Annotated in this window: 98 protein-coding genes, 2 tRNA genes, 1 pseudogene and 1 other annotated feature (1 of these 102 only partly in view); of the genes and pseudogenes, 37 read left to right on the forward strand and 64 right to left on the reverse strand. The window is 45.5% G+C overall.

What is annotated here, in order from left to right:
* The 3 genes from QUA20_RS03285 to QUA20_RS03295 all read left to right on the forward strand — a co-directional run.
* On the forward strand, positions 1-3230 hold a 3230-nt coding region (locus tag QUA20_RS03285), incomplete at its 5' end, for a CHAT domain-containing tetratricopeptide repeat protein (RefSeq protein WP_333185369.1).
* 252 nt (positions 3231-3482) lie between these two features.
* Entirely contained in the window at positions 3483-3821 is a 339-nt protein-coding gene (locus QUA20_RS03290; protein ID WP_333185371.1) for a hypothetical protein, read from the forward strand.
* Between the two features lie 13 nt (positions 3822-3834).
* Positions 3835-5385: a hypothetical protein gene (locus QUA20_RS03295; RefSeq protein WP_333185373.1), complete on the forward strand. Its 1551-nt coding sequence runs from the start codon at positions 3835-3837 to the stop codon at positions 5383-5385.
* Positions 5386-5432: 47 nt separating this feature from the next.
* On the opposite strand, the gene moeB is transcribed toward QUA20_RS03295, so the two are convergent.
* From moeB to QUA20_RS03340, 9 genes are all read right to left on the reverse strand, one after another.
* Positions 5433-6605, reverse strand: a complete 1173-nt coding sequence (gene moeB, locus QUA20_RS03300) for a molybdopterin-synthase adenylyltransferase MoeB (protein WP_333185375.1) — start codon at positions 6603-6605, stop codon at positions 5433-5435.
* 79 nt (positions 6606-6684) lie between these two features.
* On the reverse strand, positions 6685-7164 hold the full coding sequence (locus QUA20_RS03305) for a M67 family metallopeptidase (RefSeq protein WP_333185377.1): 480 nt from the start codon (positions 7162-7164) through the stop codon (positions 6685-6687).
* 302 nt (positions 7165-7466) lie between these two features.
* The gene (locus QUA20_RS03310) at positions 7467-7694 is read right to left on the reverse strand and encodes a ferredoxin family protein (RefSeq protein WP_333185378.1); all 228 of its coding nucleotides are present in this window, start codon (positions 7692-7694) and stop codon (positions 7467-7469) included.
* Between the two features lie 74 nt (positions 7695-7768).
* On the reverse strand, positions 7769-9004 hold the full coding sequence (locus tag QUA20_RS03315; protein ID WP_333185380.1) for an ATP phosphoribosyltransferase regulatory subunit: 1236 nt from the start codon (positions 9002-9004) through the stop codon (positions 7769-7771).
* Between the two features lie 227 nt (positions 9005-9231).
* Positions 9232-9408: a hypothetical protein gene (locus QUA20_RS03320; RefSeq protein WP_333185382.1), complete on the reverse strand. Its 177-nt coding sequence runs from the start codon at positions 9406-9408 to the stop codon at positions 9232-9234.
* 53 nt (positions 9409-9461) lie between these two features.
* Complete coding sequence (locus QUA20_RS03325; protein WP_333185384.1) at positions 9462-10394, reverse strand: tetratricopeptide repeat protein; 933 nt, start codon at positions 10392-10394, stop codon at positions 9462-9464.
* 101 nt (positions 10395-10495) lie between these two features.
* Positions 10496-11311, reverse strand: coding sequence for an inositol monophosphatase family protein (locus tag QUA20_RS03330; RefSeq protein WP_333185386.1), 816 nt, complete (start codon positions 11309-11311; stop codon positions 10496-10498).
* Between the two features lie 291 nt (positions 11312-11602).
* Positions 11603-12118 (reverse strand): thermonuclease family protein, encoded by a 516-nt coding sequence (locus QUA20_RS03335; RefSeq protein WP_333185388.1) that lies wholly within the window; start codon positions 12116-12118, stop codon positions 11603-11605.
* A gap of 34 nt (positions 12119-12152) precedes the next feature.
* Positions 12153-12521 carry a 2Fe-2S iron-sulfur cluster-binding protein gene (locus QUA20_RS03340; protein WP_333185390.1) on the reverse strand — a complete coding sequence of 123 codons (369 nt, stop codon included), beginning with the start codon at positions 12519-12521 and terminating at the stop codon, positions 12153-12155.
* A 213-nt stretch (positions 12522-12734) separates the two neighbouring features.
* Between QUA20_RS03340 and QUA20_RS03345 the strand changes: the two genes are divergently transcribed.
* A tRNA-Ser gene (locus QUA20_RS03345) sits at positions 12735-12819 on the forward strand.
* A 246-nt stretch (positions 12820-13065) separates the two neighbouring features.
* On the opposite strand, the gene QUA20_RS03350 is transcribed toward QUA20_RS03345, so the two are convergent.
* The 4 genes from QUA20_RS03350 to QUA20_RS03365 form a co-directional block, all read right to left on the reverse strand.
* Positions 13066-13464 (reverse strand): transcriptional regulator, encoded by a 399-nt coding sequence (locus QUA20_RS03350; protein ID WP_333185392.1) that lies wholly within the window; start codon positions 13462-13464, stop codon positions 13066-13068.
* On the reverse strand, positions 13448-13747 hold the full coding sequence (locus tag QUA20_RS03355; protein ID WP_333185394.1) for a type II toxin-antitoxin system HigB family toxin: 300 nt from the start codon (positions 13745-13747) through the stop codon (positions 13448-13450). The genes QUA20_RS03350 and QUA20_RS03355 overlap by 17 nt, the downstream gene beginning before the upstream one ends.
* Before the next feature lie 219 nt (positions 13748-13966).
* A complete protein-coding gene (locus tag QUA20_RS03360) occupies positions 13967-14413 on the reverse strand; it encodes a HEAT repeat domain-containing protein (protein WP_333185396.1) in 447 nt (148 codons plus the stop codon).
* A 79-nt stretch (positions 14414-14492) separates the two neighbouring features.
* Positions 14493-15302, reverse strand: coding sequence for a pentapeptide repeat-containing protein (locus tag QUA20_RS03365; protein ID WP_333185398.1), 810 nt, complete (start codon positions 15300-15302; stop codon positions 14493-14495).
* A 71-nt stretch (positions 15303-15373) separates the two neighbouring features.
* Between QUA20_RS03365 and QUA20_RS03370 the strand changes: the two genes are divergently transcribed.
* The 5 genes and pseudogenes from QUA20_RS03370 (at position 15374) to QUA20_RS03390 (ending at position 20311) form a co-directional block, all read left to right on the forward strand.
* Positions 15374-16276: a phosphodiester glycosidase family protein gene (locus tag QUA20_RS03370; RefSeq protein ID WP_333185400.1), complete on the forward strand. Its 903-nt coding sequence runs from the start codon at positions 15374-15376 to the stop codon at positions 16274-16276.
* Between the two features lie 295 nt (positions 16277-16571).
* A complete protein-coding gene (locus tag QUA20_RS03375) occupies positions 16572-17228 on the forward strand; it encodes a HEAT repeat domain-containing protein (protein WP_333185402.1) in 657 nt (218 codons plus the stop codon).
* A 141-nt stretch (positions 17229-17369) separates the two neighbouring features.
* Entirely contained in the window at positions 17370-17804 is a 435-nt protein-coding gene (locus tag QUA20_RS03380) for a hypothetical protein (RefSeq protein ID WP_333185404.1), read from the forward strand.
* A gap of 485 nt (positions 17805-18289) precedes the next feature.
* Positions 18290-19084: pseudogene (locus QUA20_RS03385) on the forward strand (phycoerythrobilin:ferredoxin oxidoreductase).
* Positions 19085-19144: 60 nt separating this feature from the next.
* Positions 19145-20311, forward strand: coding sequence for a ribbon-helix-helix protein, CopG family (locus QUA20_RS03390; protein ID WP_333185406.1), 1167 nt, complete (start codon positions 19145-19147; stop codon positions 20309-20311).
* Between the two features lie 48 nt (positions 20312-20359).
* Here QUA20_RS03390 and QUA20_RS03395 read toward each other — a convergent pair whose 3' ends face one another.
* Positions 20360-21283: a class I SAM-dependent methyltransferase gene (locus tag QUA20_RS03395; RefSeq protein ID WP_333185408.1), complete on the reverse strand. Its 924-nt coding sequence runs from the start codon at positions 21281-21283 to the stop codon at positions 20360-20362.
* A gap of 351 nt (positions 21284-21634) precedes the next feature.
* On the opposite strand from QUA20_RS03395, the gene crtD reads away from it, so the two are divergent.
* Positions 21635-23251, forward strand: a complete 1617-nt coding sequence (gene crtD, locus QUA20_RS03400) for a C-3',4' desaturase CrtD (RefSeq protein WP_333185410.1) — start codon at positions 21635-21637, stop codon at positions 23249-23251.
* A gap of 363 nt (positions 23252-23614) precedes the next feature.
* On the opposite strand, the gene QUA20_RS03405 is transcribed toward crtD, so the two are convergent.
* Complete coding sequence (locus QUA20_RS03405) at positions 23615-23956, reverse strand: winged helix-turn-helix transcriptional regulator (protein ID WP_190740656.1); 342 nt, start codon at positions 23954-23956, stop codon at positions 23615-23617.
* 93 nt (positions 23957-24049) lie between these two features.
* On the opposite strand from QUA20_RS03405, the gene QUA20_RS03410 reads away from it, so the two are divergent.
* Entirely contained in the window at positions 24050-24376 is a 327-nt protein-coding gene (locus QUA20_RS03410; RefSeq protein ID WP_172186540.1) for a nuclear transport factor 2 family protein, read from the forward strand.
* A complete protein-coding gene (locus QUA20_RS03415) occupies positions 24376-25155 on the forward strand; it encodes an SDR family oxidoreductase (protein ID WP_190740657.1) in 780 nt (259 codons plus the stop codon). Before QUA20_RS03410 ends, QUA20_RS03415 begins: the two co-directional genes overlap by 1 nt.
* Before the next feature lie 101 nt (positions 25156-25256).
* Here the strand turns inward: QUA20_RS03415 and rplL are convergent, their stop codons facing one another.
* From rplL to rplS, 9 genes are all read right to left on the reverse strand, one after another.
* Positions 25257-25649, reverse strand: coding sequence for a 50S ribosomal protein L7/L12 (gene rplL / locus QUA20_RS03420; RefSeq protein ID WP_333185415.1), 393 nt, complete (start codon positions 25647-25649; stop codon positions 25257-25259).
* A gap of 137 nt (positions 25650-25786) precedes the next feature.
* Positions 25787-26383, reverse strand: coding sequence for a 50S ribosomal protein L10 (gene rplJ, locus QUA20_RS03425; protein ID WP_333185416.1), 597 nt, complete (start codon positions 26381-26383; stop codon positions 25787-25789).
* A 29-nt stretch (positions 26384-26412) separates the two neighbouring features.
* Positions 26413-26585, reverse strand: a sequence feature (ribosomal protein L10 leader region).
* A 108-nt stretch (positions 26586-26693) separates the two neighbouring features.
* Positions 26694-27407 carry a 50S ribosomal protein L1 gene (gene rplA, locus QUA20_RS03430; RefSeq protein ID WP_333185418.1) on the reverse strand — a complete coding sequence of 238 codons (714 nt, stop codon included), beginning with the start codon at positions 27405-27407 and terminating at the stop codon, positions 26694-26696.
* A gap of 259 nt (positions 27408-27666) precedes the next feature.
* A complete protein-coding gene (gene rplK / locus QUA20_RS03435) occupies positions 27667-28092 on the reverse strand; it encodes a 50S ribosomal protein L11 (protein ID WP_006635588.1) in 426 nt (141 codons plus the stop codon).
* A gap of 3 nt (positions 28093-28095) precedes the next feature.
* Entirely contained in the window at positions 28096-28734 is a 639-nt protein-coding gene (nusG, locus tag QUA20_RS03440; RefSeq protein ID WP_172186535.1) for a transcription termination/antitermination protein NusG, read from the reverse strand.
* A complete protein-coding gene (gene secE, locus QUA20_RS03445; RefSeq protein WP_172186534.1) occupies positions 28731-28964 on the reverse strand; it encodes a preprotein translocase subunit SecE in 234 nt (77 codons plus the stop codon). Before secE ends, nusG begins: the two co-directional genes overlap by 4 nt.
* Before the next feature lie 151 nt (positions 28965-29115).
* Complete coding sequence (locus QUA20_RS03450; protein WP_172186533.1) at positions 29116-29325, reverse strand: hypothetical protein; 210 nt, start codon at positions 29323-29325, stop codon at positions 29116-29118.
* Positions 29296-29368 (reverse strand) — tRNA-Trp (locus tag QUA20_RS03455). The genes QUA20_RS03450 and QUA20_RS03455 overlap by 30 nt, the downstream gene beginning before the upstream one ends.
* Before the next feature lie 134 nt (positions 29369-29502).
* Positions 29503-29886, reverse strand: a complete 384-nt coding sequence (rplS, locus tag QUA20_RS03460; protein ID WP_172186532.1) for a 50S ribosomal protein L19 — start codon at positions 29884-29886, stop codon at positions 29503-29505.
* Positions 29887-29953: 67 nt separating this feature from the next.
* Here rplS and QUA20_RS03465 point away from each other — a divergent pair, with 67 nt between their 5' ends.
* Entirely contained in the window at positions 29954-31417 is a 1464-nt protein-coding gene (locus QUA20_RS03465) for an inorganic phosphate transporter (protein ID WP_333185422.1), read from the forward strand.
* A 248-nt stretch (positions 31418-31665) separates the two neighbouring features.
* Here QUA20_RS03465 and QUA20_RS03470 read toward each other — a convergent pair whose 3' ends face one another.
* Both QUA20_RS03470 and QUA20_RS03475 read right to left on the reverse strand, forming a co-directional pair.
* Positions 31666-35739: an amino acid adenylation domain-containing protein gene (locus QUA20_RS03470; protein ID WP_333185424.1), complete on the reverse strand. Its 4074-nt coding sequence runs from the start codon at positions 35737-35739 to the stop codon at positions 31666-31668.
* 37 nt (positions 35740-35776) lie between these two features.
* Complete coding sequence (locus tag QUA20_RS03475; protein WP_333185426.1) at positions 35777-40723, reverse strand: amino acid adenylation domain-containing protein; 4947 nt, start codon at positions 40721-40723, stop codon at positions 35777-35779.
* A 154-nt stretch (positions 40724-40877) separates the two neighbouring features.
* Between QUA20_RS03475 and QUA20_RS03480 the strand changes: the two genes are divergently transcribed.
* Positions 40878-41987 carry an alpha/beta hydrolase gene (locus QUA20_RS03480; protein ID WP_333185428.1) on the forward strand — a complete coding sequence of 370 codons (1110 nt, stop codon included), beginning with the start codon at positions 40878-40880 and terminating at the stop codon, positions 41985-41987.
* A 146-nt stretch (positions 41988-42133) separates the two neighbouring features.
* On the opposite strand, the gene QUA20_RS03485 is transcribed toward QUA20_RS03480, so the two are convergent.
* The 3 genes from QUA20_RS03485 to QUA20_RS03495 form a co-directional block, all read right to left on the reverse strand.
* Entirely contained in the window at positions 42134-43570 is a 1437-nt protein-coding gene (locus QUA20_RS03485; protein WP_333185430.1) for a PepSY domain-containing protein, read from the reverse strand.
* Between the two features lie 426 nt (positions 43571-43996).
* Positions 43997-47332: an amino acid adenylation domain-containing protein gene (locus QUA20_RS03490; RefSeq protein ID WP_333185432.1), complete on the reverse strand. Its 3336-nt coding sequence runs from the start codon at positions 47330-47332 to the stop codon at positions 43997-43999.
* 2 nt (positions 47333-47334) lie between these two features.
* Complete coding sequence (locus QUA20_RS03495; protein WP_333185434.1) at positions 47335-47514, reverse strand: hypothetical protein; 180 nt, start codon at positions 47512-47514, stop codon at positions 47335-47337.
* 355 nt (positions 47515-47869) lie between these two features.
* Between QUA20_RS03495 and QUA20_RS03500 the strand changes: the two genes are divergently transcribed.
* Both QUA20_RS03500 and QUA20_RS03505 read left to right on the forward strand, forming a co-directional pair.
* Positions 47870-49648, forward strand: coding sequence for an EamA family transporter (locus tag QUA20_RS03500; protein WP_333185436.1), 1779 nt, complete (start codon positions 47870-47872; stop codon positions 49646-49648).
* A gap of 176 nt (positions 49649-49824) precedes the next feature.
* Positions 49825-50385 carry a Uma2 family endonuclease gene (locus QUA20_RS03505; protein ID WP_333185438.1) on the forward strand — a complete coding sequence of 187 codons (561 nt, stop codon included), beginning with the start codon at positions 49825-49827 and terminating at the stop codon, positions 50383-50385.
* A gap of 24 nt (positions 50386-50409) precedes the next feature.
* On the opposite strand, the gene QUA20_RS03510 is transcribed toward QUA20_RS03505, so the two are convergent.
* Complete coding sequence (locus tag QUA20_RS03510; RefSeq protein WP_445304638.1) at positions 50410-52440, reverse strand: SUMF1/EgtB/PvdO family nonheme iron enzyme; 2031 nt, start codon at positions 52438-52440, stop codon at positions 50410-50412.
* An 82-nt stretch (positions 52441-52522) separates the two neighbouring features.
* Between QUA20_RS03510 and QUA20_RS03515 the strand changes: the two genes are divergently transcribed.
* The gene (locus QUA20_RS03515) at positions 52523-52705 is read left to right on the forward strand and encodes a hypothetical protein (RefSeq protein ID WP_333185442.1); all 183 of its coding nucleotides are present in this window, start codon (positions 52523-52525) and stop codon (positions 52703-52705) included.
* A gap of 222 nt (positions 52706-52927) precedes the next feature.
* Here QUA20_RS03515 and QUA20_RS03520 read toward each other — a convergent pair whose 3' ends face one another.
* The 3 genes from QUA20_RS03520 to QUA20_RS03530 form a co-directional block, all read right to left on the reverse strand.
* Positions 52928-53251: a hypothetical protein gene (locus QUA20_RS03520; RefSeq protein ID WP_333185444.1), complete on the reverse strand. Its 324-nt coding sequence runs from the start codon at positions 53249-53251 to the stop codon at positions 52928-52930.
* A 667-nt stretch (positions 53252-53918) separates the two neighbouring features.
* Positions 53919-54080, reverse strand: coding sequence for a hypothetical protein (locus tag QUA20_RS03525; RefSeq protein ID WP_333185446.1), 162 nt, complete (start codon positions 54078-54080; stop codon positions 53919-53921).
* A 60-nt stretch (positions 54081-54140) separates the two neighbouring features.
* The gene (locus QUA20_RS03530; protein ID WP_333185448.1) at positions 54141-54284 is read right to left on the reverse strand and encodes a hypothetical protein; all 144 of its coding nucleotides are present in this window, start codon (positions 54282-54284) and stop codon (positions 54141-54143) included.
* Positions 54285-54885: 601 nt separating this feature from the next.
* Between QUA20_RS03530 and QUA20_RS03535 the strand changes: the two genes are divergently transcribed.
* Entirely contained in the window at positions 54886-60594 is a 5709-nt protein-coding gene (locus tag QUA20_RS03535; RefSeq protein ID WP_333185449.1) for an AAA family ATPase, read from the forward strand.
* An 11-nt stretch (positions 60595-60605) separates the two neighbouring features.
* Here the strand turns inward: QUA20_RS03535 and QUA20_RS03540 are convergent, their stop codons facing one another.
* The 8 genes from QUA20_RS03540 to cpeB form a co-directional block, all read right to left on the reverse strand.
* Positions 60606-60785: a hypothetical protein gene (locus QUA20_RS03540; protein ID WP_333185450.1), complete on the reverse strand. Its 180-nt coding sequence runs from the start codon at positions 60783-60785 to the stop codon at positions 60606-60608.
* A gap of 441 nt (positions 60786-61226) precedes the next feature.
* Complete coding sequence (locus QUA20_RS03545; RefSeq protein ID WP_333185452.1) at positions 61227-62618, reverse strand: hypothetical protein; 1392 nt, start codon at positions 62616-62618, stop codon at positions 61227-61229.
* A gap of 18 nt (positions 62619-62636) precedes the next feature.
* Positions 62637-62966 carry a type II toxin-antitoxin system PemK/MazF family toxin gene (locus tag QUA20_RS03550; protein WP_333185454.1) on the reverse strand — a complete coding sequence of 110 codons (330 nt, stop codon included), beginning with the start codon at positions 62964-62966 and terminating at the stop codon, positions 62637-62639.
* Between the two features lie 683 nt (positions 62967-63649).
* Positions 63650-64129 carry a GNAT family N-acetyltransferase gene (locus tag QUA20_RS03555; protein ID WP_333185456.1) on the reverse strand — a complete coding sequence of 160 codons (480 nt, stop codon included), beginning with the start codon at positions 64127-64129 and terminating at the stop codon, positions 63650-63652.
* 219 nt (positions 64130-64348) lie between these two features.
* On the reverse strand, positions 64349-64963 hold the full coding sequence (locus tag QUA20_RS03560; protein ID WP_172186514.1) for a HEAT repeat domain-containing protein: 615 nt from the start codon (positions 64961-64963) through the stop codon (positions 64349-64351).
* Positions 64964-65113: 150 nt separating this feature from the next.
* A complete protein-coding gene (locus QUA20_RS03565) occupies positions 65114-66403 on the reverse strand; it encodes a HEAT repeat domain-containing protein (RefSeq protein ID WP_333185459.1) in 1290 nt (429 codons plus the stop codon).
* 171 nt (positions 66404-66574) lie between these two features.
* The gene (locus QUA20_RS03570; protein WP_333185460.1) at positions 66575-67069 is read right to left on the reverse strand and encodes a bleomycin hydrolase; all 495 of its coding nucleotides are present in this window, start codon (positions 67067-67069) and stop codon (positions 66575-66577) included.
* Positions 67070-67148: 79 nt separating this feature from the next.
* Positions 67149-67703: a C-phycoerythrin subunit beta gene (gene cpeB, locus QUA20_RS03575; protein ID WP_333185462.1), complete on the reverse strand. Its 555-nt coding sequence runs from the start codon at positions 67701-67703 to the stop codon at positions 67149-67151.
* Between the two features lie 234 nt (positions 67704-67937).
* Between cpeB and QUA20_RS03580 the strand changes: the two genes are divergently transcribed.
* The 7 genes from QUA20_RS03580 (at position 67938) to QUA20_RS03610 (ending at position 73352) form a co-directional block, all read left to right on the forward strand.
* The gene (locus tag QUA20_RS03580) at positions 67938-68474 is read left to right on the forward strand and encodes a phycobiliprotein lyase (RefSeq protein ID WP_333185463.1); all 537 of its coding nucleotides are present in this window, start codon (positions 67938-67940) and stop codon (positions 68472-68474) included.
* 47 nt (positions 68475-68521) lie between these two features.
* A complete protein-coding gene (locus tag QUA20_RS03585) occupies positions 68522-69124 on the forward strand; it encodes a chromophore lyase CpcT/CpeT (protein WP_333185465.1) in 603 nt (200 codons plus the stop codon).
* Positions 69125-69347: 223 nt separating this feature from the next.
* A complete protein-coding gene (locus QUA20_RS03590) occupies positions 69348-70232 on the forward strand; it encodes a phycobilisome linker polypeptide (protein WP_333185466.1) in 885 nt (294 codons plus the stop codon).
* 111 nt (positions 70233-70343) lie between these two features.
* A complete protein-coding gene (locus QUA20_RS03595) occupies positions 70344-71111 on the forward strand; it encodes a phycobilisome rod-core linker polypeptide (protein WP_333185468.1) in 768 nt (255 codons plus the stop codon).
* 231 nt (positions 71112-71342) lie between these two features.
* Positions 71343-72110 (forward strand): phycobilisome rod-core linker polypeptide, encoded by a 768-nt coding sequence (locus QUA20_RS03600; protein WP_333185470.1) that lies wholly within the window; start codon positions 71343-71345, stop codon positions 72108-72110.
* Positions 72111-72279: 169 nt separating this feature from the next.
* On the forward strand, positions 72280-72558 hold the full coding sequence (locus QUA20_RS03605; RefSeq protein ID WP_333185472.1) for a CpeR family transcriptional regulator: 279 nt from the start codon (positions 72280-72282) through the stop codon (positions 72556-72558).
* A gap of 104 nt (positions 72559-72662) precedes the next feature.
* Positions 72663-73352 (forward strand): HEAT repeat domain-containing protein, encoded by a 690-nt coding sequence (locus QUA20_RS03610; RefSeq protein WP_333185474.1) that lies wholly within the window; start codon positions 72663-72665, stop codon positions 73350-73352.
* Between the two features lie 4 nt (positions 73353-73356).
* Here QUA20_RS03610 and QUA20_RS03615 read toward each other — a convergent pair whose 3' ends face one another.
* A complete protein-coding gene (locus QUA20_RS03615; protein ID WP_333185475.1) occupies positions 73357-73941 on the reverse strand; it encodes a phycobilisome protein in 585 nt (194 codons plus the stop codon).
* Positions 73942-74176: 235 nt separating this feature from the next.
* Here QUA20_RS03615 and QUA20_RS03620 point away from each other — a divergent pair, with 235 nt between their 5' ends.
* Entirely contained in the window at positions 74177-74911 is a 735-nt protein-coding gene (locus QUA20_RS03620; RefSeq protein WP_333185477.1) for a 15,16-dihydrobiliverdin:ferredoxin oxidoreductase, read from the forward strand.
* Between the two features lie 7 nt (positions 74912-74918).
* On the forward strand, positions 74919-75671 hold the full coding sequence (locus QUA20_RS03625) for a phycoerythrobilin:ferredoxin oxidoreductase (protein WP_333185479.1): 753 nt from the start codon (positions 74919-74921) through the stop codon (positions 75669-75671).
* Between the two features lie 2 nt (positions 75672-75673).
* Here the strand turns inward: QUA20_RS03625 and QUA20_RS03630 are convergent, their stop codons facing one another.
* Positions 75674-76504 carry a pentapeptide repeat-containing protein gene (locus QUA20_RS03630; RefSeq protein WP_333185481.1) on the reverse strand — a complete coding sequence of 277 codons (831 nt, stop codon included), beginning with the start codon at positions 76502-76504 and terminating at the stop codon, positions 75674-75676.
* Between the two features lie 241 nt (positions 76505-76745).
* On the opposite strand from QUA20_RS03630, the gene QUA20_RS03635 reads away from it, so the two are divergent.
* The 4 genes from QUA20_RS03635 to QUA20_RS03650 all read left to right on the forward strand — a co-directional run bounded on the left by QUA20_RS03635 (position 76746) and on the right by QUA20_RS03650 (position 79149).
* On the forward strand, positions 76746-77330 hold the full coding sequence (locus QUA20_RS03635; protein ID WP_333185483.1) for a phycobiliprotein lyase: 585 nt from the start codon (positions 76746-76748) through the stop codon (positions 77328-77330).
* A 170-nt stretch (positions 77331-77500) separates the two neighbouring features.
* Positions 77501-77773, forward strand: a complete 273-nt coding sequence (locus tag QUA20_RS03640; RefSeq protein ID WP_333185485.1) for a hypothetical protein — start codon at positions 77501-77503, stop codon at positions 77771-77773.
* Positions 77774-77776: 3 nt separating this feature from the next.
* Positions 77777-78664: a HEAT repeat domain-containing protein gene (locus QUA20_RS03645; protein ID WP_333185487.1), complete on the forward strand. Its 888-nt coding sequence runs from the start codon at positions 77777-77779 to the stop codon at positions 78662-78664.
* Between the two features lie 8 nt (positions 78665-78672).
* Positions 78673-79149 (forward strand): DUF2656 domain-containing protein, encoded by a 477-nt coding sequence (locus tag QUA20_RS03650; RefSeq protein WP_333185488.1) that lies wholly within the window; start codon positions 78673-78675, stop codon positions 79147-79149.
* Positions 79150-79655: 506 nt separating this feature from the next.
* Here the strand turns inward: QUA20_RS03650 and QUA20_RS03655 are convergent.
* From QUA20_RS03655 to QUA20_RS03670, 4 genes are all read right to left on the reverse strand, one after another.
* Complete coding sequence (locus QUA20_RS03655) at positions 79656-81428, reverse strand: ATP-binding protein (protein ID WP_445304639.1); 1773 nt, start codon at positions 81426-81428, stop codon at positions 79656-79658.
* Positions 81425-82477: an ABC transporter substrate-binding protein gene (locus QUA20_RS03660; RefSeq protein WP_333185492.1), complete on the reverse strand. Its 1053-nt coding sequence runs from the start codon at positions 82475-82477 to the stop codon at positions 81425-81427. Before QUA20_RS03660 ends, QUA20_RS03655 begins: the two co-directional genes overlap by 4 nt.
* Positions 82478-83309: 832 nt before the next feature.
* Positions 83310-83738 (reverse strand): DUF6220 domain-containing protein, encoded by a 429-nt coding sequence (locus tag QUA20_RS03665; RefSeq protein WP_333185494.1) that lies wholly within the window; start codon positions 83736-83738, stop codon positions 83310-83312.
* A gap of 1 nt (position 83739) precedes the next feature.
* On the reverse strand, positions 83740-84414 hold the full coding sequence (locus tag QUA20_RS03670) for a DJ-1/PfpI family protein (RefSeq protein ID WP_333185496.1): 675 nt from the start codon (positions 84412-84414) through the stop codon (positions 83740-83742).
* 99 nt (positions 84415-84513) lie between these two features.
* On the opposite strand from QUA20_RS03670, the gene QUA20_RS03675 reads away from it, so the two are divergent.
* Entirely contained in the window at positions 84514-85278 is a 765-nt protein-coding gene (locus tag QUA20_RS03675; protein ID WP_333185498.1) for a LuxR C-terminal-related transcriptional regulator, read from the forward strand.
* A 487-nt stretch (positions 85279-85765) separates the two neighbouring features.
* Positions 85766-88276 carry an ATP-binding protein gene (locus tag QUA20_RS03680; RefSeq protein WP_333185500.1) on the forward strand — a complete coding sequence of 837 codons (2511 nt, stop codon included), beginning with the start codon at positions 85766-85768 and terminating at the stop codon, positions 88274-88276.
* Here QUA20_RS03680 and QUA20_RS03685 read toward each other — a convergent pair.
* The 11 genes from QUA20_RS03685 to QUA20_RS03735 all read right to left on the reverse strand — a co-directional run bounded on the left by QUA20_RS03685 (position 88247) and on the right by QUA20_RS03735 (position 98411).
* On the reverse strand, positions 88247-88591 hold the full coding sequence (locus tag QUA20_RS03685; RefSeq protein ID WP_333185502.1) for a hypothetical protein: 345 nt from the start codon (positions 88589-88591) through the stop codon (positions 88247-88249). The two genes, QUA20_RS03680 and QUA20_RS03685, sit on opposite strands and share 30 nt — an antisense overlap.
* 59 nt (positions 88592-88650) lie before the next feature.
* Positions 88651-89361, reverse strand: a complete 711-nt coding sequence (locus QUA20_RS03690) for a class I SAM-dependent methyltransferase (protein ID WP_333185503.1) — start codon at positions 89359-89361, stop codon at positions 88651-88653.
* A gap of 388 nt (positions 89362-89749) precedes the next feature.
* Positions 89750-90133: a type II toxin-antitoxin system VapC family toxin gene (locus tag QUA20_RS03695; protein WP_333185505.1), complete on the reverse strand. Its 384-nt coding sequence runs from the start codon at positions 90131-90133 to the stop codon at positions 89750-89752.
* Positions 90130-90366, reverse strand: a complete 237-nt coding sequence (locus QUA20_RS03700) for a type II toxin-antitoxin system Phd/YefM family antitoxin (protein ID WP_333032448.1) — start codon at positions 90364-90366, stop codon at positions 90130-90132. The genes QUA20_RS03695 and QUA20_RS03700 overlap by 4 nt, the downstream gene beginning before the upstream one ends.
* 170 nt (positions 90367-90536) lie before the next feature.
* The gene (locus tag QUA20_RS03705; protein WP_333185507.1) at positions 90537-90887 is read right to left on the reverse strand and encodes a clan AA aspartic protease; all 351 of its coding nucleotides are present in this window, start codon (positions 90885-90887) and stop codon (positions 90537-90539) included.
* Positions 90884-91171, reverse strand: coding sequence for a hypothetical protein (locus QUA20_RS03710; RefSeq protein ID WP_333185509.1), 288 nt, complete (start codon positions 91169-91171; stop codon positions 90884-90886). The genes QUA20_RS03705 and QUA20_RS03710 overlap by 4 nt, the downstream gene beginning before the upstream one ends.
* Before the next feature lie 348 nt (positions 91172-91519).
* Complete coding sequence (locus QUA20_RS03715) at positions 91520-92734, reverse strand: hypothetical protein (protein WP_333185510.1); 1215 nt, start codon at positions 92732-92734, stop codon at positions 91520-91522.
* Positions 92735-92852: 118 nt separating this feature from the next.
* The gene (gene ndhD1, locus QUA20_RS03720) at positions 92853-94439 is read right to left on the reverse strand and encodes a photosynthetic/respiratory NAD(P)H-quinone oxidoreductase subunit D1 (protein WP_445304640.1); all 1587 of its coding nucleotides are present in this window, start codon (positions 94437-94439) and stop codon (positions 92853-92855) included.
* A gap of 460 nt (positions 94440-94899) precedes the next feature.
* Complete coding sequence (locus QUA20_RS03725; protein ID WP_333185512.1) at positions 94900-96945, reverse strand: NAD(P)H-quinone oxidoreductase subunit 5; 2046 nt, start codon at positions 96943-96945, stop codon at positions 94900-94902.
* Between the two features lie 330 nt (positions 96946-97275).
* The gene (locus QUA20_RS03730) at positions 97276-97653 is read right to left on the reverse strand and encodes a thioredoxin family protein (protein WP_333185514.1); all 378 of its coding nucleotides are present in this window, start codon (positions 97651-97653) and stop codon (positions 97276-97278) included.
* A 44-nt stretch (positions 97654-97697) separates the two neighbouring features.
* On the reverse strand, positions 97698-98411 hold the full coding sequence (locus QUA20_RS03735; protein WP_333185517.1) for an NnrU family protein: 714 nt from the start codon (positions 98409-98411) through the stop codon (positions 97698-97700).
* Positions 98412-98702: 291 nt separating this feature from the next.
* Between QUA20_RS03735 and QUA20_RS03740 the strand changes: the two genes are divergently transcribed.
* Together QUA20_RS03740 and QUA20_RS03745 are read left to right on the forward strand one after the other, a co-directional pair.
* Positions 98703-99710, forward strand: a complete 1008-nt coding sequence (locus tag QUA20_RS03740; protein ID WP_333185519.1) for a LysR family transcriptional regulator — start codon at positions 98703-98705, stop codon at positions 99708-99710.
* Positions 99711-99849: 139 nt separating this feature from the next.
* Positions 99850-101295, forward strand: a complete 1446-nt coding sequence (locus QUA20_RS03745; protein ID WP_333185520.1) for a serine/threonine-protein kinase — start codon at positions 99850-99852, stop codon at positions 101293-101295.
* Positions 101296-101437: 142 nt separating this feature from the next.
* On the opposite strand, the gene QUA20_RS03750 is transcribed toward QUA20_RS03745, so the two are convergent.
* From QUA20_RS03750 to QUA20_RS03765, 4 genes are all read right to left on the reverse strand, one after another.
* On the reverse strand, positions 101438-102214 hold the full coding sequence (locus QUA20_RS03750) for an ABC transporter permease (protein ID WP_333185522.1): 777 nt from the start codon (positions 102212-102214) through the stop codon (positions 101438-101440).
* Between the two features lie 176 nt (positions 102215-102390).
* On the reverse strand, positions 102391-103110 hold the full coding sequence (locus QUA20_RS03755; RefSeq protein WP_333185525.1) for an HAD-IA family hydrolase: 720 nt from the start codon (positions 103108-103110) through the stop codon (positions 102391-102393).
* 91 nt (positions 103111-103201) lie between these two features.
* Complete coding sequence (locus QUA20_RS03760) at positions 103202-105118, reverse strand: S9 family peptidase (RefSeq protein ID WP_333185527.1); 1917 nt, start codon at positions 105116-105118, stop codon at positions 103202-103204.
* Between the two features lie 117 nt (positions 105119-105235).
* The gene (locus QUA20_RS03765) at positions 105236-106429 is read right to left on the reverse strand and encodes an NAD(P)/FAD-dependent oxidoreductase (RefSeq protein ID WP_172190848.1); all 1194 of its coding nucleotides are present in this window, start codon (positions 106427-106429) and stop codon (positions 105236-105238) included.
* A gap of 502 nt (positions 106430-106931) precedes the next feature.
* On the opposite strand from QUA20_RS03765, the gene QUA20_RS03770 reads away from it, so the two are divergent.
* Entirely contained in the window at positions 106932-110006 is a 3075-nt protein-coding gene (locus tag QUA20_RS03770; RefSeq protein ID WP_333185530.1) for a PAS domain S-box protein, read from the forward strand.
* Between the two features lie 147 nt (positions 110007-110153).
* A complete protein-coding gene (locus tag QUA20_RS03775; RefSeq protein WP_333185532.1) occupies positions 110154-110576 on the forward strand; it encodes a DCC1-like thiol-disulfide oxidoreductase family protein in 423 nt (140 codons plus the stop codon).
* A 180-nt stretch (positions 110577-110756) separates the two neighbouring features.
* Here the strand turns inward: QUA20_RS03775 and QUA20_RS03780 are convergent, their stop codons facing one another.
* Positions 110757-111176 carry a hypothetical protein gene (locus tag QUA20_RS03780; RefSeq protein ID WP_333185534.1) on the reverse strand — a complete coding sequence of 140 codons (420 nt, stop codon included), beginning with the start codon at positions 111174-111176 and terminating at the stop codon, positions 110757-110759.
* Between the two features lie 227 nt (positions 111177-111403).
* Positions 111404-115343, reverse strand: partial view of an AAA family ATPase gene (locus tag QUA20_RS03785; protein ID WP_333185536.1) — the 3' portion only. The gene runs 1550 nt beyond the window's last position; 3940 of the gene's 5490 nt are visible here — the last part of the coding sequence; its start codon lies off the right edge, out of view; it ends in the stop codon at positions 111404-111406.

Raw genomic sequence — 115343 nt, forward strand, 5'->3', positions numbered from 1 at the left:
TCAAAGGAGAACGGGGTGAGAATATCGAAAAGGCGATCGCATTTTATCAAGCAGCTTTACAAGTTCTCACCCGCGATGCTTTTCCCCAACAATGGGCGATGACTCAAAATAATTTGGCAAGTGCTTACAGTAACAGAATCAAAGGAGAACGGGGTGAGAATATCGAAAAGGCGATCGCATTTTATCAAGCAGCTTTACAAGTTCTCACCCGCGATACTTTTCCCCAACAATGGGCGATGACTCAAAATAATTTGGCAATTGCTTACAGTGACAGAATCCAAGGAAAACGGGGTGAGAATCTCGAAAGGGCGATCGCATTTAATGAAGCAGCTTTACAAGTTCTCACCCGCGATGCTTTTCCCCAAGATTGGGCACAGACTCAAAATAGTTTGGCAATTGCTTACAGTGACAGAATCAAAGGAAAACGGGGTGAGAATCTCGAAAGGGCGATCGCATTTTATGAAGCAGCTTTACAAGTTCGCACCCGCGATGCTTTTCCCCAAGATTGGGCACAGACTCAAAATAATTTGGCTGTTGCTTACTATAGCAGAATCAAGGGAGAACGGGGTGAGAATATAGAAAGGGCGATCGCATTTTATGAAGCAGCTTTACAAGTTTACACCCGCGATGCTTTTCCCCAATATTGGGCACTGACTCAAGATAATTTGGCACTTGCTTACAGTGACAGAATCAAAGGAAAACGGGGTGAGAATATCGAAAGGGCGATCGCACTTTATGAAGCAGCTTTACAAGTTTACACCCGCGATGCTTTTCCCCAATATTGGGCGATGACTCAACATAATTTGGCACTTGCTTACCGTAACAGAATCAAAGGAGAACGGGGTGAGAATCTCGAAAGGGCGATCGCATTTTATGAAGCAGCTTTACAAGTTTACACCCGCGATGCTTTTCCCCAAGATTGGGCACTGACTCAAAATAATTTGGCAATTGCTTACCGTGACAGAATCAAAGGAAAACGGGGTGAGAATCTCGAAAGGGCGATCGCATTTAATGAAGCAGCTTTACAAGTTCGCACCCGCGATGCTTTTCCCCAATATTGGGCGATGACTCAAAATAATTTGGCACTTGCTTACAGTGACAGAATCGAAGGAGAACGGGGTGAGAATCTCGAAAGGGCGATCGCACTTTATGAAGCAGCTTTAGAAGTTTGTACCCGCCCTGCTTCCCCGCAACGATGGGCTGATACTCAAAATAATTTAGCAGTTGCTTACTCTAGCAGAATCAAAGGAGAACGGGGTGAGAATCTCGAAAAGGCGATCGAACTTTATGAAGCAGCTTTAGAAGTTCGCACTCCCACAACTTTGCCAATTGACTCTCTGCAAACAGGGCGAAATCTAGGCAATTTAGGATTTGCAGAAAGTTTGTGGGAAACAGCCATATTCGGCTACAAAAAAGCCATCGAAGCAGTCGAACAAAGCCGCGAGTGGATAACCTCGGACAACCGTAAACGAGAAATCATCGAAGAAAATCTCGATGTCTACGAAAAAATGATGCAATCCTGCATCAATCACCAACAATATGACAAAGCCCTGCAAACAATCGAACGTAGCAAATCCCGCTACCTAGTCGAACTCTTCACCAACAGCGAAATCTACCCCAAAACAGCCACCGAAACCGAGAAACAGCAACTCCAAAACCTGCGCCGCCAAATCGCCGCCTCCCAACAACTCCTAGAAACAGAAACCCCATCTCCTCCCCCTCTTTCTCCCCCCCTTACCAAGGGGGGGCCGGGGGGGGTTCCCGAAGACTCTCCCTCACAACCCACAACCCAAACCCGCAGCCTCAGTCCCGAATATTTCCAACAACAAAAAGCCAAATTAGAAACAACTTCACAGCAACTAACACAACTGCTGGAACAAATAAAACAGCGAGAACCAGAATTCACCCTAACTCAAAAAGTCGAACCCATCGACATCACCAAATTCCAACAAACCTTAGACACCGAAACAGCAATCATAGAATGGTACATCGGCAATAACTCCAACTCCGAGGATAGCTGGGGAGGATCAGCCTTCATCATCACCCGCGACAGCATAAAACCAGTCACATATACCACAACCGAAATAGCCGAATTAGAAACCTGGAAAAACAACTATCTCGACGAATACCGCACCAAAAACACCAACACAACCTGGCAAAAAACCCTATCCCAAAAACTCGAAAAACTCTCAGAAATCCTGCGACTAAACGAGATAATCGCCCACATCCCGCCCAACTGCAAACAACTAATCCTAGTACCCCACCGCTACCTGCACCTATTCCCCCTCCACGCCCTACAATTCACCTCAGAAACCCGATTTAAAGAAAAAACCAACTTTTGCGGCTACCTCCTCGACAGCTTCCCCGCCGGCGTGAAATACGCCCCCAGCTTGCAACTGCTGGAACTCGTAAAAAATCGCATCACCACCAGAAACTCCCCCCCACCAAATCAGCAACAACTATTTGCCCTCCAGAATCCCACCGAAGACTTATTCAACGCCGACATGGAGGTAGAAACCATCAAAACTCGATTCAATCCGCACCAAATTTTACTCAAAAAACAAGCCACAAAAACCGCCCTCAACGACAACCGAGAAAACCTCTCAAACACCAGCTACCTGCACTTTTCCTGTCACGGCGTATTCAACTTTGACTATCCGCTGCTGTCATCCCTAGTCTTAGCCGATTCCCTGGAACCGCAAACCTCACCCCCGCCCCCAGAGTCAAATCAGCCCGATGAAAAACAGCGCTATGTCACCCTACGCAGCGGCAGAAAAGCCATCCCAGAAAAATGCCTCACCCTGCGAGAAATATTTGCCGAATTGCAGTTACCGCAGTGCAGTCTCGTCACACTTTCCGCCTGCGAAACCGGGTTAACCACCTCAACCGCAATGACGGATGAATACATTGGTTTACCCAGCGGTTTTTTGTATGCGGGTAGCATGAATGTTGTCAGCAGTCTGTGGGCTGTCGATGATTTTGCCACGGCAATTTTGATGATTAAATTTTATCAGGAATTGCCGGATGCAGATTCAGTAGCAGTCGCTTTGAATGCGGCGCAAAACTGGATGCGCGGGGCGAGTATGGAAGATTTTCGAGTTTGGGTAGGATTGTTAAATTTAGATAAAAAATCTAGACAAAGTGTGGAATTATGGTTAGTGTGTTCGAGTGAGGAACAGCCGTTCCGCGATCCGAAATATTGGGCCGCATTCTGTGCGACAGGATATTAAGTTAGGTGTGCCATCATGATTTTGTAGGGGCGGTTTTACAAACAATATATAACGATGACCAACAATCTAGATAAACCCGTCCCACCCCACCGATAACCCACATCAACCTGAAATTTGCATCGAATGTTAAAATGTAGGTGATGATTTTTCGTTGGGCGGGGGCGGGTTGGAGAGATTGTCGATTTCAGGCAATTATTGTTGGTAAAACCCGCCCCTACAAAATTATATTTTTTAATCGCGGGAGTAACTACAATGGAACCTGAAAAAGTGATCGCTATCTTTCTCAAATGGCTGCACCAAAATCCGAGTATCTTCATGCCGACAGCCTGGAAAAAATTACCCAAATTAGAGGAAGAAATAGCAGAATCCGCCGATGAGGAATTGTTTCCCATTGCTTTCACTATCAGCAAGTGGTGTGGCAATAATGGATTGGGAGAACAATTAAGAGAGAGTCTGCTGCGAAAAGATTTCGACGATGCGGGCGAACCCACCCCAACTCCAACACCGCCACTAACCAATATCACTCAAACCCTGCGTCAAAGCATTGAAGATAGCTACAAAAAGCTTCAAGAAAGCGCAGCAAATAATTAATCAGATACCAGCAATGACTCCAACTAGCCAAATCTATGCCCCCAACGTTTATTTATTTGCCTTTCACCTCTGCGATGCCCTAGAATCAGAGTCTAATTCGCCTGTGGAACCAGCCAGTTTGTGGCATAACTGCCATGAGATTTTGCAAACTAAATTAGCAGTCAGTACAAAATTTAATGACAGCTATTTGCACAAAAAAGAGGAACCTGTCGGCTTCCGAGTTAACCTGATTAATAAACAACGTGTTCGCAACCGCAATTCTCTACCCTTTGATAAGGAGATTTCGGTTGAGAATCAGCAAATTCCTGTCAAAGGTTTTGCCCAACCGCTGCGGATTGATGACAGCTATGCCCTGGGTTTAAAAATTTTTGTACCTGAAAAAGTTAACAGCATTAAAACACCTGATGTCGATGTTAGCATCTTCAAGAAATTTAATCCCGATAACTGCTTGCTGCCGGATTTCGTGCAGAGTTATTTCGGTCAAACTCTGCTGCTTACCGCTTGGCTGAGTGTCGAACAAAATCAGGCGGCGCGGGCAGATTCGCAGTTTCTCCAAGCTTTAGGTAAACAGTGTCTGGAAAAGTTGATTTCTGGTCAAAACCAGCCGGATTTTTACCGTCAAGGCGAGTTATTCGGCAGTCCGATTTTGGAGTATGGTAATCCGAGTCAGCCCGATCGTTACTGTCACATTATTATCTGGTTTTTCAACAGTCCGACAACTGATGAAATCTGGGATGAGACGCGGTACAGCGATTTTATGGATTTGTTTTTGTACCGAAATAAGATTCTTCGCGCTTATCACGACAGCCGCAAGCTTTACGCCGTGACTCGCGAGGAATACAAGCAAATAGAACTAGATATTGACAAGACTTTTAAGTATTTGCAGCGAGATAAAGCTCAGCAGAAGCAATCGAAAGGTGCGGGTTTAAAGGAGGAAGAATTAAAATATCTGGAAACTCAGATGATTGAGATGCCGCCTCGGGCTGTCAAGTATGCCCGAATGCTGATTGATTTGGAGTTTCGCCAAAATACGATCGCCATTAACGCCCAAAATTACCAGGATAAATTAAATCAAATAAGTGTTGACTTAAAAGCAAGAAACAAGTACAATGATAGTGATATTAATTTAAGTTTCCTCGAAACATTCAGCAAAGAAACTTGCCCGCAGTTTCAAAGGCAGATTCAAGCAGATTTAGGCTATTTCAAACACGGTTCCGGCTTGCTAGACCAAGCAACCGAGGCAATTAGAGCTATTGTGGCGATCGAAGAAGCTTATCGGGATGCAAAATTAGAGGTCACGATTCAGGCTGTCGGCTTTGGTTTGGGAGTAGCCGGGGTAGTGGCTGGCAGTTCTCCTTATTTAATTAAACAAGACCCGCCGAATCAGATGATTGCTTTGCCTTTACTGAAGGTGGGAATTAATTCTTTTGCCTTCGTATTGTTGATTAGTATCGGTGCCGGGGCTCTAGTTTGGGGTGGGGTTTTGTTACTGGCCAATTCCAAGAATCTACTAGGTAAGTTCAAGAATCTACTAAATAGAAATAAGCAGTTGCCGCCGCCATAATCCCGGTTCCGGGCGGGCAAATCACCCGCCCCAGAAAAAGATTAGCCTTAATATTGAGGAACAGACGAGTCTACTTCTTGACTCCAAGCAGTAATTCCGCCCTTAACATTAGTCCCCTCAATTCCAGCTTCCTTCAAAATCCCCAAAGCCTTCGCAGAACGTCCGCCCATTTTGCAATGTGCAATCAAGCGGTGGCCGTTCAACAATTCCTTGACCTTGGCGACACCTTCGCCGTGTTCGATATCCGGCAAAGGAACCAAAACCGACCCAGGAATTTGAGCAATTTGATACTCGTTGGGATTGCGAACATCTAACAATACAAAATCCTTCGCACCGCTGTCGATTAACTCCTTAAGTTCTGCGACAGTCATCTCAGAAATTTGCTGTTGTTCTTGCGCTTCCTGCGCTTTAGCTTGAGGAATGCCGCAAAATTGTTCGTAATCGATTAACTTTTCAATTACCGGACGCACTGGATTAGGTCGCAGTTTCAATTGCCGGAACGTCATATCTAAGGCATTGTAAAGCAACAGTCTACCGCTCAAAGTAGTGCCTTGACCCAAGATAATCTTGATAGCTTCCGTTGCTTGGATAGAACCGACAACTCCGCACAAAACTCCTAAAACGCCGCCTTCTGCACAAGAAGGAACCATGCCAGGTGGCGGGGGTTCCGGGTACAAATCGCGGTAATTCGGGCCGCCTTCGTAGTTGAAAACTGTTGCTTGCCCTTCAAATCGGAAGATGGAACCGTAGACGTTGGGCTTGTTTAAAAGCACGCAAACGTCGTTCATCAAATAACGAGTCGGGAAGTTGTCCGTACCGTCGATGATGATATCGTAAGGAGTGGCAATGTCGATCGCATTTTCGGAACTAACGCGAGTTTCGTACAAATCAACTTGACAAAAAGGATTAATTTCTAAAATCCGATTTTTAGCCGACTCAATCTTCGGTTTCCCAACCCAAGAAGTGCCGTGAATTACCTGCCGCTGCAAATTGGAATGGTCAACAATATCAAAGTCTACAATCCCAATGCGGCCAACACCGGCGGCTGCTAAATACAGCAGCAACGGCGAACCGAGGCCTCCCGTACCGATGCAGAGCACGCTGGCAGCTTTGAGACGCTTCTGCCCTTCCAATCCAACTTCTGGGAGGATGAGGTGGCGAGAGTAGCGTTCGTATTCTTGTTTGTTGAGCTGGATCTCGTCCAGATTAGGATTTAGCATGATATTGTGTGTAGCGCAGATTTTGAATTATATCCTATCTAAATCTTTCGCATTTTTACGAGTTTGTTATTTTTACTAATTATTTCTTAATCTCAGTCGGTTCCTGTGCGAGAATTTCCTCTGCTTGAAAGTTCCCCTCTCCGTCAAGACTCCAACTGCGGAGGTCTTCCCAACAGCCTTGTCGGACGGACACAATGATGTAAGAGTATTGGGCCCAGGCCAATGTCCGATCGCACTCTGAGGGCACTGCGGGACAATCCGTGTGAGAATGATATATACCGATAATATCCAGAGTGCGATCGCGCCCGTGTTTCATCGCCCGCAACATATCTTCGGGCTTTATAGCATATCTGCGTCTTTCTGTCAATTCTTTTTGATCCGGCCAATTCTCTTCAGCTTCCGCACTCCAAGCATTTTCAGTCGGCCAAACTTCTACTAAAGTTTTAACACCTGCAGTAACTCGACCGAGCAACAAACCGCAGCATTCTTCAGGATAAGCGCTTTCAGCGTGGGTGCGCATGGATAAAATGTGAGAGTCGGAAAGTGCGATCGGCTGCATAGGATTTTATTGTAGATTTTTTGGTAGATTTTTTTGTAAAGTGCGATCGGGCTTTTTTTACGAACCGCGAAGACGCAAAGGACACGAAGGAAGACAAGAGAAGGGAAGAGAAAGAACTCACAAAAGTAACATAATTAATAACCTCACTTACAGATCTAAACGTTAGATTTTTCCAATATTTCTCACCCTTCCTCTCTGCGCCCTCTGTGCCCTCTGCGGTTAGGAAAAAAAGTGAATGTAGGGTGCGCCGGGCCGCGCACCTTACCCCTGAGTTAATGTAGCTATCTAGCCCTCAATTGCAATCAAGTTGGAGTTTGCTGCAACTCAGGCCGCTCATCTGGAACGATCGCACCTTCGACAGGACACACCTGCAAACAAATACCGCAGTCAATACAGGTATCAAAATCAATCCAAAACCAATCAGTACCCTTGACATTTTTGCCGGGGCCGGGGTTAATGCAAGCAACCGGACAAGCGCCGACGCAATCAGCAACTCCCTCGCAAATATTCGTAACGATAGTGTGCGCCATATTTCAATTTTGGATTTGGGATTGTAGATGAGAAATTAGCAATTGGTAATTAGGAATTACGTTTAAAACAGACCCTAATTTACCGTTTCAATAGTTGGCAATCCTTCGGCATTTACCCAAGCAATTTGAGCAATTCGTCGATCGCGCGCGTATTCCCGGGTCGCCTCCGCAGTCTCCCGACTCTCCAAATCTATTTCTACCCGAACTAGGTGAGTAGACTCTCGGAGTTTGCGAGCATAATCAAAGGCCGCCGCCCCAGATTCAGGAGTTTCAGGCACAACCAACCATTCGCTAGCTGGTGTCTCCGTGGGCAATTGCCCCTCTGTCAGCAAAACTTGGTGCAAATCTTCAATATTCAGACAAAACCCGATGCCGGGGGAATTTTGCCCTTGCGGGTCGAACAGTCCCAACAGTTGGTCGTAGCGTCCTCCTTGTCCTAAAACTCGCTGTCCTGTCTTGCTGCTGCTGACAACTTCAAACACAATTCCAGTGTAGTAGTCAAATGTTTGAATTAAACTCAAATCGAGGTGAATGTGGGATTTTTGATTGGGAATTTTTGATTGACATTGGTGCAGCAATTCGATCGCAGATTTGAGATTGTTTAACGCGGCTTGCTGCGGCAAATCTAAATCCAGCTTGGCAACAATTGGCAACACCTCTTCTGGGCGGCCGCGCAAGTCAAATAACAGCAGAGCTCTTTCTCGCAATTCGGTTGACAGCGGCAAAGTTTCCAAGGCAATTCGATCGAGATTGGCGATCGCCCCCCGAACTTTCTGGCGCACGTTTGGCGGAAACGGTTCTAGCAATGTTGCAGTCAAGCCCGCTTCTCCCAAAACCAAATGCCAGTCATCAATTCCCAAGCTCTGCAAGCACTCAGACAGCAGCAGCAGCACTTCCGCATCCGCAACCGTCCCCCCCGCGCCGAGCAGCTCTACCCCAGCTTGATAGAACTCCTGTTGCCCGCCTGAGCCAGTATCTGGGCCTTTGCGGAACACGTTAGCGTTGTAGTAGAGGCGCTGAGGCTGCCAGCGAGTCCCGGCCATCCGCATTGCAGCCGCGCGGGCGATCGATGCTGTCAATTCCGGCCGCAAACCCAGTTCTCCATCCTCGGCGTCTTGCAATTGAATCAGAGTCGATCGGTCGATCGCGCCCCCAGCCATTAAAGTCTCCAGCCTTTCTAGAGTTGAAGTAATAATCCGGTGATAGCCCCAGCGGTGAAAAACCTGCTGCAAGCGCCGTTCGATCGAAATTTTTTGAGCAACGTCAAGGGGCAATAAATCTCTTGCACCGGATGGGGGTTGGTGAACCATATCAATTTTAGATTTTAGACTTTAGATTTTAGATGGGGCTTAGAAGCTTAGCTTTATGGACGGTGTTAAAGTCTAACGATGCTAGCTTAACATTCGACTTTAACAAATTAAGGTGTCATATCAATTTTAGATTTTAGATTTTAGATTTTAGATGGGGCTTAGAAGCTTAGCTTTAGGGGACGGTGTTAAAGTCGAAGAAGGCAAGCTTAACATTCGACTTTAACAAATTAAGGCGTCATATCGTTTTCGTTTGCATCGGAATAATCATTTTCTCCGTCAGTGCGATCGTCCCGTTGTTTCTGGAGCATCCGCGATCGCGGGACGATCGCACTGACGGTATAATTTTGAAGGCGATCCGATGTGCGATCGCCAACTCTGGATTCTTTTGAGTCAGAGCGATCCACTGCTCAGCTATTCAACACTTTCTAACTATTCCAAACTCACAATTCACAACTGCTCACTTCTTCTTCCCGCCAAACAAACTTGCAAAAAATCCTGGTTTTTCGTCACCTTTTTTTGCCTTTGCGGCAGCTTGTTCCAGCTTTTTCTTAACCTCCAAAGCCGTCGGTTCTTCAGGATTTGATGCCAAAGCTTTGTTCATCTCAAGTTTCGCCATTGTGGCTTGATTTTGTTCAAAGTAACACATTGCTAACATAGCGTGGGCTTGGCTGTGTTTCGGGTCGCGTTTCAGGGCTTCCCTCAACTCCAAACTTGCTTTAGCGTAATTTTTGCTGTCCATAAATCCTTGAGCTCGGCGGCAATAGGGGTCGGCCAGCGTGTTTGGGGGTTCGACTTTAGGCGGAGGAGGCGCCGCGGGAGTTGCGGTGGCTGGGGTTGCTGCTGCTGTTTTTTCTGTGCTACTTGGGGTTGTGGCTTTTGCAGGTGAACCGGCTGCAACCCCACCACCGCCAAGGCGCTCTTTTCGCAGCAGGTAAACCATGTTGAGTTCGCTAATTTGATCGATCGCCTGTTGCGTTTCCTCAACTGATTCGTACTGCTTGAGAGCGAGTTTGCTAACTGCTGTTTTGTAAGCTTCTTCCCAATTTTGAGCCGTAGCTAACTGTTTGGCTGCTGCGCTTTCGATTTGCATTTTCGCCTGTTCTTTAACGAGGCGCTTGCTGATGGTTGCTAATAGCAGGTTGTATTCTTTGCGATCGCTTTCCTTAGAGAATTTGTTGTAAGCCGGATTGACTACTTTTGATAAAAATTGGTTGGCCCAGTTTTTATCGGCTGGGTCTTCAAAAGAGCAAGTATCCGAATGCAAGCGGCGGGCGATTTTCATGTAGCGCTTGCGGATGTCGTTAAACTCGGCGTCTAAGGGAATTCCCAAAATTGCGTGCTGATCGATAAAGTCATACTTGAACAGCCCTTTTGTCATTTCAAAAGACATAAATTTTACTCTTCCTTTCCTGGCTTTTCACTATCCTTTAATGTAGCTTGAGTCAAGGGGTTGTGACCCCCGTACTACCCCCGATCCTTGGCTGCGGGGCGCTACTTCCATGAAGATAAGGGAGGAACTGCTAGGAGTGCGCTGCTGAGTTCGGGGTGTATTCTGCCGTTTGTGGCCAAAATCCGACCCGAGTTCATCTCAAAGGCACTGCCGTCATAAGCTGTAATTTTACCTCCTGCTTCGGAGACGATGACTACACCGGCGGCTACGTCCCAAGGAGCGAGTCCCCGTTCCCAGTATCCGTCCGATCGCCCCATCGCGAGGTGTGCGAGGTCTAGGGATGCCGAACCGCTGCGCCGCACGCCTTGGGTGAGGTGGGTGAGGTGACAGAATTCGGCATAATTATTGTCTGCTGTTTCGCGCCGATCGTATGCAAAGCCAGTGACTAGCAAGCTGGTTCTCAATTCTGAGATTTGGGAAACTTGGATGGGCTTCCGGTTGCAGGTTGCTCCCAATCCCTTGCCTGCCCGAAATAATTCGTTATGAAAAGGGTCGTAAATTACTCCAATTTGTGGTACGCCGTCGATTAACAGTCCGATCGACACGGCCCAAAAAGGATATTGGTGAGCATAATTGGTTGTACCGTCCAAAGGGTCGATCGCCCACAGGTATTTACTGCTAGCATCTCCTAATTTGCCGGATTCTTCGGCGAGGATGGCGTGGTCGGGTACGTGGCGGCCGAGAATTTCTAAGATGACGGCTTCTGAGGCTTTATCGGCTTCTGTTACTAAATCGCCCGATCGGCCTTTTTCTTGAATTTTTTCTAATTTTCCGCAGAAAGATTTCAGGACGGAACCGGCGGCTAGGGCTGCTTCGGTGGCTATTTCTAAGAAGTTTTGCAGTTGATTGTCAGTCATTTGTTAGTTGTCAGTTGTCAGTTGTTAGTTGTTAATTGTTAGTTGTTAGTTGTTAGATCTTGTTTTGTGAATCTCCCACAATCAAACAGGTTCGTAGTAAGGACTGAAGTCATTATTTTCGGAGATTTTAGAGCTGAGAACTTCACTCGTCACTACAAACCTTATGAACGAATAAGCAATCACCAATGACTCCCACAAATAACCAATGCCCAATGCCCTGTTTGGCCAATGCCCAATGCCCAATGCCCTGTTTGGCCAATGCCCAATGCCCAATGCCCAATGCCCAACTGACTATTTCCGATTTTGTTGGCGAAATTCTGCGGGAGTTTGGCGCAGGGCTCGTTCTGGATTCCACAGGCCTTTACCCATGAGTCTCGCCCATTCTTGAGCGTTGATGAGTCGCTGCTGATATTTGGTGTTGGGCGATCGCACTGAGGCCAGGGCATAACCTTCTTTGACTAGCTGTTCGTTGAGCAAATTTTTATCTTGCCACAAGTAGGCTAGTTTGCGATCGAACTGGTCTTTCTGTTCGATGTCAGATTCTAACAATACCTGTTTTCCCCCAATTAGCTGTTCTAGTCTTTGTTTGGCTGCTTCTCCCCAAGGCTGCTGTTTTAAATCCGGCGCATCAATACCAATCAGCCTGATTTGTTCTAATAAGGCTATTTTGTCGGCTGTACTGATAACTTCGATTGTTTGGCCGCTGATGGCCCTTTCTACTTTGGCGATCGTACCTTGGGGCATTTCTGGCTTTTGGCAGCTAGCTAACAACAGACAAAGGGCGATCGCAAATAACCGATAAAGCATGGATAATTGGTAGTTGATAATTTATCAAATTGCCTTATTCTTCATCCAACGGCAAACCGGCTTTAACTTTACCTTTGCCGAAGTAGCGGCCGAATTGCAGTTCGTACACTTCGTCTTCGTCTTGCGTCTCTACCTCGATGTTGGAACGGGGATAGCTGACGCACAGCAGGGCATAACCTTCTTTTTGCAGTTCCACCGAAAGCCCCATTGCTTCTGGCTGGTGCAGTTCCCCCGACTTGACGCGCACCGCACAGGCTGTACAAGCGCCGTTGCGGCAGGAAAATGGCAATTCTACTCCTTGGTTTTCGGCGCTTTGGAGGATGTAGCGGTCTTCGGGTACTCGCACGGTGTGGCGATCGCCTGTCTGTCTGTTATGAATTTTAATTGTGTAAGAGTCAGTCATGGAATTTTAGATTTTAGATTTTAGATTTTAGATTGGGGTTTGCGGGGCAAAATCCTTTAGATGAAAGGGTTTGCGACACAGGGAGGAGAATCCGGCCTGCCCGTTTGACACCCTACCCACATTAAACAGCAAATTTATGCCGTTACCCCTTCCCAAATCAGATTTGTTCTGCTAAGATAGTTTAGCTGTGGCTAAATGAATTAATTTAGCCCTGGAGAGGTGGCCGAGCGGTTGAAGGCGCACGCCTGGAAAGTGTGTTTAGGGCAACTTAACGAGGGTTCGAATCCCTCCCTCTCCGTTAAACAAGCTGTTCAAGAAAAAAAAACAGCTTGCAAAAAAAATCTCTGATATGAGATAAATACTTTGATTAGAGCGATCGCCCTTGAATTCTTTTAGAAAAATCAAGGGCGATCGCTTTTCTAGGGTCAGATGCCTCTGGCATGGGCATCGGGCATCGGGCATGGGTAATAGTTAGTGGTTACTGGTTAGTAGTTTTTCTAATCACCAATAACCCGTGCCCTATTCCCAATGCCCAATTTCCAAATTAAATAAACAAGCTAGGTGAAATTTTAAAATAATCGCCTAGTGCCTTAGCTTGTGCCTTGCTAATCGCTCTTTTCCCATTCACAACCTCAGACACCACGCCGCTCGATCCAATGATACCTACCAAGTCCGCTTGACGGGTGCCGCTGGATTCCATGATGTGTTGCAAAATCTCATGAGGCTCGGATTTGTCGATCGGATAATTTTCCGTCTCATAAACTTCAATCAGCGTGACTAACAACTTGTATAAAGCTCTCTCCTCTGGAGTGAGGTTTTTAGCGAACGTTAGCCGTTCTGCCACAGCCAGGAGGCGATCGTATTCCTCTTCGGTTTCGATCGCCCTAGGAGCAATTTCTGCAAGCAAGTTGCTATAAGTTGCTCGGTCAAAAGTAAGGATCATTTTTCCATTTGTCTTTGTCGTATTCAGCGTGGGTTAGGAAATATTTATAGAAAATAGTTTGCTCCTCGTAGTTGATGCCGACAATCAGGCGATATTCGTTGCCTTTGATATTAAAGACTGTGAAGTTTCCTACTGCTTCGGCATCCCGGTAAATCTTGCGAACATCCTCCAAATTCTGCCATTCTGCTTGCTTTACAGTTGCGTTCCAGCTATCAATTTGATTTTTGACATCGGGGTACTGGGCAGCCTCTTTACGGAGGTTGCGGATCGATATTAGATTCATGAGTTGTTGGTTTTTGTATTTTGGAGTTTTGCATAGGTTGCCTCTGTAATTTTGCAGCGAAGTTTTGCTTATCCTTTCAAAATGAGGCGTTGCTGAATACAGGTATGAATTCAATATTTCCCAATTGCTATAAGCCAAGTATGGTGACTTTTGTAACATCAAGCGAAAAGTTGATTCTTCATACCGTGAATTAGCAACGCCCAAAATGAGAGGATAATGTCAAGAGCCGATCGAGTAAAAATTCTTTAGCGAAGTTTTGCTTATTCTCTCATTTTGAGAGGATAATGTCAAGGCCCGATCGAGTAAAAATTCTTTAACGCACTCCAAGTGGGTTTTGTCTGTGTAGACCCGGTTGGAAACCGCAGGCTTTGTCTTTAATCGCACTCTTCCTCCCCCGACTCGATCCTCATCGTGTAAAAAAGCTTCTAGCAGCGTGGTTCGGGCGATCGCATCGCAAATCAGAGTCAGCGTTTTAGCAGAGACTGTACGCACGACAGGGTTGCGGTGATGTGCTAGAGCTTCCAGCAAAAAAAAAGTTGCAGGTTTGCCAATTGAGCCGAGAGTTTCGGCTAAACTCAGCCTCACCATTCCCTGCGAATCTCCCATATATTCGACCATCTTTTTGAGCAGTTCGCTGTCGTTGGGATTGAAAGTTGCGAGGGCCATTTGCTCCCTCACCGTTTGCAGCAAAGCGTCGCTTTCTGGCTCAATTGCTGTTTGAATATCAGTAGGGTAATTTTAGATTTTAAATTTTAGATTTTAGATAGAGGTAATTTATATCGAACTTAGCATCAGCGAGATTTGCCCCTCTGAACGAAGTACCCTCAGCATTTCCAATCTCTCGAACAATAGCCGAGAAAGACACAAACGCAAACCAAAGATAAAGCAGCGACAGCAAACCGAAACACATACCCCAAAACAGTTTGTGAGTGCTCAGAAAAGCGCTCGCCGTTGCACTGAACAAAAAAGCCGCTGCGTAAGTCGCCACACTTCCAGCCGATGCGATCGCCACCTGTGCAAATTGGCTACGAATCCGGGAACTCACAAAAAACATTAACACCCCGCCGATCGCCATTCCAGCAATAGCAGCCTGGGAATTATTATTAGTTGCAGTGCCAGCATAGAAAAATCCCAACAAAGCTCCTGATAGAATAGCAGAAATTGTTCGTGCCAATCTACCCGCTTTTGAGGTTTTTGGCTGTTTGCTGGCGATCGCCGCAGCGAAACCAGCAGCGCTAAAAACCCCGTACAGCAACAGAACAAAAGGCCAACTGCGAGAGCCCGGTACTTGTCCTTGAGTTCCCAAAATCAGTCGAGTCAGAACATCGCCCACAACCAAACAAATCGCGATCGCCCCAGCACTCAAAACAGCTATCTGTCGCCGAGAAAGCCCGATTTTCGCACCGATAAAATTCGCACCCGCTAACTGAGCATTTCTAAAATTGCAGCCTCGAACATCCGCACCGCTGAAATCAGCACCGTTAAGAACTTGTCCTTGGAACGATCGATTTCGTAAAATTTGATTGCTAAAATTATTAAAATTATAATTGTTCACATTAGTATAGGATGCTTGAAAATATATAAATATGTCAGCGTTCCCGTCCCCTATCTAAAATCTAAAATGGTATGACTTATCGACCCACGATCAAACAAATTTGGCATATTCTCGGTATCGGAATATTGCTCGCACCAATACTAATCTACAACATTCCCTACTTTTTGCGTCCGCAACAAACAAACGAAGCCCGATCGCTCTTTCAAGGAATAGGCTACCGCAGGGAATTTCGGACTAATCCGCGTCCCACCCTAATTCACATTCTTAGCATCGACCTAAAAGCGCCGGGAATAGGAATTTTTGTCACTCCCGGAAACCCAACACCCGATTTAACAGAAACCAATGCCCGCACGACTACTCAATTCCTGAAAGAATTTAAATTGCAATTAGCAGTCAACGGCAATTTTTTTTATCCCTGCATCGAGGAAGCACCTTGGGATTACTATCCCCGCAGTGGCGATCGAGTAAATAATGTCGGACACGCCATTGCCAAAAGCCAAGCTTATTCTCAACCAAATCCTGGCTTTCCCGCCCTTTGTTTTGATGCCAAAAACCGTGTTCAAATAATCGAAAACGGCACTTGTCCTGCGGGGACAGCCTATGCAGTTGCGGGAGATACTTTGCTGGTGAAAAATGGCAAACCCGTAGCACAAAGTCAGGAAGAACGCAAACAGGATAAACCCTATCCCCGTGCAGTGGCGGCGATCGACAAAACAGGCGACAAGTTGTGGTTAATTCTGGTAGACGGCAAGCAGAGGCTTTACAGTGAAGGGCTGAAATTGAGCGAAATAACTGATATTTCGATGCAGTTGAAAGCCGAGACAGTGCTAAATTTAGATGGCGGCGGGTCCGTAAGTTTTGCAGTAGCATCGCCGTCAGGAGCGAAACTGTTGAATGCTCCGATTCAGAATAAAATTCCCATGCAGGAACGTCCAATTTCCAATCATTTGGGGTTTTATGCGCGCGAAAATTAGGGTTTTCAATTGCGCTTTTACCTCCAAAAATAGGGGTTAAAAATGATTATATTGTGCACGGCGCCCAAGCCGCTGCTTGTAAAAAATCTGCTGTAAAAACCTATTTAAAAAAATAAATTATGCCTCCGCATACTCAAATAAATAGGGTACTGATTGCCTTCATTACTAATACAAAACTTCGCTTAAATACCCACAAAACTTCTTATTCAACAGTGATTTTTTTTTAAATCTGCCCAAAATCCGGGAATAATTGCTAAAATCGTAAAGAAACGTAACAAAAATTTATAATTGGCTTATGGAAATTAGCGAAATCCAAGCAGCGCTGCAAAGTTCGGATTCTCAAGACAGGCTGCGGGGGGTAACGGCTCTGAGAAAGTGCGATTCTGCGGTGGCGCTACCGATGTTGCTGAGCAAAGTGGACGATCGCGAGTTTATGGTGCGATCGTTCGTGGCGATGGGATTGCGGCAGATTCAAACTGCGGAAGCTTTTGCGGCACTGTTAAAAATGATGCAGTTCGATCGCGATCCGAACGTGCGCGCCGAAGCCGCTAACTCTTTGTCAAGGTTCGGAACCGAGGCAATTTCTCATTTAGTCGAAGCTTTTCGCCGCGATGACAATTGGCTAGTCCGCCGCAGCATTATGGCTCCGCTGTACGAAATGCAGTGTCCTGATGCAGTATTTGAAATTTGTGCGATCGGTCTTGGCGGCGAAGATTTAGCAGTTCAGGAAGCTGCAATTGACGGATTTGGTCTGCTGGCAAATACTGTGAAGCAAGAAGAGGCATTGCAGCAATTATTACCTCTAGTAAGCTCGGATTACTGGGGAATTCGGCTGCGAGTTGCTCGCGCGCTGAGCAAATTTGACAATCCTCAAGCTCGCGCTGCTGTGAGCTATTTGGCAAAAGATCGAGATCATCGGGTTGCAGGTGCGACTTTGGAAGCTTCGCTGTAAAACAGTGGCTTACAACCTCAAGCAGACATTGGTAGCTGCCCTTAAACTCTTAAACCCGCTCCTAGATTAGCCCGATCGCCCTCACAATATTACGGATTGTTACTTTGTTTCTAATAAACGAGACAAGCGCGATCGGCATCCTTGACGATCGCAAGAGTTTTGGCATCTGAATTAATTTGCCATGTACCAGCCTTTTCGGCAATACCTAGCCAAGAGGTATTTCACAGCTTTGATTTGCAAAGTCGCCCATTCCCTCCGGGTTGGAAGTCACAGCGAGCGCGGGAAAACCCCATATACTATCCGCAGTTGGTGTTACGAATGCCCGCAATTGCGAAAAGCCGCTACACTTACATCGATGCGGGTGCATCTGCTCAAGTTTTTAATTGCGTGATTTATCCGAGTCACAATTACGATTTGCCGCTGTTGGGAATTGACCTCTTGTATTTCGGCAAGAAGAAAATTTGGGTTTTTCTCGACTTTCAGCCACTATTTAGAGATGAGGCTTATATAGCAAAATACATTCAACATCTAGAATCGCTCCGCGATAAGTACCACGATTTGAGCCAAAATTTATAAATCAATTTTTATGAGGTCAATCACTATTTTTATAGATACTTGCTGTGCTTCGCTAAAACTGATGCTCAAACTGGATAAAACCGGGTATATACAGCTTATAAACACTATCAATTTGTACTAGAAAAGGCTGCGAGCAGCACAACCGCTGACTACCCAGAAAATATCCAGCGCATCGTTAAAAGTACAAAAAATTGCAGCCAGTACAGTGCAGACAGAGACGCGGCTTCGGGATTGTTTAGCAGTTATTTCGGTCACGAATTGGCTGATAAATTTTAAAAATTTTTTTTGTTTGAAGATGCTGTGCCTTTAGCTGTAACCGCGAGTTCGCGATCACCGCTAAGTTTACATATATTTTTCAAAAAAACAAGTTTGCCGTAAAAACTTTAGTCCTGGCTACAAACATCTCGATTTAGTAGGTAAAATTTCCCATCTAAAATCTAAAATAAACAGGAAAAAAACTTTATTTTTTACTATCAACCTGTGGATTGAGGAGGTTAAATCTCAAATATAAAATCGATATCACTCTTGATAAGCCTTTTTTCTATGCGACGATCGCTCAGATTAAAAATCGGTTAGACTTACAGTATTACCCGATTCTAGAAGGGTTTAAACTCAAGGAAGCTACAGTCGCCAAAAGGAAAAAACCAACTCAGCAGATCGTAACTACCTGTTACGCTTTTGCATCCCCGAAACTGCGGCAACTTCGCGCGGCTCACCTTCAAGGCGACAGCAGCTTGCAACTTCTCAGTTTTGCGATCTTCCGGCATCTTAACTTTGATTTGCCGTTTTTTGGCGCGGATTTGGTGACGCTGCCGGGTGGTCATTTAATTGCTCTGGATATGCAGCCTCTGTTTGGCGGCGACGCTGACTACCAGGCTAAGTATACTGGACCGATCGAACAAATTTTTCAAACTCATCAACCGCACCTTCCCTGGGGTGGCGACTTTCCAGAGGAAGCTAAGCAGTTTTTCTCGTCGGCGTTTCTGTGGGCTCGCCCCAACGAAACGGAAGTTGTGGAAACTCGCGTTTTTGCAGCGTTCAAAGACTATCTAGCCGCTGATTTCGATTTGGTCGATCGCGCCGAACTGGTGACATCGGGCGCAAACTTAGATAATATCTAACAAGCTCAACAATGCTGCCTGCGGTATCGTGCCGAAAAAAGCCCGGGCCAGGGAATGTTTAAGCGGTTCTACGGCGAGGAATGGACTGAAGAGTATATTCACGGATTTTTGTTCAATTGGGAACGGAAGCTGGCACAATTGGTAAGTAACAAGAATTAATTTTAATACAAGCTTCAGCCACTACACTAATAAGTGTAGGTTGGCATGAGGAAAATGCCAATGGTCAAAAAAAATCGCAATGTAGTTAGTTCCAATTCAGAAAGTAAAGTCAAAGTCGGACTTTCGCTGACTTCTTCTAGTGCCGATCGATTAAACACGATCGCTCGAAAGCTCGGAATATCAAGGTCGGAACTCCTAGAACGCTTGGCACAAGGCGCTCTGGATATTTCTAAGGACAAGACGGAAGTTACTGTCACTTGGAAAAAAGGTGAAGAAACGGAGGTAGAGGCGGCCCACTTGCAAGGGGAAACAGCCGAAGAAAGCGAATTTAATGACGCTGTAACGGCAGAAACTCTATCGGACTCGGTGAGTGTAAAGCCAAATCCACTGCAAGAAAGTTACGAAAGTTTACAGCAGCAGTTGACTGAACGCGAAAGTTCGATCGCTTCTTTGCAGCAGCAATTGGCCACCGAAAAACAAAATCTAGAAAGCCAATTGCAGGAAACTGTACCGAAGTCAAGTTACGAAAGTTTACAGCAACAGTTGACTGAACGCGAAAGTTCGATCGCTTCTTTGCAGCAGCAAGTCGCCGAAAAGCAAAATCTCGAAAGCCAATTGCAGGAAAATGTACCTAATTCAAGTTACGAAAGTTTACAGCAACAGTTGACTGAACGCGAAAGTTCGATCGCTTCTTTACAGCAGCAAGTCGCCGAAAAAGAACACCGGGAACACGAGCTTCAGCAACAGCTAGCAGAAAAATCCAGTGCTCTGGAATCTTTGCAGCAGCAAGTCGCCGAAAGAGAACACCGGGAACACGAGTTTCAGCAACAGCTAGCAGAAAAATCGAGTGCTTTGGAATCTTTGCAGCAGCAAGTCGCCGAAAGAGAAAGTTCTCTGGAATCCTTGCAGCAGCAATTAGCTACCGAAAAGCAAACTTTGGGACAGCAATTGCAGCAAACCGTGTCCCAGTCGAGTTACGAATCTTTGCAGCACCAGTTAGCCGAAAAGTCAAGTGCGATCGGAGAATTCCAAGTTCAACTAACCAAGTTGCAATCTCTAGAAAATCAATTGAGCCAGAGTGCGGCCATACAGCGAAATTACGACGCTTTGCAGCAACAGTCTCAAGAACAGCTAAAAACCATCAAAGCTTTACGGGAACAGCTAGGTCAAATGCAGGCTGTGGCTGGGATTGGCGAAGCTTATCTCAACAAGTGGCGGCGTCCCTGATTCTAAATCAGCAGAGAAATCGATCGCGCGCGAGCGCGATCGATTATTTCATGGTTTGTACAAATAAAAAGCAGCCTGATCGCCGTCATTATTTTTATTTAATTCCTCAGCTTTTAGTTTAAATTCTTTAAGCTCAAGATCGGAAAAATCAGAAAACTCTCTACCGCAGAGAAATTGTAACTCCCACGAGTCAAACACAATATCTTTTATTTGAAATCCCACCTCATTTGCTAGTAATTTCATACTTTTCGGAGTGTGTAAAAACAAGTGAATCGGAGGCTCAATTTGACCCCATTTGACACCATATTCTCGCCACGCATAAGTTGAGGTAACAGGAATTCTAATCAAAGCATACCGATCGTGTTTTAGCAGTCGCCATATATTTTTTAGAACTTCCTTCGGTTGGGGTATATGCTCAAAAGAATGATGCAGCATAATCAAATCAAACCGATCTTCTAGTTCCGCTATTTCTTTTTTAAGAATCTTGACACCATTTTTATATAAAATATCACCTTCAATCAAAGGATCGAGTCCTGTAAGGTTAAAAAAACCTTCTTCAGCTAGACGCAGCAAAAGATCCCCCGTACCGCAACCAACATCTAATATTTTCGATTCCAATGTCACATTGACCTCGATCAGCCAGTCAAAATAATAAGGAAGTCCGTATATCTTTGATAAAAGTTCTCCCAACAAGTTTTTGTTACCCAGGTAATTTTCTGCTCTTTTACGCTTCATAAATCTAAACAAGCCCTTGGTTTCTTTAACGTTAGGGCTTTGTAAAGAGTAATAGTTAAATGAATAATATTGTGACAAGTCTTGGGGAACGTTCACTATTTGCAAGCAACCGCATTCACTGCATTCAATATACTCAAATGGGTTGTTATTTAAACCCGGAAATTCTTGAATGGGTTCGATTTTATAAATGGTGTTATCTTGCGAATTGCCGCAAATTTCACAAGTATTCAAACTCATTAGATTCAACCTTATTTTAAAATTAATTAAGCTGAACTACACCTGATTTTGCAAAAGTATCTATTCTAAGGAAGGGCTTGCTCTCAAAAGCCATGCAAGTGATGTGCGATCGGCTCAGTATAGCAGGTGAAAAGTACAAAAGACATCTCCAACTAATCATCTCCTACGATCTCGCGAGATGTAGGGTGTAAGCCAAGGCGCGACAATTCATGTTTCCAACCTTTGATTTTATGCCCAAATGTTTCACCCTTGCCAGTCCGAACTCGCACTCCACATACAGATTGAAACCTGTCGAAGCTTTTTTTTGTAATATATGATAATAGTATTAAGAAATATTACAATAAATAAATTATGACGATCGCTCCTACCCCTTTTAGCAAATCCAATCCAGCAGACACTAAGGGCCGCGTCACGGTAATTGGAGGCGGAATCGGCGGACTCACAGCAGCCGCCCTGCTAGCCCGCAGAGGATACAAAGTGCTAGTCTTAGACCAGGCGATCGTCCCGGGAGGATGCGCTTCCACCTTCAAACGCAAAGGCTTTACCTTCGATGTCGGCGCCACGCAGGTTGCAGGATTGGAACCCGGAGGCATTCACCACCGAATTTTTTCAGAATTAGACATAGAACTTCCCGCCGCGACACCCTGCGATCCGGCTTGTGCGGTGTTTTTGCCGGGAGAAACCGCACCGATTAGCGTGTGGCGAGATCCGCAAAAGTGGCAGCAAGAAAGGCAGCGGCAGTTTCCTGGAAGCGAACCTTTTTGGCAATTATTGTCTGCATTGTTCAAAGCTAGCTGGAAATTTCAAGGGCGCGATCCAGTTTTACCGCCCAGAAACTTATGGGATTTCTGGCAATTAATTCAAGCAGTTCGCCCCGATACTCTAATTACTTTGCCTTTCACTTTTATGACAGTGGGAGATGCTGTGCGGCTTTGTGGGTTGGGCGACAATTTGCGCTTGAAAACTTTTCTGGATTTGCAGTTAAAATTGTATTCTCAAGTTGATACCGAAGAAACAGCGCTACTTTACGCGGCGACGGCTTTAGGAGTTTCGCAAACGCCGCAGGGATTGTATCATCTACAAGGAAGTATGCAGGTGTTGAGCGATCGACTCGTAGGGGCGATCGAACGAGACGGTGGCAAAGTCTTATTGCGGCACACAGTTGAAAGCATTGTCAGCGCCAACGGCAAAGCCACCGGTACAGTGATTCGCAATCAAAAAACTGGCGAAGTTTGGACAGAAACCGCCGATCGCATTGTTGCCAACGTGACCGCGCAAAATTTAGTAAAATTGTTGTCAGGCGAGCCGATTGTCGAAAATTTAACAGATAATTTATCGGTTAAATCAGAGACTTCAGAGACAACAAACCAACTCCCAAATCAAATGGCAGGCTACAAATATCGAGTTGATAAATTGCCGCCCGCATCCGGTGCTTTCGTGATATATTTGGGGGTGCATGAAAGCGCAATTCCGGAAAATTGTCCGCCCCACCTTCAGTTTCTCTACGATTACGAAGGCGAGATAGGGGAGAATAATTCATTATTTGTTTCTGTCAGCCATCCGGGAGATGGCCGAGCGCCGGAGGGAATGGCGACAATTATCGCTTCGTCATTTACTGATACTCGAATGTGGTGGAATTCGGTTGATTATGAAGGATTGAAGGAAAAATATACCGCAGGGGCGATCGCCCGTTTGAGCGAATATTTCAATTTGACGCCAGAGTCGATCGTACACCAAGAAGCCGCCACCCCCCGCACCTTTGCCCGCTACACAGCGAGAGATAAAGGAGTTGTCGGCGGCATCGGGCAGCGAATACCAACCTTCGGCCCCTTCGGATTTGCCAACCGCACACCAATTAAAAACTTGTGGTTAGTAGGCGACTCCACCCATCCCGGAGAAGGCACTGCCGGTGTTTCCTATTCAGCTTTAACAGTAGTGCGGCAAATGGAAGCCGCCTCTAAAATCTAAGAGGTCACCGCACCGTGCCGTTTCCCTAGCGCAAAAAATAATTAATCGCGCGAGAGATGTAACTATCGCGCGATTAAATTTAGGCGGAACTACCCCGCAGGGGGTAAGTTCCGATTAAACGACGGCTGCACTAACTAATTGTTGTTACAAATCGTCGTTACAGCTACTCATGCTTAGCGATTTTAATTTTGAATGCCCTGCAAGTAACTTCAAGCGACCGTCCTAATTGAGACCTGGCGGTCTAACGCCACGTTCACCGATTTGCCCAGTAGACATCTCCAATAATTACGAAAAACAGGGCTGAAACCCTAATAATATCGTTCAAAATTTAGAATTTCTGGAGATGTCTAGTGCAATGTTTTGTTAAGCTGAGTCCTCGAAACGACCCTTCTGCTCCGCCCAATTCAGAAGTGCATCCAGAGCAGGGCACAAAGCCTGTCCCCACGCGGTCAGCCTATATTCAACCTTAGGCGGTACCTGCGGATAGATCTTTCGGATCACAATCCCGTCAGCTTCCAGCGTCTTTAATTGCTGGGACAGCATCTTTTGGGAGATGCCCGGAATAAGTTTCTCGAAATCAGAATAGCGCTGCACTTTGCCGTCGAACAAATGAAAGAGGATGACCAGCTTCCAGCGCCCTTCCAGCAACCGTATCACTTCTGCGACATCTGCCGCTGCCGTCGAGGGGGTGTAAACCTTTCTCATAGGTGTGCAACTTACTTTTTCGTGCGTTCTTGATTATTTGCAAGTCTAAGCAGAGAATTCTTGTACAGCAACTTTCCAGCAAGAGAAACAAAAATGAATCTGCAACTGGCTGAATCGATCGGCACCTATTTCGTCACCTGTAACGGCACAGACACTACCCGGATAACGGATTGTTTCACGCAGGATGCCGTAGTGTTTGACGAAGGCAAGACTCATCGAGGGCATGGAGCGATTCAGTCGTGGCTTCAGGAGTCGCGGAAAAAATTTGAATATTGTACAGAGCCAATTAGCACCGCTCAAGTGGGAGAGTCTGTGACAGTCGTTGCCAAAATCACCGGGAATTTTCCCGGCAGTCCGATACAACTCCGTCACTCTTTTCAACTTAAAAGTGGCAAAATCCAATCTCTGGAGATTAACTGATGTCTATGAATTTAGAACTGAACGGGAAACGAGTATTGGTTACTGCTGGCACCAAAGGAATTGGTGGAGCCGTTGTCACTCTCTTTCAAGATTGTGGAGCCAGTGTGCTGACTGCGGCACGAGTCCGCCCTCGCTCCTTTCCAGAAAAACTGTTTATCTCCGCCGATCTGACGACCCTAGAGGGATGTAACGCTGTGGTGGACGCCGTTAACGAACGTCTTGGTGGCGTAGATATCATCGTTCATGTGTTGGGTGGTTCATCAGCACCGGCTGGCGGTTTTGCGGCACTCGACGATCGAGAATGGCAACAGGAATTGAATCTCAACCTTTTTCCCGCAGTACGCCTAGACCGCGCCCTACTGCCCGGAATGGTGACGCAAGGGGAGGGGGTAATTATCCATGTCACATCAATTCAACACCAGCTTCCCCTGCCGGACTCAACCACTGCTTATGCGGCAGCCAAAGCCGCGCTTTCAACCTACAGCAAAAGCTTGTCTAAAGAAGTCGCGCCAAAAGGTGTACGAGTCTTGCGCGTGTCTCCGGGATGGGTAGAAACCGAGGCATCCGTGGCTTTAGCCGAACGCCTTGCCCAACAAGCAGGCACCGATTACGAAGGAGGCAAGCGGATCATTATGGAATCGCTGGGTGGCATTCCACTCGGGCGACCATCAACACCGGCTGAAGTGGCAAATCTGATCGCGTTTTTGGCATCACCGCGCGCAGCGTCTATTACCGGTACAGAACACGTGATTGACGGAGGAACTGTCCCAACAGCTTAACCGGAACTTCCCCCGTATGCGGGGGAGTTCCGTTTAGGGAACAGTCAACAGTCAACCATCATTCCGGTGTTACCGGAATAGATATCAACTACATTCTCTGACTACTTGATAGAAATCTTTGCGCCCACAGCTTCAAGCTGCTTCTTCAATTCTTCAGCAGCGTCCTTAGCAATAGCTTCCTTAACTGCCTTCGGTGCGGCTTCTACCAAGTCTTTCGCTTCCTTCAGACCCAGACCAGTAATTGCGCGGACTTCCTTCAGGATTGCAATTTTCTTGTCAGCAGGAACTTCTTCGAGCATGACAGTAAACTCGGTTTGCTCTTCTACGGGTTCAGGACCAGCACCACCACCCGTACCAGGCATCATCATCATGCCGCCTACAGGAGCAGCAGCGCTGACGCCGAAAGCTTCTTCAATTTGCTTGACCAATTCAGAAGCTTCGAGCAAAGTCAGAGACTTAAGTTTATCCAAGATTTCATCAGTTGCTGTAGACATTTTTGGAACTCCTAGTTCGATTGTAGATTTGGACTTTGAGATTTTCGATTGGTCATTAATTATTAGTTTCTCGTCTCCAGTTATCAGTTTGTTTCTCAAAACTAACGACTTATGACTCACGACTAATTACTAATGACTTACACAGATGCGCTTTCTGCTTCTGCTTCTGGTTGCGCTTCTGGTTGTGCTTCTGCTGCTACTTCTGCTGAATCGCCGTCTTTTTCAGCATAAGCTTTAAGACCGCGAGCGATCGAAGTAGGAACTTGATTGATACCCACAGCCAACTTGGTTGCGACACCGTTAATAGCGCCAGCAATTTGAGCCATGAGTTGTTCTTTGGACGGCAGATCCGCTAATGCTTTAACATCAGCTTCTTTCAGCACCCGTCCTTCCATCACGCCGCCGCGAAGTTCAGTCTTCTTAGAGACTTTTTGGAATTCTTGGTAAGCTTTAATCGCGCCGCCAATATCTTCTTGCACGAACACAAACGCCGACGTACCAGTCAGCAATTCCTGTATCGGCTGCCAGGTTTCGTTGCCTTCAACCGCAATTCGCATCAGCGTGTTTTTTGCCACTTGGCAACTGCTGCCTTTCGGACGCAAACGCCGACGCAAATCTGTGATTTCAGCAACAGTTAAGCCCGTGTAGTCAATCACGATCGCCAATTGAGATTCGCTCAAGGTTTGCTTGAGGTCTGCAATAATCTCATTTTTTACCGCTAAAGTTTTGCCCATACTTATTTCACCTCCTTTTAGGATCGAAAACTGCCCGTCAAAAACCCCGACCTTCGAGCCGGGGCAGAGAATTAAAAATTAACAAGTCAGAATTAAAAATAGAAAATTTCTAATCTTTGAGTCTTGAGTTTTTATTTCTTCAGCCTCGGCAGGAAATTAAGCGGTCGGCACCTGCGGTCTTCAGCTTATTGATTTTTGATTAGGCTATCACTAGAAGGCAGACATAGCAAGGCTATGACGCAAATCTTGTGAGAGATTTACACAGACAGCCGAAGCTGTCTTTTACCTTCTGCCTTCTGCTTAATTCTTTCTACGCAGCATCAAGTTTGGTATCGCGCAGAGCACTGATATCGACTTCGATCGACGGGCCCATTGTTGCGGATACGTACAAACTGCGCCAGTAGCGACCTTTTGCACCAGAAGGACGGTTGCGGTCAACAGTTTCTTGCAAAGCATGAAGGTTGACCAGCAAATCTTCCGCTGAGAAAGCTGCCTTGCCAAACATAACATGAACGATGCCAGTTCGATCGGCACGGAATTCTAGTTTACCACCTTTAAACTCGTTGATCGCCTGAGCAATGTCAGTCGTCACCGTGCCACCTTTCGGAGAAGGCATCAAACCGCGCGGGCCCAACAATCGACCCAATTTTGCTACCAACGGCATCACGTCTGGGGTAGCAATCAGGCAATCGAAGTCCATCATGCCCTTCTGAATTTCATCGATCAACTCTTCCGAACCAGCAATATCCGCGCCGGCATTCAGAGCTTCTTTAACTTTTTCGCCCTTAGCAATCACCGCAATTCTGACTACTTGACCAGTTCCTTTTGGTAGCGATACAGTTGTCCGCAACTGTTGGTCAGTATATTTCGGGTCAATTCCCAAACGGATGTGAGCTTCAGCAGATTCGCCAAACTTAGCGGTTGCTGTTTCTTTCAAAAGTTGCAGAGCTTCCAGCGGTAGATAAGGTCTCTCTTCAACTTTCTTTTGAAGTTCTTGCAGTCTTCGCGATACTTTCTTTGCCATTGTTGTTTTTTGGGGTTAGTCGATTTTAGATTTTAGATTTTAGATTTTAGAATTGAGCCGTTTTGGTCATTTCAAATCTAAAACATTTGCGATTCCTAGCGAAGCTTTGCTTCTCCCCCTGAATCGATCGATTTTGGATTTTGGATTTTGGATTTTAGATTGAAGATTTTACCTTCAAAATCAGGAATTTTGGATTAGCAATTTGGAACTTGGACTAGGAAAACTCTTCCTTCTTCCTTTTTCCTTCTTCCTTCTTCCTTTAATCCGCGATCGCCACGCCCATATTTTTAGCCGTTCCTGCCACAATTTTCATAGCAGCCTCAACATCATTAGCATTGAGGTCAGGCATTTTGGTTTCAGCGATTTCTCGTAACTGAGCCTGTGTAATCGTCCCTACTTGCTTGCGGTTAGGTTCTCCCGAACCTTTAGCAATGCCAGCGGCTTTTTGAATCAAAACCGACGCCGGCGGAGTTTTGAGAATAAACGTAAAACTGCGGTCTTCAAAAACCGAAATTTCTACCGGAACAACTAGACCCGCTTGGTCTGCGGTTCTAGCATTGTACTCCTTGCAAAACATCATAATGTTGACGCCGTGCTGACCCAGGGCTGGGCCGATCGGAGGAGCTGGGTTGGCTTTTCCCGCCGTAATCGCCAACTTAATTACTGCAACAACTTTCTTTGCCATTAGTTAGTTCTGTTTCTGAACCTGATTGAACTCCAATTCTACAGGCGTATCGCGCCCAAAAATCGAGAGTAAAACTTTGAGCTTGTTTCGTTCCGGGCTAACTTCAATCACATCACCTTCAAAATCCTTAAACGGCCCGGAAAGTACCACAACGTGGTCTCCAGCAGACATCGATACTTTGACAACTGGTTCTGATTCCTGAGCGTTTCTGAAGATCCGTTCTACTTCCGAATGACTCAGAGGTAGCGGTTTGACGTGACCCCTGCCGCGCCCGTAGCGGCGTTTCTGCTCTGCCCCGACAAAATTAATTACATTCGGGGTATTCTTGATCACCTGCCACGTATCCTCGTCCATAAACATACGGATGAGTACGTAGCCGGGAAAGATTTTTTCATCTGACTGCCGCCTGGAACCGTCTTTGCCGACTTTGATCGCCGGAGTTTGCGGAATTTCGACTTGAACGATGCGATCGGCAACATCCAAAGTTTGAATCCGCTGCTGCAAGTTTGCCTTCACGCGCTTTTCGCAGCCAGAGGCAACTTGAACAGCATACCAGCGAGCATCAATCTCCGGCACCTCTGGCGATGCTGCCTGTCCCGTCGCTTCTGTGGAATACTCAGATTCTTCTGATGCAAAAGTCATGGCCCAAACACCTTTCCCGCGCCCCAGTTAAAGAAATTATCCACCAAATAGATCAGGCTTGCTGAGAGGATTACCATCAAAAGCACGGCCAAAGACTCGCTGATTAGCTGCTGCCTGCTGGGCCAAACCACTTTGTCGAGTTCTTCTCTAGTTTCCTTAAAAAAACCCGCAGGGTTAAACCCAGGCGCCGTTATTTCTTGAGTTTCTTGAGCTTCGTCTTTTTTCGCCACGATTCAATCCCCCTTGCGATTTTAGATTTTAGGTTTTAGATTTTAGATGGTGTGAGTGGCCCGCGGCTCTCAGATTTTGTGACACTAACCACTTACGCCCAAGTCCCAAATCTCTAATCTAAAGCCACGACTTTTTTACAAGCCCAACCAATCAACGGCGTAAATGCCGATCGCCGAAACCGACGATCGAAAAGCCACACCGAGCATTTGTTGATGGCATTTTTTGCGAACCGCCCACAAAAACTAATTCTACCCGAAAGTTTGCGGTTTTGACTGTTGCCAGCCAATAGTCCGGGCGCTTTCGGGCAGAATTTAAAGTTTGGTGATTCAGCGCGCCCTGGAGGACTTGAACCCCCGACATCAGGTTTTGGAGACCTGCGTTCTACCAACTGAACTAAGAGCGCACAGGTGAGGTTGCTGAAATTCGCTTAACCTCTAGATTTCTATTTTAACACAGTGCGCTCTTAAATGGAAAACTTTTTTTTGAAATTTCTCAATTTCCCATGAACCATGAACCAAGGGGAAGCTGGGTGCATTCCTACAGGGAGCGATCGAACCGCTGTTTGACGCGAGTAGCTTTGCCCACCCGATCGCGCAGGTAGTACAGTTTTGCTCTGCGGACTTTCCCGCGGCGCATCACTTGGATCGTGGCGATGCGGGGCGAGTGAATCAAAAACACCCGTTCCACTCCGACGCCCTGAAACACGCGGCGGACGGTGATTGTTTCATTAATCCCGCCGTTGCGCATGGCAATCACAGTCCCTTCGTAGGGCTGAACCCGTTCTTTGTTACCCTCTTTAATTTTCACGCCGACTCGCACTGTGTCGCCCACGTAAATTTCGGGGAGTTGTTTATTAAGTTCTTGCTTGACTCTATTTATTTCTTCCGTTTCGATAGAACGGATTATTTCTGCGCCTTTCATGGGATTTACCAAAACTCACAATCCCTTATCATATATCGAAATGCCCGTTTTATGTCAAAAAATTTCTATGTTAGATAGCTCTGGGGTCGTATTTCTGCAACTGGGGGCAATGGCTGCACTGGCCTTGTACGTCGCCGCCAACTTGGGGGCAAACGATGTCGCTAACTCGATGGGGACATCCGTAGGCTCGAAGGCGCTAACGCTGCGGCAGGCAATAATTGTTGCAGGCATACTGGAATTTTCCGGCGCAGTGCTGTTCGGCCAAGGAGTTTCCGAAACTCTGGCAACAGGAGTTGTGAATGCAGATGTGTTCTCTACTCAGCCGCAAGTATTTTTAATCGGGATGGTGTCAGTGCTGATAGCTTGCGGGATCTGGCTGCAAATCGCTACCAGTCGAGGTTTGCCGGTTTCTTCATCCCATGCAGTGGTGGGCGCGATCGCGGGTTTTAGCTGTGTTGCAGCCGGAATTAATGCGGTTAATTGGGGAACCATCGGCACCATCTCCCTAACTTGGGTGGCGACACCGATCGCCAGCGGTGCTTTAGCAGCGCTATTTTACAGTGGGGTGAAGTATTGGATTCTCGATCGGCCAGATCCTCTATCTCAACTGCGCGAGTGGATACCTTGGCTGAGTGCAGCAATGCTGAGCGTATTTGGCATAATTGTACTGCCGTCTGTTGTGAATGTCGCTTTGGTGCAGACAGGGGCGATCGCCCTAGCGCACGATCGATTTGGCTGGAATCTTCCAATTCACGATATTGTCATTGGGATCGGGAGTATTGGGGCGATCGTCCTCACACTCAATAGCTGGAAAAAATTAGAATCAGTTGAGAAGGAAGAAGGAAGAAGGAAGAAGGAAGAAGGAAGTTCGGCAACGGATTCTGTAACGGATGTAACGGATGTAACGGATGTCAGGAATAAGGAAGAAGGAAGAAGTACAAACACAAACTCTCCCACTCTCCCACTCTCCCCCTCTCCCACTCTCCCCCCCTCCGAAACTCCGAAACTCCCTCACTCTCTCATCGAGCAACAAATGGCGAGATTTCAAGTCTTGAGCGCCTGTTTTGTAGCATTTTCCCACGGTTCCAACGACGTAGGAAATGCAGTTGCTCCCCTAGCTGCGATCGCCTACATCCGGCGCACAGGTTCCTTTCCCTCAGGGGATTTCAGCGTGCCCCTGTGGATTTTAGTCCTCGGAGGTGCAGGAATAGTCATCGGTTTAGCCATCTGGGGCAAAAATGTAATTGCCACAGTCGGCGAAAAGATCATCGAACTCCAACCCAGTGGCGGATTTTGCGCGGAATTAGCCACAGCCACCACAGTCTTGCTAGCATCCCGCTTCGGTTTGCCAGTTTCCACATCCCACGCTTTAGTCGGTGCAGTCGTCGGAGTCGGGCTGATCAAAGCTTGGAAAACAGTACGCTTGCAAACTTTGCTGTCCATTGGTTCGGCTTGGCTGGTGACAATTCCGATCGCAGCAGGTTTGGGTGCTATCATCTTCAGCATCGCGCAATCCATTGGGCAATTTTAGATTTTAGATTGAGGCATTTCAGAACAGTCATCACTCAACGATCGCGGATGGAGGGTGCAACCGGAATCGATCTAACTCATCTGGGTTAATCTTTGTTTATCTGCCCTCATCTGCGGTTAAAAAAAGAGAATGTATTAACCGCAGATGACAAGGGATTGACGCTGATTCACGCAGATGAAGATCGGATTCATGACTAATAGCGCTTTCGCACATCAAGCCCGGTTGCGGCACACCAGCACGCGGGCCACTCAATCACTTAATTCCTTCTCCAAGCAATGCTTTAGCTTTTGAGCCAGCACCTCAACGTTAGGCTTTCTCAACATAGTCAGGTGATTCCCAGGAACCCTAATTACCTCTACTTTTTGGGCCGTTAATTCACTCCATCCAAGAGTCGGATCTTGATGATTCATGCTTAGCTTTTCCCTCGATCTAAACAGAGTAATTCGCTGCGGATAAATTTTCGGTCGATAGCTGAGAGTTGCTTGACTATTAGCCTGAAATACAGTAAACATTGAGGGAATTGCCAGCTCGCGCCAGCTCCGTTCTTTTGACTCCTGAGATAAGATGCTAACCATAACGGCCTGTTTCCAATTCCAGCGATGCAAAAAATTAGCTGCCAAATTAAGCATCTTATTTAATTTCGGAAATTTGGCAGCAATACCGCCACTTTGAACATTTTCCGCAGCACCCACCAAGCGAAAATAATCTACTACAAAAGGCCAGATAGAGCGAGAAACCGTAGTCAGAATAAACTTGCAACCGTCCCAAAAAGAAGGTTTGTTAGCAGAAACCGGCGCTAAAGTATCCAGCACAGCAAGCAAAGCCACTTCATCCCCCGCTGCGAGCAACTGTTGAGCCATCTCAAAAGCAACCAAACCTCCAAAAGACCAGCCTCCTAAAAAATAAGGCCCTTTTGGTTGAACTGTACGCAAGGCTGCGATGTAGTCAGCCGCCATGTCTTCAATGCTAGTTAACGGAGAACTTTCGCCGTCAATACCCTTTGGTTGCAGCCCGTAAAACGGTTGATTTTCTCCTAGCTGAAATGCTAACTCGACATAAGGAAACACGACGCCAAAGATGGGATGGACGCAGAAGAACGGGGGATTTTTACCGCGAGGCTTAATTGCAACTAAAGGCGACCATTCCAGAGAATTTGTTCCTGAATATAGCGAATCGGCTAAACCTTCAATTGTCGGATTTAAAAAAAGAGCAGATAGCGGCAACTCGCGCTCAAATTGCTGGTTAATCTCATTGATAAGGCGGATTGCCAGCAGGGAATCTCCACCCAAATCGAAGAAGTTATCGCGAATGCCAACGCACTCTGTGTTGAGGATTGTGGCCCAAATTTTTGCGAGGGTTGACTCGGTTGGCGTGCGAGGTGCAATGCAGCTTTTATCTATTGAATTGCTAGTTAGATTTCCCGGTGCAGGTAGGCGCAGGCGGTCAATTTTGCCATTGGGAGTTAGGGGCAGAAAATCCATCGCCACAAAAGCACTAGGAATCATGTAATTGGGCAGTTGTTGTTTGAGGAAATTGCGCATTTCCCCGGGATTAAGCGTCTGATGGTGATTGGGGACGACATAAGCAACTAGGCGTTTGTTGCCCGATAAATCATCCACAGCAACCGCCGCTGTTTCTTTGACTGCTGGATGCTGAACCAGCAGCGCTTCAATTTCTCCCAATTCTATTCGATAACCGCGAATTTTTACCTGTTCGTCAGTGCGGCCTAAAAACTCTATATTGCCGTCTGAAAAATAGCCAGCTAAGTCACCAGTTTTATAAATTCGTTCTCCTGCTTTCTGGCTAAACGGATTAGCAATAAATCGCTGGGCGGTTAATTCGGGGCGGTTCAGGTAGCCTCGCGCCAATCCGCTGCCGCCGATGTACAATTCACCGGGAATTCCAACGGGTACAGGTTGTAAATTTTTATCTAAAATATAGAGTTGAGTGTTAGCTATTGGGCGGCCGATGGGCGGTTTTTTGAGTGAAGCGAAGCTATCCCGCAGGGAATCGCAAATTTCGGCAAAACTTGACCAGACTGTTGCTTCTGTAGGGCCGTAAGCGTTAAAAAATCTCCGCCCAGAAGCCCAGCGTTTAACAATATCCGGGGAACAGGATTCGCCAGCACAGATGATTGTTTGCAGTGCGGGAAGTTCGGCGTTTGGAAGGACAGCTAGCAGCGAGGGCGGGAGGGTAGCGTGGGTAATAGCATTGTCCTGCAAAAATTGGATTAATGTTTGTCCGGGCAACAAAGATTCTTTCTTGGCACAGTAAAGTGTTGCTCCGGTTCCTAAGGCCATGACAATCTCAAAGATTGAGGCATCAAAACTTAGGGATGCGAATTGCAAAATGCGGTGATTTGAGTTTAAGTTAAAAGCTTCTATTTGAGCTAGGGCTAAGTTGTATAGTCCCCGATGTTCGATTAAAACGCCTTTGGGTTTTCCGGTTGAACCAGATGTGTAAATGACGTAGGCTAGGTTTTCTGTTAGGATTTTTGTAGTTGGATTTTCTGCGCTTTGTCGGGCGATAATTTCTCTGTCGGAGTCCAAACACACTACTGAAAAAACTCCGAAATTTTCCGGCTGCGTCAAGTTTTGGGCTAAGTGCTGCTGAGTTACCAAAATCGACACCTGAGCATCTTCTAACATGAAGTTAAGCCACTCTTGAGGATAAGTTGGATCTAAAGGCAGGTAGGCTGCGCCTGCTTTGATAATGCCTAGCAATCCGACGATCGCATCTAAGGAACGTTCTACACAAAGGCCCACTAAAACTTCTGGTGCTGCTCCCAATTGCTGCAAGTAACGTGCAAGTTGGTTGGCTCGGCTGTTGAGTTGGCGGTAGGTTAACTGCTGGTTTTCAAAGACGGCGGCTACAGCATGGGGCGATCGCGCGACTCGCTCTTCAAATAGCTGATGGAAACACTGGTTTTGCGAATAATCTCTCTGAGTGTCATTCCAATCGATTAATAATTGCTGGTATTCTGGCGCTGTCAGCAAAGCCAAGTCGCTGAGATGCTGTTTGGGATTGGCAACAATGGCTTCAAGCAGCGTTTGGAAATGTCCCGCCATCCGCGCAATTGTGCCGCTATCAAATAAGTCTGTGCTGTAGACAAATTGCCCTTGAATACTTCCTGCATTTTCCCACAAGTGGCACTCTAAATCGAGCTTGGCGGTTCCCGCGTCAAAGTCGATCGCCTCTCCAACGATTCCCGGCAATTCTAGCGCTGCTACAGGAGTGTTTTGCAGGCTGAAACTAACTTGAAATAGGGGGTTGCGGCTCAACTCGCGATCGGGGTGCAATTCCTCAACCAACTTCTCGAAGGGCAAATCTTGGTGGGCGTAGGCTGCCATTGCGACGTTTTTTACCCGATGCAATAGTTCCCGAAAAGTTGGATTTCCTGATAAATCTGCACGCAGCACTAAACTGTTGACAAAAAAACCGATTAATGCTTCTATTTCGCTCAGGTTGCGATTGGCGATCGGCGTTCCTATTGCAATATCTACTTGCCCTGTATAGCGGTACAGCAAAGTTTGAAAAGCGGCTAGTAGAGTGATAAATAAAGTCGCGCTTTCTTGCTGGCTCAATGACTTTAGCGCCTCGCTCAAAGCAGGTGATAGTGTTATAAATTGTTTGGCGCCGAGGTAGGATGGAACCGCTGGTCTTTGCCTGTCTGTTGGTAGATTGAGTGTGGTAATTCCGTTTAACTGCTGCCGCCAATAAGCTAACTGGGTTTCTAATACTTCGCCCTGCAACCATTGGTGCTGCCATTCTGCAAAGTCGGCGTACTGCACGGGCAGTGCTGGTAAGTGCGAGAGCCCATTTTTTACAAATGCTGTGTAGAGCGTTCCCAGCTCTCGAATTAGCACTCCAATCGACCAACCATCAGCCACAATATGATGTAAATTCAGCAACAATATATGTTCTGTTTCACTCAGTTGTAACAGCGTTACTTTGAATAACGGCCCGGCGGCTAAATCGAAAGGGCATTGCGCTGCATCGGTTGCGAGTTGCAGCGCTGCATTTTCCTGCTGAGTTGGCGAGAGATTTTGTAAGTCGATTGTGGGGATAGATACGGTTAAAATTGGAGCAATAATTTGTACGAGTTCGCCTTCCAAAAGCGTAAAAGTGGTGCGTAAAGTTTCGTGCCGCTGCACAATTTCGTTGAAGGTTTGCTCTAAGGCAATGAAGTTGAGGGAACCTGTTAAGCGGAGCGCTGTTGAGACATTGTAGAAAGGATTGCCCGGTGCTAATTGATTGAGGAACCACAGCCGCTGCTGGGCAAAGGATGCCGGGAAGACGAAAACTTCTGTTTCTTGCTGCATATTTATCGAAATTGCACCCGTTCTACCGCCCTAATTTTTATTTACTTTCTTGATTAAAAGATGATAGCTTCCTCCGCCGACTATCCCGAGAAATCGCCACTAAAGCAGGAGCTTTAATATTAGCATCGCTCTCTTTTAAACTCTCCACAATTTTAGATAATTCTGCAATTGTCGGTGCTTCAAAAACGCTTCGCAAAGGCAACTCTACCCCGAAAGCATCTCGCACTCTAGAAACAAGCTGAGTCGCCAGCAGCGAATGGCCTCCTAATTCAAAGAAATTGTCGCGGATACCCACTCGCTTTATCCCCAAAACCTCAGCCCAAATTTTCACTAAAACTTCCTCAATAGAAGTATGAGGCGCAACATAACCGCCAGCCCATTCTAACTTAATCGGCTGCGGTGCAGGCAAAGCGAGGCGATCGACCTTTCCGTTAGCCGTCACAGGTAGCGACTCCAGCACCACAAAAGCCGACGGAACCATATATTCCGGCAGTTTTTCTGCTAGATAAGCCTGCAACTGTGGCACTAATTTCCGTGCTACTTTACCTTGTAAGGGATTGTTAGCATAAGAGCGCCAAGGACGCAAGTTATCGCTTCGGGTTTTTGGCACAAAATCTCTAGTTTCGCCCCGTGCAAACACTACATCGTAGCGCCCTTGACTGTCGGAATTAGACCAACTAATATTAACATTATACGGAACTTCCAAAGCATACCACGCTTCTGGATCTACTCCTAAATCCTCTACTTTTTCCACCGCTTTCTGCAACTGACCTGCTGTTGGAAATTTATCGACAACAGACAGCAATTCTGCCGCCTTAACTGCTGCCATTACCCGCGCATTAGGCACATTAGCAATTCTTAAAACATCGAGTTGATTTTGCAATAATATTTGTTGCACCTTGGTAACAGTCAGATTCTGATTTTCAGCCGACCAATCCAGCCGTTTTTCTGCGCCCCACTCCCCTTTTTGCGATAACTTGGGGCGTGCTGTTTCCGACGCAATATGCAGAATAGCATTGTACCGAAAATCAGTTAACTCATTGTGATAACTACCGCGAATCAATTGAATCTCTACGCCACCAATCTGCGGAAAGCGCTGCTTTAATGCACTAAAAAACTCTGGTTCAATAACTAACTCTGTTTCTTGAAAAATTTGCATTTGTACTCGCTGCTGCAACTGTTCGCCCGCGAGAGAAGGTTCGGCTTGATACAGTTGTACCGAAGCGTGGAAAGCTGCCAGCAACGGCAAGCTGCGGACATCTCCGATGAATATAAAGCCGCCGGGAGCAGTTGCTTTCACCGCACCTTCTAGCACCTGCACCAGATAGTCAATATTCGGGAAATATTGCACAACAGAGTTGAGAATTACTGCGTCAAAAGCTGCTGTCTCTACTCCTTCAAAGTCTGTCGCCATTTTCTGCAGCAGCGTTACATTAGCTAACTGTTGATTTGCCAAGTGCTGCCGAATATAGTTGAGCGAAATAGGTGAAAAGTCTGTTCCGCAATATTGAGTGCAGCGAGAGGCAATTTGGAACAGCAACAAACCTGTGCCGCAGCCAATTTCTAACACTCGGCTAGGCTGCAAAGCTAAAATTTTGGCGGCTTGATTGTTCGCCCAGTCGCGCATCTGTTGTGCTGGGATTGGCTGATTAGTATAACTGCTATTCCAGCCGACAATATTAAATGTTGGATCTGACTCAACAGCAGGTTGATTGTAAGTTTCATTGTAGAGCATTTGCCACTGCAAAACCTGTTCGTCCTGCAATTGCATTATTTGGTTTTTTTCGCGGGCAACGCTATATTCTGCATTCAGGGCAATATAAGCTACTAAACGTTTATCTCCCTGTCCATCTTGCGAAGCTATTGCTACAGTTTGCTGCACGGCCGGATGTTGAGTTAATAGTGTCTCGATTTCTCCTAATTCGATGCGGAAACCGCGAATTTTTACTTGTTCGTCAATGCGTCCTAAAAATTCAAGGTTGCGATCGCCTCTGTAGCGCACTAAGTCGCCGGTTTTGTAAATTCGCTCTCCTGAATTTGGTTTAAAAGGATTGACAATAAAGCTTTGTGCGGTTAAATCTGGGCGGTTGAGGTAGCCGCGAGCGAGTCCGTTTCCGCCGATGTACAATTCGCCAACAACGCCGATCGCCACCGGCTGCAAATATTTGTCTAATATGTAGATTTGAGTGTTAGCAATGGGACGGCCAATTGTCGGGGCGATGTCTGTTTGCTCTGTTACAGGAATATAACCGGAAGTTGTGACGACGGTGTTTTCGGTTGGGCCGTAATTATTTACTAGCTTAAATGGATGGGATTTTAAAGGATATTGTTGCAGTTTTTCGCCGCCTGCAAGCAAGATTCGCAGCGCTGTTGTTTGAGGCCAATCTAATAGCAAAACTTTCTCGGCTAAAGGTGTTGGCAAAAAGCTAATGGTGATGGCTTTTGATACTAACCAGTTTTGCAGTTTTTCAGGATCTCGCCTGATGTCATCTTCTGGAAAGTAGATGCTAGCCCCGGCGGCGAGATAAGGCCAAATTTCCCACCCGCAAGCATCAAAGCCGATCGCAGCAATTTGCGTTGCTCGATCGCCCGCTGACACCCCAAACTCTCTTTGATGCCAAAAAACGAGATTTAACAAGCTCCCGTGTTCAATTTCAACTCCTTTCGGCTTTCCCGTGGAGCCGGAGGTGTAAATCGCGTAAACCAGATTTTCGACTGTGGCTGCGTTGGTGGGATTGTCGGCGATTTCTTGGGAAATCATCTCCCAGTCTGTGTCTAGAAAAACAACCCTTGGATGGTGAATTTTATCATCTGAATGTGTTTCTAAATTTTGCACTTCGCCATCATCCACCAGGGAATAAATTCCCTGGCTCATAGCTGAAGTCGGCTGAAGCCGACTGGAAACTTGTCCTCCTTCAGTCGTCTTTAGACGACTTTCGCTATTAGACAGGGAATTTATTCCCTGGCGGGTAAGCAATACTGACACTTGAGCATCTTTTACCATAAAGCTCGATCGCTCAGCAGGATAGCTCGGATCTAAAATTAAGTAAGCTCCTCCCGCTTTCAGGATACCCAACATCCCCACGATCAGATCGAGCGATCGCCCGCAGCAAAGCCCGACTAAAACTTCCGCCCCAACCCCCCTTTTTTGCAAATAACGTGCTAGTTGGTTGCTGCGGATATTTAGCTCTCGATAGGTGACTCGCTCATCTCCAAATACCAGCGCCACCGCCTCCGGTGTCCGAGCGGCCTGCATTTCAAATAGCTGATGGATGCACAAATCTTGCGGATAATCTGCCTGAGTATTGTTGCATTCAACTAACAAATGATAGCGCTCTTGGGCGCTCAAATATTGCAAGTTGGCAATTCGCTGTTCGGGATTTGTCACAATGCTTTCTAACAAGGCTTGAAAATGCCCGATCAAGCGCGTAATCGTAGCTTCATTAAATAAATCGGCGCTGTAAATAACCATGCCGCTGATACCCTCCGAGCTATCAACCCACAGCTTATTGCTGGGCGATTGGTTACTTCCCGAACTGTTGGGCGATCGCTCCCACAAATGAAACTCCAAATCAAACCGCGCTGTACCCACATCTAACTGCTGCGGGCTGAGTGTTAATTCTGGCAATTCTAACTGATTCCCCGGCGCGTTTTGCAGCGCAAACGCCACCTGAAATAAGGGATTTTGGTTCAACGCGCGATCGGGGTGCAGTTCTTCTACTAACTTCTCAAACGGCAAATCTTGGTGAGCGTAAGCTCCTAATGCTACCTCTTTGACTCGGTTTAAAAGTTCCCGAAAAGTTGGATTTCCCGACAAATCTGTCCGCAACACCAAACTGTTGACAAAAAACCCGATTAATGCTTCAATCTCACTGCGGTTGCGATTGGCGATCGGCGAACCTACAACAATATCTTCTTGCTGGGCGTAATGGTAAAGCAACGTTTTAAAAGCTGCCAGCATTGTCATAAACAGCGTCACTCCTTCGCGCTGGCTCAACGTTTCTAAAGCCTCGCTCAGTTGTTTTGACAGTTGCAAAAATTGCCTTTTGCCTCGGTAACTTTGAATTGCTGGTCTGGGGCGATCCGCAGGCAAATTTAGCATAGAAATGCGGTTTAGCTGCTGCCGCCAGTAACCAAGCTGCGTTTCTAAAACTTCCCCTTGCAGCCATTCGCGCTGCCATTTTGCAAAATCAGCATACTGGATCGACAAAGCCGGTAAAGGCGAAGGTTTTTCGCTAGCAAATGCCGTGTAAAGTGCGCCTAATTCCTGAATAAGCACTCCGATAGACCAACCATCGGAGACAATGTGGTGCATATTCAGCATTAGTAAATATTCGGCATCATCTAACTGCAACAATGTAACTCGCAGCAACAAGTCATTGGATAAATTGAAAGATCGTTGAGCTTCCTCAGCGGTGAGCCGGTTTGCTTCAGTGTGTCGAGATTCCTTTGGCAAGTTTCGCAAGTCCACTACATTAATCGGGAGGTGGAAAGCAGCAGCTATTCTCTGAACTGGTTGTCCCGAAACTACTGCTAAAGTCGTGCGTAAAGCTTCGTGGCGGCGCACAATTTCATTGAAAGTTTGTTGCAGCGCCGAAAAATTGAGCGAACCTGTCAAACGCAATGCTGCGGGAACATTATAGAAGGGATTGTTCGGTACTAATTGGTCGAGAAACCACAAGCGCTGCTGGGCAAAGGAAAGCGGTAGATTTCCGTCCCGCTCCATAGGAACAATCGGTGTAGGAGTAAAACTAGAAGTACGATTAGCTGCTTTTAAAAATGAAACAATTTCGGCTTTTTTATGAGTAATTTCGGCGCGCAGTTCTGGTGTAAGAATTCCTTCGGGAGCATTGCAGCGCAGGATCTCGCCCTCAACAAAAATATTAATATCTAGACTGCGAAGGTAAGATAAAAACTCAACTAACTCCACCGTGACAGAATCTCTGGCATTTGGCGATGAGCTCGATTTTTTTGGCTCGGGCATTTTGAGTCATCCTGTCATTACTTGGGCAAATCAATAAAAGAAATTCAACCAGAACACAAATTAAGAGCTTAACTGATCGCTTGCTTACTGTGGCCTAACCTGAGTATGATCCTGTTTGAATTCGCAACCCAAATTCTACCCAAGGTTTCAGCTTATGCCGTTCATGCCCTTCAATTTCCTGTTCCTATGGCTGGTAGGACTGCTGTCCGTCGGGGTACTTGGCGGAGGTATATACATTATTTACGAATGGTACATCGGCGCACTTGTAGGGATTTCCTACTTAGTAAGCGGAGTGTTGATGGTTCTTTGGTCTGTTGGCGGCCGCTTTATCAGTTTGCCGTTGTTCCGCCGCCCCGGTGCTGACGAACCGAAGCCGACGCGGACGGGTACGGTTGAGCGGATAGAGAGGCCTGATGGCACTATTTTACAAGTAGAATTCTACGGTCCAGAGGACGGACAGCCGATTATTCTCTCCCATGGTTGGGGGCCGAACAGTATGGTTTGGTATTACGCGAAACGGCAACTAAGCGATCGCTTCCGAGTGATTGTTTGGGATCTTCCAGGTTTGGGAAAATCCACTCGACCAAAAAACAGCGATTACTCCCTAGAAAAATTTGCCCGCGATCTCGAAGCCGTCATTGCCATAGCAGGAAATAAACCTGTTATCCTACTCGGACACAGCATGGGCGGCATGATTTCTCTAACATTCAGTCGGCTTTTTCCAGAACTTCTCGGTAGTCGAGTAGCTGGTTTAATTCTGGTAGATACGACTTATACTAATCCTCTCAAAACCGCTATTTTTAGCGGTTTATGGCGCGCTTTGCAGAAGCCGCTGCTCCAACCTCTGCTCTACCTCACCGCAGCTCTTGAACCCATTATGTGGGGAATGACTTGGCTGAGCTATCTCAATGGTTCACTGCACATCAGTGTAGAATTATCGGGATTTAAAGGCACTGAAACGCGCGGTCAATTAGAGTTTTCAGCTTTATTATCAGCCTTGGGTTCTCCCGGCGTTCTCGCTCGCGGCACACTGGGAATGCTCAAATATGATGAAACAAAAACTTTGCGATCGATTGACATTCCAGTGTTGGTGATCTGCGGCGATTCAGATATCGCCACTACCCCCCCAGCTAGCCTGCGAATGAAAGCAGAATTACCTCAAGCAGAGCTAGTTACTATCAAGCGAGGAGGACACATGGCATTAATGGAACATAACCAGCAGTTTGCAGAAGCTGTCAGGGCATTCTGCACTGAAATAGTGTAATCGGCGTACTAGGCGCACCATATTTCAATACGCTTGGGTTAAGGAAAATTGTAGCGAAAATGTTGGGCGGAGGGTTCGTTCCCTCGGCGCCCAACCTACGCACTGATTCGGTCTAGTTCCTAGACCTCTTTGTCACCCTCCCACCTTTAACTGAAAATGCGCTTGACGGCAGGAATACGAGCCAACACGAAATAATCCAACAGCAGAACGGTGACGAGTGAAAGTCCTACAAGCGGGAAGGCAATCCCTAAAACAGCAACGATTGCGAGTGGCACTTTCCATCCCTGAACATGGGTGGGCATTGCAGGCGCACCGAGCCAACCCGTCCCTTTCGGACGACGCTGCCACCACATCACCGTACCACTTACTGAAAGCACAATCAAAATTAACGCTGCAAACAACATCAGTAGTTGATTGCTCAATCCAAAATATTTGCCCATGTGAATGGAAATTCCCATTGATACGACTTTGGGTACTAACCCGTAATCCTTCCACCGCACATCTGTTAATACTTTGCCACTGTATTGATCGATGTGCAAAGTGATTTCTTGCGCCGGATTATTTGGAAATGCCGAAACCGTATACACACCCGTTTTGGATTCTGGAAAACTAACACTAAATCCAGGGGGTGCGCCTTTTGCTTGAGCTAAATTTACAACAGAATCTAGATTTACGGACGTATCAGCAAGAGTTCGCTCGATAACTTCGTTGTGTCCTGAATGATGCTCATATCTAGGCGTACTCGATTTAGGAATTGGTAATTGCTCTACTGCCCAAGGCACAACTTGATTGCCCTGCTGATTGAGGGAGCCTGTGAGTGTTGTCGATTGAGGCACGTTATCCCGCATTTGTGCAGGGTAGTAGTTCGACAAACGAGCGAAGGTATCTCCCCAAAAACCTGTCCAGGGTAGTCCACTGAGGATGAGGAAGCCAATTAGCAATACGCCATAAAATCCCGAAACGGCGTGTAAGTCCCGCCAAAATACCCGCTTATTCTGGCTCCACACACGCGGAATTAATGTTCCTAAAAAAGTTACTTTGCCGCGAGGCAACCACAGATACAATCCTGTAATCAGCAGCACAAGCCCCCAACAGGAAGCAAGCTCTACTAAATAATCTCCCAATTTTCCGATCATCAGTTCGCCGTGAATTTTGCGTGCGATCGCTTGGAGATTATTATTTTCATCGCGATCGCCTAAAATCTTAGCCGTATAAGGATTCACGAAAACGGCTAGTGTTCTTTCATCTTTAGTCGCGATCGTCACTTCAGCACTACGATTAGACGCAGCGCTCGGCGTAAATTTTGTTACTTTGGCATCAGGATAAGTTCGTTGAACAACTGCCACCTGTTGAGTATAAGGCATCACCACATCCGCAGGCTGCACAAACATATTCTGGTGATACATCGCAGCATCTAATTGCGGTTTAAACAGGTAAATGATGCCTGTGATTGACAAAATCAGCATGAAAGGAATAACAAACAAGCCTGCATAGAAGTGCCATCGCCAAACGGTGCGATAAAAACGATTACTGGGAGGTTCAGCAACCAGTGAAGGGTTCAAAACGCTGTTCAATTTACTCATTGTCGTTTGCCAAACAAAATATCGAGAAAAAACCATTATGCTACACAAGTATGAAAAATGTCAAAAGACAGGCTGTTAAACAGAGTTGCTGCTTCTGAAGTCTTTAGCCGTCAGTAATCCTAATGAAGATTTATTAAACAGGGAAAGTAACTAAAGACCAGTATATTGCAATACCGTTCAGTTAAGGCTGCCTATCTTTTTTTAGCATAAGCGATGCTCAATCTTTACTCCATCAGGGTTTGATGAGGGTTGTCATCCGGGAGCATCTCCTATTTGTAAAAACACTTCTTTTGGCTCCTTCCTTCTTCCTCTTTCCTCCTGCCTCCTGCCTCAAAACTCCAATTTCTAGCTTGGCTCCAAAAGTGAGATGCTCCCGGATGCCAATTCCACAAAACAATCAAAATCATCCCGCAATTATGTAAGGGCTTAGAATTCCACATCTTCTCGCTCATTTTCGTCGGTTCTGGGAGCATCCAAACCTTTCGCTGCCCAGCGCATTGTCTCAATGTATTTTGCCAGACTCGCCACAGTCGGAGCCTCAAACAAATTGCTGACCGATAACTCGACTTGCAAAGCGTCTCGGATGCGAGAAATTAACTGAGTTGCTAGCAGGGAATGCCCGCCTAGTTCAAAGAAATTATCGTAGATACTAACCTGCTGTTTTCCCAAAACTTTAGCCCAAATTTTCCCGATCGCCTTTTCGAGTTCAGTCCTAGGCGCTACATAATTTTCTGTTGTATCCTCGCTGTCTGTATCTATATCAGGCAAGGCGTGGCGGTCTACTTTGCCATTAGGTGTCAGTGGCATATTCTCCAACACTGCATAAGTTGCAGGAACCATATATCCTGGTAACTTTCCTTTCAAAAATTGGCGCAAGTCACTTGACTTGAGATTGGGAATTTCTAATTTCTCATTAATGCCGTCAGGAATAACATAAGCTACCAAATGTTTATCGTCGGGGATGTCTTCCCTCACAATTACTACTGCTTCGCGCACTTGTGGATGCTGGCACAAAGCCGCTTCAATTTCTCCCAATTCGATGCGGTAGCCGCGAATTTTTACTTGGTCGTCAACGCGACCTAAAAACTCGATGTTGCCGTCAACCCAATAGCGGCCTAAATCACCGGTTTTATAAAGGCTAGAACCAGATTTATTGCTAAAAGGATTAGGAATGAATGCAGCAGCAGTTAAATCAGGCTGGTTGAGGTAGCCTTTCGCCAGTCCGTCACCGCCGAGATACAATTGACCTATAACACCGATCGCCACCGGCTGCAAATCCGTATCGAGGAGATAAATTTGCGTGTTGGCGATCGGGCGGCCGATGGGGATAGATGTTGCGGTTTCGGGTACGTCTTGCACGCAATAATAAGCCGAAAATGTGGTATTTTCTGTAGGCCCGTAAACGTGAATTAATTGAGTGGTTGGATTTTCTTTTAAAACTTTTTTAACCCATCTCATATCGACCGATTCTCCGCCAAACAGCAAGCAGCGCAGCGAATTAAAAGCTTGCGGTAAAACTCTAGCAATTTGTTGAAATAAGGCAGTTGTTAAAAACAAAACAGTGATACCTTCTTGGCGCAGTTCTAAGGCTAAATCGTGAGGCGAAAGGGTAATATTTGTGCTAATTCCCACGAGTTGAGCGCCGTTAAGCAAGGCTCCCCAAATCTCGAACGTGGCTGCATCGAATGAAGCGTTTGATGCTTGGGCAATTTTATCGGTAGGTTCTATTTTTATATAGTTGGTGTTGAGTACCAGCCGATTTACTGCTTTGTGGGTGACAGCAACTCCCTTGGGTTTTCCTGTTGAGCCAGATGTGTAAATAACGTAAGCTAGGTTGTCTGCTGTTACGGTGTGGGCGGGATTTTCGGCGCTTTCTTTGGCTATGTGTTCCCAGTCGCGATCGAAGTAAATCACCGAGTTTGAGAAGTCTCGGAAATTCTCAATCAATTTATCCTGAATTAGCAAGACTTTAACTCGAGCATCTTCCAGCATCAAGTTTAGCCGATCGCGCGGATAGCTCGGATCTAACGGTAGGTAAGCTCCTCCCGCTTTCAGTACAGCCAACATCCCGACAATTAGGTCGATCGATCGCTCTGCACAAAGCCCCACTAAAACCTCCGCCCCCACGCCCAGTTTTTGTAGGTAGCGCGCCAGTTGGTTGCTGCGACTGTTGAGTTCTCTGTAAGTGAGCTGCTGGCTGTCGAAAGTTAGGGCGACATCCTCCAGATGCTGCTCAACTCGCTCTTCAAATAACTGATGAATGCACTTATTTTGAGTATAATCTGTCCGAGTATCGTTCCATTCTCTGAATAATTGATTCACTTCATCCTCGCTCAATAAAGGTAAGTTAGCGATTCTTTGTTCTGGATTAGCCACAATGCTTTCCAGCAGCGTTTTAAAATGCCTCAGCATTCGGGCGATCGTAACTTCATCAAATAAATCCGTATTGTACACAGCTAAGCCTCTGAGGCCTTCCGAATCTTCCCAATGTTCGCCGTATCTGCTCCTAAAATTATCGGAAGCTTCCCACAAATACAGCTCTAAATCAAAGCGCGTTGTTTGAGTCTCCAAAGGGAAAGAACTCAACTTTAATTCTGGCAATTCTAGCTCGTCCAGCGGCGCATTTTGCAGCCCGAATACCACCTGAAACAGCGGGTGGCGATTCAACGATCGCTCTGGGTGCAATTCCTCGACGAGCTTCTCAAAAGGCAAATCTTGGTGAGCGTAAGCTCCCAGAGTTACTTCTCGCACCCGGCCCAAAAAATCTCGAAATGTCGGGTTTCCCGAGCAGTCTGTTCGCAGCACTAAACTGTTGACAAAAAAACCGATTAATGCTTCTATCTCGCTGCGGTTGCGATTGGCGATCGGCGAACCGACAACAATATCTTCTTGTTGCGAGTAGCGGTAAAGCAAAGTTTGAAAGGCTGCGAGCACAGTCATAAATAAAGTCGCTCCTTCTCGCTGCGAGAGCGCTACAAGTGCGTCCTTCAGCTTTTTAGGCAGTTCTAAATATTGAGTTTTTCCCCGATAATTTTGCCTAGCGGGTGCAGGGCGATCCGTCGGCAAATTTAACACAGAAATTCCGTGCAATTGCTGCCGCCAATAAGCTAGCTGAGTTTCTAATACTTCACCTTGCAGCCATTCGCGCTGCCACTCGGCAAAGTCGGCATATTGAAGTGATAATTCTGGCAGGGGAGATGGCTGTCGATCGATCAAAGCTGTATAGATAACCTCCAGTTCTCGAATTAGCACGCCGATCGACCAATCATCGGAGGCTATGTGGTGCATATTTAGCAAGAGAATATGCTCGGTCTCTGTCAGCCGCAGGATGGTTACTCGCATCAGGGGGCCGGTGGATAAATTGAAAGGGCGAATAGATTCTGCTGCGGCGAGTTTCTTTGCTTCTGTTTCCCGTAGTTCTGGTGGCAAATTTTGCAAGTCTAATACTTTTAAATTAGTCTTGAAAGCGGGAGAGATTATCTGCACTGGTTGCCCTGATACTGCGGCAAAAGTCGTTCGCAAAGTTTCGTGGCGCTGCACTATTTCGTTAAATGTTTGCTCTAAAGCTGTTAAGTTGAGGGAACCAGTTAAGCGCAGTGCTGTTACTACATTATAGAAAGGGTTTTCCGGTGCGAATTGGTCGAGAAACCACAAGCGCTGCTGGGCAAATGATGCCGGAAAGACAAAGACTTCGGCTTCTGAGGAAATATTCAGTTTTTGTCGATCGTTTGTAAAGGAATTGTCATAAATTTCGGATGCCATATCTATTGCTCTTGGGGGATGAGGTGTGTTAATTTTTTGATGGCGCGGGGTGGCTTTTTGACGGTGCGATCGCCTCTTAAAACTTTCGCGAGCAAAAGATCGGAACCTTTAATATAATAAATCTGGGTGCGGGAGTGCGAGAGAAAGGCGGGCAAAAGAAACCGGATTTCTGGCCGCAGCATCAAGTTATCCGTTGAGGGGCTAGGAGTGCCACCCCCCAATCAAATTTAGTCGCGGAACGGGCTCTTAGGCTTGTGATTCGGGTGCAATCTGGTGAGTTAGATGCGAGAATTTCCGGGATCAATCCGTGAAGAGGTCAAGCTGTAGTATGATTTTTAATTGCACAAAGTGTTCTTGGGGCGATTAAGAGCGGGATAGCTTTGCTTCACGCAATTTTCTCACATTTCTAGTTTAGCGACTACTATTGATTAAACAGTGTTCGCAATCTCTTAGATCAACTCACTATAACTTGCGACCTGATTTGGCAAAATACTTAAGAACACTGAACGTGCAGTTTAAATTAGAGGTTATGGGCTAATGGCGCAGCGGAACGTATACTCGTCAAAGGGCGAGCCAGAGGATGCACAATCAGCAGAAGAAGTCCTCCACTCAGTAATGCAAGAACTCGACGCTTTGCATGAAAATGTCAAAGGTCAGTTAAATCAGGACATTACTCGGCTGCAAACTGAAAAAAATCACCTGATTGAGGATATTGAAGACCTCCGGGAGCAATATCGCAAATTGCAGTCTCAGCAAATGGAATCTCTGTCTGGGCGATACATTCAGCAGCAGCAATTGTGGCTGAAGCAGTTGGCTCAAGTTTTGGCTCACAATTTGCAAGATTTGTTGGTGCAGCGGTTCAACGAACTCAGCGCTAACTCGGGACATTCTCTCAGCAGCCCTATCCCCAGCGGGGAGTTCCCGATACCCCTGCCGCCGAGCAACTACGACGAACGGGCCTCGGAGTTGCTGGCGGCGCTGGATGAAAGGATCGATCGCAGTTTCCAGATGCTGGAACAAGATTTAACCAGTTACGAAAGTGAGCTTTCCGTGCGGCTCAACAACATGAAAACCCTGGAACTGCAAGGGGAAGAGCTGTTACAAAATCTCGTAAACCGCATCAGAGAAGAACTCGAAGCAGAAGAAGAATATCTTGAGAATCCTTTCGACGCTCAAGATTCCTATCCCGAGGAATCAACTAATTCTGTTAATTCTGTCCGCCCGCCATTAGTGCAGCCAACACCTGTGGAAACGCCGCGGGAACCCGTGCCGGAACCCTCTTCAGTGCCCTCTCCAGCAACCGCTAAAGCAGCTTCTCAAGTACAGACAGGTTTGGTGCTGGCTTTGTCTTCGGCGGTGGTATTGTCGCTATTTAATGTGTGTTTGAGAATTCTGATTAAAGGCAAAAATCCTCGGATGGTTTTTGGCTTGTTTGAATTTCCGGGGGTGGTGACTCCAGGTTTTGGAAATTCTTTGTTGATTTTGTTGATGCGGCTGATCGTGGTGATGGCTTTGATGCCGATATTGGCGACATTTTTGTATCCTTCTGTGTGGAAAGATATTAGACGGTTGTTCCAGTCGGGCGATCGAGCTTTGTGGAGCAAGGTTTTAGGAAGCGCATTTTTTCTGTTTTTGTCTCAGGTTTTGATTTATTTGGCGATCGGTAATATTCCGGCGGGGATTGCGATTACGATTTTCTTTATTTATCCGATCGTCACCGTACTGGGTTCTTGGATCTTGTTTGGTTCTCGCCCCACCACAGTCGGCTTTTTGGCGATAGTCGGGATTACCGCAGGTCTGATTTTAGCTGGGTGGCCGAGTTTTGCGGCCCCAGCTCCGGGCGGCGGCAATGTTGGAGTGGGAGTCGCTGCAGCACTGGCTTCTGGGATTACCTTTGCAGGTTACGTATTGCTGACGCAAATGGCCGCGGGCAAGCTGCACCCCATTCCTTTTAGTTTAGTTAATTTCGCCGCGATTTTTGTATTTTCGTCCCTGAGTTTGTGGGTGCCGCTGTCGGAAAATTTATCTCCTAAAATCGACCAAAATGTTTGGCCTGGTTTGATTTTAGGAGGTGTTGTTTTAGGGGTGCTGACGCTGTTTAGCTATCTTTTGAATAATTTTGCCATCCGCTTTGCGGGGGCGGCCTTAGCGTCAGTAATTGGCACTTTGGGGCCAGCAATGACCGCACTCTTCGGTTTTCTAATTATCAATGAAAAGTTGCAGCCTGTGGCAATTCTCGGCATGGCTGTGGTGACGTTGAGCGTGGCTGCTATGAGTGTGGAACGCATAGTCGCTCCTCAGAAGAAGGCTAGTTAAGGCCAGAATTTGTCCTTCATACAGCAGATTCCACGTTGATGAATGACACCCGCCGATCGCTCAATCCTCGTAGGGACAAGGCACTGCCGTGTCCCTACTGCTGTTAATAAACCTGGGATACGCTGTATCTATCCAATTTAAAATCTAAAATCTAAAATCTAAAATCGACCTGACTTATGACTACAGTCATTAAAATATTGCCCAACTTAAAGGAGTTCCTAAAACTTCCAGAAACTGAGCCAGCTTCCGAATATATCAACAAACAAATCATTCAAAAACCCATCCCCCAAGGTGAACATAGCAGATTGCAGGGTAAGCTTTGCAATGTCATCTACCAAATAGTCGAAACACCCAAGATTGCTTATGCTTTTCCCGAGTTGCGTTGCACTTTCGGCGGTGCATCACTCGTCCCAGATGTAGCAGTATTCCGGTGGGAAAGAATTCCCTTTCTACCATCGGGTAGAATTGCTAACCGCTTTGAAATTTATCCAGACTGGGCGATCGAAATTCTTTCTCCCGAACAAAGCCAAACAAAAGTGCTTGCTAAATTACTTGCTTGTTCGCAACAAGGCACTGAATTGGGGTGGTTAATAATTCCAGAAGAAGAAAGTATTTTAGCGGTATTTCCCGGGCAAAGAGTGGAACTGTACGAAGGTGCCACTGATTTGCCAATACTTAATGGAATCGAGTTAGAATTGACTGTTGAAACAGTTTTTAGCTGGTTGAGTTTTACTTAAGTTAAAAAGGCGTGACCCCGCTTGTTAAACAACAGAAAGAACCACTCGAAAACCCACAATACTAGCCTTACAATCCGGCTGATACCTGAGGCGGCACGCGCTGCGACAATTCGGAGAATGATCGTTCCAAGAACCTCCCCGCAACAACCTCAGCGAAGAGTCCCCGTCAGACTCCCAAACGCTGCCATCCGCAGGCGCACCGTTATAATTATGGTGCCAAGAATCCGCGCACCATTCCCAAACATTTCCGTGGAAATCGTACAATCCGAAAGCATTAGGTTGAAAACTGCCAACATCTGTCGTTTGAAAGCGATAAACTCCCTTCGGCGCGTCAGCGTAATTAGAATTTCCGTTGTAATTGGCTAACTCGCTGGTAATCGTTTCCCCAAAGTGAAACGGCCCCGTAGTTTGCCCCCGGCAAGCATATTCCCATTGGGCTTCGCTAGGCAAGCGATAATTCTTACCAGTTTTGCGAGAAAGTCGATCGCAAAACTCCACAGCCTCGTACCAAGATACATTTTCTACAGGTCGATTTGCACCTTTAAAACGGGCAGCATCGGGATTGAGAAATATTTTAATTTCCGGCAGCGCCGCAACTGCTGTCCACTGGGCTTGAGTGACTGGAAATTTGCTAATATAGAAAGAGCCTAAAGTTACTGGGTGCTGCGGTTTTTCGTCGCTGTCACCCCGCTCTTTTGGAGAACCCATGAGGAAAGTACCGCCAGGAACAGATACCATTTGCAGCGCTGTACTGCTACCAAGATGTTCTTCAAAAAAACGCGCTTGGCGGCTGTTAACATTAGTTTGCTTCCCGCGCTTGTCTACTGTCACCACCTGAAATTCAAAAGTGCTTTTGACAGCGGCCATTCTCTGCGAGACCTTGTTGGGAGGCGGATTGGTGTTGGATTTTCCTCTGGGATTGACAGAGATATTGCTATTGATTTGCCCGCTTTGATTGAGCGGAGTATGGATAGCAAGTGGCCCTCCCTTTGTCACAGAAGAATTTAAAGCAAGTGACCCTCCCTTTGTCACAGAAGAATTTAAAGCAAGTTGTCCTCCCTTGACAAAAGGGGGTTGGGGAGGTAAAGAATAGAGATTTAAAGCTTTGATTACTTCATCAGCAGATTGATATCTATTTTTGAGATAATCTTCAATTAACTTATCTAAAATTTTGGTCAGCTCGCTGCTGACTTTTGTGCCTGCTGGTAACCGTTCTCTCCACATCCAGTCGCCATTGATCGGGTCATAAAGGTCATCGGAACCGTCAACTTTTGGCAAACATTGAGTTAGCAGTCTCAGGCAAGTTATTCCCAAACTGTACAAATCGCTTCCGGGGAAAACTTGACCGCGCATTTGTTCTACCGGCGAATATCCAGGCGTTCCTACCGTCGTTCCTACTTTGCTCATCAGCGAGCCCGTCACTTGTTTGGAAATGCCGAAATCTATCAAAACTAACTCTCCCCGCCCTCCCCTTCGGAAAGCTGAATTCCGAAAATTTCCCGCCTTTGGCAGGGAGGAGCTAACAGAGGTGCGGCGCCGCATGATATTCTCAAGTTTGATGTCTCGGTGAATGACATGGCGATCGTGCACAAATTTCAAAATCGGCAAAATATCTGCCAGCAACTGCCAAATTTTATCTTCGCTAAAAACACCCTGCTGAGTTAATTCAGCCAGTAAAGTTTGCCCCTCAATCAACTCTTGTACTAAATAAAGTCGCTTGTCTTGTTCAAAATAAGCAATTAATCGAGGAATTTGGGGATGTTCACCGAGTTCGTAAAGTCGTTTCGCTTCTTGCTTAAACAATTCTGCGGCTTTTTCAAGTGCTGAGGTTCCTTGAAATTGGGGTACAAACTGCTTAATTACGCAGGGATCGTCCATGCGATCCGTATCTACCGCTTCATAAGTTCTGCCAAATCCCCCTTCGCCCAACAGTCGAATCACGCGGTAGCGGTTTCTGAAGAGAGGGTTGAGGCCTTGCAATCCGCAACTTTGACAAAATTTAGAGTTGTCGGGATTGAAAGGATGAGAACACGTGGGATTAGAGCAGTAGAACATATCTGGGAAGAAATGATCCGATGAAGATTATGATATATCTTTTTGGTTCCCTCATAAAATACTAACAATTAATAATTGATTATTGACAATTGACCGTAGGGAGGGCATTACCCCGCGCTTGTGTCGCCCCAACGGAGAAAGTAGAAGGGAGCATTTAAAACGCCAATTAATCCAAAGAAAGCGATTTGAGGGCAAAAAAGGTCAGCGCGATCGACCGATTTTAGCAACCCGCTTACCGCCGATATTCCTCTGGGGATTTTGGTAATTTCTTTACAGAGGGCAGTATAGTACAACTCGGCGATCGCGCAACCAAAAAGCGATCGCACTCTCCGTATAAAAATAAGACTATAAACTAACAGAGCGATCCTCTTCGAGGGCTTCGCTAACGCACCGAATTGAAGAGCCCTCCATCCACTGGTAATTTTAAAGTATTGCGTATTGCGATCGAGTGTTGGAAACTACAATTCCTCAAATGAATGATTAAATATTAATTTGTAGTTTGGGGCAACAATTGATTTAGTGCACCACACAAGTATCCCTTCACCGTGTCTTTACTTGCACCCACGCCACTCGGAAGGGTAAAGATCATCTCAACATTTAATAGATTGCCGTCCATTGAGGCAAATACGTCAATTGGCAAAGCACGCTGAAATGCTGTTGCGGGATTTTCGGCTTTCATTACACCTAAGTTCAGATCCGTGCTGAGAGTCTTGATGCCCTCGCGGGCCAAAATTGGTCGTAATTGGGAAAATGCTCTCTCTATCGATAAGCCCTCAACCTGAACACGTGCAGAAAAGGCTGCACCATTCAAAAAGTCCCCCTTTTTTTGAAAGCTTTCCTCGCAGGTTGTGGCAACAGCGGGGGTGGCTAAACACATGAGAGCTATAGTCAAGACAAGCGATCGCATATTAACTGAGTTATAAGAATGAAACAATCATCAAGATCGTAATGAACCATTATAGGATTGTTTGGCAAGTGATGCAAATACCTTCGATGGTTTTTAGCGTGAGTTGCAGTTCGATTAGTATTGGTTTCTATTTTAGCAAGTATCGAAACTAAAGAATTAAGAATAAATACTAAAAGGGCGATCGCACGCTCATTGAAGAGCGATGAAAGGCTATCTTCTCATTTTCCAACAGCATTTCAATCGCTTCACGTAGGTTCGATTATAGCTCGTCTCAAGTTGCTCCTTGAGAATGCGCTCTCTGAGAAACCAGTAACATAGGCTACATATAAAGCAGTGTCAGGGTCTTTCTGAACAACGGCAGTGAAATTTCTCATACAGTTAAAGTCAAATAGCTTGACTTTAAAGCAAAATTCAATAAAATTAAATTTAGCATATCTATCAACGACCCTAAGTAAAATCACTTAGACACAGGCTCCATGCAACCACCTAGAACTCCAGCAACGTTATATCCAATACGGATACCAAAGAGTCTAACATTGGGATGTTTCACACTCAGGTAATCAGCAGCGTGTCAACTATTTTCATCAACTTTATTATAGTCGCCTGTTTCTATATCAATGATAACCGTATTGCCAATATTCTCTTCTAATTCATTTTTTGGGCGGATGCTGCTCTCATACAAATGTTTCGCACGACGCGCGACTTTTTCACGACTCAAAGAGATTGTTTGCATACATTCCCCATTTTTTGTAACTGTAGATTCTGTTGCGGAATGGGGCTGTAATAGGCGACTTCACAATGTTTGTGGAGCGAATTCTTGGGTTTTACCTGCGGAATACTCAGCCATTGCTGAGGCTGCAAGTTTGGCAAGAGCGTCCAGAGAACGAGCATTGGCTCGATCGCATCTGGGATTGTCTTCAAGTTGTTCCAGAATCATTGAGCAGCCTCTTGCTCACTTGCAGACAGGGTTTTCAACTTACCGATAGTCTTCGAGGGCTTCGTTAACGCGCGCTCAATTAACTCAGTCATGGCTAGCACACTCTTACAATAAACCTCTTGCAAAAGTAGGGAAGGCGATCGCGACTTGTACCCTGGTAAGAACAACGATCGCGCCCGGTCGAAGTGGTCTAAATAAATTGTAGTAGGATGTATAATCCTAAGCTGGAATAATTTAGACTGAGACACATAATCAGCTATTTGGATGTAAAAAACCTGAGTTATGAAAACTTTAAGCGTCTGTGCGGAGTACGTCCAGAGACTTTTAAACAGGTGGTTAACGTAGTGCGATCGCATAATTTATCTGGATGCGCTTGGACAAGAACCAATTCTTGGTTTTTCAACTCCAGCACAGGTATTATAGTTAAACATTAGACCATGATGCACTTTAGTATTGAATGAGCGGAGAAAATATTGCCACTTGCTAACAAGCAGATGCTCTGCTCGTTTAAGTTTTCCCAACAGGCGATCGAACTTAGCTGTCTCAGGTTCCCATCTATAAATTCCCTGCCTGAATAATCGGACTCATCGAAAAAACAAATATGAAAACCACGCTGCCCGGTTACAAACTCTTATCGTTGCCCCTTCATGAAGGTGTCAATACAGTTATTTATCGCGGGGTTCGGGAGTCCGAGCCAACTCAGGTTATAATAAAAACCCTCAAAGCCGAGTATCCCACAATAGAAGAAATCGCGCGGTTGAGACATGAATATAAAATCCTCAAAACTCTGGACATAGCCGGGATTGTCAAAGCTTACTCTTTGGAAAAGCATAATAACGGTCTGGCGCTGATATTAGAAGATTTTGGAGGAGACTCCCTGAAAAACCTAATCGCAGCTAAACACCTTGAAATCAGCGAATTTCTGAGTCTGGCTATTCATCTGGCAGAAACTCTAGCTCAACTGCATGAAAATAAGATTATCCATAAAGATATTAAACCGCAGAATATCATTATCAACCCCAAAACAGGTCAAATTAAAATCATCGATTTTAGCATTGCCACGCACCTAGAGCGAGAAAACCAGATTCTCAGCAGTCCCAACTTGCTAGAAGGTACCCTCACCTATATGTCACCAGAGCAAACCGGGCGGATGAATCGCTCAATTGACTACCGCACCGACTTTTACTCATTAGGTGTCACCTTTTATGAAATTCTGACTGGAAAGCTGCCCCATCAAGCCACCGACATTCTAGAATTAATTCACTGCCATATCGCTAAAAGACCCGTGCCACCCCATCAGCAAATCGGTGAGATTCCAGAAGCGATTTCTGACATTGTAATGAAATTATTAGCCAAAACGGCTGAAGACAGATACCAAAGCGCCCTGGGACTAAAAGCTGACCTAGAAATATGCCGTCATCAAATGCAAACGAAGGGGAAAATTGACAACTTTCCCATCGGTAAGAGGGATAAATTTGGACAATTTCTCATCCCGCAAAAGCTCTACGGTCGCGAGCAAGAAGTAGCAACTTTGATGGCAGCCTTTGAGCGAGTCTCCGGCGGAACCAGCGAAATGATGTTAGTGAGCGGTTACTCAGGGATTGGCAAATCTTCCTTAGTGAATGAAGTTCAAAAACCGATTCTCAGGCAGCGCGGCTATGTTATCTCCGGTAAATTTGACCAATTAAAGCGAAATATTCCTTATGCTTCTTTGATTCAAGCTTTTCAGGGCTTGATGGGGCATCTGTTAACAGAAAGTTCGGAAAAACTAGCCATTTGGAAAGAGCAACTCTTAGAAGCTTTAGGCTCAAATGGCCAAGTCATAGTAGATGTCATTCCCGAAGTCGAACTGATTGTCGGCCCTCAAGGAGCTGTTCCGCAATTGGGCCCATCTGAATCCCAGAATCGCTTTAATCGGGTGTTTAAAGAATTCATTCATGTATTTACTAAACCCTCACACCCGCTCGTCGTCTTTTTGGATGACTTACAGTGGGCGGATTCTGCATCGCTCAAGTTGATTCATCTGCTGATTTGTGACCCGGATAGCCAATATTTACTGCTGATGGGAGCCTATCGAGATAACGAAGTTAGTCCGACGCATCCGTTGATGCTGACGTTGGAAGAGATTCAAAAGAATGGGGCGGTTGTAAATAATATCACCCTCCGTCCTTTGGATATTGGCAACGTCAGCTTGCTGGTAGCCGATACCCTGAATGAGTCTTCCGCTCCGAGAAACCGGGTTTCTGAATTGTCCGAGCTACTTTTCAATAAAACCCAGGGCAATCCTTTCTTCTTGACTCAGATGTTCGCTACTCTGCATCAAGAAAAGCTATTGACCTTTGAATTTAGTGCTGGGTGCTGGCAGTGGTCATTAAACCAAATTCAAGCGGTAGGCATCACGGATTATAATGTCGTCGAACTGATTGCCAGAAATATTCAAAAACTCCCGGAGGAGACGCAGGATGTCTTAAAGTTAGCCGCCTGTATTGGAGACAAATTTAATTTAGACGTTCTGGCTATTGTCAATGAAAAATCTCAGTCGGAAACGGCAACTGATTTGTGGGAAGCACTTCAGGCTGGCTTGGTTTTGCCCCTGAGCGAAGCCTACAAAATCCCTCTCGTTTTTACCTCCGATGAAATGAGCAGGGAAGCAGAGGAGAGAATAGCTCCCGATTCTCCTCTGCTATCATGCTCACCTGCCGCTTTTCCTGACAGCCATTACGCGCCTATCGCTTACAAATTTCTCCATGACCGGGTGCAGCAAGCGGCGTATTCTCTTATTCCAGAATCTCAGAAACAACAGACCCACTTGAAAATTGGTGAACTGCTACTGGAGCATACTTCAGCAGAGGAGATTGAAAAAAATATCTTTGAGATTGTTAACCAGCTAAATGTGGGAGTAGAATTCATTACTGAACAAGAAGAAAAATACAAGCTGGCTCAATTAAATTTAATAGCGGGTCGAAAAGCCAAAGCAGCAACAGCTTATGAAGCTGCTGTCACGCTACTAAAAGTAGGGTTAGAACTCTTGGCAAAAAACAGTTGGCAGAGTCACTACGATCTGACACTAACACTCTATGTAGAAGCCGTAGAAGCGGAATATCTTAATACCAATTACGAAAGGTCAGCGGCTCTTGCTGAAGTTGTTCTGCAACAAGCTAGTACCCTGCTCGAAAAAGTGAAAGTATACGAGCTACAAATCCAGTTTTATATGGCTCAAAATCAGATGTTAAAAGCCATTGATACTGGGCTGCAAGTGCTGGATATGCTGGGTGTTTCCTTGTCAAATGACGAAGGTAACGGGGGTTTTCTGGTTGAGTTGCCAGATATCGCAGACTTAGACAATATCCCAGAGATGACAGACCCTTACAAAATAGCGGCTTTAAGTATACTGACTTCTCTTCTTTCTCCTGCTATTACTGCTAATCCCGCAATTTTGCTCCCACTTGCAGTGACTTCGGTTAAAATCTGCATGGAGTATGGCCATTCCCCTATTGCTGCTTTGGTGTATGCTTTTTATAGTGTAATGCTGTGCTCGGCAATAGGAGATATAGATGCCGGATATCAGTCGGGTAACTTGGCCTTAAAGTTGTTGAATAAATTCAATGCCAACTCGCTTAAATGTAAAGTTAATGAATTCTTTTATGGTTTGGTTATACACTGGAAAGAGCCAGCTAAAAAAGCTTTAGTCCCCTTACTGTCAGCGTTTCAAAGTGGACTGGAAACTGGAGATATAGAATATGCCGGTTATTGTGTTACTGTCTATTGTGCGAGCATATTTTTGACCGGGGAGGGATTAGACATTGTAGAAGAGAAACAAGAGCAATATCTTGATTTAGCGCTCAAACTAAAACAAGACTATTCTATTTATTACATCCAGATATTTCACCAATTGACGCTAAATCTTAAAAATGAATCTGAAACCAAATGTCAGTTGATAGGTAAAAGTTTTAATGAAACACAAATCTTGCCTGTTTTTATTGAAACTAACAATAGAACTTTGCTGTTTATTACTTATCTAGCCAAGACAATTCTATTATATCTCTTTAAAGAACCAAAGAATGCCGTTGCCAATGCCAGTTTAGCCGCCGAACACGTATTCAGCGTGTTCGGAATGGTAGTTAGTGCTCCTCACAACTTCTATTATTCCCTCGCTCTACTCGCTGTTTATCCTCAAGCTTCACACGCCGAACAACAACAATACATCAGCTTAGTTGAAGCTAATCAAGAAACAATGCAGAAATGGGCATTTCATGCCCCGTCTAACTTCCAGCATAAGTACGAATTAGTGGAGGCGGAGAAAGCACGGGTATTGGGGAAAATTGGAAAAGCGATGGAGTATTATGACGCTAGCATTCTAGGAGCCAGAGAACAGGGATACATTCAGGAAGAAGCCCTAGCTAATGAACGGGCCGCCGAGTTTTATTTCTCTCGCGGCCGGGAGAAGATAGCGGAGATTTATTTGACGGATGCTTACTATGGCTATATTCGCTGGGGAGCGAAGGCCAAAGTGAAAGATTTATCAGAAGAATATCCTGAATTCTTCTCGCGAATACTGACCGCAGAAGTCTCCAGCCTTGACGTATCGCGGACGACCAGCTCGACGAATACGGGGAGTTTTGCAGCACTGGATTTCGCCTCTGTGATGAAATCTTCTCAAGCTATTTCTGGCGAAATTGTTCTGGAAAGTCTGCTTTCTAAGTTATTGAAAATTGCGATCGAGAATGCTGGGGCTGAAAAAAGCTACTTCATTTTAGAAAAAGATGGTCAACTGGTGGTAGAAGGGACGGCAACCATAGATAATGAGGAGGTCGTAGTCCTGCAATCCACACCTATAGAAACTACTCAGAAATTGCCGTTTTCTCTCCTCAATTATGTTGCTAGAACTCAGAAAAATGTGGTTTTAAATGATGCAAGTCGAGAGGGACTTTTTACCAGGGATAGCTATATCATCAACGCCCAACCGAAGTCAGTTTTATGTATGCCGCTTGTCCATAAAGGAAAGCTCATTGGTCTGCTTTACTTGGAAAATAATCTGACAAGGAGCGCGTTTACTCCCGATCGCCTGGAAGTTTTAACCGTGCTCTGTTCTCAAGCGGCGATTTCCCTGGAAAATGCCCGACTCTATGCCAATTTATCTGAGGCGACTGACAACCTGAAACAAGCCAATGAGCAATTAGAAGATTACAGCCGGACTTTAGAACATAAAGTGGAAGAGAGGACGCAGGAATTAAAGGAAAAAAATCTGCTCCTGAGCCAGGAAATTCGCGATCGCGTGCAGATAGAGCAAGCTCTGCGACTATCAGAAGCGCAATTAAAAAAACAGGCCGAACAACTAGAGCTTTCTTTCCAAGAACTCAAGCGCACCCAGACCCAGCTAATTCAGACTGAGAAAATGTCCTCCCTCGGACATATGGTGGCAGGGGTTGCCCACGAAATCAATAACCCGATTAACTTCATATATGGCAACCTGACTCACGTCAGGACTTACAGTGAAGACATACTAGGACTGGTGAAACTCTATCAAGAACAATACCCCCATCCCACAGCAGCGATTGTTGAGGATATCGAGGCAATCGAATTAGAGTTCTTGATGGAAGACTTGCCCAAAGTGCTGGATTCGATGAAAGTGGGGGCAGACCGAATTCGCGAAATTGTCCTCTCCCTGCGAAACTTCTCGCGGCTGGATGAAGCGGAAATGAAAGAGGTCGATATTCATGAGGGCATCGATAACACCCTACTGATTTTGCAGCACCGACTGCAAGCTAAACTAGACCAGCCTGCTATTCAAATCATTAAAGAGTACGGCCCGCTGCCGCTGGTGGAGTGCTATGCGGGCCAACTGAACCAGGTGTTTGTAAATTTACTGGCGAATGCGATTGACACTCTCCATGACCAAAGGGGGCCGCGCACGATCGCGATTCGCACCTCCGTGGGGTATGCGGAAGAAGAAAAATCCCCGATTTCCAATCCCCCCCTTGCGGAAAGCTCTACATTTTCTTCGGCTGAGGTGGATTCCCACAACCTCGCCCCGACCAGGAAAGCTCCCCAATTTGTTGTGATTCGCATTTGCGACAATGGCCCCGGTATGACAGAGGAAGTGAACCGGCGGCTGTTCGACCCGTTCTTCACGACGAAACCCGTAGGGAAGGGCACGGGTCTGGGGCTGTCAATCAGCTACCAGATTGTGGTAGAAAAACACCGCGGACAGTTGAAGTGTGTTTCTTATCCCGGTCAGGGGGCAGAGTTCATCATTCAGATTCCTATTCGACAGGCCTATCAAAAATTGACTTTGCCAAGCCAAACCTGATTGAGTAATTGTTATTGGTATTTCCAGGGATTCGATGGCGGGGATTGTGTCGGGATTTGTGCGATCGCAGAAGCCTGAAACAAGCTTGCCTTAGCGCTTAACAGCAAGACTGAAACGACAAGGGCGATGATCGAGAAGCGGAGAACGATCGAGCGCTCGCGGAACCATGATTGCAGCCTTCGATATCTCACAACAAATCCCCTCTGATTGTTCGCAGCCTAAATTTCCGGCATTTCGTATCTGAAAAGTAAAAAAAAGATGCTTCAAATTGGCGGACGATTTGATCGTGTTTTACCAGGCAGTTCTAAAACTTTCCTCTCTCTACAGGATTAAGTTTAAGGATAGAATGCGATGCCTTCAGCACACGGGAACGTGTGCGCGAAATTAGATTTCAAACTGGGAATCTAGCAGTCACACTTCACTCTCCAAGCATTGGTCGTACCTGCAATCTCTAGAAGTTCCAATTAGAACCTCCAATGATTACCCTTTATTTGAGTACAACCTGTAGCTTATGTCGCATACATAGCGGTCTAACGGCAAAACGCAGCGGCGGCAGATAATCTCGAATTCAGCACCAGCGGCTTTCAAGCATCCACTGCATTTGAATTGTTGAGCTGCCTTATAGATACTAACTACCTAATTCTAGTGCGATTGTCATCTTCAAAACTCATAGCTGCGTACTCTTCTTCTGAGCATACTGTTATATCAAGCTGTGAGGCTTGCTTTTCAAACACTTGACTGATGCTATCTAATGTTGACGAAATCAATTCTTGGTCTGCCCCGACTGTATACACGACGATGAGATCGATATCGTTGTAAAGTTCTCGCCTCAAATACGAACCAAATATATACACTTGAAAGCTTGAGGGGACTGAGGCTTTACTAAGGATAGATTTTAAAAAGCTAAGACGACTAGATCTCTGATCTGTTAGGAGATAGTTTAGAAACTCATCACAATCTTTGCGGATGGCACCCATGAAAGTCCTAAGCGTAAATAAGCCAATCTTATGATCAATGCAGAGGGCTTTAGCTTCTCGTGTATACGTACCATAAGGGTTAGAGCAAATGATTGCATCAACCGCTGGGTCAATCGCCATGACTCGTTCAAACGTGTATTCAGTGAAGAAATAAGTATCTGTCGCAAAAACTCGAAGGCTGCGTCCATCCTTAAGTTCAACATCAAACATTCCTATGTTGAGCTTCTCCATTCGAGTAATAAAAGAATGGGTTGCCAAAAAATCTTCGATGTATTTTGATACAGTCGCTTTTCTAAATTCAATTTCTTCTCCGGATCTATTCTCTCTGCTTTCTACAGGCAGACCAAGGCTCTGTTTGATGAACTCATCAAATTCTTTTGGAAATAGCTTGTAGTCGTTAACCTTTTTCTCTAATAGGCAGTTATCACGAAAAGAATCGGCATGAAGTTTATAGCCCATCATTTGTATATAAACTTCCCACGGGAAAGGAAAATTTCTTTTGTTAGCCTCAATTAGTCCAACGATTATTTGGTTATTTGGAATAATTGTGTCTAGGCATCGTCGTCGCCAGATAGTTAGCGCATCCCCAGAACTGCCCTGCAATGCCTGCTTCGAGAAAGGACCATATTCTTCAAAAATAACTCTGTTCTCGGCCAAAAGCTCATTGACTTGCTCAAGTAGTTCTCTTTCATTGCGAATTTGAGGAAAATCAAAGAGTGAATTTATCTTCTTCTCGTGATCGGCCTTCCATGCCTGCATTCGCTCAACAGAAAATTTATTCTCTAGCTCATCAACAATCTTGTGGCATTCTAGACAAAGCATTATCAAATTAGCTATGCCATCTCTATCAATGTAGTCGGCTAGTTCATGCTCGCTTCGAGGACCGCTCTTACCATGACCGATGATGTGAGCTACATTTGCAAGGCTGACCACATCATCCTCGACTCCAGCGAAGAGGTATTTATTGCAACTCGGATTTTGACAGAAGCCACCACACTGGGCCCACAGTTTACGAGCAATATTTGTTGCGATGTTTTTGCGGCTCATGGTTCAATATAGCTCAGATTACAACCCTAACCAACCTTGCAAAGATTGCTCAAGTTGTTTGGCATCAATATCCATTAACTGACCAATCACTTTTATCACTAAACTTTCATGCACTGTGTAAATGCCTCTTTTGACCGCAGTAGCTACATTTAAACCCGCTCCTGCCCAGTCAGACAGCATAAATTCTCCTTCCAGCAATGAACTTGTTTTGCTTGTTAAAGGGGTAATCATAATGTCTTGAGACGGGTGCGATGTACTCACAACAACAGCAGGTCTTACCTTTGAACTCGACAAATCAGAGAAGGGATAGTGCACCAAAATAACGTCATGCTTGGAGTAGCTGGGCATATACATCATCCTCAGGATTGTCCCAAACTGCATTGAGCGATGTTTGGCTGGTTTGTAACCAGAACTCAGTTTCGTCGTCAGGTAAAAGTGTTACCAACACCCTCCTCCCTTCTGGTAGCTCTGCTGATTCCAACAGCTCAATTTTGCCCTGTCGAACCGTGGCCCCAATCGTTTTTAACATATCTGTTGTATGAAACCATACCTTGATTTTATGTCGTAATTGTGGTCTGTACGATTGCCTCACCGACACCTCAAAGCAATGCTATACCGGCAACCTTACAGGTAGATTAATCTCCAACACCAACATATAGCCTTGCTGTACCTTCCCCACCCAGAGATAGAGCAGTGCAACTATGTAGTTAACGTCAGATGTGCTGGATAACACCTTGACCTTACAGGATGATCCGTCAGAGCTGCTGGATAACACCCTAATTTTAAGGGATTAAACAGAAACTTTGCAGGTTAAGTCCGGGATCTTGGGTGTTATCCCTCACTTTTGCTGGATGCCACCCCCTATATCGGTCTTATCCAACATTAACCGTCGTAACCTACCGCTCCGATTCGGCTTTGCCACTCGCTGGAGGCAGAGCCTTCGCGGAGCATACCAGGGCGGAGCAGGAACGAGTGCGATCGCAATTAACTAGCTATCGAAAAAAGTAAACCTTGAGACTTAACATCTGCAGTTAGAGTTTCTTGAAGTATCTGGCAACTGGGAATAGCTCGAAGCCCACCTTTTCATAGGTGTGACGGGCTATTTCATGACCGGGATCGCCCCCAGTCTCAACCATAGCAATAGACATCCCCGCATCTTTCATCCAACAGGGAGCGAATTCTATCAAAGCCCTACCAATGCCGCGGCCTTGAAAGTCTGGATCGACAGCAACCATGTAAATTTCACCCATGCTGTCCTCTGAGTGTAGTTTCACCGCTACAAAGCCCACAGTAGAAGTGGCATCGATCGCAACCCATACATTCGTGTCTTCCGCAGCACAGACATCCTCCACAGCTTTTTGCTGGCTCACGCGCCAATGATTGGGATAGAATGCCTGGTACACATCAGCGTTCATCGCCTTCTGAATCGAATCAAAGACCGGAGTCCAGGCCCGAAGCGAAAGACGAATAACAGCATCAAGGTGGCGAGGGTCGTAGGGTTCAATTTGCATTTCCACATCAACTCGTGTTAACTCTGAAAGCTGGTGTTGCTGAATAGAGCTATGAATTCAAGATTTCCCAATTGCTATAAGCCAAGTATCGTGAGTTTTGTAACTTCAAGGGAAAAGGTGATTCATACCGTGAATCAGCAATACCCAAAGTTTTATCATAGCTCAGTCGGCTGCAAGTGCTGTGTGCGCTCAAAAGTGGGGCTAAAAATGTCACTAAATCTAACTATCTGCACGCTTATAATTCATCACCAAATCCAACCGGGATAAAGAACTTGTCGCTGATTCCCGCACATAAGAATCCACGGCTTCATCATTCGCAAATGTGGTCAGAACTTCTACACAACGTCGATCGCCCACAGAAGCAAGAGCATTCACGATCGCCACTTGTACCGCCACATTATCCGTTGTATTCAGCGACTCCACCAAAATCTCAAAAGCAGAGGAACCCATCTGGCCCAAGGCCATTACAGAAGCAATATTAACCACAGGATTCGGATCGTCGATCGCCTTTTTTAATCCCTGCAAGCCCGCTTCAGGAAACGGCAAATCTGGATAATTAATCGCAATTTGTGCCAATACCTTCGCCGCACTCCCTCGCACAGTCACATTATCACTGTTTAACAATGCCTCAACCACCGATGGTACGGCATCTTCACCAATCACGCCCAAGGCTTTTACCGCCGCCCGACGATAGGTGACATCTTCTTCATCTAAAATGCCCACCAGTCGAGAAATTGTATTTTCATCGCGGGAATCGGCAATTTCAAACATTGCCCGATCGCGCAGATGAGGATTCGGGTGTTTTAGTTGTTCAAACAAAGCATCTGTGGTCATGGTTTTTGTGGTTTTAGGTGTTGTAATTTAATTAAGCTGAATTAATAGTTTTGGATGCCTAAATTCCAAAGGAACCGGGTTTTTAACTCGAATTAAAGGCTCCAATGCAGGATTTCCCTAAAAAAACCCGGTTTCTGCTTCCAGGACTAATTAAGAGAGTTCGGATGTTACAGAAGTATGAGCATCTACTTTAGCTCGAACTAACCAATCTTGGTCGGCAGCAGCAATTTCATAGCCGCTGACATCACCAAGTTTTTCTAGTGCCATTAATGCAGCATACTTCAAATCCCAGATTTTAGTTTCCAGACAGGCTTTCAATTCTGGAATAGCACGCTGTTCTCCCAGTTCCCCCAGGGCGATCGCCGCCCCTGCACGGGATTTCTGAAACTGGGGTTGGGAATGATGCAAAGCTTCCAATAACAAATCGTAGGCTGGACAATGTTTTAACCAACCAAACAATTTTACCACATGAAAATGCGCTCCATAGTCATTATTTGCTTCTTCAGCAAAGGTCGCAAACAGGGCGGCTGGTGCATCCTCTGAGTAATTTTCAAGTATCGTTTTAGCTGCTAAATAGCAACGTCCAAAATCTGTTTCGTATAATTGGCGAATCAAAAACGGTAAGTCGGGTAATTTTTCATAACTATGCACTAAATCTAAATCCCCTGGATAGTCTCTTAAGGTTTGTTCCAAATGGGGTTTAATGGTAGCAAAGGTCAGGGATTTGTCGGCAATTCCTGCTTCTGCTAACATCCTAATTCCTCTCAGCCGAAAGACTAAAGATACCGGACATCTAGCAATATTTGGAATTGCATCGTAGTAACGCGCATCTATCAAATCCTGAATAGATAATCTGCGCCCAAGGACATTTTTGTGTTGCAACATCGCGACAACTTTTCCCATTTCAGAAAAGTCTCTGGTTAAGCGACAAATTGCGGCGATCGCAGCACTAGCAGTCGGCGGGTCAATATCATCGACAAATCTGCGAATTCTGGCTACGGCTGGCTGATAATCTAATTTAGTTAGGGTGTGAATAATTACCCGGTAGGTTTGTCCCGGTTTATCCAGCAATTGAGCAATTTCTGCTAAAATATCGGGATCTTGAGTGCCAATTTCGCCGATCGCCCAAACGGCATTTTCCACCGTGTAGCAGTCATCATCCGCCAGACAAGTGCGAATCACCGGCAATGCTTGCACAGCTTGCAGTCTTCCCAAAGTTTCCACCGATTTGCGGCGCACAATCCGGTTTTCCAGCACCGGATCGGTTTGTTGTACTGCTCGCATCAGTGCTGCGATCGATCGATCTGTTGAGAAATTGATCAAGTGGGAAGCAGCTATGTAGCGGGAATCCTCTTCACCGATTTCAGCTTGGGGCGTATCTAAAAGGGCGATCGCCTGGTCTTCGGTTAAATTAAAAAAACTAAAAAAGCGTTTATCCATAAAATTAGCAGTCTGCAATAACTATAATATGATATGCCTATTAAAACACAATAACAAGCCTAAGAATTCTTTACCCTTACCTCACCAAAATCGGTAAAGCAACGAGCCAAGAGTTCCTAGACTTGTCGGGTAGAAACTACCCAGTCACGACATTACAAACCTGTCAGTTAATTAGGACAGGGAGTTGATCGCGTAGTCAAGAAGAGCATTGTACTCAGTCAAAGCTTGAGCAGACAAATCGCGAGGAGCGCAACCGCGGTTACGAGCAAAGCTCAATGCTTCAACGTAAGGAGCAGTAGGCAAGCCCAAAGCGCGGTAAACTTCGCGTTGACCAGCAATACCCCATTCGTCCAGAGGGCCTGTGCCGCCAACAACTAAGCTGTATTGGATCAAGCGCAGGTAGTGCTTGATGTCACGATGGCATTTTGCTTTGAAAGTATCGGTGGAGTTAGCTTGACCGGATTCGTTCAAGTAAGGATACTTTTTGATGCAAGCATCATAAGCTTCTTTAGCAACTGCGTCGAGGTTGCTGCCTAGTTTTTCTGCAGCTTCTAAACGAGCAGCAGAGCGTTGGATAGAACCTTGAACTGATTCTAAATCTGAGGTGCTAGGGAAGCGGCCTGCTGCATCAGCAGAGGCAATAGCGGTGGTGAGAACTGATTTCATTTCCTAAAACTCCTAAAGTGATTTTGACGACAGTGAGCGTAGTTTCAATTTTGCTGAGCGAATTGCGATTAGCAACTGACTAGCTCAGTGCAGAAATGATGCGATCGAAGTAGCTGGAAGCTTCAGCAACGAGGCTAGCACAACGATCTTCTACTACAGGGCTGCCCATTTTGCGGAGCTTAGCACCAGCAAATTTTTCGCTAGGATTGTCTTGGATGTGAGCAGCGGCTTGAGCCTTCATGATTTGAACGGCACGCACGGTGGAGGTGGTGGGAACGCCCAAAGCTGCGTAGGTTTCTTTCAAACCATTCAAGCAACGGTCATCAAGAACTGAAGCATCACCAGCCAACAAAGCGTAGGTGACATAGCGCAGAATGATTTCTGCATCGCGCAAGCAAGCAGCCATGCGGCGGTTAGGATAGCAGTTACCACCAGCTTGAATCAAGCCTTGGTTTTCGCAGATCATACCGGCAACAGCATCAGAAACCATGCAGCTAGCGTTGCTGGCGATCGCGTTTACAGCATCCAAGCGTCGGTTGCCGTTGGCAATGAAATCTCTGAGGGCAGCAATATCACCGACGGTGGAGGTGCTGGCATCGGCTGAAAGTACAGCTCTTGAAAAAGCGTCAAGCATTGAGTTCTCCTTAACTTAGAAAAATTATTTCTGAATCAGAGTTGGTCAACTTGGTGACTAACTTGATGGTTTTGAATATATCTCTGGGGTGTTGCCTCTGTCTCTTTCCTGAGAAACAAAGTAACAATTTGTTACTTTTGTGGCTAAAAGCACTTTTTTTCGTGGACAGGGGCGCAAAAAGTGGAGTTCTGAAGACAAGAATATTTTTGCTCTTGCCCCTGTACAATGTTTTCCATGAACAATATTAAGCAGTTTGTTGAAAATTCTCTAGGACGGTGGCGATCGCAGCGCAGCGCCCATCATTTGACTTTCAGACACTTTGAAGCTGTGCAGTCAGTCATTGATATCGCTGCTATCTCACCGGACGATCGGGCAGTAATGGAACTCTGCCAATTGTATAACGTTGACCCATCCCAAGCAGTAATGCCTTTTCAAATGAGTTGGGAGGGTGAGTCAGATTGGGATGAGAATTCTGAGGTTAAGGGGAGTTGTATTCTTGTACCAATCCCCGATCCAAATGTGCCTAATCGCGGTAAGTTATTACGAGATCAAGGTTATGCTGAAACTATTGCCGCAGCAGGTGACTTTCACATCACAGAGGATGGAACTTTTGTGCTGTTGACTAGCTACGAACACGCCGCAGCGGAAGAAAAAATCTGGTTTGCTAATCCTAATTTACGGTTTCGTGTTTCCCTAATTAAAACCAGTGGAGGAAGTGGGGTAGTAACGGCATCATTTTCCTCAGAGATTCGTTCGCTGTCAGGGAATTAGTGAATTGCTAATTGCTATCAAAATTTATTTTACCTTCTTCTTAGCTTATGAATTCTGTTAAAAGCAATGATTTAATCACTTTAGCTCAGTGGATGGCTGGGGATTTTAGTAACTATCAACAATCCTTTGATAACCCACAACAATTTGCCCATATTCGGATATTTTTTCGTCCCTTACCCTTTGAATTTTTCAATGCCATTGGCTTTTACTCTGAACAGGTTTACGATCACGATCTGTGGACTCCCTATCGTCAGGGAGTTCATCGCTTAATTGACCAGGGAGATCAGATTTATATTGAAAATTATAGCCTCGAAGACCCAATACAGTACGCCGGAGCTGCACGAGAATTAAGCATTCTCAAAACTATTAAACCAGATGGTCTGCAACGACGCTATCACTGTTCCATGATTTTTAAACGAGACGGCGAAATGTTTCGAGGCAGTGTCGAACCTGGAAACCTTTGTCTCATCGAAAAAAGAGGTTGTTCAACCTACCTAGTTAGTGATGTGGAAATTACAGAAACAACTTGGAGTAGCCTCGATCAAGGTCTGGATGTGAATACCCATCAACAGGTTTGGGGTTCGGCTTTTGGCTCTCTACAGTTTGAAAAGCGTCAAAGTTTTGCCACTGAGTTACCTCACATCTTATAACTTATCGGCTTAATAATTTCAAGTCACATTCATCATGTATTACAAAAATAAAATGTACTACATCGTATTTCTAGCAATAAGAGACTCCGAGCAATATCTCAACCTCTTTATGTAGTACAAATAAGCTCCTAATTTAGGCTTAATGTTAAGTTATGCAAAGTTTTCTAATATAACGTCTAAGTATGGTAGCTTCTCATTTAATACATTTGTGGAGATTTTATCAATGGTTTTTGGACCTGCATCTCGACTTGGAGTCAGTTTATTTGAAGAAACACCCTGTTTAGAACTGATGCCAGGACGTTCAGAAGAAGAAGTAGAAACCATTATTCGTGCCGTTTATCGGCAAGTTTTGGGAAATGCTTACGTCATGGAAAGTGAACGAGCGACGATTCCTGAATCCCAATTCAAAAGTGGTGAATTCAGTGTGCGCGAATTTGTCCGCGCTCTGGCAAAATCAGACGCTTACCGCTCTCGCTTTTTCGATACTTGTCCTCGCTATCGGTTTATTGAACTCAATTTCAAACATCTTCTAGGTCGGGCTCCTGATGGCTTAGAAGAAATGAGAGAACATAGCACCATTTTAGATACGGAAGGCTTCGAGGCAGAAATTGATTCTTACCTCGACAGTGATGAATACCAAAATGCCTACGGGGAAAATATCGTTCCCTATTACCGAGGCTACAAAACCCAGCCAGGACAAAATATGGTTGGGTTTACTCATATGTTTGCTCTCTTGCGGGGAGCTTCCAGTAGCGACCTCAAGGGCAGTATTTCTGGAAAAACCCCTGTTCTGAATAAATTCGTGATTCAGCAAACCCCCCTACCAATAGTTCCCCCTTCAGGTGGTGCAGTTGGAGATGGTTGGGCATTCCAAGAGTCTGGTATCAATTCACGTACTCGTGCTGGATTAGGCGCCTCCACAGAAGGCAAAGTTTATCGCATTACTGTGACTGGATATCGTTCTTCAGCAAGGACTGTGATGAACCGAGTCTCTAAATTTCGCTCTAGCAATCAAGCCTATCTCGTACCATTTGATAGGCTCTCGCAAGAATATCAACGCATCCACAAACAAGGCGGCGTAATTTCCAGCATCACTGCTGTCAACTAACAACCGCTCAAACTTCTGCCTTAACGACTTGGGGAATTATCTCCCTAAGCGTGTTTTTCACAATCCCTAATTCCCTGTTTTTAAGCGTTGTTTATTCTTAGGAGAAACTCAATGAGTGTCGTTTTAGATGCGCCAGTAGAACTTTGGGCTACGAGCAGCTCCGATGATAAACAGGCGGTAATTCGCGCTGTTTACAAGCAAGTATTGGGCAATCCCCATGTCATGGAAAGTGAACGCTTGACGATTGCAGAATCCAAGTTGTGCGATGGCACGATAACGGTACGAGAATTTGTCCGCGCTGTGGCTAAATCTGACTTTTATCGCAGTCGGTATTTTGAATCCTGCGCTCCTTACCGCTTTGTCGAGCTAAACTTCAAACATTTGTTGGGTCGCGCTCCTTTAGCTCAAGAGGAACTTTCTGAGCATATTTGCCGGTCTACCCAAGAAGGCTACGAGGCAGAAATTGATTCTTATCTCGATAGTCCAGAATATCAGGAAAAATTTGGCGAGAATACAGTTCCTTATTATCAAGGAGCAAAAAGTCAAGTCGGACAAAAGCAAGTCGGCTATAATCGCACCCTTTCCCTGTATCAAGGTTATGCAGGAGTTGATAGTGCTTTTACCGCTTCTCGCTTAGTAGATTTTGTGGCTGGCAATAGCGGTAACAAGATTACTTTACCAACAACAGGCGGTCGGATCAGCGCTTACAAAGATGCCACCGAAAAGACCTTCAAGATTTTAGTCAAGGGGTCTAAATTTGATAGTCCTCGCCGAGTAAGTAACACTGAATATCTTGTATCCGGTGCGAAGATGACTCCGCAAATTCAGCGAATTCATCGTGCAGGCGGCAAAATTGTCAGCATCACAGAAGTTGCTTGAAGCCTAAAGTGATTCGCCGGTAGAGAAGTAAAAATTTGCTTCTCTACCCTCTCGGAAACAATCGCGATTTTTATCTTATCACCCTCGCAATTATGAAAGCGATAACCATAGAAACAGATAGTTTTTCTGTGCCTAAATAACAGATGTGTTCGCCTCTGTCAAGCTATTTCAACCAACAGTAACTTTTTTTTACACTCTCAATCAAACTTTAATTAACGTTAGGAAAAAACAATGTCCAGTTTAACAGCCTCTTTCGTCAGTGACCCCGTAGAACTTCGCTCCAATGCAACCGAAGACGATTTACAAGTCGTCATTCGTGCTGCTTACCGACAGGTGTTAGGAAATGCTCACCTGATGGAAAGTCAGCGTCTCACCAGTGCCGAATCTTTGCTTCGCAATGGTGATATTACGGTGCGTGATTTTGTCAGACAAGTGGCAAAGTCCGACCTGTATCAGTCTCTATTTTTTAACACCAATTCTGCCTATCGGTTCATCGAGTTAAACTGCAAGCATTTGCTTGGTCGCGCTCCTTTAGAACAGACGGATATTTCGGAACACGTCCAAATTTGTAACGGTCAAGGCTATGAAGCAGAAATCGATTCTTATATCGATAGTGACGATTACAGCCAGAACTTTGGCGAGAATATTGTGCCTTATCCTCGGAACATTCGCAGCCAAACTGGTATCAAGAATGTCGGGTTTAATCGGATGCTTTCTTTGCTGGGAGGAGCAGCTACTAGCGATAGCAGTAATCAAGCTCAATTAATTGCTACGGTTGCGAGCAACCTGCCTCAGAAAATCAAACTTTCTAGCGTTAGTACCAGTGGAGCCTCTAGCACAACTGGTAAACGTTTTCGGATTACTGCTGCTAAGTCTGGTGGTCCTAAGGTCAGAGTGAGCAATATCAGCTATGAAGTCAGCTATGCTCAAATGTCTAAGCAAATTAAAAATATTCAGAAAATGGGAGGCAAAATTCTCAGTATTACTGAAGTTGGCTAAATTTACCTAGACTTCACCTTGGTCTTCATTGAAGTTTGGTATCTCCTACTTTCTCTAGAGCGAGTTTATTATTCGCTCTTTTTCTCTGGTCGGTTTGAAAATAAAAATAAATCACTCGGTTTTCAAGCTGAGTATCTGAAAGATGCTACCCCCAATAGCTTGTAAAAAAATGCAGGCTTGGATCAGAAGTCGTCACCTAATTTTTTCCGGTCAATTGCTAATTTTTGAAACTTTAGACTATCCAGCAGTTGAGCGATTTGAGGAATGTGTTAACATTCTAGGAGGGTGCTTAATTTCTGTTGAACCAGGCAAACGACTTTGGATGGGAAATCATCGACAAGTGATTCTCTATCAGGCTAAAGCCAGTTTGCATACACCGCATCATGAACTGCGACAATATTGGTTCAAGTACGGCTGTTTTCAGACTCGATTCGATCAAAGAGCTTAGCTATAACAACCGCGAAGGTTATTAAGTGTTAAAAGCTCTTTGGTTATTTGCAAAATTAGGAACTTTTTGGTTAAAATCAATAAAAATTATACTTGGTTGTGGTTATGGATATTCACGAAATCGAAACGTCTCTAAACAATCCTGATTTTCAGTATCGACTTAAGGCCGTCGCGGCTCTCAAGGATTATAAACCAGAGATTGCCGTTCCCTTGCTCAAAGGCAAACTCGATGACCCGGAATTCTTAGTACGTTCCTTTGTCAGCAGGGCATTTGGGACACAACAAACCGCCGATTCCTTCGCCGCATTGCTCCAAATCATGAAATTTGATAATACGCCGAATGTGCGAGCTGAGGCTGCTAATTCTCTTTCGCTTTTTGGTCGATGTGCTGCATCTCATTTAGTCTTGACTTTTTTGCAGGATGACCACTGGTTAGTTCGTCGTAGTATTCTGGCTGTTTTGGTTGATATGGAGTGCGAAAGCGAACTCTTTGAGGTCTGTATGGAAGCCTTAGCTGGAGAAGATAGAACCACTCAGGAAGCTGCTGTGGATGCACTTGGTACATTAGCCGGAACTAATCAGGAACAGGCGGCACTTTCTCAGTTATTAATGCTGGCTAATTCTGAGTATGAAGGTATGCGTCAGCACGTCGCATCTGCTTTGCAACATTTTGACTATCCGCAGGCTAAGGAAATTTTAAGTCAACTTCGGCAAGACTCAAATCATCGAGTCGTTGCTGCTGCTTTAGAAAATCTGCTCAATCAAATAAACAGTAAGGAATCAGATACTGTTTAGTTGATTAAGCTTGATTAAATTGTTTTAACCCACTGATTAAATGGTCAAAATAGAGGCTCAATAAATCCCGGTCTTCAAAATTAAATTGCTGCAAGCTAACTGTTTTCAACTGTTCTAGTCCACAGAGCATCGCCGAAACAGGAACCCGCAATTCTTGATAGAGTAGCTCCATGTTTTTTAGTCCTTCTTGGCTAGTAAATTGAGGACTGTTACCTGCAATTCCATAGGTGATACAGCGCAGAAACTGCAAAAAATCTCGCCAACAGGCTTCAGCACGTTCGGGAGGATAAAGGTCATTACCAAGATCGGTGATATTTGGAAAGTCGGCTAATACCTTTTTCCTCGCATCAGCAACAAGATTAGGAGCTTGCTCTCGCAATAATCGGGCTTTTTCTAGCATTAAAGAGAGATGAGGAGCAAGATTTTTAATGCGTTCTAAATCCTCATCTGTGAGATATCGACTTTGATCGTCAGCCTCTTGAAAAATAGCAATTATTTCATCTGAATATAAGTTTTTCCAAGTGGCGAAACTGACAATTCTGGCTTGGGGAATTAATTGCTTTGCTCTTTCACTTAATTGCATAGTCATTAAATTACACATAGTTTACTAGGATAGACTAAAATTATGAGGGAGTTTATTAAGATTTATTACAATTGCAGCTGTTTAATGATGGTTGGTACAGGGTTTTTCTTGGGAATCCTGAGCGCACAACAGAGTTTCGTAACGAAATATTACTTTGTTTGTCAAAAACAGAGACAAGATTTAAGGCAATCCCTTATGATTGTGTTTTGAGGGAAAGATTGAAGGAGCAAGATTTTAATCTATGTTTAAGCCGTTTCAGGAATTCTTAGAAAAAGAACTGTTTGGACGTTTTGCTCTAGAGAGTCGTCCCATTCCCTTTGGATTGGAATCGGTGGTGAGTGAAAGAGGCAAAAATCCCGCCACGATTCAAAGTTGGTGCTATCAATGTCCCAAATTGCGAAAGATTCGTTACACATACATTGATGCGGGAGAAACGGCACAGATTTTCAATAGTGTCATTTATCCGAATTATAATTACGATCTGCCCTTACTAGGAATTGATTTTTTAGCTTTTGGACAGAAGAAAATCTTGGTGGTCTTGGATTTTCAACCTTTATTCCGCGATCGCGCCTATATAGACAAATATATCGAGCCAATGAGCGCCCTTAAGGATAAATACAAGGATTTAACGCAAGACTTAGAAATGAAGTTTTACGATGCGAACCAGTATTTTTCCAAGAACTTGCTATTTGCTAAAACTGATGCAGAAACGGTTGTAACTCGTTTGTTTCCAGCCTATCAAGAATACGTTCAGTTGTATTGGCAAATGCTAGAGCAAGCCTCCCCGCTTAACACTCCCGAAGAGATTCAGCGGATTGTGAAGGCACAGAAAGATTACGATCAGTACAGTGCGGAACGCGATCCTGCATCAGGGCTATTCGGCAGCTATTTTGGGCATGAATGGTCAGAGCGATTTCTGTACGAGTTTTTGTTTGAAGATGCTGTTCCCTTAGCAGTTCCAGCGGGAGTAAGATAAGTTAAAAATGACTCTTTATCAGCCTTTCTTAGATTACGCTATCCCACTTCTAAAAGAACGACTGGACTTGGCTCCCTATCCCATTCCGGCAGGTTTTGAACGGAAAGAATCTCTAACTGGGAAGGGGAAAAAAGAGCAGTTGGTGGTGACGACAAGTCATGCTTTTAAGTCCTCAAAATTACGGCAAATTCGCGCGGCTCATGTTGAGGGTGGTGATGCTCTCCAGGTACTTAATTTTGTGATTTTCCCCCAGTTAAATTATGACTTGCCATTTTTTGGGGCGGACTTAGTAACCTTGCCGGGGGGACATTTAATTGCTTTAGATATGCAGCCTCTTTTTCACGATGCGGCTTACCAGAAGCAATACTCAGATCCGATTTTACCGATTTTCAACACTTATCAAAAGGAGTTGCCTTGGGGAGGAGATTTTCCTGACGAGGCAAAACCTTTCTTTTCTCCTGCTTTTCTTTGGACTCGTCCCAAGGAAACAGAGGCTGTACAAACTACGGTTTTTGAAGCTTTTAAGGATTATCTTCAAGCTTATCTCGATTTAGTTGAACAAGCGCAACCTGTCACAGATAGTCAGCGACTTGGAGAGATTCTTGAGGCACAGCGACGTTATATTAATTATCGTGCTGCAAAAGATCCGGCGAGGGGGATGTTTACCCGGTTCTATGGTGAGGAGTGGACTGAGGAATATATTCACGGTTTTCTGTTCGATTTAGAACGCCACATTCCAGCAGTTCAACAATCAGTGTAAATTTATCCTACCTGAGAGCCAAGACTCTGAGCCGTATTGTTACGAGTAAAAGCATTCCAAGTTCCTAATTCTTTGCGATCGCGACTGCAAAGCATGGCTTTCATCTCTTGGGTGAGTCCTTGTGCTAGGGTAAAATCAGCGCCAGCAATACTTTTTAATTGCTCTAAATTTGCCCCGGTTAAGTCAGCCGCTCGTAAATCCGCTCCTTGTAATTCGACTCCAATTAAGATAGCATTCCGTAAATAAGCACCAGTCAGAAAGGCATTCTGAAGGCTCGCCCCACTTAAGGCGGCTCCCTCTAAATTGGCCCCAGTTAAATCGGCTCCACTGAGATAAGCACCTCGCAGATTACAGCCGTGTAAATCTGCGCCTCGGAGGTAAGCTGTATTCAGAAAAGCTCCACTGAGATTGGCTTGGGGACCAATAGCTCCCGAATTTTTGTAATTGAATCCTTCTGGCCACTGGGTACGAGCATCATATTGAGCTAATTTTAATTTTGCCTCTTGTAGCTTGGCATTGACTAAATTACAGCCCTGTAAATCTGCACGAAAAAGATAGCTTTCTTGTAAATTCGCTCCACTCAAGTTGGCATCTCTGAGATTTGCCCTGCGTAAATCAACCCCTTTGAGATTTGCCCCTTGCAAATTGGTTTGACTGAGGTTTGCCCCAATCAAGTTTGCTCCACTGAAATCAATACCAGATAAATCCATCTGGCTGAGGTTGATTCCCGGGAGGTTAGTTTGAGCTAGACTTTTGCCTTCCTGAATGGCTGGTAAGATATCTGTTGCAGAAAGGGGTTCGGAGAGGAAAGACGAGTGTTGACGAGGTGACATTGTATTTTCTGAAAATTTATCGATCGAGTTGCTCAAAATTGTCCTGTGTCATTTATCCTAGAATTTGACGGATTCCAGACTGACGTTTGTTTATTTTTCTTAACCAAAATCAGATCGGATTCCCAGTTCGGCTAAGCTCAGGTCAAAGCCGAAATCTCCGTTTTTCAATGAGATTTGTCTCAATCCCTCTGATTCCTCTCGCTAATTTGACACAGAAATGCTGCTAACACCACCTATGACTATGATGGATTTCTTTCGCAAGAGTGAGGGCGTTTGGTTTACTCAGCGAACAGTCCATAATTTTGATACTGCTGCGGCTGATGAGTCGGGAGAATCCAATGTTATCGTTGACGTTTTGTCAACAGATGATCCCAGAATTTTAGACGTGTGTCAACAGCAGAATGTCGATCCCGCTTTAGTTAGTGGGGGATGCAGTTTTATGTGGCAGGATAATTTAGATGATACAGTCCCGAACGAAAACTATGCTGCTATTCTTGTAGATGTGCCTAATCCTAGTAATCCGAAAACGGGCAAGTTTCTGCGAAATCGAGGCTATGTTGAAGGTATTCCGGTCATCGGTGTTTACCATTTTGCGGATGATGGGGTGTTGACTATTGAGACGGAATATGAGACTAATCAAGGACAGGAACGCTGTTGGTTTATTAACGATCATTTTCGGGTACGGGTGATGACTGTGCAGATGATAAATGGGGTTAAACAAATGGCATACTGTTCTGAGCGTCGTTGTATTTCTCATTCTGCTTTAGAAGAGATGTTAGAACACAATCGCTTGAGGTTTTCTGGGGTGGGTGTGCTGTCACCTTAAAGCACAAATATCCCGGCGATTGCAATCGCGCGCGGCTACACACACACAAAGTCGAAATATCCCGGTGAGTGAAATTGCGGTTACATAAACAAAAAATATCCCGGCGATTGCAATCGCGGCTACACACACAAATTTCGCCTAGGCGGACTAATTATTAAACTATCAAAACTATGTCTGAAAACGAAGACTTTAATCCATCGGATTCTGATAATGAGGAAACTGTTGCTAATTCAACAGAGACTAATGTTGAAGAATTGGCAGAAGTAATTGCTGAATTTGAAAAATATCGCGAACGTTTGGTTAATGAAACGATGACTGCGGCACAAAAGGCAAAATTACCTCAGAAGGCGGCGATGGCTAAAATTGAGCCGGAACTTGCTAAGATTGATGCTGGACTGGAGAGTCTTCGCGCTCAATTGGCGGCTCTAACTACTAATAATTAGGTGATGATGATGGTCAATTCTAATTCTCAAGCGGAGGCCGATCCAATTCTATTGGCTCACGCTGAAACAGATGCTTTTCTTCGGGAAGTTACTGAACAAATAGATTTAGATACTTTCGATCCTAATGATTCCAATCTTTTGAAGCGGTTGGTTGAATGTTTGGGAGATACGCGGGGGATGACTCGACTGCGTTTCGCGGAAACTTTGGCTCAAATTGGCGAAGCGGCGACTCCTTTTTTATTAGATGCTTTGGCAAATCATGTTAATCCGGTTGTGCGGCGTGCTGCTGCTAAAACTCTGACTTTGATTGCAGATCCGACTGCGGTTCCTCATTTAATTCATGCTTTGTTGAACGATCGGGATACGGTGGTTAAGGGTTCATCAATTGGGGCGTTGGCGAGGATTGGGGAGCCGGCTGTGCAGGCTTTGTTGGATATTTTAGGGTCAAGTGATTTGCCAGAGAGTACGATCGGTCATGCGGCTTGGGCGTTGGCTTTTATTGGGGCGGGGGCGAAGGAGTATTTGTATCAGGCGATCGCCTCTGATTCGCCTGTGGTGCGCGGTGCGGTGGTGGGTGCGATCGCGAAGGTTGCACAGGAAGAACCGAAGGATGAATTATTCGAGATTTTGGTTAAGTCTCTGACGGATGTTGATGTTGATGTGCGTTGCGAGGCGGCGGCGGCTTTAGGAAATCTGGCTTATAAACCTGCAATTCCTAATCTGATTGAGTTGCTGGATCGCGGTGATGGGGAAACTCGCAGGGCGGCGGCTTTGTCTTTGATGAAAGTGGGCGATCGGGCTGCGATTGAACCGCTACAAGCTGCATTGGAAAAGGAGCCAGAAGCGGCCGTTCAAGGTGTGATTAAGTTGGCGATTTCTCAAATTAAGTAACTAAAAGTATGACTGAATCGGGAACGGTGCGGATGTTGCTTTCTCATAATTTTGATCTGCCCGAGGGGGTTTTTCCCACCTTAAATAGGGAAGAATTTACTCGGGTATTTGCTGGGGGTTTAAGTCAATATCCTGAGATTAAGTGTCGTCAATTAAATCACGGTCATTGGATGGTAGAAGTTCTGTTTTCTACGGATGCTTTTTCTCCGCCTCAAGTGGGAGAATTTTGCGGTCAAAGTTTGGTGGATAAGCGGATGAGTCAGGGGAAAATTGATGATTCTTTTCCTGATATTCTGATTTTAGCGGGATTGAAGAAGACTCCGCCATTGACTAGCGATGCTGAGGCATTGCAACCGGGAGAATGGGGAGTGGATGTGGTGGAAACTCAGTCTGCTGAGAGTTTTTTGATGGCGATGGGGTGGGAGGAGAAAACGGCAGGGAAAAGTATTGAGGATGTTTTTAAGGTTGAAAGGAGAAAGGGGTAACGGGTGAGTTAAGGTGTCAGGATATCTTTTTGATTGATACTGTTTTTTATTCTTGAGACTCCGCCAATTTAAAGGCTTCCTAATAAGCTGTAGGAAATTCAGTTTCCATTTGTCAAACATCAGCTTGATAATCTGGAACGCTTGCCATTTCTGCTAGTGCTGCATCAATTTATGCTGGCTTCAGCGTGGCTAATTATCGACGAATAGCCCGCATAATAAATTCATCACGACTTTTTGCTTTTCCCTCGTTTACGCCTCGATAAGTCGCTTCTAGTAAATTAACAGGGAGACTGATTTTTGCTTCAATTGTAGGATGCGAAATCCAAGTTAATCCTAACTAAAACCTGAATGTTCTGTAGAGCTATATTAATTTTTTTGATCCAAATAGTCATGGGTAAAGCGATCGAGGATGTTTTTAAGGTTGAAAGGAGAAATGGAGCAAGGCTTCAAGATTGTTTGGAAAGTTAGATATAAGTCCCGAAACGCTGATTTTGACGTTTACCAGGCTACGATCTATCTCCCGTAGATAAAATCGTCGTTGATTTCGATATTGTCAACTCCTGCTGCTGAACAGGAATACAAATCTCAAACTCCGTCCCTTTTTCTGGCGTGGAAAAACACCTCAGCGTCCCACCATGTTTTTCAGTAATAATCTGATAACTAATCGCCATTCCCATTCCGGTTCCCTTCCCTACAGGCTTTGTTGTAAAAAATGGATTGAATATCTGTGTTTGAATTGATTCTGGAATTCCATTGCCATTATCGGCGATCGCAATTTTAACCCATTGCGAATCTACCACCGAGGTACAAATTGTAATACAACATGGGCGCTTCTCGATCGAGCAAGCTACCCGTTGAGTATTTATTTCTTCGAGTGCATCAATAGCGTTTGCCAAAATATTCATAAATACTTGGTTAAGTTGTCCGGCATAACACTCAACTAGCGGTAAATCACCATAGTCTCGAATGACTTTAATTTCGGGATATTCGGGTCGCGCTTTGAGACGATGTTGCAATATTAACAGCGTGCTATCAATTCCTTCATGGATATCAACTTCTTTAAATTCTGACTCATCCATCCTGGAAAAATTGCGGAGTGACAGCACAATCTGGCGAATGCGATCGGTCCCAATTCTCATTGAGCTCAGGATTTTAGGTAAATCATCTTGCAAAAAATCCAGCTCAATATTTTCTGCTGCTTTCTCAATTTCGCCAATTGGGTTTGGATAATGCTTTTGATATAGGTGTACCAAATTTAATAGACAGTCAGCATAATATTGTACATGAATAAGATTGCCATGAATGAAGCCGACCGGATTGTTAATTTCATGGGCAACTCCTGCAACTAATTGCCCCAAAGATGAGATTTTTTCTGTCTGGATCAGTTGGGTTTGCGTTCGTTTTAAATTCTCAATTGCCTGCTCAAGCTGCTGAGATTTGTCTCGTTCTCTGGCTTCGCTATCGCGTAATGTGGCTTCTATTTGTTTCCGTTGAGCTATTTCGGCGGTGAGTTTATCGTGGATTTCCAATTGTCGGAATACTTCCTCAAATGTGCTTGCCAAAAATTGAATTTCGTTAGCGGGAATCGTCTTTGGCATAGGAAAGATGCCAGTTTTTTTACTTTGACAAACTGCTTCGTTTAAGTCCCGCAAGGGTTGCAATACATTCTTCTGAAGGAGTATCCCCATGATTAATAAAATTGTGATGATGCCAACTAGCAATGACAAAGTTGATGTAATGAAGGTTCTGTCGGTAGCTTGCTGCATTTGGTTGAGATCGAGTAGCGCGATCGCCACTCCCCGTCGTTGAGATGTGCCAAACAAGGTACTGCTAAAAGGCAGAATTTGCGCGATCGCAGGCTTGCTGTCCACGACCATATTGTGGCTGACTTCAATGCCTGTGGTCGCCGCTTGGTAAAGTGGTTGTGCGAGTTGTGGATAGATGGAAGTGTATGGCTGATTAGTCGCATTCTGAGGGCTACGGGCGATCGCTATCCCAGATGGATCGACAATCGCAATTTCCACCACACCGGGCATCGTGGCAAAATTTTGCACAACCCGTCGCAGAATGCTTTTATTCTCCAACTCTAGTAAGCCTTCTGTAGAAAACTCTAGCGATTGTGTAATCGATTGAGCCCGGTTATGAACTTGCGTTTCTAAGTCAGACTGCATCAGCCGATAGTTAAGTCCCAGAGTTGCCAGTCCAACAGTGGCGATCGACAACCCAACGCTAACCAGCAAGCGCTGCGACAAGCTATGGGGATGCAGGAATTTCGTCATAATTTCCATTCATTGATCGCTGTAGTTACGAGCTCAGTATTAATCTCCACATCCTGACGCGGTATCTTTCCGGGACGAGGGTCAGATTTCAATAGTTTAGCCATTTGAGCGATCGCTTCTGGTAAGCGACCAGACTTAAACATCTGTTGTTGCATAGCAATGTCACCCTTTTTCAGACCCGCGTAATCTTTAGCAAAAGCCGAACTCTTCTGTCCCAGGCTTTTTCCAACCTTTTGAAACACTTCATTCGGCTTTGTTTCCACTGCACTCATAATATCAAACCAAGCCATAATAAATTGCTTCAATTCTGCTTTCTTCGTGCGAGTAATAGTTGACCGAGAAGCCAACGTATCAATAATTAAACTATCAACTTCCTGAGTAGTGTAAATGATATTACCCTTAATTGTTTGAGCCGTTTCCCCTAGCAACGGTTGCCAGAGTACGGCGGCATCTAAACGTTTTTTCTGCATCAAATCAACCGCTATCTCGTTGGAAACATCCTCAATCTTGACCTCTTCGGGTTTAATCTGGTGCAACTTGAGGGCTTCCAATAAAATCAGATGATTCACTGTTCCCAGTTTCGCTCCGACTCTTTTACCGCGAAGGTTTGCCACTGACTTGATTGCAGGTTGAGCAACAATACCATCAGCCCCATGAGAAATATTTGTTACCATCAGCACCGCAGGCTTGTCACTACCCGAATCAGACTGCACCACATCCCACAAAGAGACAAAAGTCGCGTCTAGAGTACCGCGCAGCATGGCGCGAGTCGAATCTTGTTGATTCTCAAATCGAATGAGTTGCACGTCCAATCCGCGCTGTTTGAATAAGCCTGCTTCCTGAGCATAAAGTGCAATATCAAATCCTGCCCAACTGGTGATACCGACGCGCAGGGGAGCTAGTTGTTGTGATGCCAGGCTACAGGCATTTACAATCAGGCTAACCGCCAGTGTCAAAACGCAGAGGACACCGAGCGATCGCCATTTCGTTAAAGTCAACCAACACCTACGCAATAATTGTCTAGTCCCCGTCTGAGCTTTGCCAGTCATCTATGCAGCCTCAACGCTCTTGTTCGTCGATGATAGCAAGAACTTTTCTGGATGTCATTCCCTGAAAAAACGCCTAAAACAAATGTAAAATAGAACTATTCTCCTCGCTGATAATTCATTACCAAATCCAACCCAAATCAAGAAATCGTCGCTGATTCCCGCAGATAAAAATCCACGAATTCATCTGCAGGGAAATGTGGTCAGAACTTCTACACAACGCCGATATTGCGATGCGAATCGCTTCCTGGAGTTGAGGGGTTCGTTGCTCTGGCGGTTCCTGGGCTGCTGCAATCCACGGTTCATCTACATGGGAATATTCCGTCCCAGATCGCGATCGGTAACGAGATCAGCCGGATGAGAATGTTTCCCAGCCTCAACGAAAACCCCCAAACCCCATTTTTAAACGGGATTTGGGGGTTTTCTTGCTATGTTTTTTGCCTGTAAGATCCCGATCGAATCAAAACTTGTTCGGTGCGTTAGCGAAGCCCTCGAAGAGGATCGCCCTTGACAAAGATCGGACTCTTCGCAGAATAATCAGGCTAGAAACTAAGAGAGCGATCGCACCTTGAAGGGCGATCGATCTACTGGTATTTTTAAAGTATTGGGTATTGCGATCGCGATCTAACGACTCGGTTCAGTGGCAGACTGCCCCGCAATACCCCGAACTCGCACGCAGAAATAGGGCGGACTTTCCGCTGCACGCTCATTGTTCGGCGACTGTTGACAAGTTCTAGCTCATTTGAGCGAGGTTAATCAATTGTGCCAAAGTGGATAAGTGCTGCACTGTTGCAAAGAAGGGAGTAAAGATTGCATCTTGCGTCATTTCTAACTCTCAAGCTTGCTCATTCTGATGGTTGGTGGGTGATAAAATGCGCGATGTGCTGTGTACAAGGCTTGAAGAAACATAGAGGAGCGAAAATCCAATCAGAGGATGGAACACCTCTAGATGGAGAGGTGTTTTGAGATGAATGCTGACAAATTGCAGCCCAAGCAGCACAGGTAGAGTGGCAGCGAGATGTCGTATTTTGCGTGAGAATGGGGCGAGCGATGACCATCCCCATAATATTAATGACAATCCACCATAGCCTCGCACTAGCCAAACATGAATATTCCACCAGGAAGGGTCATTGAAGTAGGCAACTCCAACTGTTAATAATTGAGCAATCAAGCAGAGGTTAAAGACGATTGAAGTTGTATAAAAACCTATCTGTACCCAATGTGTGGGAGTACGATCGCGACCGATTTCCGAAGTTGTGCTCATGTCAAACTGCCTGTTTTGCTACTTCTAAACTCGATATCCCCTGCATAAATAAGATTGCCTTATCGACCAACTCAGCCCCCGCTTTTTCTGGCGAACCGACATCAAATGGCGGGGCGGGATTGTACTCCAGTAATAGTTGAATAATCTTGGCTACTTCCTCACCACAAAGGATGCTAGCGATCGTCAGGCCAAAATCGATACCTGCTGTCACGCCTCCACCAGTAATACGATTGCGATCGATTACTATGCGCTCTGTGCCAACCTCAACGCCAAACTTTGCGAGTTGTTGGCGCATTGCCCAGTGAGTCGTCGCTCGATAGCCGAACAGCAGTCCGGTTTTCGCCAGAAATAGCGCTCCACCGCAGACAGAAGTGATAAATTTGGCGGTGCTGCCTTGTTTGCGAAGAAATGCTAGTATCTCTGGATCGTCTTCTACTGCCCCTTGCTCCAAACCGCCGCCAATACAGATAACGTCCAAGCGCGGGCAATTTTCAAAGGTGGTATCAGGCAAAACCATCATGCCGTCATCGGTTTTAATCGGATCTAGCGTTTTCCAGATCCGATGAATCTGGACACCTGGCAACGCACTAAAAACTTGCTGCGGTCCCACTATATCCAGCGATGTCATGCCAGGATAAAATACCAAACCAATGATATGCTTTTGTGAGTCAGTCATGAATTCATCTCCTTGGGGCGATTGCGATTAAATCTGTCCTTATACTAGAAGTAGCAACAGACTTCGCCTAGTCCTCGATCGGGTACTCTTTTTGACAGCATGACAATTTCCTTGCAGCTTTTATTTAAAGAAATCGACCAGGTGACGGATGAACAAGATTTGCGATCGCAAGTCGTGCCCAAAATCGGCGAGTATTTTGCAACTAAGCGATCGGGAATCTTCTTTTTCGACCAGCTTTTAGCCGATCGAAATCTTCAGAAATTACTAAAAGTCGCGTTATCTGTCGAACATAATCCTGTTGCACGTTACTTAGCGGAGCGCCATACGCCTGTGCATGAAGGATTAGTAACATCGCCCAAGGCGTGGGCAATCATTTGTCCCCGCCCCGATCATTGGCACGTGATGGCGGGGCCGATCGTCAATCGCGGTCAATTAGTGGGTGTAGTGGGTTGCACCCGCGAACAGTCAATGCCTGCCTTCGATACGCAAAATCTAGCCGATTTGAGTGCGATGTGTTTGCATTTGTCTGTTTGGGCTGCAACTGTGCGATCGCGAAGTGTTTCCGTTGGCGAAGCCTCCCCAACGGGCATAGGAAAATCGCAACATCAATCTTTCAAGAGCGATCGATTAACGCCTCGTGAATTGCAAATTGCCGAATTGGTTGCTTTGGGGCGAACTAACGCAGAAATCGGGAGGGAACTTTGGATTACTGAGAATTCAGTGAAGCAAGCTTTGAAGCGAATGTTCCGCAAGCTTGAGGTTTCGTCTCGTGCAGAAATGGTTGCACAGCTTTCCGCGACAAAACACCATTTGCCAAGTATAAAAATGTCTCCATCCAACTTGATGCAGAACACTCACCAATAAACTTAACGCTAGAAACACCGAGAGCGATCCTCTTCGAGGGCTTCGCTAACGCACCGAATTAAAGAGCGATCGATCTACTGGTATTTTTAAAGTATTAGTATTGCGATCGCGAGCGCTACTTAACGGCACATTAAACAAAGTGAAAAGACTCTATTGAGTCCGTTTCAACTGAGATATTGCACCATTCTCGCTTAACAGGCTTTTCGATCTGTTCCACAAAAAGTAAGTGAATTTTCTTGTGGGGCGGGCAGGAAAGCCTGCCCGTGAAAGGCTTTTTGCATCTCGTGCAAGATATCAGTTCCAACGAGTTATTGTGATCGAGAGTGCGATCGCTAGCAACATAAACTGATTAGGCCTCAATATTTCACCGCTACATTAGATCGAGATTACAAGTTTAACCCCTAGAAGGAAATACTAGGTATTTGTTTTTTTCTTGATTGTGGAAAATACACTTGTATCACAATAGGATTACTTTTATCTGCTTGTTATGGAAATAGATCGTGTGCCATTTTTGAATCGCCTCCGGCGCACCATGTCCTCTGCGGAAGCTTGGGGGTTTAGTGTAGTTGGATATCTGATGTGGTTTACCTTAGCACCGTCGATGCAAGCAGAAATTGGCTCCGCATCCCTGTTGGTCTGGATTCCTGGTGCGATCGTCGGAATTCTGTTTAACCTTCAAGTTCAGAGTTTGGGTGAGAAATATCCAGATGTATCTGGGGGAACACCAAATTACATCACGCGATTGCTTCATCGTTACCCTGCCCTTTCCCGTTACTTGGGGATTGCCTACTACTTGGGGTGGGTTTCTTTTCCGGCCATTAATGCGATCGTCATCACAGATTTGATCCAATTCCATTTAGAACCGATGGGGCTGAAGATTCCAGAAAAAGTGTTTGAGATCGGTTTCACTACGATCGCTTACTTTGTAGCATTCAGTGGCACCCGTGCCGTCGCCATTCTGCACCTCTTTTTTGTCTTTCCTTCGATCGGCTTTTTATTCCTCTTCTGCGTTCAGGGTTTAGGCTGGCTTGCCTTTTCGCCCCAAAGCCCCGGACTCTTGCCCAGCAGCATTGATGCCATCAGTGTCCAGGACTGGCTGAAATGGTACTTGTTTGCCGCTTATAGCTTCTATGGCTGCGACACAGCTTCATCGTTTGTAGCCGACAGTCTCCACCCAAAAGACACCCTCAAGGCGCTGTCTTGGGTTGCCTGGTTCATGCCTCTGGTGTTTGTGGGTGGCACTTTAGTCTTGTTGCAGTTGGCAACCGCTGCGGGTTTAGAAGGCAATTTGTACGGCAATTTCCTGGCGGCTGCCAAGCCTTTCTGGGGAGACGCTGCCCCTGTCATAGTCACATTGCTGGTTACGGCTTGCTGTTTGTTGGGATCTGCGACTAGCGTTTGCAATACGCCCCGCATCCTTTTCCAACTCGCGCAGGATGGGCTGTTGTCTCCAGTGTTTGGCGCAGCGTCCCGTCGGGGTTCTCTAGAACCCGCGCTGCTGCTAACCTTTATCTGTAGTTTAGGATTTTTAGTCTGGGGCAACACCACTCGAATTGTCGTGGTGTCAGGGGTGAGTTTTTTCATTTCTATCATGGGGTTCCACTTGGGGCTGTGGATGCAGCGCAACGATCCAGCCGTGCGTTGGGGGCGACTATCTTTAGCATTGCTGGTGGTGGAGTTCATTTCCCTGGTGGTGGGTGGTGTTAGCTGGGGATGGATGGATTTTGGCATCGGGTTGCTGTTGCCGTTAGCAGCGCTCGCGATCGACGCTGCAATTCGGCGGATTCCTTGGGCACCTTTGCACTTACCGTGGTGGGATCGACTGCATTCCAAGCCGCTAAACCATCCTGAAAACGAAGATTTTGTAGTGCTTCAGATCGGAGTTTTGATTGCGCTGATTTGTAGTGCAGCGACAATCAGTTGGCTGATCAGATCGTGGCTGCGGGTAGAAGTCGGAACCAAGAATCCCTATCTGCTGATTATTGTGTTGATGACGCTGGCATTTGTGGGAGTGGCGATTGCTTGCTGGACAACTCTGCCCCAGGTTGCTGCGATCGAAGAACTAGCAATTTCCTCAACCGTGCAAGCTAAAGAACTCGAGACAACCCTAAACGAACTGAAAAAAGCCCAGATGCAAGTTATCCAAAGCGAAAAAATGTCTAGCTTGGGACAGTTGGTTGCCGGAATTGCCCATGAAATCAATAACCCGGTCAACTTCATCCACGGTAATCTCACCCACCTGGACGAATATACCCAAAATCTGCTGCGGATGATCGAACTCTATCAACAGCGCCATCCCAGCAACGATCCAGACGTGCAAGCAATGGCAGAGGAAATCGACTTGGAATTCCTCACTGAAGACATCCAAAAGATCGTGTCATCTATGAAGGTAGGCACCGAGCGAATTCGCGGTATTGTCGTATCGTTGCGAAATTTTTCTCGCATGGATGAAGCAGACTTCAAAGATGTTGATATCCATGAGGGAATTGAAAGTACATTGCTGATTTTGCAACACCGGCTCAAAGAGAAACCAGAGTCTCCAGGCGTGGTAACGATTAAAGACTATGGCACATTGCCCAAGGTGGAATGTTTCCCCGGACAACTCAATCAGGTATTCATGAATATTTTGGTCAATGCTCTGGATGCCCTAGATTACATGAATACCAAACGCTCCTATCAGGAGCTTAAAGACACCCCGAACCAGATTACGATTCGGACTTCTGCGATCGACAATCAATGGGTGGAGGTGGCGATCGCTGATAACGGAATCGGTATGCCAGACTCAGTGAAGCAGCGCATTTTTGACCCTTTCTTCACCACCAAACCCATCGGTAAAGGTACGGGTTTGGGGATGTCGATTAGTTATCAAATCATTACTGAAAAACATCGCGGTAAAATCAAGTGTTTTTCTACACCTGGCTCAGGCACTGAGTTTGTGATTCAGCTCCCCATTCGGCAACAGACAATTTTAGCATTCCCGATCGCTGCTGAATCTTAACGACTTCGCGTTCAGTGCAGCCCTCAAACAATCTGAGGCGGTACAATAATCGAGCGGGGTGTCAATTACCGCCAACAGCTCGATCGGAAGCCGTAAGAATCTTAGAAGCGCGATCGCCCCTGACAAATATCGCGCTCTTGGCAGAACAATAACGCTAGAAATTAAGAGAGCGATCCTCTTCGAGGGCTTCGCTAACGCAATACCGAATTGAAGGGCGATCGACCGCAGGTAATGTTGAAGTATTCGGTATTGGTATTGCGATCGCTCTTCGGCGCGACTCGGTTCAGGGGCTTCTAGAAAACTTGGCAACCTCACACTTGGTTTTGGTCAGTCCACTTCACGAGATTTTTCGGCTGCTGTCGATCACTTAACTTCTAGCGATCGGGTGGTGTTCGCCTAGCATACCAGGCATGAATCAGAAGGGTCTGTAAGAACAATACAGGTGTATCAAAGCCGCTGGATGCAATTATTGATTCGACTTCAAGTGGCGGTAGCACAGCAGGATTTTGACCATAAGAAGCACGAAACTTTTCAATCTCCTCAGCAGGCACTTCGGAATACCTCAGCATTCGCAGCCAAACCTCGAAAAGGCTTTGGCACGCTGAAGTAGACTTATCGGAAGCCAGATCTGCACTGACCAAATATCCGTTAGGGCAAAGTCGTGAAGCAATTTGACTAAAAAAGTTGCGCCGCTCATCTTGTTGCATAAAGAAGTGAGAAACCAGAAGGCAAGTCGCCGCATCGAAAGAGTGCGATGCAGGCAGTGAATCGAGATAGCCTTCGTGAAAAGTGCAACGTGACGCGATACCGCACTCTTCGGCGCGTTGGCGACAGATGTCAAGCATCGGTGCCGCAGGCTCTACCGCAGTAAACTGCCACTGTGGAAACGCTTGAGCCAGATAAATCAATTCCAAGCCTGTTCCCGCACCGACACAGAGAATCCTTGCATCGGTAGGAAGTTCAGAAAGTACCAGGCGGATCAGTAAATGAAGTGCGTCGCGCATCGGAGCCAATTTAGCGAATCTTTTGTCGTAGGAAGAAGCGCGTTCTCGATCGAAAACAATAGGTGACTCTTGATTTTGCATTCTGGAAAGCCAATAAGCTTGCAATCTGTATTTTAATAGCTATCTGAATTGGATTTTAGCCCCTCGCTTCAAAACTTACTGGATTCGAGCCAAACAAAAGTAATAAGAATCCTAGAAGCTCGATAGAAAAAAAATATAAAACCCCAAAACCCGTTTAATAATCGCGGTTTTGGGGTTTTATTCCTCGCATCCGGTTCAAATTACAACTTGCGAGGGTGCGATCGCCCTTTTCAAAAATCGCACTCTTGGCATAACAATAAGGATAGAAATTAAGAGAGCGATCGTACCGAAGGGAAGCGCGATCGACCAAATGGTAATTTTAAAGTATTGGGTATTGCGATCGCGAATGGCGCCATGAAGTTGTGCGACGGCAAATAACCGTGAACTGCTACATAACGCTGACCGAGTAGGCACGAATTGCCCCATCTACTGTCGCAATAGTCAGACCATTCTCTAAAGCTTGACAGATAAGCATTCTGTCAAATGGATCGCGATGTAATGGTGGCAGTTTAGCCAGTTGAGCTACGCTACTTTCATCAAGAGAAAGACTGACAATTTGATGAAGATCGCGCTGTTTGGGTAAATATGTTTCGGGATGCTCCGGCAGAGGTAACTTACCCAACTGGTACTTGACAATTGCTTCCCAGACTGAAACTGCACTCAAATAGACCTCATTATCTGGATCGCGAATTGCATCTCGAACATCTATTGATAACTGGGCGTCACCACTGATGAACCATAAAAAGATGTGCGTATCTAGCAGAATCTTCATTTACCTTCAAATGCACTGAGGATATCTTCCGGCAAAGGAGCGTCGAAATCATCTGGAACGGTAAACTCGCCTGCACACAAACCGAATGGTCGTAATTGCTTGCTGCTAGAAATAGGTCTTAGTTCGGCGATCGGCTTATCTGCTTGCAGGATAACAAAAGTTGCACCTGCTTCCACTTGACGCAGATACTTTGAAGGATCGCGCTGAATTTCGTCAACTGTCACGTTCAACATAAAAATTCCTCAGTATAAAGCTCAATTGAGAATACTCCGCCTCACTCAATTGTAGATGATGGAGCGTATGCTCGCAGTTAGGATAAGTCTTGAATCATAATTAGTGAATTAAAGAGCGATCGACCCACTGGTAATTTTGAAGTATTGGGTTTTGCGATCGAGCGTTGAAACTACAACTCATCAATCGTCACTAACCCCCCCTCAGTGAACTGAATCACAAGTTCTTGCTCGTCCAGCAAAGCAGTTCCAATCAGAGGCCTTCGCCCTGTAGCAAATACACGAACTTCTCGTTCTTCCCCGTCCCAAAGGATGATTGCTTCGTGAACTGCTACTAGGACTTCACTGTTATCTGCTAAGTTTACAGGCATATCGTACAGGAAGGGCAACCCCAGTAAGGTAACTGCCTCCGGTGGCAAACCTAGGTAGTCAGTGAAGCCCGTATCTATGACAAACTCGATCGGGAAAGTAGAGCCGCTTGGGAGGAGAAACGTCAACGCGACGATCGCGTGCCGATCGGTCACAATACCAGAAATGACTTGTTGACACGCTCCATTACACCACCCAACGAAGCAGCCACATTGTAACCAATACGAATGCCAAAAAGTCGAGCATACGGATGCTTTGCCATCAGACTACGTGCGGCTTTTAGCCCAGTTTTATCAATTTCGTAGTCACCTGTTTCAATATCAATGATGACCATCTTGCCAATATTCTCTTCTATTTCAATTTTTTGGCGGATGGTGCTCTCATACAAATGTTTCGCACGACGCGCGACTTCTTCACGACTCAAAAGGATTGTTTGCATACATTCCCTCTTTTTTGTAACTTTTGATCCTATTATGGATATGATAGCTCACTTACTCAGCGCGATCGCCCTTTCCAAAGATCGCACTCTCCGCAGAAAACGCTAGAAACTAAGAGGACGATCGACCAAATGGTAATTTTGAAGTATTGGGTATTGAGTATTGCGATCGCGAATGGCGCGCTGCAATTGTGCGAGCGCCAATAAAAATATGTGCGTATCTAGCAGAATCTTCATTTACCTTGAAATCCGCTAAATTTTAATGGAGAATACTCCGCATCACTCAATTGTAGATGATGGAGGCTATGCTCCCAGTCTCGAGCGGGACATTCGACTCAAACATTCTTTACTTTAATCCTCTCCTAGCTTAAGCTCAATGATAAACAATACTGCCAGTGAAATTGTCAACTTATTACACAAGTGGAGGTAACGACTATATGTAATTTCTCGCTGAGTTCCAGTACCACCGCTTCTATAAAAAACCTTTTCTCCATTTCTCCATATTGAGGCATGGTGCGAGCCGTTTCTTAACGTACTGTCCAAACCATCTGTAAAAGCATAAAACGGTTGTGTTTGTTCAAAAGGGTTAGCCTTTTTCTCTTTGCTCACGTCCTTCATGTATTTATTCAATGTCATTGATTGAAATTGATCGTAGGATCTTCCAACAAGAATATTATTTAAACAAGCAAATATTACAAAAAAGCTTGTCAGAGATTCATAGGCTTGACCATAATATAATTTCACGGCTTCAAATGACTTTGAGCCAACTATTTTATCGTCAACATCTTCATCACCAATTCGTGAATGTACAACCATTTGGCTCAACTGATTATATATCTTGAAATAATCAGAAAAAATTGAAAAATATTGCCTTGAATGCTGTGCTTTAATATGATTTGAGTAAAATTCACAGAATTCGGCAAATCCTTGCTGATAGTCGCGTTTAATCGCATATATTAATTCAATCGCAGGATCTAAAAGCTTTTCAAAACGCGGATAAAATAGGCTATCAAAGAAATTAAATGCGACCTCTTTAGAGTTGCATACTTTTGTTTCTGTAAAATACTTCTGGCGTTGTTTTTCGTAGTGTTCGATTGCTTTTATGACCCTTTTATTTTGCCCTACTCTCTCTTCCAGCAAAAATATATTTTTAACTGTATTCCAGAGATTACTCGCATTCGGTACAAAGAATTGTAATGCTATATCGTGGGTTGGAATTACTAGATTTTTTTCCTGCGGAACAAGCCTTAAATAAGGTGCTATTTTGGGACAATATAGTAAAGAAGGAAATGCCAGAAGAGCATGAATTTCTTTGCTGTCAAATGCAAAGAATGGGTGCAAATTTAAAACAACTGCATTCTCACCTTCACTATCGTCAATAATTACATTTTCTTCTGGCTCAAAATGAGCACTAGGTGGATTTGCTCTCACAATTACCGAAATTGGTATTCCACAAGACTTGCAATCAAAAGTGTGAGATTGATATTTTTCAGTCCCTACTCCTGCCCGCAAAATATAGTTTTCTGCACATATCTCACAATGAGCGTAACCACGTAGAACAGCCATGTTATCTTCTTACTTTGTCTTACAAGGAAACTGGTAAAGGTGCTGTACTCATTATAGAAAACCCCCAAACCCTATCTTTAAAATGGTTTGGGGGTTTTATTCCTAAATCCAGTTTAAATCACAACTTACTAGGCTCGATCGCAGGTGCACGCAGAGACAGAGTTTTATCCGCAGCAGCCTTAGCCACAAGCGACGGCACAGAATCGCGCAACTTTGCCGTCAACTGTACAGTAGTCGCATCATAAACCTGAGTCAGAATTTTCGGATACAAACCAATGCCAATAATAGGCACTAACAGAGCCGCAATAATAAACACTTCTCGCGGTTCCGCATCCACCAACTCTTCGTGATCCGACAATTGCTTATTCTCAGGCCCGTAGAAAATCTCACGCAGCATCGACAGCAGATAAATCGGAGTCAAAATCACCCCGACAGCAGCTAGAAATACCACGCAAACCTTAAACACAGGATTGTAAGCATCGCTCGTTGCAAAACCTACAAACACCATCAATTCTGCTACAAAACCGCTCATTCCCGGCAAAGCCAAAGAAGCCATAGAACAAGCAGTCCACATCGCGAAAACCTTACGCATTTTCTGCCCTACACCGCCCATTTCGTCGAGCATGAGCGTGTGGGTGCGATCGTAAGTGCAACCCACCATAAAGAACAAACTCGCCCCGATTAAACCGTGGGAAACCATTTGCAGCATTGCACCGCTAGTTCCCAAATCCGTAAACGAAGCTATCCCAATCAGCACAAACCCCATGTGCGAAATCGAAGAATAAGCAATTTTCCGCTTCAAATTGCGCTGAGCAAAAGAAGTTAAGGCGGCGTAAACAATATTTACCACACCCAAAATTACCAAAATGGGTGCGAAGGTAGCGTGAGCATCCGGTAGCATTCCCGCATTCATCCGCAGCAAAGCGTAGCCGCCCATTTTTAGCAGAATTCCTGCTAGCAACATGTGGGCGGGTGCGGTTGCTTCCCCGTGAGCGTCAGGGAGCCAAGTGTGCAGGGGAAAAATTGGCAGTTTGACGCCGTAAGCTATTAAGAAACCTGTGTACAGGAGCAATTCTACATTGGGGGCGTAATCTTTAGCTGCGATCGCCCGCATATCAAAAGTCACCGTATCGCCGTAAAACGCCATCGTCAGCGCGCCAACCAAAATAAACAGCGAACCCCCTGCCGTGTACAGGATAAACTTAGTTGCTGCGTAAAGGCGCTTTTTGCCGCCCCAGATTGACAAAATCAGGTAAACCGGGACTAATTCCAGTTCCCAAACCAGGAAAAATAGCAGCATATCCTGCACGGCAAAAACTGCTATTTGGCCGCCGTACATCGCCAGCATCAAAAAGTAAAATAGCTTCGGTTTAAAAGTGACCGGCCAAGCTGCTAAAGTAGCTAAAGTGGTAATAAAACCTGTGAGCAAAATCAGCGGCATCGATAAACCGTCAGCACCCACAGACCAATTTAAATCGAGTTGCGGCACCCAAGAGTAACTTTCTACCAGTTGCAGTCCCGGATTGTTAAAGTCGTACTGAGTGTAAAAAGCGTAAACAAGCAGAGCAAAATCAATCAAACCGACAATCAAGGCATACCACCGCACCGTCTTGCCATCCTTATCGGGAATGAAAGGAATCAGCAAGGACGCAGCAATGGGAAACAGGATTGTTGTTGTCAACCAGGGAAAGTTAGCTGTATCCATTGCGTTTTAAAATGAGCCATCAGTTATTAGGTTTAAACACATTTTGGCAATTTTGGTCTAAATTTTATACTTTCTTTAGACGGAACTATTTTTTTGGCTCTTATTTGGACAAATTATGTGAGCGCAACATTTAAGTTTAATCAAAAATTTATTTCTATTTGCTAATTGTCAATTGTGATTTATTAACCTAATATCATTTCTACAAATATCTCCTAGTGGGGATACAGCAATTCCTAAAGCGTGTGAACTTAAGCCTAAAACCCTTGATAAATATTGCTTTTACCTGAGTCTATATCCCCCTCGCATCCCCCTTAAGAAGGGGGACGCGAGAGAAGATTCCTGTCCCCCCCTGATAGTCGGGGGGCGCCGGGGGGATCGAACCCTAATCGTCAGACAGCAGACCCGTACTAGGTTTGACATGGTTGTTCACACCAATGGACAAGGCCGTGTCCCTACCGAGTTAACTGACTCCAGAAACGATCGCAAAACCGAGAACTGCGACAAACACAATCAGGGCATAAAATTGAGCGCGACCGCTCTCAAAGTATTTCAAACCTTCGCCCGTAACCAGGGTGATCAGCCCTGTTAAGTTGACTACACCATCGACGACCCGCAAATCCACTTCCATGACTTGCCGCGCTAAACGGCGGCTGCCTTTGACAAAGAGAAATTCGTTGATATCGTCGAGATACCACTTGTTGAGGGAGAACTCGTAAAGCGGTTTGATTTTTTGGGCGATCGCCCCAGCATCAATTTTACGGCTCAAATACATCAGAGAAGCCAAAGTAATGCCCAGCAAAGCAATACCTACAGAGCTTCCGCCCATAATCAAAAATTCCGTCAAATTGAACTCAGCAGCGTGTTCCAAAACTTGTTCGAGAGACTCGCCAGGAGCGCGAACAAACTGCTCGAAATAATTGGCAAACGGCGTACCGAGAAAACCGATAAACACAGAAGGTACTGCCAGCAACACTAGCGGCAGAGCCATTGTCAGAGGAGATTCGTGAGGGAAATGGTCGTGATCGTCGTGACTGTCGCCAGTTGATGCCAATTCCTTAACGTTCATCGCTCCAGGACCGAAAACAACACCGGGTTGCAGGAGTTGCCGCTTGATGGCGCTGTCATTTCCCCGGAATTCGCCCTCAAAGGTGCTGAAATACATCCGGAACATATAAAACGCGGTCATCCCGGCCGTCAGCCAGCTAACAGCCCACAGAGCGGGATTGGCTGCGAAGGCGCTGGCGAGGATTTCGTCTTTTGACCAGAAACCTGCAAACGGCGGAATTCCGCAGATTGCTAAATTGCCGATTAAAAAGCAACTAGCGGTAATCGGCATATATTTGCGCAAGCCGCCCATTACTCGCATATCTTGAGCGAGAGCGGGGTTGTGGCCGACGACATCTTCCATCCCGTGAATGACTGAACCTGAACACAGGAACAGCATTGCTTTGAAGTAAGCGTGAGTCATCAAGTGGAAAAGTCCGGCACTGTAAGCGCCGATGCCCATTGCCATCACCATGTAGCCGAGTTGGGAGATGGTGGAGTAGGCTAAGCCTTTTTTGATGTCATTTTGGGTAATCGCGATCGAAGCACCCATAAATGCCGTAAAACAGCCGGTGCAGGCGATCAAATTCATGACTGCCGGCAGCCCTTCAAACACTGGGTACATCCGAGCGATCAGGAATACGCCGGCGGCTACCATTGTCGCGGCGTGGATTAAGGCCGAAATCGGTGTCGGGCCTTCCATTGCGTCTGGGAGCCAGACGTGGAGGGGGAATTGAGCGGATTTGGCTGCTGGCCCCAAAAATATCAGGACGCCGAAGATTGTCGCCAGAGTCGCCGAAAGAGCACCGGATTCGACTAATGAGTGCAGGCGTTCGCCCATCACCTCAAATTCAAAGCTGCCGGTGGCCCAGTAAATGCCGAGGATGCCCAGCAGCAGGCCGAAGTCGCCGACGCGGTTGGTGACAAAAGCTTTTTGGCAAGCGTCAGCAGCGGGTTTGCGATCGTACCAAAATCCGACTAGCAGGTACGAACACATACCTACGAGTTCCCAAAAAATGTAAATCTGAACGATGTTCGGGCTGATGACCAGCCCCAACATCGACGCGCTGAAGATGCTCAGGTAGGCGTAAAAGCGCACGTACCCGTCATCGTGAGCCATGTAGCCGTCGGTGTAAATCATCACCAAAAAGGCGACCGTGGTTACGATCGCCAGCATTACCGCCGTCAGGGGGTCGATGATATAGCCCATATTCAGCGAGAAGTCGCCTGCAGAAGCCCACTGAATAGTGCGGGTGTAGGGTGCGTGGCCCTGTAGTTGACTCCACAGCAATGCGAAAGAGAGTACCATTGACCCTCCGAGTGCGGAGACGATTAATATCGCATTCGCTTGTCGGAGTTTGTTGGTTGCCTGGTTAAAGGTGATTAAGCCTAGACCTACTAGCATTGCGCCTGCCAGCGGCAGGACTGGAATCAGCCAAGCGTATTGATAAAGCAGTTCCATGACTGATAGGTAGTTTAAAGTTTCTACTAGATATTGCCAAAACTGTAAACAATTGTGACACACGCCTGCGCGACTGGGCCAAAATACTCGATCCAATTCTTTAAGTATTGCTATAGCTGAGTGCAATCACGAGCGAGACGATCGCACTAAACGCCGAAAATTATTATGCCGGTGAAAACGGAAACTATACGACAAATCTCACAGTCCTGTGAATTCAAGACGGCGAGATTTATTGTGGTGTCAGATCCTGGATGGACAAAAGGGAAAGCCTTCTGCTTCCTACATAAAAGCCGAAGGCTTTGTAAACAAGAGCCGAATGCCTTGGAACCGTTACCTTTTGGCTACTTCCTGGCGCTGCAGCCGTTGAGATGGGGAAGCTACGTGAGCCGCCAGCATCCACGAATCCAGAGTCCGCCGCAGTTCCTCGCGTCCTTGGTAGTCTTCAAATCTAAATCGAACTTTATCGCCCTCAAACAAAATCAGCGTCGGCAGACTTGTCAGCCGGTAAGTGTGGGCCAACTTGAAACATTGATCCGCATTCACCCCTACGAGTTTGACTTTTTCTGCCCACTGTTCCTCAAAAGTCTTAAGCGTGGGGTCGATCGCGCGGCACAAACCGCACCAAGGCGCCGAAAAGTGAACTAAAACGGGGGTAGAGGCTTGAAACACCTCTTGTGCAAAAGTGCGTTCGCTGACGGACAACACCATGATCCCTCAAAATTTAATAATTTTTTTCTATCCTAGGGATCATGCTACCAGTATATGTTCCTAGTGACACGCATCAAAAAAGGATGAATTTTCCACAGCAGGCCCGTAAAAATGACTACACCTACATAGGAAGGCCGCAAAAACTCAAGCAAATCAAGGGTTTGACGCTTTTGTAGGATTGCCAAAAATGGAATTATTGAGGTTCGAGATTTGATGGTTTCAAAGGATTCTCCAAAACGAGCCTGAAGTCGCCTGTCGCCGTGCCACACTCCGAACAGGTGGTGAATTACCAAACCGATGGAAGTGACGAGGGTAAAGCTAGTGCCAATCCACAGGGTGTGGGCCACGCACCAAATCACTTGTCCCACCATTTGCGGGTGACGGGTGATGCGAATGATGCCGGTTTCGTAGAGGTGAACTTGGGGCTTTTGGACGGCGGCAATTTCTAGGAGGTTGAAAGTTGCTGGGTACAGAAACAGGAAGGAAATTGCCGAAAGTATCCAAACTGCGGGTTTAACTCCGGGTACTCCCTGTACTTGCCAAAGCTGCAAACCGTCGTAACGGTGGTTGAAAAAGTAGACAACCAGAATGACGGCTAGCGGCAAACTGACAAGGGCAAACAAAACGCGGTAAAGTCTCGGCCCGATAAGCTTTTCACCTTTGGGCCGGAGGGCTGCTAAACCGCTGTGGGCGATCGCAAAAACCAGTAACAAGCCCAGAATAACTAAGTGGGAGTCGAGCGCCAAGTCGATCGTCATTGCAAATATTAAGAAAAGTTATTGATTCTCTGCCAATTTGTGTCACAAAGTATCTATGGGAGCATTCAGCGGTTATCAGTCATCAGTCATCAGTCATCAGTCATTAGTGACCGAATAACAACTAAAGACAGAGGACGGAGGACGAGTAAAACTGCCTGTAAGGTTGCGTCTGTTGCAGCCAAATGACTGAAATCGAAGTCAACTCCGACTTTTCCAAATCGAACAAGCTTGTCGATTGACCGCAGAGATTGACAGAAGACCCGCCCCTACACCAACTGACAATTTAGATATATGTCTGACCTTCCTTTCACTTTAGACCAGTTACGCATTCTCAAGGCGATCGCCTCTGAAGGAAGCTTCAAACGCGCCGCAGACAGCCTCTATGTATCCCAGCCAGCAGTTAGCTTGCAGGTGCAAAACTTAGAGAGACAATTGGACGTGCCGCTGTTTGACCGGGGGGGGCGGCGGGCGCAACTGACCGAAGCCGGACACCTGCTGCTGAGTTACGGCGAGAAAATTTTATCGCTTTGCCAGGAAACTTGTCGAGCTCTGGAAGACTTGCAAAATCTGCAAGGCGGTACTTTGATCGTCGGCGCTTCTCAAACAACGGGGACGTATTTGCTGCCCCGGATGATCGGGATGTTCCGCCAAAAGTACCCGGATGTAGCAGTACAGCTTCACGTTCACTCGACTCGCCGCACGGCGTGGAGTGTGGCCAACGGGCAAATCGATTTGGCAATTGTTGGCGGAGAAATTCCTACCGAACTTGTAGAAGCTTTAGAAATTGTTCCTTACGCTGAGGACGAACTGGCTCTGATTCTCCCTCCGTCTCACCCGATGGTACAACAAGAAAGTATCCAAAAAGAAGACCTTTACAAATTGCAGTTTATATCCCTCGATTCGCAGTCTACTATCCGCAAAGTAATCGATCAGGTACTGACTCGCTGCGGTATTGACACGCGCCGCTTGAAAATTGAGATGGAGCTAAATTCGATCGAAGCAATTAAAAATGCCGTTCAGTCGGGGCTGGGAGCTGCTTTTGTCTCGGTTTCGGCGATCGAAAAAGAGTTGCTCATGGGCGTCTTGCACAAATCTCAAATGAACGAAGTTTTGGTAACTCGGATTTTGTCTCTGATTTACAACCCCAACCGCTACCGTTCTAAAGCTGCGGAGGCTTTCAGCAATGAAATTTTGCCCCAGTTTGCTACTTATTCCACCATCCACGAGAAGAAAGAACCCCCGGCGATCGAGTTGGGATTCATAGAAATAGCAACTCCCAACTCGGCGGCGGGAAGTTAATCTCTTAGGTCGCCGGCAGTTAGCAGTTCGCGGTTAGTTGAGAAATTGGAATCTGATTTAACAATCACTTTTTCTTCCCTCTTCCCTCTTCCTTCTTCCCTCTTCCTTCTTCCCTCTTCCTTCTTCTTAGTAAAAAAAAATGGAAGTTTACTGCACCCGCCCGGGCTGCCCGCGGCCTCAAAACTATTTTCCCGACCTCAATGACAATTCGCTGCTGAAAACGGTGCAGCAAAAGTTTTGCACGACTTGCGGGATGCCCCTGATTTTGGGCGGTCGCTATCTGCCAGTGAGGTTGTTGGGTCAAGGCGGTTTTGGGGCGGCGTTTTTAGCCAGAGACCGCTATACTCCGGCGATGCGGCAGTGCGTTGCTAAACTTTTGCAGCCGTCGGTAAGTCTGACTCCGGCACAGCTAAAAATCGCTCAAACTCTGTTTGAACGGGAAGCGGCGGTGCTGGAAGAACTGGGAAACGAACATTCGCAAATTCCGAGTTTGCTGGCGTTTTTTGAGCTGACTGTTACGAGTTTGCAGGCTGGGAAAAACGATCAGTTTTTCTATCTGGTTCAAGAATTTATTGACGGTAAAAATTTGGAGGATGAACTGGCTGTTAAAGGCAGGTTTTCGGAGGCGGAAACGGTGGAGGTGCTGCGGGAAATTTTGAAGGTTCTCGATTTTGTGCACTCTCGCGGTTCAATTCACCGGGATATTAAACCTGCTAATATTATGCGGGGTAAAAACGGTCGGCTTTATTTATTAGATTTTGGGGCTGTTAAACAAGTAACACAAAGTGTTGGCAGTGCAAAAGCTTCGACTGGTATTTATTCTTTGGGTTACGCTCCGCCAGAACAGATGAGCGGGCAAGAAGTTTATCCGGCAACGGATTTGTATGCTTTGGGTGTGACTTGCATTACTTTGCTGAGCGGTTTGCAGCCGACGGAGTTGTTTGATAGTTACAGAAACGAATGGAATTGGCATTCGCGGGTGCAGGTAAGTTCGCGTTTGGCTCACGTTCTCGATCGAATGTTATTATCCGCTCCCAGCCAGCGTTTTCAATCTGCGAGTGAGGTGGAAGCGGCTCTGATGTCTCAGCCTCAACAACATTCTCAACCACCTACAGTCGTGGTGGCGCCGCCTCCGATACCTATTCAACCGACTCAGCCGCCTCCTGTACGGGTTCCTGCAACACCTCCAGGAGGGCTGCAACCTTCGCAGAGAGGAACTTTTTCGATTTGGGAGGTTTTGTCCGGCGCGGCATTTACGGGTTTTGAGGGGGGGCTGCTGGCGATCGCCCTGACGAGTTTACCGTTTTCTCCGAGTGTTGGTATCGGATTGTTGGGAATGATTGTGGCGGGTTTGATTTACGGGCAGTACCGCAGGGCGATCGAACAAACTGAGATGTTGATTATTGGCGCAGGTACTGTGGCTTTGCTGTGGTTTTTCCCGGCTTTACAGACGGCGGCAGTTGCGATTTATCCGAATTCTCCGATCACTGGCGTGTTGTTTGTGGGATGGTTGGGTGCTTTGGGTGCGATCGCTGGAACAGCTATTTTTCGGTTGATTTATAAGTTACTTTCTCGTATTTTTTAAGCCGATACTTAATGACTAATAACCACATTCCTGGACTCACAACTGCTATTATGTAGGGTGCGCCGGACCGCGTACCTTACCGCTATTATTTAAGTTTTGGACTAATGACTAATGACCAATGACCGATGACTAATCGCTTTCTTCAGTCTTGCTGGGTAGTAAATTGGCGGGCACCAATTAAAGAAAAGGCGATCGCAGCCACTAACAAAACAGGTATGCTGTACCAAGGAAACTTTGCCATATCGTAAGCAGCGGCTCTCAATCCAATGCTGGCATAAGTCAGCGGCAACAGATATACTATTCCTTTCAGGGCTACGGGTAGCGACGCTGGGTCGAAAAATGTCGCTCCTAAAAATGACATAGGAGTTATCAGAAAATTATTGTACAATCCCACAGATTCGAGAGATTTTACGGTTAACCCAACTATCACTCCCAGGCCCGCAAATACAGCGGAGTTGAGAATTATCACTAACAAAAATAGTGGATTCAGAAAGACGAGCTTTTGAGTAAACAAAACTGCTACTAAAATCACAGAAACTGAAGTCAGCATTCCCCGCAATATTCCTGCTAGCATTTTGCCCGCGTGCAAAGCGATCGGGTGTACTGGCAGCAACAGCAATTCCTCAAATGTTTTAGTAAAAAGGCGTTCGCCGCAAATCGAAAATACTGTGCCGGTAAAACTTACTGTCATCGATGAGAGTGCTACCATTCCCGGCAGCATAAATTCTAGATAATTGCTGCCAATTGCAGGTTTAGGCAAGGAACTTCCCAAGCCAAAACCAAAAGCTAGAATGTAAATTACTGGGGATACTAAACCAGCGGCGGCAACTGGCAGGATTCGGACTCGCAAATCTAACCATTCTCCCCAAAACACGGTGATTGTGTCTGTTAATATAGTTGTCAGCGATGTTTTTTTCATGATTTGGTACTACTGTCTCCCTATAGGGGTAAAGCTATTGATGTATTAAATCTTGTACGTTAGTTAATAACGGTAAGGTGTGCGCAGCGCACCCTACAGATAACCCTAAGGTGCGCAGCGCGCACCTTACAGATAATTGATTTATTAAATTGTGTACGTTAGTTAAAATTGTAAAATTAAAATGCCAAATAATCAAGGCTGCTGCACTGTTCTATTTTCGTTTCAGTTAAAGGCAATTTAGCTAATTCTACTTTTTCTTGTTGTCTGTTCAACCAAATTGCTTTTAATCCAGCGGCTTTAGCACCGCAATAATCTGCTTTGAAGCTGTCGCCGATATGCAAAACATTCTCAGCAATGCAGTTGTGCTTTTGCAAAGCTGCGGTGAAAATTTGAGACTGGGGTTTTGCTGCACCAACTTCGGTAGAAATTGTCACTGATGTGAAATATTCTGCTAAATTTAGTGATTTTAATACTGCATAAATTCTGGAATCAAAATTCGATACTAATGCTAATTCAATTCCTTGTTGCTGCCACTTATTTAATGCTGGCAATACGTCGGGATAGACGAACCAAGGTTCGGCGGTTGCAAAATGAGCGTAGAGTTCGGCAAAGAATTTGGGAAAGTCTGAAAATTGGTGGAAAACGCCTGCTATTTGAAAAGCTTTCGCGGCAACTGCTTGCCACCACTCAAATTCTAGCTGGGGAATTTTGGCCGCTTCTATCCCTGGAAATGCCATCGGACTTGCTGAGGCGAAGCTTTGGGAAAATGCTGCATTTAACTCTTCACTTTTAACTGTTACTCCAAAACTCTGGGCTATTTGTCCGTATACCTCGCCGACGCTACCGCGAACGTCAAATAGTGTACCGGCGGCGTCTAAAAAAATTACTTTGGTCATTTGTTATTTGTTATTTGTTTGTAGTAAGGACTTTAGTCCTGATTGCCTACGATTTTAGTTTTGAGTTCTTCAGCCCTCACTACAAACTTTTTCAGTTGTGAGTTGTTTGCGGATTCACCACACCAGAATGATTGGCAATATTGCCCGCAGGTTCAAATCTTCCTCCTAAATATTTGGCTAGGAATTCTTCGGCGATCGCATAAAAGTGCAGGCGATTTTCCGGACGCGCAAATCCGTGTCCTTCGTCTGTATAAAGCACGTATTCTACAGGTTTGCCGGCTTGCTTCATGGCATTGACAATTTGCTCGCTTTCTGCTAATTTAACTCGCGGGTCGTTAGCACCTTGGGCGATTAGCAAAGGTTTCTGGATGCGATCGACAAAAAATAAAGGCGAGATCGATTTGAGAAACTCTGGTTCTGTTTCCAAATTGCCGACGCGGTGATACATATTTGCTTTGAGCGGTTCCCAGTAAGGGGGAATACTTTGCAGCAGTGTAATCAAATTGCTTGGCCCGACAATATCGACGGCGCAGGCAAAAACATCGGGACTAAAAGTCAATCCCGCTAAGGCAGCATAACCACCGTAAGAACCGCCCATAATCGCAATTTTATCTGGTTGGGAAATTCCTGTTTCTACAAGCCAATTCACCCCATCTAGCAAGTCGTCGTGCATCTTAGCGCCCCATTCGCGATTGCCGGCATTGAGAAAGGCTTTGCCGTAACCGGTGGAACCGCGAAAATTGATTTCCAAAACGGCGTAACCTCGGTTTGCCAGCCATTGGGCTTGTGGATTGTAACCCCAGGTATCGCGTGCCCAGGGGCCACCGTGAACAAGCAAGACTGTCGGTACGGGTGTGGCGACACCAACCGGTTTTGTCAGGTAGCCGTGAATGGTTAAACCATCTCTTGCGGTGTAAGAAATGGGTTCCATTGATGATAGCGGTAGCCCTTCGAGTTTTGGTTGGTTGCTGAACAGAAAGGTGCAGGTTTTGGAGGCGCGATCGTACACATAGTAGTAAACTGGGCCGTCGTCTGTCATGTAAGCGACTAGCCAAGTTGTATCGGCGAGGTTGCGACTGGTGATGGAGAATTCGCCGGGGCCCAATTTGCCGATCGCCTCAAAATCCTCTGCTATGCTTTGGTCTAAAATCTGCCACTCTTGCTTGTCCTTGTAGAAGGAAACCGCCTGAATCTCTCGCTTGGTGGGGTGTACGACAATGCCACCGACATCGTATTCTGGGTCAGAGGCGAGAGCGGTTTCTTGTTTGGTTTCTAAGTCTAATGCGATCAAACGTTCGGCATTAGCATCATGATTGCCCATGATGTAAAGAATTTTGCCGTTTTCTGAGAACATGACGGCACCGCCTTCCTCATCGGGCCCCCAGGTTCGCAGGCTTTCCCAAGACTTGTCCGCAGTTTCCCGAAACACCAATTCTGAGCCGCCGTCGGCAGTTGTGGCTGTGGCCGCCCGCACTTGAAATTGGGCGTCAGCAGTCCAACCGACGATGTTACCTGGGTTGTCGGTGTCAAATTCAACGGCACCATTTTTGAGGTTGATGCGGTAAACGTCGTGTTTGCTGCGATCGCGGATGTTCATTCCCACTAATATTTCATTGGGGAAGTTGCGGTCAAAGGCGATCGGCTGAGCTTGAACGCCTTGAAATGGTGTCAAGTCGCGAACCTGATTTGAGTGGATATTTACTGAGAATAAATGCCAGTTTTCATCACCCTCGGCATCTTGGAGGTAAATTAACTCTTCGCCGCTGTAAGTCCAGAAAAAGATGCGGATGCCTCGTTTTTTATCTGCTGTCAGTTGGCGATCGTCTGCTTGACCGACGGTACGCAATTGCACTTGCAAAACGTTGTTTTCATCTGGTGCAATGTAGGCGATATACTTGCCGTCGGGTGAAAGTTGGGGGCGGGTTTTTTCGGGATTTCCGAACAGAATTTCCCGCTCGATTAGCGGTGGAAGTTCTGTTTTTGGCTGTTGAATTGTAGGAGTTTGCATTTTTTATTGTACCTAATATTTTCTATAGGAACGGGCAAGATGCCCATTCCACAAGAACATTGAATTTTTGTGGAACAGGCATCTTGCCTGTTTCCGATCTATTTGAAAAAGCATCGATTAACTTTTAAGCAACTCTTGAATCGGCTTGCTAATCCAATTGAAACCAACTTTTAGTTGATGGTCAAAAGTTGGCATCCGATAGAGATAAGCTAAACGGCGAGCAATGTGGGCCAGTTGTCCGTCGAGTTGAATTCCTACACCGGCTAGGGTGGCGTTGTCAATTCCTAATGTCATCATTTCTCCTAGCGGCTGATAGCGGAAAGGAAGTAATGGGCGGCCGGTGAGGGATGCCCAAATGTTCCAGGCGGTGTAGTCAGCTTGCTGGAAGGCTGTTTGGGCTGTTGCGGGGACTTTTTGACCTGTTGCATCCTGACATTCTGCTAAGTCTCCCAAGGCAAATATGTCTGGATGGTCGATAATTTGCATTGTCGGATTGACTGTTAATTGACCGCGGCGGTTTTGTTTGAGGGGTAGCGATCGCACTGCTTGGCTAACTTGAGTTCCTACTGTCCACAGCACTATGTCTACGGGGAGAACATCTAATTGTCCTTTGTAAAGTAAGGATATTGTGTCTGCTTCGATCGCCTCTACTGTTGTTTCTAAGTCGATCCACACTTTCCGTTTGTCTAAAGCTTTGGTGGCGGCTTCGCGGTTAAACTCCGGTGATGTCTGCAGAATCCTGTCGCTTTGCTCGACTAACCGCACGCGACCTTTGTCTCCGAGTCGATCGGCTAATTTACAAGCTAATTCTACTCCCGAATAACCGGCGCCGACGATCGCAACCCGAATTTTGTCGGTGTTGCTGGCCTCTAAAAACCGCAGTCTTTCTTCTAAGCGGTAGGCGTCGTCGAGGGTGCGAAACGAGTAAGCGTATTCAACCGCACCCTTGACCATATCTAGGGGGGTTTCGCCGCCTAAAGCTAAAACTAGGCGATCGCACGGAATTTCTGGCCCGTCGTGCAACTGCACTCGCTTTTCCTCCACATCGATGCCGGAGACAGTACCTTGACAAAAGCGCACACCTGTTTTTTGCAAGACTTCGGCAAACGGTGGGGCAATTTCCCAGGTTTGGAGTTCGCCGGTTAGGAGTTCGTACAGCAGGGGAACGAACAAAAATCTATCGCGGCGGTCAACTAAGACAATTTCGGGTTTTTCGGTTGGGGAGAAGGGTAACTGACTCAAGCGCAGGGCTGTGTAGAGTCCGCCGAAGCCTCCGCCGAGAATGCAAATCCGGGGTTGTTGTTGAGTCATGGTGTTTTGTTTGAGGGGCGATCGGTAGCAAGGCAACTTATCTTATTGTAACGAGAGTCGGGGAGTGGGGGAGTGGGAGAGTAGGAGAGTGGGAGAGGGGGAGTGGGAGAGTGGCGTGGGAAAATCTTCCCTCTTTGCCTCAGACCTCAACATCCATCGGTTCAATCCGTTAAACTCACATTTTGCACCATTCTCGCTTAACAGGTTTTCGGGCGTCTTCCACAAAGAATGAATTTCTTGTGGGGTGGGATTTTCTAGCCCGCCCCTAAAAGCCTTATTGAGAATGGTGCAACATCCATCCGTTAAATCCGTTGCCGAACAGTTTTCTACATTTCTAGCCTTGATTAGCTTTACCTATTAACCACCCTCAAATTTTCTGAATGTTCGCAGAACTAATTTTGTACTATATTAGTTTATAACGAATTTTTTCGGAAATTAAATTTACTTTTTATAGGGTCATCTACTCTAACACTTGCTTTCGCACTCACAAGTGAAAAAAATCATGCAAATTTCCTCGAATTCTTCTAAAGTTAAGAACGGCGATCGCAATAACGAAGACGGCTCATCTTTGCTAAGCAGCGAAGAAAAATATAAAAATTTAGTAGCTAATATTCCCGGTGCTGTCTACCACTGTACCTGCGACTGTACGAGCCCCGACGGGGAATTAACACGGACAATGGCGTTTTTGAGCGATGCCGTTCAAGAAATATCAGGCTATCCATCTTCGGATTTTATCAACGATCGCGTCCGTTCTTTTTCCAGCATTATCCATCCTCAAGACCGCAAAAATGTGGATGCTACTGTCAAAATAAGTGTAGCAACTAGAACTCCGTACATCCTTAAATATCGCATTGTCCGGGCTGACGGCGAAATTAGCTGGGTTTACGAAAAAGGTCAAGCTGTTTGCTGCGAGGCTGACGAGGCTAGAGGAAGACAAGAGATAGAAGGGGAAATTGAGGGATTTTTGTCGGCTGTGGTTTCGCCGGTTTCGCCGATCGCAAATTCTCTGTCTCGGGTTGTCTATCTCGACGGAGTAATTTTGGATATTACGGAACGAAAACGAGCTGAGGAAGATCTGCGAAACACTAAAGATTTTCTGAATGCGGTACTGCAAAATCTGCCGATTAGCGTCTTTATTAAAGATGCTGTAGAGCAAAAATTTATTTATTGGAATACTGCTAGCGAAGAATTGTTTGGCTATTCCAGGGATGAAGTGCTCTTAAACAATGCTGCTGACTTGTTGGAGTCAGATCATGCCAATTACTTGCAAGCACAAGATTTAGAAGTCCTTGCAACGAGAAAAGGCGTCGATTTGCCCGAACAAACTATCGAACTTCCGCACCGAGGAAAGCGGATTTTGCACACTAAAAAAGTTCCTTTGTTTGACGATTCTGGCGCGCCTAAGTACATTCTGGGTATTGCTGAAGATATTACGGAAAGCAAAAAAAATGAAACAGAATTGTCGCGCTTGGCCATTGTGGCTCAAAAAACGCAAAATGGTGTGATTATTACTGATGCTCAAGGCTGCATTGAATGGGTGAATGAAGGATTTACTCGGATTAGCGGTTACGTGCTGGCAGAAATGCAGGGAAAAAAACCGGGTGATGTATTGCAAGGCCCTCAAACAGACCCGCTAGCTATTGCTCAACTGCGATCGGCTTTGGCTGCTGGTGTGCCGTTTAATCAGGAAATTTACAATTACAACAAGGATGGAAAGGGTTATTGGGTGGCGCTTTCGATCGCCCCAATTTATCAAGAAACAGGGGAACTCGAAGGTTTTATAGCGGTGCACACTGATATTAGCGATCGCAAACAGACAGAGGAAGTGCTCAGGAAGAGCGAGAGTTATTACCGCTGCATTGTCGAGACGGCTTCCGAGGGCGTTTGGATGTTTGACAGCGAAAGTATCACGACTTTTGCTAACTCTCGGATGGCCGAAATGCTGGGTTATACTGTGGAGGAAATGCTGGGGCGATCGCTATTTGAGTTTATCGACTGCGAATCTAGGGAAATAGCTGAAAGTTATGTCCAGCGCAGGCGGGAAGGCATTCGCGAACGCCACGATTTTAAGTTTACTCGGAAAGACGGATCTCACTTGTGGGCGATCGTGTCGGCGACGCCGATGTTCGACGGTGAGGGCAATTTTTCCGGGGTTTTGCGGATGATTACTGATATTAGCGATCGCAAACAAGCCGAAGCAGAATTGCGCCAAACTCTCAAAGAGTTGGAATTTGAAAAATTTGCTTTGGATCAATCGGCAATTGTCTCGAATACCGACGAATTCGGAGCAATTACCTATGTCAACGATCAATTTTGCGAACTATTTAAATATTCCCGAGAAGAACTGATCGGCAAAACCCACAGACTTGTCAATTCTGGCTATCACCCAGCAGATTTTTTCAAGAAGCTTTGGTCAACCATCCGCCAGGGAAAGGTTTGGCGGGGAGAAATGAAAAATCAAGCTAAAGACGGCACATTATTCTGGTTGGATACTACGATTGTACCTTGCTTAAATACCAGCGGAGATCCCCATCAATATGTAGCAATTCGCAAAGATATTACCAAGCGCAAACACGCCGAAGAAGCGGTGCAGCTTTCCGAAAGTCAATTGAGGAGTAAGAATCAAGAATTGGCAAAAGCCTTGCGGGACGTGCATAAAACTCAAAGCATGATGGTTCAAAATGAAAAAATGGTAAGTTTGGGGCAATTAGTCGCTGGCGTTGCTCACGAAATTAACAATCCAGTTAGCTTTATTTACGGCAACGTCATGCACGCTAACGATTACTTTAAAGACTTGCTAAAAATGCTGCAACTTTACCAGCAGGAATACCCGCAACCCACACCGGCAATTCAACAAGAGATAGAAGAGATAGATTTGAATTTTATGCTCACAGATTTGCCGAATCTGTTAAATTCCATGAAAATGGGAGCAGAGCGAATTCGCCAGATCGTGCTGTCCCTGAAGAATTTTTCGCGATTGGACGAAGCCGAACAAAAGCAGGTGGATATTCACGAAGGGATTGAAAGCACTTTGTTGATTTTGCAGCATAGGTTAAAAGAAACGGCAGGACATCCGAAAATTACCTTGCTCAAGCAGTTCGGAAATTTGCCCCGCGTACAGTGTTATGCAGGACAGTTGAATCAGGTATTTATGAATATTATTGGCAATGCAATTGATGCTGTGGAAGAGGCAATGGAGACTGGACAGTGGGCGGAGGGGGAACTGGCGCCTATTCCTTATTGTCCTTCGCCGACGCTGCGGATTTGTACTGATGTAAAATATGAACAGGATGCTTTGAGGCAGGCAGATTCTGCTGTTTCTGATGATTCAATTCGGCATCCTTCTCATATTGTGATTCGGATTGCTGACAACGGGCCGGGGATTCCGATAGATGTTCACAAAAGGCTGTTCGATCCGTTTTTTACTACGAAAGAACCTGGTAAAGGTACTGGTTTGGGGCTGTCTATCAGCTATCAAATTGTGGTGGAAAAGCACGGCGGGGTGCTTAGGTGCGATTCTGCACCGGGTCAAGGCACGGAATTTGCGATCGAGATTCCTGTGGCGAATAGTCAGTAGTCAGTAGTCATTAGTCATTAGTCATTAGTCTTTAGTCAGTTGGCAGTTGGCAGTAGTAAGTTGTCAGTTGTCATTAGTTAACAGTCAACAGTCAACAGCTAACAGCTAACAGTCAACAGTCAACAGTCAACAGTCAACAGTCAACTAATGAAATATAACGTAATTTACGACGGCACTTGCAATCTCTGCGTTACCTTGGTACAGTTACTAGAAAACTTAGACCAAGGTCAGCGGTTTGAGTATATTCCCATGCAAGATTTAGAGCAATTAAATCGCTTTGGGATTACGTCTCAAGACTGCGAAATGGGGATGATTTTGATAGATGGCAACACTCCGGAACGGCGCTGGCAGGGCAGCGATGCGGCGGAGGAAATCGGGCGAATATTGCCGGGAGGCGAGGTGTTTGTGGCTGCTTACCGGGCAATGCCGGGGATGAAGTGGATGGGCGATCGCGTGTACGAACAAGTCCGCGATAACCGCTATACTTTGTTTGGCAAGCGATCGACAACTTACAAATCTGTTTATGCAGTTGGCTGTAGGTCGATCGACAATTGCGATAGTGTGAAATAACTCACTCTAAAGCACCATTCTCGCTTAACAGGCTTTCGGGCCTGTTCCACAAAAATTAAATTTTATTGGGGGCTGTTGCTCTGAGCAGCGCTTCTAAAGGGATTATTACCAATGGTGCAAGATAATTGATATCAATTTACTTAGGATGTGGCGCCAAATCCCTGCTATCATCCCTGGAACTTAACTATTAAACAAAGCGAATATCTCGCGGCAAAAGTCTTTGAGCTTTTGGGCTGACTCCGCAGCGGGTTCGGTTGCACCGAGAAAACTCCAATTTTCCACGGTGGAAAAGCGCCACTGCTGACCAGTGTGATCGTAACCGGCCGCCTCAACCCCGATCGCCCGACGGCTTCCTTCTACAGGATCTTGGTAAAATCGGATTTGAATCAAGATGCTGCGGCTTTGCAGCAAGCGGCTTCTACCGGGGAAATGGAAGCCAATGTCGATCGAATCTGGATCTACAAGTTCTCTGGTATCCTCGTCATTCATCCAAGGCTTCAAATCGACTTTCGCATCCGGGAATTCGGACTTGAATAAATTAACAACTGCAGCAATTTTGCTGGCAACTTCTATATTTCTGGCTTGTTCGGCAGCGTTCACTCGAAAAACTCCTATCAAATACAGTTATTACATGATTTAGCTAACAATGTAACTGCATACTGCCTGCTTTAAACAGTGAACTGTGGACTATTTGATAGATATTTAGGAATTGACAAATTTCCAAGTGTGTGTTAAGCACAAGTCATAGCATTTTAGATTTTAGATTTTAGATTTTAGATTAAACAATTGGCAATGAGTGATTCTTTAAGGGTGCAGAATAAATTTTATTAAAGCGGCAGGGCGATCGCAAATTCCGTACCTTCTCCCAGCATCGATTCGCAACTGAGTTTACCGCCGTGGGTTTCTTCCACAATTTGCCTGCTGATAGACAACCCCAAACCCGTACCTTTTCCTACTCCTTTGGTAGTAAATAAATGGTCAAATATTTTAGATTTGACCTCCGATGACATCCCTTGACCGTTATCTTTGATTTTAATCACCACGCTCTGGTTATCCTCGGAGACATGAGTAATAATGGCGATCGTATTCGGTAAAGCTTGAATTTCAGCGTAAGTTCTGCCCTGATTAGATTCCTCAAAACAGTCGATCGCATTTGCCAACAAATTCATAAATACCTGATTCAGTTGCCCAAAATAACATTTAACTGGCGGGATATTTCCGTATTCTTTGATAATTTTAATCGCGGGGCGAGTATCTTGAGCTTTCAGGCGATACTGTAAAATCATCAAAGTGCTGTCGATGCCCTCATGAATATTTGCTGACACTTTATTCGCACTGTCAGCGCGGGAAAAAATACGCAAAGACGTGCTAATATTGCGGATGCGCTCTGTACCTGATTTCATAGATAAAAGCATTTTTGGCAAATCTTCCACCAAATATTCTAAATCAATCTCCGATGCTTTATCCTCTAATTCATCTCCAGAATTAGGAAATTTTTCTTGGTAAAGTTGCAAGTAATCAATCAAATCTAAGCTGGCCTCAGCAGCAGCATCAATATTACCCGCGATAAAACCGAGCGGATTGTTAATTTCGTGAGCAACCCCTGCAATCAAATTGCCCAAAGCCGACATTTTTTCGCTTTGAATCAGTTGCAGTTGCGCCTGTTGCAGTTCATTGAAAGATTTTTCTAACTGTTGAGATTTCTCTTGCTCCCGCGCGTACAAACCAGCATTTTCTACGGCAATAGCAACTTGAGAAATTAACACTTTGAATACTTCTACTCTTTCTGCTGTAAAAGCTCCTACCGTCACAGCATTTTCTAGATAAATTATTCCGCGCCGCTGAGATTGATAAATCATCGGCAAACAGAGAATTGATTTTGGTTGATATTTCTGAATGTAGGTGTCCACCTTAAAAGGTTCGGCGACAGTGGCATTGTCTAAAACTAGATGCTTTTGACTGCGGTGTACGTAATTAATCACAGACAGGGGTACATCTTGACGATTTTCTACGGGAATAGACGGTAAAAGTGTCACTTTATCCTCCGCAAAACTGCCAGTAGCTTCTATGCAGAGGATATCGTTTTTCAGCAGCAGCAGCACGACTTTTTGAGCCGCCGCATTTTCTAAAATAATTTTGATTAATTTTGTCAACAATTTTTCTAGAACAATTTCACCGTTAAGAGCTTCCGCCGACTTAATAAAAGTAGCTAAGTCTAAGAAATCGCCTAAACTACTACTGGTAGTATTTCCCATGGTTGTGCGGTTGACATCGAGGGTTGAGGTTTGAATTGTGCGCGTCTGTGCTGCTAAGAAAGGATGTGTTGACTCTAAGTCTTTAACTTTAGCTGTGGCTCCCCAATTGATATATCCATAATAGGCTTTAGTCAGATATGCTTGAAAAACTACATCTTTACCCAAATCTTGATAAAATTCTCCTGCTAATTCATAGGCTAATGCTTCCTCTTGAATGTAACCATTTTTGGCAGCTCCAGAAATTGCGCGATCGTACAAATCCATTGCTTCGGTATTTTTCCCCAACACTCGCGCTTTCTCTGCTGCTACCAAGTCGTATTTGTGTTGATAATTCATCGGAGCATCAACTGCCCATTTTTTCATCTTCTTTTGGTTTCGCAGCACTTTTTTCAGATATTGTTTTTGCTCCCCTTTCTCAGCTTGGGGATACAAAGCGAGAAGACTTATAGAAGAGTAAAAATTATTCAGAGAAACTACATAAAATCCGGCTACGGCTTCTTCATATTTTCCAAATAACCTTGAATTTTCTAAGGCTTCCGCGTAGTTTCTGAAGATAAAATTAAGCTGAGTTTTGGCATGATAAACCAAACTCACTAAAAAAAAGTTTTCAGCTTCTATTAAAACGGGGAGCGTTTTAACTTCATTAAATCTATCACCAACTAAATGGCAGGGTTCGACAGCTTGACCGCGCAAATTGAGGGCTGTCTGCCTGCCTATACTTAGATACTGTACAGCCATTTCTAGTTGAGATTGCTGCATTATTTTCATATATTTACCAGTCTCCTGCTCCACCAAATCGAGAGGCTCTCCTATCGACATTTTTTTGAAGCAATATTGACCTATACAATAACTCGCATACTCCAATTCTCCAGTTTCCATCCCTGTTTGAAAACCTTCCTTGAGAACGCTTAATCCTGAGTTAAGCTCGGTTTTCCAGTGTAGAATAAAACAACCCAATAGTGTATAAACTCTACTTTTCATTGAACGGGATGGAAATTTGTCTAACATCCTAATGGCCAGTTGACCGCATTGGTATGCCAAACTAATGTCCCCTAGCCGGCACATAACTACGCCATAATAAAGGTAGGCAATACTTGCATAAGGCGAATTGCCATATTTAATGCACAGGTTGACCATCCTAAATGCCAGCAGCGGTACCAGGCGGGGTTTTCCCTGAACAGCAGTGCTGATAATCCCTGATAAAATCCGCATGGCTGCTTGTTGATTGGGATCTGTCATTTCTGGCAAGTTAGCTAAATCCTCAATTCGTTTCAACCCCAAGCTCAGTTTTGTCTTGATCAGTCCCGCCACAATATTTAGCGCGTTGGGGTTTTGAGGAAAAGAAATGCCTAACAGTTTCAGCACTTCCAGTCCTGTATTTAGTGCTTCTACAAGTCTAATTTGAGCATTGTAAGACTGGATTTGAAGTTCATAAACATTCATTTTTTCCAGTAAATTTTTAGCTTTTTCCAGTACGATATCGACCAGTTTTTTTGAATTTTCATAATTGATGTTTAAGTATTCAGCTTCGGCTGTTGACTCGTAAATTGCTAATGTTAAGTCATACTGACTTTGCCAACAATCCGCTGGCAGTAATTCCATAGCCACCCGCAAATACCTAACAGCAGCTTCATAAGCACTCGCGGCTTTTGCCTTGCGTCCAGCAGTTAAATTTAATCTGGCTAAATCAATTTTTTCGACTGGCTGGCTAATCGTGTCAATTCCGACATTCAACTGATTGACAATATCAAAGATGTTTTCTTCGAGCTTTTCTGGTGGAGTATTATGTAACAGTAATTGACCGATTTTTAAATGGGTGGATTGCTTTTTGTCTTCGGGAATTAGGGAATATGCGGCTTGCTGGACGCGATCGTGCAAAAATTTGTAACTAACCCGCGAAGTATCTAATTTGAGATTAATTGATTCGGCTCGATTGAAAACTAAAGGAATCCGATAAGCATCGCTCAAGGGCAGAATTAACCCTGCTTGCAAAGCTGAATAAAGTTCAGTGGCTGTAGTATTAGCTGACTCTTCTCTGACAAGTGACAGCACATCTAGAGCAAATTTATCCCCCACACAAGCTGCTAATTTCAACATTTTTTGCGTGGCTGCAGGGAGTTTTTCAATGCGGCTGGCTACCAGTTCCACCACACTTTTATCGGTAATTCCAATGGCTTGAATTTCATCGATACTCCAATTCCAGCCCCCTTTACCTTCTTCATTGGTAACGGGAGATATCATGGGACTAAAGTCATATTTTAAAAGATTTTCTTGATAAAGTGCTTGGAGTAGTTGCGTCAAGAAAAAAGGATTTCCGCCAGTTTTATTGCAGATTAACTCTGCTAGATTCTTGACTTTTTCTATGCGACTGTTAAGTGTTTCAGCGATTAATTCAATCACATTTTCTAAATCCAGCGGTTGCAGCACGATATTGTTGACAACCGTACCCGTCTTTTCAATCTCTTCTAGAGTTTGAATTAAAGGATGAGTGGGACTAACTTCGTTATCTCGA

This window comes from Microcoleus sp. Pol7_A1, from assembly GCF_036701085.1.
GTDB lineage: Bacteria > Cyanobacteriota > Cyanobacteriia > Cyanobacteriales > Microcoleaceae > Microcoleus > Microcoleus asticus.

What these genes read in the sequence shown, in the direction of transcription:
- rplK (WP_006635588.1), bottom strand. Translation starts at nt 28,092, where the DNA reads ATGGCAAAGAAAGTTGTTGCAGTAATTAAGTTGGCGATTACGGCGGGA.
- QUA20_RS03595 (WP_333185468.1), top strand. Translation starts at nt 70,344, where the DNA reads ATGAGTGTCGTTTTAGATGCGCCAGTAGAACTTTGGGCTACGAGCAGC.
- QUA20_RS03660 (WP_333185492.1), bottom strand. Translation starts at nt 82,477, where the DNA reads ATGACTGGCAAAGCTCAGACGGGGACTAGACAATTATTGCGTAGGTGT.
- QUA20_RS03700 (WP_333032448.1), bottom strand. Translation starts at nt 90,366, where the DNA reads ATGTTGAACGTGACAGTTGACGAAATTCAGCGCGATCCTTCAAAGTAT.
- QUA20_RS03350 (WP_333185392.1), bottom strand. Translation starts at nt 13,464, where the DNA reads ATGATCCTTACTTTTGACCGAGCAACTTATAGCAACTTGCTTGCAGAA.
- rplA (WP_333185418.1), bottom strand. Translation starts at nt 27,407, where the DNA reads ATGGCAAAGAAAGTATCGCGAAGACTGCAAGAACTTCAAAAGAAAGTT.
- QUA20_RS03370 (WP_333185400.1), top strand. Translation starts at nt 15,374, where the DNA reads ATGACTTATCGACCCACGATCAAACAAATTTGGCATATTCTCGGTATC.
- QUA20_RS03635 (WP_333185483.1), top strand. Translation starts at nt 76,746, where the DNA reads ATGATGGATTTCTTTCGCAAGAGTGAGGGCGTTTGGTTTACTCAGCGA.
- QUA20_RS03725 (WP_333185512.1), bottom strand. Translation starts at nt 96,945, where the DNA reads ATGGAACTGCTTTATCAATACGCTTGGCTGATTCCAGTCCTGCCGCTG.
- moeB (WP_333185375.1), bottom strand. Translation starts at nt 6,605, where the DNA reads ATGCTAAATCCTAATCTGGACGAGATCCAGCTCAACAAACAAGAATAC.
- cpeB (WP_333185462.1), bottom strand. Translation starts at nt 67,703, where the DNA reads ATGCTTGACGCTTTTTCAAGAGCTGTACTTTCAGCCGATGCCAGCACC.
- QUA20_RS03550 (WP_333185454.1), bottom strand. Translation starts at nt 62,966, where the DNA reads ATGCCCAGCTACTCCAAGCATGACGTTATTTTGGTGCACTATCCCTTC.
- QUA20_RS03390 (WP_333185406.1), top strand. Translation starts at nt 19,145, where the DNA reads ATGGTCAAAAAAAATCGCAATGTAGTTAGTTCCAATTCAGAAAGTAAA.
- QUA20_RS03330 (WP_333185386.1), bottom strand. Translation starts at nt 11,311, where the DNA reads ATGACTGACAATCAACTGCAAAACTTCTTAGAAATAGCCACCGAAGCA.
- QUA20_RS03600 (WP_333185470.1), top strand. Translation starts at nt 71,343, where the DNA reads ATGTCCAGTTTAACAGCCTCTTTCGTCAGTGACCCCGTAGAACTTCGC.
- QUA20_RS03355 (WP_333185394.1), bottom strand. Translation starts at nt 13,747, where the DNA reads ATGAATCTAATATCGATCCGCAACCTCCGTAAAGAGGCTGCCCAGTAC.
- QUA20_RS03670 (WP_333185496.1), bottom strand. Translation starts at nt 84,414, where the DNA reads ATGACTGACTCACAAAAGCATATCATTGGTTTGGTATTTTATCCTGGC.
- QUA20_RS03750 (WP_333185522.1), bottom strand. Translation starts at nt 102,214, where the DNA reads ATGAAAAAAACATCGCTGACAACTATATTAACAGACACAATCACCGTG.
- QUA20_RS03580 (WP_333185463.1), top strand. Translation starts at nt 67,938, where the DNA reads ATGAACAATATTAAGCAGTTTGTTGAAAATTCTCTAGGACGGTGGCGA.
- QUA20_RS03760 (WP_333185527.1), bottom strand. Translation starts at nt 105,118, where the DNA reads ATGCAAACTCCTACAATTCAACAGCCAAAAACAGAACTTCCACCGCTA.
- QUA20_RS03395 (WP_333185408.1), bottom strand. Translation starts at nt 21,283, where the DNA reads ATGAGTTTGAATACTTGTGAAATTTGCGGCAATTCGCAAGATAACACC.
- QUA20_RS03335 (WP_333185388.1), bottom strand. Translation starts at nt 12,118, where the DNA reads ATGCTTTATCGGTTATTTGCGATCGCCCTTTGTCTGTTGTTAGCTAGC.
- QUA20_RS03745 (WP_333185520.1), top strand. Translation starts at nt 99,850, where the DNA reads ATGGAAGTTTACTGCACCCGCCCGGGCTGCCCGCGGCCTCAAAACTAT.
- QUA20_RS03570 (WP_333185460.1), bottom strand. Translation starts at nt 67,069, where the DNA reads ATGAAATCAGTTCTCACCACCGCTATTGCCTCTGCTGATGCAGCAGGC.
- QUA20_RS03755 (WP_333185525.1), bottom strand. Translation starts at nt 103,110, where the DNA reads ATGACCAAAGTAATTTTTTTAGACGCCGCCGGTACACTATTTGACGTT.
- QUA20_RS03510 (WP_445304638.1), bottom strand. Translation starts at nt 52,440, where the DNA reads ATGTTCTACTGCTCTAATCCCACGTGTTCTCATCCTTTCAATCCCGAC.
- QUA20_RS03770 (WP_333185530.1), top strand. Translation starts at nt 106,932, where the DNA reads ATGCAAATTTCCTCGAATTCTTCTAAAGTTAAGAACGGCGATCGCAAT.
- QUA20_RS03630 (WP_333185481.1), bottom strand. Translation starts at nt 76,504, where the DNA reads ATGTCACCTCGTCAACACTCGTCTTTCCTCTCCGAACCCCTTTCTGCA.
- QUA20_RS03500 (WP_333185436.1), top strand. Translation starts at nt 47,870, where the DNA reads ATGGCGCAGCGGAACGTATACTCGTCAAAGGGCGAGCCAGAGGATGCA.
- QUA20_RS03535 (WP_333185449.1), top strand. Translation starts at nt 54,886, where the DNA reads ATGAAAACCACGCTGCCCGGTTACAAACTCTTATCGTTGCCCCTTCAT.
- QUA20_RS03290 (WP_333185371.1), top strand. Translation starts at nt 3,483, where the DNA reads ATGGAACCTGAAAAAGTGATCGCTATCTTTCTCAAATGGCTGCACCAA.
- QUA20_RS03605 (WP_333185472.1), top strand. Translation starts at nt 72,280, where the DNA reads ATGCAGGCTTGGATCAGAAGTCGTCACCTAATTTTTTCCGGTCAATTG.
- QUA20_RS03450 (WP_172186533.1), bottom strand. Translation starts at nt 29,325, where the DNA reads ATGTCGGGGGTTCAAGTCCTCCAGGGCGCGCTGAATCACCAAACTTTA.
- QUA20_RS03735 (WP_333185517.1), bottom strand. Translation starts at nt 98,411, where the DNA reads ATGACGATCGACTTGGCGCTCGACTCCCACTTAGTTATTCTGGGCTTG.
- ndhD1 (WP_445304640.1), bottom strand. Translation starts at nt 94,439, where the DNA reads ATGGATACAGCTAACTTTCCCTGGTTGACAACAACAATCCTGTTTCCC.
- QUA20_RS03340 (WP_333185390.1), bottom strand. Translation starts at nt 12,521, where the DNA reads ATGACTGACTCTTACACAATTAAAATTCATAACAGACAGACAGGCGAT.
- QUA20_RS03715 (WP_333185510.1), bottom strand. Translation starts at nt 92,734, where the DNA reads ATGGCTGTTCTACGTGGTTACGCTCATTGTGAGATATGTGCAGAAAAC.
- QUA20_RS03675 (WP_333185498.1), top strand. Translation starts at nt 84,514, where the DNA reads ATGACAATTTCCTTGCAGCTTTTATTTAAAGAAATCGACCAGGTGACG.
- QUA20_RS03495 (WP_333185434.1), bottom strand. Translation starts at nt 47,514, where the DNA reads ATGCTGCGGCCAGAAATCCGGTTTCTTTTGCCCGCCTTTCTCTCGCAC.
- QUA20_RS03295 (WP_333185373.1), top strand. Translation starts at nt 3,835, where the DNA reads ATGACTCCAACTAGCCAAATCTATGCCCCCAACGTTTATTTATTTGCC.
- QUA20_RS03585 (WP_333185465.1), top strand. Translation starts at nt 68,522, where the DNA reads ATGAATTCTGTTAAAAGCAATGATTTAATCACTTTAGCTCAGTGGATG.
- QUA20_RS03415 (WP_190740657.1), top strand. Translation starts at nt 24,376, where the DNA reads ATGTCTATGAATTTAGAACTGAACGGGAAACGAGTATTGGTTACTGCT.
- nusG (WP_172186535.1), bottom strand. Translation starts at nt 28,734, where the DNA reads ATGACTTTTGCATCAGAAGAATCTGAGTATTCCACAGAAGCGACGGGA.
- QUA20_RS03775 (WP_333185532.1), top strand. Translation starts at nt 110,154, where the DNA reads ATGAAATATAACGTAATTTACGACGGCACTTGCAATCTCTGCGTTACC.
- QUA20_RS03475 (WP_333185426.1), bottom strand. Translation starts at nt 40,723, where the DNA reads ATGCCCGAGCCAAAAAAATCGAGCTCATCGCCAAATGCCAGAGATTCT.
- QUA20_RS03310 (WP_333185378.1), bottom strand. Translation starts at nt 7,694, where the DNA reads ATGGCGCACACTATCGTTACGAATATTTGCGAGGGAGTTGCTGATTGC.
- crtD (WP_333185410.1), top strand. Translation starts at nt 21,635, where the DNA reads ATGACGATCGCTCCTACCCCTTTTAGCAAATCCAATCCAGCAGACACT.
- QUA20_RS03650 (WP_333185488.1), top strand. Translation starts at nt 78,673, where the DNA reads ATGACTGAATCGGGAACGGTGCGGATGTTGCTTTCTCATAATTTTGAT.
- QUA20_RS03360 (WP_333185396.1), bottom strand. Translation starts at nt 14,413, where the DNA reads ATGGCCCTCGCAACTTTCAATCCCAACGACAGCGAACTGCTCAAAAAG.
- QUA20_RS03680 (WP_333185500.1), top strand. Translation starts at nt 85,766, where the DNA reads ATGGAAATAGATCGTGTGCCATTTTTGAATCGCCTCCGGCGCACCATG.
- QUA20_RS03480 (WP_333185428.1), top strand. Translation starts at nt 40,878, where the DNA reads ATGCCGTTCATGCCCTTCAATTTCCTGTTCCTATGGCTGGTAGGACTG.
- QUA20_RS03610 (WP_333185474.1), top strand. Translation starts at nt 72,663, where the DNA reads ATGGATATTCACGAAATCGAAACGTCTCTAAACAATCCTGATTTTCAG.
- QUA20_RS03375 (WP_333185402.1), top strand. Translation starts at nt 16,572, where the DNA reads ATGGAAATTAGCGAAATCCAAGCAGCGCTGCAAAGTTCGGATTCTCAA.
- QUA20_RS03695 (WP_333185505.1), bottom strand. Translation starts at nt 90,133, where the DNA reads ATGAAGATTCTGCTAGATACGCACATCTTTTTATGGTTCATCAGTGGT.
- QUA20_RS03710 (WP_333185509.1), bottom strand. Translation starts at nt 91,171, where the DNA reads ATGCAAACAATCCTTTTGAGTCGTGAAGAAGTCGCGCGTCGTGCGAAA.
- QUA20_RS03740 (WP_333185519.1), top strand. Translation starts at nt 98,703, where the DNA reads ATGTCTGACCTTCCTTTCACTTTAGACCAGTTACGCATTCTCAAGGCG.
- rplJ (WP_333185416.1), bottom strand. Translation starts at nt 26,383, where the DNA reads ATGGGCAAAACTTTAGCGGTAAAAAATGAGATTATTGCAGACCTCAAG.
- QUA20_RS03655 (WP_445304639.1), bottom strand. Translation starts at nt 81,428, where the DNA reads ATGACGAAATTCCTGCATCCCCATAGCTTGTCGCAGCGCTTGCTGGTT.
- QUA20_RS03315 (WP_333185380.1), bottom strand. Translation starts at nt 9,004, where the DNA reads ATGGTTCACCAACCCCCATCCGGTGCAAGAGATTTATTGCCCCTTGAC.
- rplL (WP_333185415.1), bottom strand. Translation starts at nt 25,649, where the DNA reads ATGTCTACAGCAACTGATGAAATCTTGGATAAACTTAAGTCTCTGACT.
- QUA20_RS03560 (WP_172186514.1), bottom strand. Translation starts at nt 64,963, where the DNA reads ATGACCACAGATGCTTTGTTTGAACAACTAAAACACCCGAATCCTCAT.
- QUA20_RS03565 (WP_333185459.1), bottom strand. Translation starts at nt 66,403, where the DNA reads ATGGATAAACGCTTTTTTAGTTTTTTTAATTTAACCGAAGACCAGGCG.
- QUA20_RS03530 (WP_333185448.1), bottom strand. Translation starts at nt 54,284, where the DNA reads ATGATTCTGGAACAACTTGAAGACAATCCCAGATGCGATCGAGCCAAT.
- QUA20_RS03620 (WP_333185477.1), top strand. Translation starts at nt 74,177, where the DNA reads ATGTTTAAGCCGTTTCAGGAATTCTTAGAAAAAGAACTGTTTGGACGT.
- QUA20_RS03410 (WP_172186540.1), top strand. Translation starts at nt 24,050, where the DNA reads ATGAATCTGCAACTGGCTGAATCGATCGGCACCTATTTCGTCACCTGT.
- QUA20_RS03590 (WP_333185466.1), top strand. Translation starts at nt 69,348, where the DNA reads ATGGTTTTTGGACCTGCATCTCGACTTGGAGTCAGTTTATTTGAAGAA.
- QUA20_RS03525 (WP_333185446.1), bottom strand. Translation starts at nt 54,080, where the DNA reads ATGCAAACAATCTCTTTGAGTCGTGAAAAAGTCGCGCGTCGTGCGAAA.
- rplS (WP_172186532.1), bottom strand. Translation starts at nt 29,886, where the DNA reads ATGAAAGGCGCAGAAATAATCCGTTCTATCGAAACGGAAGAAATAAAT.
- QUA20_RS03730 (WP_333185514.1), bottom strand. Translation starts at nt 97,653, where the DNA reads ATGGTGTTGTCCGTCAGCGAACGCACTTTTGCACAAGAGGTGTTTCAA.
- QUA20_RS03615 (WP_333185475.1), bottom strand. Translation starts at nt 73,941, where the DNA reads ATGACTATGCAATTAAGTGAAAGAGCAAAGCAATTAATTCCCCAAGCC.
- QUA20_RS03765 (WP_172190848.1), bottom strand. Translation starts at nt 106,429, where the DNA reads ATGACTCAACAACAACCCCGGATTTGCATTCTCGGCGGAGGCTTCGGC.
- QUA20_RS03305 (WP_333185377.1), bottom strand. Translation starts at nt 7,164, where the DNA reads ATGCAGCCGATCGCACTTTCCGACTCTCACATTTTATCCATGCGCACC.
- QUA20_RS03470 (WP_333185424.1), bottom strand. Translation starts at nt 35,739, where the DNA reads ATGCAGCAAGAAACAGAAGTTTTCGTCTTCCCGGCATCCTTTGCCCAG.
- QUA20_RS03640 (WP_333185485.1), top strand. Translation starts at nt 77,501, where the DNA reads ATGTCTGAAAACGAAGACTTTAATCCATCGGATTCTGATAATGAGGAA.
- QUA20_RS03625 (WP_333185479.1), top strand. Translation starts at nt 74,919, where the DNA reads ATGACTCTTTATCAGCCTTTCTTAGATTACGCTATCCCACTTCTAAAA.
- QUA20_RS03690 (WP_333185503.1), bottom strand. Translation starts at nt 89,361, where the DNA reads ATGCAAAATCAAGAGTCACCTATTGTTTTCGATCGAGAACGCGCTTCT.
- QUA20_RS03555 (WP_333185456.1), bottom strand. Translation starts at nt 64,129, where the DNA reads ATGCAAATTGAACCCTACGACCCTCGCCACCTTGATGCTGTTATTCGT.
- QUA20_RS03645 (WP_333185487.1), top strand. Translation starts at nt 77,777, where the DNA reads ATGATGATGGTCAATTCTAATTCTCAAGCGGAGGCCGATCCAATTCTA.
- QUA20_RS03405 (WP_190740656.1), bottom strand. Translation starts at nt 23,956, where the DNA reads ATGAGAAAGGTTTACACCCCCTCGACGGCAGCGGCAGATGTCGCAGAA.
- QUA20_RS03485 (WP_333185430.1), bottom strand. Translation starts at nt 43,570, where the DNA reads ATGAGTAAATTGAACAGCGTTTTGAACCCTTCACTGGTTGCTGAACCT.
- QUA20_RS03545 (WP_333185452.1), bottom strand. Translation starts at nt 62,618, where the DNA reads ATGAGCCGCAAAAACATCGCAACAAATATTGCTCGTAAACTGTGGGCC.
- QUA20_RS03325 (WP_333185384.1), bottom strand. Translation starts at nt 10,394, where the DNA reads ATGTCTTTTGAAATGACAAAAGGGCTGTTCAAGTATGACTTTATCGAT.
- QUA20_RS03665 (WP_333185494.1), bottom strand. Translation starts at nt 83,738, where the DNA reads ATGAGCACAACTTCGGAAATCGGTCGCGATCGTACTCCCACACATTGG.
- QUA20_RS03490 (WP_333185432.1), bottom strand. Translation starts at nt 47,332, where the DNA reads ATGGCATCCGAAATTTATGACAATTCCTTTACAAACGATCGACAAAAA.
- QUA20_RS03465 (WP_333185422.1), top strand. Translation starts at nt 29,954, where the DNA reads ATGTTAGATAGCTCTGGGGTCGTATTTCTGCAACTGGGGGCAATGGCT.
- QUA20_RS03505 (WP_333185438.1), top strand. Translation starts at nt 49,825, where the DNA reads ATGACTACAGTCATTAAAATATTGCCCAACTTAAAGGAGTTCCTAAAA.